This is a genomic window from Oceanococcus sp. HetDA_MAG_MS8, assembly GCA_019192445.1.
In the GTDB taxonomy this organism is placed as follows: Bacteria; Pseudomonadota; Gammaproteobacteria; order Nevskiales; family Oceanococcaceae; genus MS8.
The window spans coordinates 172500-287842 of the sequence record JAHCMK010000001.1; the positions used below are offsets into that span (position 1 = coordinate 172500).

The window sequence follows — 115343 nt, forward strand, 5'->3', positions numbered from 1 at the left end:
TCAATACACCGGCGATGGTTTCATGGCCTTGTTTGGTGCACCTGCAGCCCTGGAGGATCACGCTCTGCAGGCAGCGCTAGCGGCGCTGCAGTTGAGGGAGCGTATGCGTGGTTTAGCGAGCAAGGTGCGCGATGGGTATTCCCAGAACTGGGCTCTGCGTACCGGGCTCAATTCCGGACCAGTGGTGGTGGGCGCTATTGCTGATGATTGGCGTCGTGATTACACCGCCCAGGGGGACACCGTACATTTGGCGGCGCGGATGGAGCAATTGGCCGCCCCGAACGGCATATTGCTGGCCGAGCGAACGGCCGCATTACTGCGTGGGCGCTTGCCACTCCGTGCCGGAGACGCCCTGCGGCCCAAAGGCATGGACGGAGTCATCCGTAGCTTCGAACTGCACGAGGATGCGGTGGAGCCTGCGTCGGCCTCCAGCGTGGACGCAGCTGCGCAGCAGGCTGCTCCCCTTATTGGTCGTCACGATGTCCTGGAACAAGTACGCAGACAGCAGCAACGGTTACGGCAAAACTCCAAGCACGCGGCCATTCTTTGGCTAGATGGTGAAGCCGGCTTGGGCAAAAGCCGAATAGGCAAAGAGCTCTGGCGAGAATGGCAAGAATTGCCGCAGCGTCCATGGCTGCGATTACGCTGTGCTTCCGTCTCGCAAGCCGATGCTCGGCCCTTGGCACCAATCCGTCACATGTTGCTGAGTTGGCTGGGCGTTGATACTCGCTCGGCCACTGACTCCGCCCGGCAGGTCGTGGCCGCCACCATTGCTTTGGAGTATCCCCAACTCGCCGAGATGCTGCCGCTGCTGCTGGATTTTTTGGGTTTAAGCGACGACCCCGCCGCAGATGATGGTCGCGAACAAAAGCTGGCGCAGCTGCCGCACCATCTTTGTCAGGCCCTGACTGGGCGTAAGCTACTGCTCTGGGTGGACGACTGGCATGCTTTAGACGCGGACAGTCGCCACTTCTTGCAGCATTGGTTGATGGAGCTAAAGGACTGCGGCGGCGGTGTGGCTTTTGTGGGTAGTCGCCCTGGCCATCGTCCAGACTGGCTCGTTGGCGAGGGCTTCCACGTCCAAACCTTAGCTGCGCTCCCGGTTGCACATATGCGGAGCTTGTTGGCAGCGCTGGTTGCGCCCTGGGCGAACTACAGCGCCTATGGGCGAACTCTGCTGGCCAAAGCCGAGGGCAACCCCCTGTTCTTATGTGAAGCTGTCGCGCATGCCGTACAGCAAGGCCGGATGCGTGGGCCAATGGGCCGGCGCGTATGGTGCTCTGGGGTCCAGGATTGGGAGTTGCCTGACTCGGTACAAGCGCTGCTTGCCAGTCGTCTGGAGTCAGCAGGGCGCTGGGCAGCCGAGCTATTGAGCATGGCGGCATTGATCGGGCGAGACTTCAGCGAGGCCTGGCTGGCGATCGTCGCCGAGCACTCCGAGCAGGATCTACAGCAGCCATTGCGGGATCTCGCTGTAGCCGGCCTGCTGCAAGCCCGCCAGCCTGGATACTGGCGCTTCAGTCAGGCCTTGTTGCAAGAGGTTGCTGCGCAGCGGCTCTTACAAGGTCAGCGGAACCAGTATCTGCAGCGCTTGGCCGCCGCCTTACAGGAGCAACTCAAGCAAGGATCTCTGGATGAAGCCGTATGGGCCCAAGTTGCTGGGTTCTGGGCCGCAGCGCAGTGTTGGGAATCTGCGGTCGAGGCCAGTCTAGCTGCTGGCAATTACTGGATGCGCCAGCGGCTCAGCGAAGGCCTGCGCTGGTATCGGCAGGCCCTGCAGTGGACACATCAGCTCAGTGCGAGCAATCGCCAAGGTGAATTGGAACAAAGCGCCTTGTTTGCTTTACTCCAATCCACGTCCTTAGGAGGGGCTGAGACCACAAACATTCAACAGTGGATGCAGCGGGCTCAGCATCTGACCGAGGTGCAGAACATGCCATTGCGTGCGGCAGAGCTGCACATTATTCGCAGTACGCATCTGCTGAACGCGGGGGCGACACGCCAGGCTTATCGGCTCATTCGGCAGGCCGCAGAGGTGGCGCTGAGCCAGGCCGAGGGGGGGCAGGAGCTCATCGCCCGCTTTCGCGTGCCCATACTCTTCGCGCACTTTCTGCGTGGAGATATTCGTGGCGGGCTTAATTTGTTTGACCAGCAGGACGATGGCGCCTGGCGAGCCGGGGAGCCGCATGCAGACAATTACCTCTCCCGAGGCTTTTATGCCTTGTTGATGGCGGCGGCCGGCAAGCCCCGCGAGGCCATTTCCGAACTGGAGCGTGTGCATCAATTCGCGTCGGAACAGATGACCCCGGTGAGTTGGATCGCCGGCAACCTCGTGGAGTTATACATCCAGTCGGGCCAGCATGATCGCCACCCCGATCTCGCCACGGAGGCGATGAATATTGCGCAGGACTTTGGTAGTCCCTTGTTCCTGGCGGTGGCATTGCGTGCGCAATCACTTTCTTTGCTGGCGTTGAATCGGGCCCACGATGCCTGGGAATTGCTCGCCCAGCATGCCTCGTTATTGCGGCAGTCGGGGCCGGCGCAGGTCTATGCTGCAGCGATGTTTGATGCGCGTGCCCAGGTGGCTTTTGCGGTAGGGGCTGAAGATGAGGCGCAGGAGTCCCTGCAGCAGGCCTGGGCTTCGGCGCGGCGACGTGGCGAGCTGTATTGGCAGGCCAAGGTGATGATGACTCGGCTGCGCTTGGCCACTCAGCTAGACCCCAAGTTGCACCGGCGCGCTTTGCGATTAATCCGTAGAACAGGAGCAATACAGCTTGATCCTGAACAATCCAAGCCTGCAGCCATAGAGCAGTTGCCATTGAATTCTGAACCATCAGCTTCGCGCTCCCAGTCCCTGGCCTCGACTTGAGTACACTGAACGCTGTAATGACCGCTCGGGTGTAGGGGGAAACATGAGGCGAGGAGTCCGCTGGCTTTGGGTCGCAGTGGGTATGTTGGTTGTAGGGTTTGCCCCTGCGCGTAGCTTGCAAGAACTGCAAGACTGCATGCGTGCGAACCTGCCGTCACAGTCATTGGTTCAGGAGGTGCGCCTGGTGGCGCATGACCGCTCTGGTGCGCGTGAACTACAGGCTCATGTGTATGGCATGAAGTTGGATCAGGAAGTCGCAGTGATGCTGCGGATCCTCGCCCCTTCAGATATGTCTGGCTCGCGCTACTTGGTCATTTCGGGCCCGGAGCGTGACGCTATGTATCTGTATCTGCCAGCGCTTAATCGTACGCGGCGTATTGGCGGGAGCATGGCGGGGCAGTCTTTATGGGGCACCGACTTCAGCTACGAAGATGTCAAGCTGTTGCGGGGCTTGCTCACGCACGGCAGTGCCCAGCTGGAGGCTGAGGTGGAGTGGCAGCAGCGTCCGGCGCAGCGTGTGCGTATCCGCCCCAGCTCCGAGGAGAGTAGTCAGTACCAACAGGTGGATCTCACCGTGGACGATGCCACCTGCGTCATCGTACATGGCGATTTCGCCGACGCGGCCGGCCCAGTCAAAGAGTTGCGTGTGGCGCAGGCTGACGATCTACAGGAGGTCGGTGGCCAATGGTGGGCGCGCCGGGTGGAGCTGCATAGTTTGCGCGAGCAAACGCATTCCGAGCTCTATATTCAGGATTACCGTATGGACCCGGATTTGCGCTCCGGGTTGTTTGACCCGCGCAGCTTCCAACGCGGGCGTTAATCATGGCCCAACGCTCTTTGGGTCATGTTGTGGTGCGCTATCAGCGCTGGCTGCTGAGCAGCGTGGCGTTGCTGACTGTGCTCGCTCTGGCCAGCTTATTGACCTTTGAAGGGCAGCAGTTGGGCACGCGCCTGCGCATTGATCCAGCCGTGGATCGTTTGCTCGATCCCAACGACCCTGAGCGGGATTTTCAGCGGCAGATGGAGGCCTTATTCGCCGAGCGCGATCCGGTCATTCTGGCGGTGGGCGAGTTCCCGGTCTTGACCAGCCAAGGGCTGGCCACGGTGGAAGCCATTCATGAGCGTCTGCAGGGCTTAAGCCAGATTCGCGAAGTGCGTTCCTTAGCCAATGCACCTTTGGCCCGCGATGATGCGGACGGAAGCTTGCTGTTAGATCCAGTGACCCGTCATCCCGCTGGGTCTAAAGCGCAGCAAGAGGCCCTGCGGGCGGCGATTCAAGCGAACCCGCTGCTCGGCGAGCAGCTCTTATCCGACGATGCCCAAACCGCAGCATTTGTCTTGGAGTTTGCGCAACCTCCGGAGGACGCATTTGCTGCTGAGGACCTAATAGGACTGTTAAAGGCGACGGTGCGAGAGAGCGCGCCGGAGCTGGATGTTTGGATCACCGGCGCAGCGCCGATTAAGGTGGCAGTGACCCAAGCCGTAGCCGCGCAGTTTGTGTGGTTGATTCCCTTGGTGTTGGGACTCACTGGGCTGATCACCATGCTGGCCTTTCGCAGTGTGCGAGGCGCTTTGCTGACCTTGGCGATGGTGGGCACAGCGCTGGTGTGGGTGCTGGCCTTGATGGTCTGGATGGATACCCCTTTAACACTCGTCAGCGCCATCATGCCGCCGGTGGTGATCACCCTGGGCTTGGCCTATGCCATGCACGCGCAGTCCGATTTTTTGGTCCGCCGCATGCGCCATCCCGATGTGGATATGGACCAAGCCACGGCGGCGTCCATTGATCATCTCCGTCTACCCTTGCTGCTGACGGCGGTGACGACTATGGCCGGTCTACTGGCCCTGCTGCTCAACCCCTTGTTGGCAGTGCGGGAATTTGCCTTGTTCTCGGCTTTAGGCGTTGCCATCGATGCGGTCTTGGCCTTGTGCGTGCTGCCGTTGTTGCTGGCCAAGGTCAACTGTCGTCCGGTGCGTTTGGCGCACCAAGACCGGTTTGATCGGGTCGCGAATACCTTTGCGGCCTTTGCACTCAAGCATCGTCGACTCATTGTCTTTCTGGGCGTGGGGATATTGCTGGCCGGTTTGCTGAGTTTGTCTCGGCTGGAGGTGGGCACGAACTATGTGCGCAGCTTCTCTGCCGGCCATCCGGTGCGTACGGACTTCGAGACCATCAATAGCAAATTGGCCGGGGTCAACGTTTTTTCCATTGTCTTGGAAGGCTTTGTAGCCGACACCTTTGTAGAGCCAGACATTCTTCGTTCCGTTCAGGTTCTACAGGCGTGGTTGGAGCAGCAGCCTGAAGTGGGCACTAGCTTGTCCGTGGTTGATCATCTGCAGGTGATTCGACGCAGCCTGGGGGACAGCGTTGACGAAGCGGCGCAGATCCCAGATTCGGCAGCCGTGGTTAAACAGCTCTTACTCTTTGGGGGCGGAGCGGAGCTGCACCAGGTCGTCGATCGGCGCTTGGCGACGGCACGCATCGTGGTGCGTAGTTATGAAGATAACTCCGCAGCTATTGCCAGTTTATTGGAACGTTTGCAGCCGCAGCTGGACAAACTTCCGCGCCGCCTAGAGTGGCGTTTGGCCGGCGACTCAGTGCTTTTGACTAAGACCGTTGGGGAGATTGTCTCCGGTCAATGGTTGACTGTCGGCGTGGCAGCTCTTGTGATCTTCGCCGTGCTTGCCGCGTTATTTACCTCCTGGCGGGTAGCGGCGATGGCGATGCTGCCGAATTTAATGCCAGTGGCGGTGTACTACGGATTGTTGGCGGCGTTGAATATTCCACTCAACCCCACAACCAGCCTCATCGCCTGCATTGTGCTGGGCGTCGCCGTGGATGACACCATCCACTTTTTGGTGCGGTTTAACGCGGCCTCCAGGCAGTTGGCCGATGAAGCGCAGGCTGTAGCTGTGGCCCTGCGCGGAGTGCTGCGGCCGGTGACCTTTACAACCGTGGCGCTGTGCGCCGGCTTTGCTTGTTTGGCGTTGTCGCCTTTGCAAAATCAAGTGCAGTTTGGTTTGTTGGCCGCTGCAACCCTGGCTTTTGCCTGGGTGAGTGATGTGTTGTTTACCCCGGCCTTGGGTTCTGGGGTGCGCTTGGTGACCCTCTGGGATGTACTTCGATTGGATCTGGGCGCCGATCCGCAGCATTCCATTCCCTTGTTCGCCGGCTTGAGCGGCCGTCAGGCTAGAACTTTCGCCCTGATGTCGCGTCTGATTGAAGTGCCGGCGGGTGAGCGTGTGATTGCCGAAGGCGATGTGGCTGAAGATATCTATGTCATCATCGATGGGCAATTGCGGGCTTACCTGGAGCGCGACGAGGGTGAGCGTGAATTGTCCATCATGAGTCGTGGAACGGTTATGGGCGAAGTGGGCTATTTTGGCCAACGCCGCACTGCCAGCGTGCGTAGCCTGACTCCGGCTAGGCTGTTGTTGTTCAACGGCACAGATTTGGATATTTTGCGCGCCCGATATCCGCGCATAGCAGCCACGGTGTATCGGAATTTGAATCTGACGCAGGCTCAGCGTTTGGCCAACATGGCCAAGATGATCTGAGCGCTGCTGTCACCAGCACAGGCACCAAGAGGAGATGCCGAGTGAGAATAAGGGGATGGGCCTTAGGGCTTTGCTTAAGTGGAAGCCTGGCTTCGCTGGCCTGGGCGCAGTCGGTACAGGAGGTCGAGTCGGCCCTGCAGGCCCAGTCGCGGCAAGCGGCTTTGTCACAAGACGAGATCGACCAACTGGACGATGCCACCCGGCAAGCCTTGCTGAAGTATCGGGCGGCTTTACTGCGTGCCGAGCAGCTGCGGCTTTACCAAAAACAGTTGCAGGCGCAAGCGCAAACACAACAGCAACGGTTGGCGGAACTGGAGCAGGCGCTGGAAAGAGTGGAGGCCACCAAAGCCGACATGGTTCCGGTTTTGGTGCGGATGGCAGAGGCACTGGAGGAGTTTGTTGCCGCCGATCAGCCCTTTCAACGTGATCAGCGCGAGGCTCGAGTCGCCGGCGTGCGTGACTTATTAGCCGACCCTGATGCGGCCCTGGCCGAACAGTACCGCGGCGTTTACGCAGCGTGGCAGGCCGAAGCCGACTTGGGGCGCCAGCTAGGCGCCGAACGCGTCAATCTTCCCGGGGCAGCAGCGGGACAATTGGTGGATTTGGTTGCCGTGGGTCGCCTGGCCTTATATGCCCTGTCATTAGATGGGTCTATGGCTTGGCAATGGCAAGCCCAGCGCAAGCGCTTCACCCCGCTGCCGCAAGCGGCGGTACCCTCCCTGCAGAAGGCACTACGAGTGGCCCAGGAGCAAGCCGCCCCGAGTCTGCTAACGCTTCCCGAGGGGCTCACACTATGAGCCGCGTTCACCAGTTTGGCCGTGGGATGACGCTGTTCGTCATGCTCGGCGGCATTGCCCTTTCTAGCCTGACCCCAGCGGCGGCCTCTGAGCTTCAGAGCCTGCTGGACAGCGTCCGTGCAGATGCCCGTCAGCAGTCCGCCCAGCAAAGCGAGCGTGAGCGCGCCTTTGTCCGTCGCAAACAGGAGCAGCAGGCCTTATTGGCCCAAGCTCAGCGACAGGTACGCCAGGCCGAGTCGGAGGTCGAAGCCTTGCGCCAAAAAATTGCGGCGCAGGGACGCAAGATCGAGGCTCAGCAAAAGTCGTTGGAGGAACGCAGCGGTGACCTGCAAAGCGTTGCAGCAGTGTTACGCGATGGGGCCACCACAGCCTTGGAGCAGTTCAACAATTCCCTGGTGACCTTGGATGACCCGCAGCGGTTGGCGCGGATGACGGCGCTCACGCAGGTAGCCGATGTTCCCAGTAGTGAGGAGTTGCAAACTCTGTGGTTGGAACTGCAGGCCGAGGCTACGGCCCTAGCCAAGACTCAGGAGCTGAATCTGCAGGCCGGAGATGTTCAGGGTGATCTGCAGCCCATGCGCGTCACTCGCTATGGGGGATTTGCATTGCGCAGTCAGGATGGTCAGTACCTGCGTTGGCGTGGTGGCCGCAGTGCGCCGGAGTTGATTGCTCGGCAGCCTAAGCCTGGTTTGGCGGAGCGGGTCGCTGGGGCATCCGTTGAGGGCTTGATTATTGACCCTACGGGCGGCTTGCTGCTGGGTTTGCAGCAGTCCAAACCTAGCCTGCGCGAGAGAATTGCCCAAGGTGGTGTGATTGGCTTCGTGATCTTGGGGCTCGGTGCCCTCGGTCTGCTGCTGGGCTTGGTTCAGTGGCTGTACTTGCTCGTTGTCGGGGCTAAGGTTAACCGTCAGCTCAAGCAGCCCGGCCAAGCGCAGGCCAACAATCCTTTGGGCCGAGTCTTAGCCTTAAGGCAGAGCGGGGCGGGGCGGGACTTTTCCTCGCTAGAGCTGGCGGCCGATGAGGCTGTGATGCGCGAAGTTCCGCGGCTAGAACGGCTGCAGGATACGGTGCGTTTGTTGGCCGCTGTTGCGCCCTTGCTGGGCCTGCTGGGCACGGTGACGGGCATGATCGAAACCTTCCAGGCCATTACCCTGTTTGGAACCGGTGATCCAAAATTGATGGCCGGTGGAATCTCGCAGGCCTTGATGACAACCGTGTTGGGTCTAGTGGTGGCCGTACCCTTACTGTTCTTACATAGCTTGGTGGTGGCTCGCAGCCGCAGCATTGTTCAGGTGCTGGATCAGCAAAGTGCCGGCTTATTGGCCGAGCTTCGTGAAGACCAGGCCCAAGTATTGACACCGGAGGTGGCATGAACCCTTTGGTGTCTGTGGCGACCTTAGTGGACCGCGGCGGGCCCTTGCTGCCAGCCTTGTTCCTCACTGCAACAGTGCTCTTCGTGTTGGTCTTCGAGCGTTACTGGGAACTGTGGTTGGCATGGCCGAGGCTACGCCGACGCTGGGTGCAGGCCTGGCAGCAGCGTGGCGAGCGCGGTACGCAAGCGGCTCACCGGGTGCGCGAGGCGCTTATCTCAAAGGCCGCATTGCGTTTGGAGTCCAGCCTGCCTGTGCTCACTGCATTGGTCGCCATTTGCCCGCTCTTGGGTTTGTTGGGGACGGTCACCGGCATGATGTCCGTTTTTGATGTGATGGCGGTTGCCGGCACTGCCGAGCCGCGGGCTATGGCGGCAGGCATTTCTCGTGCAACTCTGCCCACCATGGCGGGCATGGTGATTGCCCTGCCGGGATTGTTTTTTCTGACCCGGCTGCGAAGCAGTGTCCGCCGTGCGGTGCATGCCTTCGCCGACTCTTTGGACTTCGACTGATGGCATCTCGACGTCATGATCGCCGTGAAGCCGAGCAGGGGGTGGACCTCACGCCTATGCTCGATATCGTCTTCATCTTGCTCATCTTCTTCATCGTGACGACCAGCTTTGTCCGCGAGGCCGGCGTGGAGGTGAATCGGCCCCAAGCGGCAAGTGCGCAAAAGCAGGCTGCGACGAGTATTTATGTTGCGGTGACGCCCGAGGGCGAGATTTGGGTAGACCGGCGTCAGGTGCGCTTGGCGGGGCTGCGTGCTGCGGTGGCGCGTATTCGGTTGGAGAACCCGGAAGCCACTGGCGTCATCCAGGCGGATGCCGATGCTCGGCACGGGCTGGTGGTGGCAGTGATGGATGAGCTGCGCTTAGCCGGTGTGCGTGAGATCGCTGTGGCGGCTGACGGGCCCTGATATGCGTTGGTTGACGCTGCCTGTACTCGCCGTCCTGGCTGTGTTTGGCCTGTTTTGGCTGATGCACTGGTTGGTGCTGCCGCCAGAGGGGGCTGCCACGCAGGACGCCGATCAAGCTTTGATCACCGTGGCACCGCCGCCGCCGGATACTCCGGAGCAGGATGCGGCCAGCAGTGAGCCTGTGGAAGCGCCCCCAGCGCCGCCGCAAATGCCAGCGATAGCGATGACCATGGATGTGGCCATGCCCGTCGATATGCCCACATCGGATGTGAGCGAGCTGAGATTGGCGGAACCCACGGTAGAGGTGGGTGGCAGTGCGGTGGGTTTGGAGGGGTTTGGCGGCTTTGCCCCTGGCCGAGCCGGGCGCGGCAGCGGGCGCGGGCAGCGCATCAATGGCGACACGCTCGTGCCCTTATCGACAGCGCGACCGCAAATTCCCAGGGAGGCCTTTGAGGCGGGGATTGAGGGTTGGGTGGAGGTGGTGTTCTACGTCACGGCGCAAGGGCGAGTCACCAATATTCGTATTGTGGACGCCGAGCCCAAGGGCGTATTTGAAGCCGCCATGGTTGCCTCGGTGAAACATTGGATTTACCCACAGTCGGCTGGTGCCCGTGAGGTTCAACAACGCTTTGAGTTCAAGCTTGAAGACTATCAATACAACTGGAATTGAGTGGGTGCAGCGCACCCCTGTCAGGCATGCCAAGGGATTTGGCTGTCATGACTAGCCATGGGTATACGCAGATTTTGGGGCCTGCCTTGCTGCTGTTGGTGGCGTTGTTTCCCCCGGTTGTGTGCGGGCAGCAGTATCGCAGTGAGGCCAAGGGCATCTCGCAAAGCGAAATCGACAAGGCCGAGCGGGGCTATGACGCCGAGGCGGCGTTGCAAACCACCACCGATCCCTATGCGCGCAGCATGCTACTGGCGCAAATTGCTGCGGAGGCGGCGGCGCAGGGAGACCCAGAGCAGGCTTATGCCCGCATACAGCAGGCCTTGGAGTTGGATGCTTTGTCCGGCTTTGCTCAGCAGCAGCTGCGTCAGCAAGCAGGCTTGCTGGCGGCGCGCTTGGGCAAAGACTTGGAGGTCATTCGTCTATTAAAAGGAGCCAACGATCCGGTGGCTATACGCCAACTGGTAGCGGCTTATGCGCGCAAAAAACGCTGGCGTGAGGCGGCGTCTGCGGTGAGTCAGTTACTCGACCAGGCCAAACCCAGCACTGATGATCGTTTGTTAGACGCACAGGTCGCTGCGGGTCTGGGGGATTGGTCTCGGGTTTTGCAGCGCACAGAAGAAGTGCTCAACGCGCAGCCGCAACTGGCGGCGGCCTGGATGCTGCGTATTCGGGCCCAGCTTCAGCGGGGCCAAATCCAAGCAGCCTTGGCCAGCCGCCGTGCGGCTTGGCGTCTGCGAGTATTAGTGGGGCCGGAGCAGCGCTTAGGACTGGTTGGCGATTTTGCCAAGGCCGGTGTGCCGCTGGCTGCGGCAAGCTTGTTGGAGGAGGGCTTGGCTCAAGAGGAGATTGAATCCAACCCCGAACGTCTGGATCAACTGGCAGCACTGTGGCTGCAAGCGCGTGAATATGCGGCGGCTAGGCCTGTTCTGGAGGAAAGATTGCGCCTGGCGCCTTCCGCTGAGGCATCTTTGCAGTTGGGTCAGATTGCACTCAATGCCGGTGATTGGTCCTTGGCAGCACGGCACCTGCGCGCCACGCAGCGACTGCCGGATCCGCAGCGCCGCGCGGCCGCAGCCATGTTGTTGGGGCAGGCGGAGTTTCAGTTAGGGCGCACCCAGGCGGCAGTTCGAGCATTTCAAAACGCCACAGCCCACGCCCGTTATCGTTCCAGCGCCCAGCAATGGCTGGATTATTTACGCAGTGGTGACGCATCCGCCAGCGCCGTTGCGGGGCAGTCTATTCGGCAAGCAGACGCCGTGCGTCAACGGGGTCAGCGGCTCAGCGGGCTGGGCGCTAATCGCCGTCAGCAGCCACAGGTTCAGGGCTTTACCCCAGTGGGCGCTCAGGCTCCCGGAAATGCCGAAGGTCAAATTCCAGCATGGACCGGCGGCCTACCGAGCACGCAGGAGGTCGGTGACAACCCTTTCGCCGACGAGCAGCCCTTAGCCGTGGTTCAGGCCGACAATATGGATGATTGGCTGCCGTGGTTATCGGATGGCCACCGGGTCTTGCTGCAGCGCTACCCTGAGTTTCGAATGCCGGTGTATCCCAGCCGGCGCAGCGTGGCTTATCCAGATCCCATCTATTCCGCGACACAAAAGAATCGTGGGCGGGCCCGCCTGCTAGGCTCTGATGCGATCAGCGGGGCGCGTTTAGGTTTTCCGTTTCCGGCGCCGGAGTCCGGGGTGGAGGCGATGTGGAATCACCGCCTGCGCTGGCGCGGTGAAGCCATGCGCCGAGAATCGAATCAAGCCGTGGTGGGCGGCAATGGCGAGATCCGCAACGTGCTTGTTCAGGGCGAAGAGATTTTGGCCCGTTACGCCAGCATTGCAGACCCGGCTGATCTCAGCCAGGAAAACATCTTGCTGTATTACCTCACCACGTTTGGCAGCAGTTTGCGGGTGCCAGATTTCACGGTCGTGGTCCATGAGTCGGCGAACTCTTTGGAACGGGATCGCGCCATTTGGGCCCTACCACGCAGCTATAAAAAGATGTTTCGCATTCCCCCTGTGGGTTATGACAATCCTTTCCCGGGGGCAGAAGGGCTGTTCTACATCGATATGGTCGATATGTATAACGGCGCCTTTGATCACTACGATTGGAAGCTCGCAGGCAAGCGCGAGATGCTCATTGGCTATAACGCCTTCAAGGCTCAGCAATATGGGCCGCGGGCCGGAGCCGATGGCCTATTGCATGCCACGGCTCTGAACTCGGAGGCGTTGCGCTATGAAATTCACCGGGTGTGGGTAGTGGAGGCGACCGAGCGCGGCGGAAAGAGCCACGCTTTTGGCGTGCGTCGTTTTTACCTGGATGAAGATTCCTGGAACGTGGTGTTGGTGGAAAACTTCGACCGGGCCGGGCAAATGTGGCGGGTTCAAGAGGGTCATCTGCTGCCCAATCCCGTGATCCAGTCCGCCGATTGTGCTCCGGTTGTCACCTACGACGTGCAAGACGACAAATACTTTGTCCAGCGTATGACAGCGGATTTCGGTCCAGCGCAAGTGCTGGATCCTCCGCCTAGCGTGCGCGAGTTCCGCCCCAGCAATGTCAAAAACCGCTATGCCCGTTGATGGTCCATCTGAGGGGAGCGCCTCTGTGGCGGTCAAATGCGGGCCATTGGATTGAGACCCTGCTGCGCTAGAGTGTCCAGCGCCAGCTAGGCTGTGCATGGCAAAATGAGGGCTGAGCTTGGGATCGCAGTGCATGCATGAGTGATAAACCCCGCGAGCTAGCGCGGCTAAGAACGCGCCCGCTGGAACGCAATTGGGCCATGACCCGCATGGGGTTGGGAACAGGGTTCCGAGCCGCTGGCCATGTGATGGCGAATTTGTTTCGCGATGAGGATGCCCGCGAGGCCTCAGACCGCGACTTCTACGCCGAAGAGGCGCGGCGCTTGGTCCAAGAGATGGGGCAACTCAAGGGCTCCATCATGAAGGCTGGACAAATGCTGTCCTTGTATGGCCAGTACTTCATGCCGCCTGAAGCCGTCGATATCTTGGCCAGCTTGCAGGATGACACCGATCATGTGGGCTGGGATGTGGTGGGTCCGGTGCTGGATCAATCCCTGGGGCCGGAACGTCTGGCGGAGCTGGACGTAGAACGCGTGCCCATCGCGGCGGCATCTTTGGGCCAAGCCCATCGCGCCACCGTGCATGACACTGGCGACACGCTTTGCATCAAAGTGCGGTATCCCGGAGTGGATGCTGCGATTGACTCTGATATTCGCACCATTGCTCGCTTGCTGGGTTTTTCGCGGTTGGTGCCCAAAGGCCTATCCCTAGAGCCGGTGTTGACAGAAGTGCGGGAGATGCTGCACCGGGAAGTCGATTATTTGCATGAGCGAGAGGTGCTGGAGAGTTATCGGGAACGCTTAGCGGACGATGTCCGCTTTGTAGTGCCTCGAACCTACAGCCGCTATAGCAGTAGTGAAGTGCTGAGCATGAGCTTCGAACACGGCATCTCGCTGAAGGCGAGCGCGGTGGCGGAACTCGGCGCTGCGCGCCGTGAGCGCCTAGCGCAGGCCTTGCTGTGGTTGTTCTTGCAAGAGTTTTTTGTATGGAGACAGGTGCAAACCGACCCGCATTACGGCAACTACCGCTTGCGCCTGGATGATCAAGGTGCCGACCAATGGGTGCTATTGGATTTTGGCGCAACGCGCAGCTTTTCTCCGGGCTTTGTGCGCGACTATGCTCGCATCGTACGGGGCGCTTTGGAGGATGATCGTGAGGAGGTTCTGCGCGGCGCTGTGGGCATTGGACTGATGCGGAGTTATTTCCCTGAGCCGGTGTTGCAGGCCTTCTTTGAGCTGACGCGGCTCATCGTTGAGCCTTTTTGTCAGGGAGAGTACGACTGGGGGCGCTCGGACCTACCCCAGCGCGTAAGTCAGGCGGTGGCGCGGAATGCCTTGACCCGCCATTTCAAGATTCCGCCCCGCGAAATCGTGTTCTTGCATCGGCGTCTGGCGGGAGTGTTCATTACCCTGAATCGCCTCCAGGTGCGCTTAGATGGTCGGCGCATGCTGGAGGATGCCCTGTCTGTCGCGGAAACCATCGAGTAATCTATGCCCGGTGCTTTGGGGACTGATCAGGTCTGGTTGCGCAGCGCGCGGCTGAGCCTGAGGCATAGCTCTCAAGCGTCGGTGCAGAAGGCCTCGGCCCAGCTAGGGGCAGAGCAGAGGAGACCAGGCATGTACGCCATGTCGACAACAACAAACAATAGAGGACTGTAGCTATGGCTCATCGTTTTGATGACGTACAAACATTCGAGCAAGACGCCGATACCATTTTTGGTATGTTTTGCGACCCGGAATACTTTGCAAAAAAGTACGCCCAAACCGCTGTTGAACACGAGATTCTCGAGGCTAGCTCGAATGACCAGAGCTTTAGCATTAAAGCGAAGATGAAAATGCGTTCGGACGCTCCGGTGCCTGGGTTTGCCAAGAAGTTTGTGAGTGACACCATGACCGTGGAGCAAACAGATACCTGGGATAAAACCACCCGCACAGGACATCTAGAAATTCATATTCATGGCGCCCCGATTACGGTCAAGGCAGCCATGGAGCTCGTCGATACCGACCGGGGCGCCGAAAACCGCATGCACTGGGAAGTGGTGTGCAAAGTCCCTTTGGTGGGCTCTAAGCTCGAGAAGATGCTGGAAGATGACATTCGCCACAAGGCACCGCGTGACTTGGAAGTTAGTCGTGCGCTCGCCAAGGACTACGCCTAATTTATGACCGAGCCTGCTGACCAGACGAAATCTCAAGACGCACCCAGCTGGGTGCAGGTGATGTGGTCGACCCTGGCTGCATTCTTCGGAGTGCAGTCCTCACAAAATCGTGAGCGCGACTTTAGCCGTGGTAAAGCCAGTCATTTCATTGTGATGGGATTACTCATGACGGCTGCGTTTATTGCTGTGGTTGTGGGCGCGGTGAAATTGGCGCTGCATTTCGCAGCCACTGGCGCATGAGCGCGCTCACCCCCACTGGTCAGTCGGCAACTCGGTACACTCTGGGCCTGATTTTTCGTTGGCTACGCCGTTGGCGTGATCGCCTGCTATCTACTTCTACCACGGACCATGCTTTGACCGCTGAGCCCGTCAAAATCCCGCGTGATCAACACCCCATATCACGCAAAAACATTTCCCGTGCGGCGCTGAAGGTGCTCTATGGCTTGCATGAGGCAGGTTTTCAGGCCCTGTTAGTCGGCGGTGGGGTGCGTGACCAACTGCTGGGTATGCAGCCCAAAGATTTCGACGTGGCAACGGATGCCAGTCCGGAGCAGGTCAAAGCGGTCTTTCGGCGCTGTCGACTCATTGGCCGTCGCTTCCGATTGGCCCATGTGCGCTTTGGTGACGAGATTATCGAGGTGGCCACCTTCAGGGCTGCTCCAAGAACACCGGATGAGGGGGAGGACGACAATAGCGCCGATGGTCTGCATGAGCAGGACGACAGCGGGCGCATCTTGCGCGACAACGTCTATGGCAATTTAGAGCAGGACGCGGTGCGCCGCGATTTCACCATCAACGCCTTGTACTACGACATTGCCGACTTCAGCATTGTCGACCACGTAGGCGGAATGGCCGACTTGGAGCAACGACGTCTGCGATTGATTGGTGATCCTGAAACCCGATATCGCGAAGACCCTGTGCGCATGCTGCGCGCCATGCGCTTCGCCGCCAAATTAGACTTCAATATTGACCCGGCGGCGGCTAAGCCCATTGCTAGTTTGCGTCCTTTATTGCTCGATGTGCCGCCGGCGCGGATTTTCGATGAGCTGCAAAAGATGCTCCTTTGCGATCATGCGCAGGCCTGCTTTGCAGCCTTGGTGCGCTACGACATGTTGGCCTTACTGCTGCCGCCAGTCGCGGCGCTGCTAGATCAGCCGAAGGTTCGCCCGTTCATCGATGCCGCCCTGGCCAGTACCGAGAGTCGAATTCGTCAGAACAAGCCGGTGAGCCCGGCCTTCTTGCTGGCTTGCATGCTCTGGTTCCCCATGCTCAAACGTCAGCAGCAGCATCTCGACCAGGGCTTGCCGCCAATGCAGGCTTTGTCTGCAGCCGCCGATGAGGTTTTTGCCCAGGTCTTACCACGGGTCGCTGTGCCGCGGCGGTTTTCGGCCATGGTCAATGAGATCTGGCACCTACAGCACCGATTTCATCAACGGCGCGGTAAGCGCCCCTATCGTTTGCTGGAGCATAAGCGCTACCGCGCTGCTTGGGACTTCCTCGAGCTGCGCGCCGAGGTTGGGGACGCCGAGGCCGAGCTACCGGGGTGGTGGGATCATTTCGCTAATGCGCAAGGCGAGGATCGATCACAACTTCAGGAGCAGGCGGGTGGTTCCGCAGAGGGGGCGCCGTCTAGGCGTCGACGGCGGCGCCGGCGTAAGCCGCGTGGCGGGGCGAACACCTCCGAGTCGTGACGCCCTTCGTCATCGGGCTAGGCGCCAATTTGGGTCAGCCTGAACGCCAGCTACAGGCGGCGCTAGACCGGCTTGAGGCCCATCAATCGGTGGTACTTGGCGCGGTCTCTGATTTTGTCCGCAGCCCGCCGATGGCCGGCATGGACCAACCGGATTACTGTAATGCCGTGGCATTGGGGTCCACCACATTGGACGCCATGGCTCTACTCACGCTCCTACAGGAGATTGAGCACGAGCAGGGTCGTCGACGCGACCGACCCCGCTGGTCAGCTCGGGTCCTGGATTTAGATTTGCTGATGTTCGCCGACGAAGAGCGCAGTAGCTCTTCGCTAACGCTGCCACACCCTGGGATCGCCGAGCGCAATTTTGTGGTCCTACCATGGCTGAGCGTGGACCCTAAGGCGCAGCTCCCCGACGGTCGTCGTCTGGCAGACCTCGCCCAGGGTATGTCTTCTCTGCCGCCCTGGGGTGGTCCTCAGGTGCGCACGGCCTAGGTCCGGCAGTGTTTCCAAGCTCCGCTGCCCGCTCGTCGTATCATGTAGGGCTGATTTCGCTTTAGCGGACACTTTCTATGTACCCCAATCCACGACCCACAGGGGAGCGCCCCCTGACCTTGCAAGATTTTCGCCGAATGCATGATTCTGGCGAGAAGATCGCCTGTCTCACCGCCTACGACGCGAGTTTTGCGCGTTTGGTGGACGGGGCCGGCGTGGAAATTGTGTTGGTGGGTGATTCCCTGGGTATGGTCGTGCATGGCCAGGGCACCACCGTCAGCGTGCGCACCCAAGATATCGTCTATCACAGTAGGGCGGTATCAGCCGGTCTGTCACGCGCGTTCCTGATGGCGGATATGCCGTTTTTGAGTTTCGCTACACGTGACCAGGCCATTAGCTCTGCCCAAGCATTGATGCAGGAAGGCGGGGCGAAGATGGTCAAGTTAGAAGGCGGCGCTATCCAGGCGGATATTGTCGAATTTCTGACTCAGCGTGGCGTGCCGGTGTGCGGCCATCTCGGTCTGCAACCACAGCTCATTCATAAGCTGGGTGGGTTCAAGGTACAAGGTCGTGACGATGCCCTGGCTGCTCAAATGCGTGAGGATGCTCGTGTGCTAGAGCAGGCTGGTGCGGACATGCTGCTGATCGAGTGCGTGCCATCTGGGCTAGCGGGCAGTATTACCGAGGCCGCTGGCGTGCCTGTGATCGGTATTGGCGCAGGCCCTGATGTGGATGCACAAATCCTGGTGATGCATGATGTTTTGGGAGTCAGCCGCGGCCGTGTGCCGCGCTTCGTGAAGAATTTTCTCAGTGGCCGAGATGACGTCGAAGAGGCTTTCCGCGCCTATGTTCAGGCGGTAAAGAGTGGCGAGTTCCCCGCGCCGGAGCACGGCTTTGGTGACTAGTCCGGACCTGCCGCTATGGCGGCAACCGCTGCCACTGCGTGAGCAGATCCAGCAGTGGCGCAAACAGGGTGAGCGGATAGCTTTAGTGCCCACCATGGGCTGCCTGCATGCGGGCCATTTGGCCCTGGTCGAACGTGCGGCGGAGCTCTGCGATCGGGTGGTGGTCTCGATTTTCGTCAACCCGCTGCAGTTTGCTGCAGGCGAAGATTTGGAACGCTATCCGCGAACTTTGGAGGCTGATTACCAAGCCTTACTGGATGCTGGTGACTGCGACGCCGTGTTCGCTCCAGCTGAGCACACCCTCTATCCTCATGGACGTGCGGGAATCACGCAGGTTCACGTGCCGGACATCTCTAGCCGTCACTGCGGCGCCTTTCGCGATGGTCACTTCGACGGGGTGACCACCGTGGTGGCTTTGTTATTCAACATGGTCGCTCCCGACGTGGCAGTGTTTGGCGAAAAGGATCGTCAGCAGCTGTACTTGATCTCGCGGATGGTGCGCGACCTGCATATCCCAGTGGATGTGGTTGGCGTTCCGACCGTCCGTGAGGCAGATGGCTTGGCGATGAGCTCGCGTAATCGCTATTTGAGCGCGGCGCAGCGGGAGCAGGTTGGCGTCTTTCCCCAGCAGTTGGATTGGCTGCAGCAGCAGAGCCATGATGGTGAGCTTGGCTGGGCTGAGGCGCGTCGCCGCGCCTGGGCTACGTGGGAAGAAGCGGGCCTAGAGCCAGATTACCTGGACTTGGTCAACGCAGACTTTGAGCCCGTTGATCAATGGGTTGCCGGTGGCGGCTACGTCTTGGCTGCGGTCAAAATTGGCAACGCCAGGCTGATCGATAATCGGGCGTTGCGCAACGCAACATCTTGAACCAAAGTGGCAGTCTGATTACACTCCGCGACCCGATGAAGATTCTGGGCGAAATTTCGTCCTGCCATTGACTGCGGAATTCAACCGAGGACGTTGTGCCATGCACCTGACCCTGTTAAAAGCCAAGCTTCACCGCGCCTGTGTGACGCATGCCGAGCTCGACTACGAGGGCTCCTGCGCGATCGACGACGACCTCCTGCAAGCGGCGGGCATCCGCGAGTACGAGCAGATTCAGATTTATAACCTCAGCAATGGCGAGCGCTTCGAAACCTACGCCATTCGGGCCGAGGCCGGCTCCAAGGTGATTTCCGTCAACGGTGCGGCCGCGCACAAGGCGGGCGTGGGCGATCGGGTGATTATTTGCGCTTACGCGGGTATGACCGAAGCCGAAGCGGGGCAGCATAAGCCTCGTTTGGTGTACTGCAATGAGCACAACGACATCACCCACACGCGCTATACCATCCCGGTACAAGCCGCTTAAGCGTAACTACGCTGCACCTGCCTGAGGAGGGCCGGGGGCCCACAACATGTAGAGGGGGTGAGGGCTGCGCTAGCGCCCTCGGGTGAGCGCTTACGCGTTCGATCTCGCGCGCAATCCCAACCCCAGGCCTTGCCGCTGCTGCACGTCTGTGCAGCCTTGCGCTAGGCTCCAGGTATGAACTGGGACACACTTCAACAGCATTACTCTTCGTACGATGTGGACTGGGCCAAGCTCTGCGAGCAACCAGGGCGCAGCCAGCAATGTTCGCGGGTCGCCGCCGGGCTGCGTTTGGACTGGAGTCGGGAACACGTGACCCAGCCCGCGTGGGAGGCTCTGCTGGCCTTGGCTGAACAGCGCGAGGTTGCCCAGCACAGGCAGCGCCAGTGGCAGGGCGATCTGGTCAATTGCACTGAGAATAGGGCGGTTTTGCATGGGGCTTTACGCAGCCCAGAGCGAGGCCCAGCCAGCGTGGCCACGGATATCCAGGCGCAGGAGCAGGCCCTGGAAGATTTGGTCGCGCGTCTCAACCGCGAACAGCCTGATCATGCGGTGTTGCACATCGGTATTGGTGGCTCCGATCTGGGTCCACGACTGGCCGCCGAGGTGGCTGGCATGGTCCAAGAGCCACAACGTTCGCTGTATTTCCTGAATAACTTGGACGATGCCAGTGTGCGGCGTACTTTGCGCCGGCTCGATCCTCGGCGCACCTTGGTGGTGGTGGTTTCTAAATCTTTTGGGACTGCCGAAACCCGCGCGCTGATGGAGCGCTGTACGCATTGGCTGGGTGAAGCGCAGGTGGACCCCGCCCATGCCTTGATCGCGGTCACGGCCAAAACCTCTGCGGCTGTGGATGCGGGGGTGAGCCCGCAGCGGGTTTTGCTGTTGCCTGAATGGGTCGGCGGGCGTTACTCGCTGTGGTCGGCCGTCAGCCTGAGTCTGGCGCTGGCCTATGGCTGTGCGGCGCGTCAGCAGCTACGTGCTGGCGCACAGGCTATGGACACCCATTTTCTGGATGCGCCAATGGGGGATAACTTGCCTGTACTAGGAGCCTTGGTCGGGCTATGGCAGCGGAATGTCCAGCAGTACAACACGCGGGTGGTGGTCCCCTATGCGGACGCTTTAAGGCTGCTGCCGGAGTATTTGCAGCAGTTAGAAATGGAATCCAATGGCAAGTCTGTAGATGCGCAGGGGCGTCCCTTAAGCCATGCTACGGCGCCAGCCACCTTCGGTGGTGTTGGTAGCTGCGTGCAACATGCCTTTTTTCAGTTGCTTCACCAGAGCCAGGATGTGCATCCGGTGGAGTTTGTCTTGCCAGCCGTCTTGCCGGATGTTCCTGCCCAGCTCCAGCAAACGCTGACGGCGCATTGTTTAGCCCAGGCCTGTGCGCTGACTCAGGGGCGCACAGCCTCCGGGGATGATCAAAGCCGGCGCTGTCCTGGAGGTCGGCCCAGCAGCTTGCTACAGCTCGCTCGCTTGGACCTATGGCACCTGGGGGCATTGCTGGCTTACTACGAGCATCGTACTGCCGTGCAAGGTTGGATCTGGGGAATTAATAGCTACGACCAGTTCGGCGTGGAAATTGGCAAAAAGATTGCCGCCGAGGTGGAGCCGGCTTTGGCGGGTGAGGCGGACTACCCGGATGCCGTCGCCGCCGCGGCGGGCGCATGGTACCGCCGATGCCAGGAACACAGCGCTTAGGGCCGCTGCGCAGTTGCGTGGTTTAGGCGGCGTGGGCCCCATGTTGCTTCAGTGCCCACTGGCGCAGCTCTTCCCACCAATCGCAGGCTTCGGGCTCAGCCTGCTGTAGAGCCGCAATCACCTGAGGACTACTAGGGGCATTGCCCAAGGCAATGCACAGGTTTCGCCGCCACCCCAGCCAGCCTGTGCGGCGTATGGGCATGCCGGCCGTGCGGGTTTCAAATTCAGCCGGAGTCCAGTCCCACAGCTCCAGCAACGAGGGGGACTCCAGTCCATGTCGGGCCGCGAAGTCTGAGTGAACGGCAGAGCCAGCCAGCCGGTTCCAGGGACAGACCAACTGGCAGTCATCACAGCCGAAGATGCGGTTGCCGATGGCTAACCGCCATTGTTCCGGGATGGGGCCACGATGCTCGATGGTCCAGTAGGCAATGCAGCGGCGGGCGTCGAGCTCACGAGGGCCGGTGATGGCCGCCGTAGGGCAGGCGGTGATACACGCGGAACACCCTCCACAGCCGTCGCGTAGCGGGGGCTGATCGCTGGCTGGCAAGGGGAGGTCGGTGAGGATTTCACCGAGTAAAAACTGACTTCCGTCCAAGGGGTCGAGTAGCAGGGTGTTCTTGCCGATCCAGCCCAGACTGGCATCGCGCGCCAAGGCCTTTTCTAACAAGGGCGCGCTATCCGTGGCGACGCGGTAGCGCAGCTCGGGGACGGCATCGGCGAGACGCTGCCCTAGCTTTTTGAGCTGCTGGCGCATGCTCTTGTGATAATCGCGCCCCAAAGCGTAGCGCGCGATATAGGCCTTGTTGGGGTCGCCGAGGGTGATCCGAGACTGCCCTTGATCGGCATGCCAATAGGGCCATTTCACGCTGATAATGCTGAGGGTGTTGGGGTGTACACACTGGGGATCTTTGCGGAGTGGCAGGCTGCGCGGAATCCAATCCATGCTGGCATGACGCCCTTGTTCTACCCAGCGTGCCAGTAGCTCGTGATCTTGGTCCAAGTGCATGCGCGAGATCGCCACGCCCGAAAACCCCAAAGCCCTCCCCCAAACCGGTAGCTGCGCGGCCAGCTCCTTGAAGCGTGTCATCTTGTAATCTTGTGCCATGTTCGATTGTGACCCCATGTATTCCGTCGCGCAGGTTCGCCGCATTGACGCGAGCGCCATTGCTCAGCAGGGTGACGACGGTTATGCCTTGATGGAGCAGGCCGGTTATTTTGCCTGGCGTACGCTGCAGCGTGCCTTTCCCCGCGCACGTCGTCTGTGCGTCTTGGCAGGGCCAGGGAATAACGGCGGAGATGCTCTGATCGTTGCAAGGCTGGCCCTGCAGCAGGGGTTGGATGTGCAAGTGTATGCGCTCAGCCCCGCAGCCCAATGGCGCGGGGCTGCCGGCCGCGCCTGGCAGGAGTACAGCAAGGCGGGCGGAGTTCTGTGCACCGATGCGCCCCGCAGCGCGGAGGTGATTGTTGATGGCTTATTCGGCACCGGACTCACACGCAGCTTAAGCGGGCAGGCCGCAGATTGGGTGCAATGGGCTTTGGATCAGAAGGCTGGGGGCAGTGGGGTTCTGGCCTTGGATATTCCGAGTGGCCTGGACGCTGACACGGGGCAGGCCCTAGGGCCAGTGCTTTTCGCTGACCATACCGTGAGCTTTGTGGCGCCTAAGCTAGGGCATGACCTTGGTGACGCTATCGATGCCTGCGGCAGGCTGCATTTCTCCAGCCTGGGCGTGAGCTGGCCGGAGGCATCGCTAGAGGCTCCCCAGGCCTGGCGCGTGCAGACATGTCAACGCCCCGCGCGTTTGCCGGCCACGCACAAAGGCCACTGTGGGCATGTGTTGCTGCTTGCGGGCCGCGGGCAGTTTGCCGGAGCGGGCCGCTTTGCCGCGGGCGGCGCCCTGCGCGCTGGGGCCGGCAAGGTGAGCCAGTTGGTCCAAGATCCGGCAGCGCATCCCCAAGACTGGCCTGAGGTGATGCACCCTTCTTGGTCCGAACTCCCGCAGTTGTTGCCGAGCGTTGATGTCTTGTGTGTGGGGCCAGGCTTGGGCCGCGGGGAGCAGGATCAACCCGGCCTGCCTCCGATGGCGGCAAAGGCGTTGCCCCAGGTATGGGATGCGGACGCGCTGTGGTGGCTGGCGCAGCAGCCCCAGCGTCTCGAGGGGGTGTCGGCTGTGCTGACGCCCCATCCGGGTGAAGCCGCCACCTTGCTGGGGTTGAGCACCGCCGAAGTGCAGGCGGACCGCCTTGGGACTCTGCAGGCTTTGGTGCAGCGGTATCAATGCGTTGTTGTTCTGAAAGGAGCGCGCACCTTGGTTGGCGCCCCTGGAACCACGCCGCGCTGTGTTCCGCAGGGTAATCCAGCGATGGCGACGGGTGGCATGGGGGACGTCTTGGCGGGCCTCATTAGTGGCTTATGGGCGCAGGGTTTGAGTGCATTTGATGCCGCCACCTTCGGCGCCTACTTGCTGGGCCGCGCCGCGGATCGGGCTGCAGACAACATAGGGGCGGCATTGTTGCCACATGATTTGTTAGAGCAGGGGGAGCTGTGGACGTAGGTCAGGTTCATCTGCATTGGGCAGACGCCGAGGCCACCACGCAATGGGGTCTGCGTTTTGGCGAGTACCTGGCCCAGGCCTGGTCGCCATCAGCGCAGCTTCGAGTGGGGTTGGAAGGCGGTCTGGGTGCCGGCAAAAGCCATCTCAGCCGCGCCATTTTGCGAGGGCTGGGGGTCACAGGTGCCATTCCTAGCCCGACCTATAGCCTCCTAGAAACCTACCCGCAGGCAGCGGTGCCCGCGGCCCACATGGACTGGTATCGGCTACATGACGCCCTGGAATTGGACATGTTGGATTGGGAGGGTCTGACTCAGCAATTTCCACTCATTCTTGTGGAATGGCCGAGCCGGCTGCCGGAGCGGCACAGCGACTTCGAGTTATGGGTCGAGCTCGCCGCATCGGGGTCGGGCCGGCAAGCAACTTTGCGTCCACGCTCACCATTTACCAAAGGTTTAGTGAAACAGTTTGATGCGGCTTAGCATAAAACCTTCGCAGGTACCTCTTTTTTAAATAAAAAAGCTTGTGTCACCTTTAAAACTGGCGTAACCTCGACGCGTCTGTTCCCTGGGGGAGCGCGAGATGCGCATGGTGACCTGGCTGCTGTTTCGGCGACCCGCTGCTGTTGTAGCGCGGCTAGCCGTGCTCTGTCTGTGGGTGTCCACAGCACAGGCAGCTAACCTGCACGCCATACAGACCAGCCAGCAAGAGGCGGGCACAACGGCAGTAGAGCTCACATTTGACGAGCCGGTGCAATGGCGCTGGTTCCGCCTGCAAGATCCGCACCGCGTGGTTCTGGACATTCATGCCGCGCAGATCGGCAATGTCGCCCCAAAAGTTGGGGGTATGGTGCGAAACATGCGGTTTGGTCGCCTGGATGACGGCCTGCGCGTGGTGCTCGACTTAGACCAGCAGCCTGGGGAGGTGCGCCTCGCCTCTACCCAGTCCACAGCCTTGACGGTGATGTTGGACTCCGCCGAGCCAGAGCCAGAGCCAGAGCCAGCGGTGCAGGCTGCGATTGAACAGGATGCGGAAACGGTCGCGCCGACGCCCGTGATCACCGCGGTTCAGCGTCCGGTTGTGGTGGTTGTGGACCCTGGCCACGGCGGAAAAGACCCCGGCGCCATAGGCCCCAGTGGCTTACGTGAAGCTCATGTGGCGCTCAGTATTGCGCGCATTTTGCGAGAGGAGCTCCAGCGCTATGGGGGCTATCAAGTCGTTTTGACGCGAGATTCCGATGTGTTTTTGCCCTTGCGCGAGCGCATTCGGGTGGCTCGCGAAGCGGGCGCGGATCTGTTTGTATCGATCCATGCTGACGCATTTGATGATCATCGTGCGCACGGCTCTTCGGTGTACGTGCTCAGCCATCGCGGGGCAAGCTCCGAACATGCTCGCCTGCTGGCGCGGCGTGAAAACGAAGCTGATCTCGTCGGCGGCGTTCAGCTGCAAAGTCGGGATGAGACCCTGGCCGCGGTATTGCTCGATATCTCGATGAATGCCGCTCTGGATGCCAGTACGGATATTGCCTCCAGAGTGCTGCAAGGTCTGGAGACTTTGGGGCCAGTGCATAAATCCAGTGTGCAACGGGCTGGATTTGTGGTTCTGAAAGCGCCAGATGTTCCCTCGATACTGGTGGAGACGGCGTTTATCTCCAATCCACGCGAAGAGCGTCAGTTGGGTAGTTATGCGCACCGTCAGCGTTTGGCCCAGACCCTGGCTGGAGGCATTCGAGATTACTTTCGCGAGTATCGACCGGCGCAGCTGGTCGCGGGTGACGCGCCGGCAGAGCATCTGGTCAGATCCGGAGAGACGCTGTCTGAAATTGCGCAGCAATATGGGCTGAGCGTCGGCGATCTTCGCCGTAGTAATAGTTTGGTCTCGGACCGCATCCGAGTGGGTCAGCGCCTGCGGCTGCCCCTGCAAACGGCGGCCAGACTCTGATTCTGGCTCCGCCGGAGCTCTCTCCAGACACACAGCCCCAAGGTGGGTGACAGGGGCTAGCCTAGCTGCCCAAAGCCGCAGGGCCTGTGCACCAGATTGCTTCAGACGCTGGAGCCTCGCAACGGGACGAGCTCGCTTAAACCCGAGCATCCTGGCTGTCGGGGATTGCTGCACCTTGGGCCGTTTTTGCGGACAACTCTCGGGCGACTTGCTCCCTGACCTCGACTGCGGCAAGGTTCGCGCCATGCCTATTCATGCCCTGCCATCAAACGTCATCAACCAAATCGCGGCTGGTGAGGTGATTGAACGCCCTGCCGCCGTGCTCCGCGAGCTACTCGACAATGCCTTGGACGCCGGCGCCGACCATATCGTCATAGAGGCCCGTGCTGGTGGTGTGGACTTTTTAAGTGTGCGCGATAACGGTGAGGGCATCCCGGCTCACGAGATTCCCTTAGCATTACAGCGTCACGCGACCAGCAAGATTTCCTGCTTGGACGATCTGCAGTCCATTGCCACCATGGGCTTTCGCGGGGAAGCTTTGCCCAGCATCGGGGCGGTCGCAGACCTGCGTATCGTCTCAAGAACACCTGCCGCCGAACACGCGTCGGTTGTGGAGCTGGTCCCTGGGCAGGAGCTTATTGGGCCGTCTCCGGCGCGTGGTCCGGTGGGCACCGAGGTGGCTGTGAGCGGCTTGTTCTCTCGGGTACCCGCTCGGCGCAAGTTTTTGCGCAGTCCGCGCACGGAGTGGAGTCATGTGGAAGCGATGGCCCGGCGGTTGGCATTGGCCAGACCTGGCGTGGCGATTCGCTTGGTGCATAACGATATGGAGGTCTGGAATCACCCTATTCAATCGCTGAGCGAGCGGGTGCGTAGCGTTGTGGGGGAGGGCTTTATGCAGGCGGCGGTGAGCCTGGAGGCCGAGCAAGACGGCTATAGGCTCAGGGGTTACGTGAGTCGCCCGGCATGGTCTAGAACGCAGCCCGACACCCAGTTCTTTTTCTTAAATGGGCGTTATTTGCGGGATCGGCTCGTCGTCGGTGCCCTGCGCGCCGCTTACGCCGAAGTGTTGCACGGAGCTCGCCAACCCGGATATGTGCTGTTCTTAGACATGCCCGGCGAGCGCGTTGACGTCAACGTGCATCCGGCCAAACAAGAGGTGCGTTTTCAGGACGGCCAGCTGGTATTCCGCTTCCTGCGCTCGACGGTGGACGGGGTAATCCGCGCGGATGCCCCTCAGCAGAGGGAGTCAGCACAGACCAGCGCAGCAGCACAGATCAGCGCAGCAGCACAGATGGCGGAGCAGCAGAAGCAGGCCGGGTACGCGGCAGCCACATTGCCCTTGGTGAGCACCCCTACGCCGCAGCAGCGACCATCCCCACTCCGTGTGGCGGAAACCGCAGCCGAGCGCTGGCCCTCGGCCGGGCCAGGGATGCCATCAATGCCGGCTGCGCAGGAACCTGCTGCTCCTCAGCATGGCATGCCAGCTATGGGTCTGGAGGAGCCACCGCTGGGCTTTGCCTTAGGCCAGCTCCATCGCGCATATATCGTCGCTCAGAGCAGCCGTGGGCTCATTTTGGTGGACATGCACGCCGCTCACGAACGTATCGTCTTAGAGCGATTGAAGGCGGCGCTCAGCGGCGATATGTGCCTGGCTCAGCCATTACTGGTCCCCCTCGACCTGGAAGCTTCGTCACAGGAGTTGGCGGCCTTGGATCTTTGTGCGGATTGGCTGCAGCGCTTGGGTTTGGATGTGATGGCCACCGGCCCGCAGTCGATGCGCTTACGCGGGCGGCCTTTGCTGCTGGAAAAGTTTGATCTCGAAGCCTTGCTCCGAGATATTTTGGCAGATGTCCATGCGGCCGAGTCTCCGGATGTGCACCGACTGGAGGCGGCCTTGGATAGCGCCCTGGGTAATCATGCCTGTAAGGCAGGCAGCATTAAGCATGGCCGGGTGTTGAGCCTGAGCGAAATGAACGCTCTGCTAAGGCAGATTGAGGCCACACCCCGAAGTGGCCAGTGCAATCATGGTCGTCCCACTTGGACCGAGCTTCCCTTGGAAGAGTTGGATCGCCTCTTTTTGCGTGGGCGCTAACGTGGGGGCAGAAGGCGCAAGGCCGCCGTTGATCTGTGTGCTGGGCCCGACTGCGAGTGGGAAGACAGCGTTGGCTATTGCCTTGGCGCAGCAGCTTAACGGCGAAATCGTGATTATGGACTCCGCGCAGATCTACGCGGGCGTGGATATCGGCGCCGCTAAACCTACTGCAGCCGAGCAAGCGCAGGTGCCCCATCATTTGTTGGGTGTTTACGCCTGGGAGCAAGTGTGCACGGCGGCTGATTGGGCTACAAGAGCCAGCGCGCATATCGCAGACATCTGCGCGCGGGGGCGGCAGCCCATCCTCTGCGGAGGCACATTTTTGTACCTGCGGGCGCTTATCGAGGGGTTCCATGATTTACCCGCCACTCCGCCTGAGTTACGGCAGCAGTTCCAGCGTGAGCACCAGCGCCAAGGTCAGGCGGCGCTCTATGCCCAGCTGCAGCAGCAGGATCCGCAAACTGCAGCCAGTATTCACCCCAACGACTCCCAGCGCACCCTGCGGGCTCTAGAGATTCTGTCCCTACAAGGTCAGGGCCGGGCCGCCAGCGTGGCCGCTGGGCAAAGGCGTCCTCTCTGGCAGGGCAGCGTGCACAAAATTGCGGTGTTGCCCGGAGATCGCGCGCAGTTGCGCGCGCGAATCGCCCAGCGCTTCGACCAAATGGTGGCCGCTGGGTTGTGGGATGAGGTCAAGGCTATCCGCAGTAGTTCCAACTACAACCCCGACCTACCCGTCTTGAAAGCATTGGGCTATCGCCAATTGTTTGCGGCGCTGGAGGGGCAGGTCTCGGAACAGGAGGCCATCGACAAGGCCATTACTGCCTCCCGTCAGTACGCCAAACGCCAATTGACTTGGTTAAGAAAGGACTCCGAGGTGGTCTGGTTCGACAGTAGTCAGACCAATTGCTATCGCCAGGTCCTCAATTATTTAGAGCAGGCGGGGAACCCTGCGGATTGAGCTTGGTCGCAGGGAGGGCGCATACGGCCCGCGATGGGATTGGTATAGTGCGTATTGCGTGCACCTCATCCGACACAAAAACTACAAGGGCCCCGCTGAGGGCCAACGGAGATCAGCATGTCCAAAGGACACACACTACAAGAGCCTTTTCTGAATGCCCTCCGGCGCGAGCGTGTTCCGGTGGCCATTTTTTTGGTCAATGGCATCAAGCTACAAGGCCAAATTGAATCCTTTGACCAGTTTGTCGTCGTATTACGCAATGCTGTAAGTCAGATGATTTACAAACATGCCATTTCCACCATTGTTCCCCAACGTCAGGTACGTCTAGATTTTGGTAACTCGGACCAAGAACCCCCCGCCGAAACCGACTGAGTCCACCACGCAGGGTGGACTGGCCGCAACCGGCCTCACGCCCGCAGGAGCACCAGCCAAAACTGGGCAGCAAACCGTTTTGCTCGTGGCTGTGGACTTGCCTGGTGGCCGTGGCGTGGCTGGACGTGAAGAGTTTGTGGAGCTGGTTGCGGCTACCGGTAGCCGTATTGCTGGGGTTGTAACCGGAACCCGTCAACGCATCGATCCCGCAAGCTTTATCGGCAGCGGCAAGTTGCAAGACATTGCCCTGCAGGTGGCGGAGCACGACGTTGATGTGGTGGTGTTCAACCACACGCTGAGCCCAGCTCAGGAGCGCAATATTGAAGCGGCTGTCTGCACCCGCGTGTTGGACCGTAACGGTCTGATCCTCGACATTTTTGCTAGGCGGGCGCGTAGCTTCGAAGGGAAGTTGCAGGTGGAGCTGGCGCAGCTTAAGCATCTATCCACCAGGCTGGTGCGCGGCTGGTCGCACTTGGAGCGCCAACGTGGTGGCGTCGGTTTGCGCGGGCCAGGTGAAACTCAGCTTGAAACCGACCGACGGCTGCTGGCCAAGCGCGTGAGCCAAATCGAGCGACAAATCGCCAACGTGCAGCGTGGTCGTGCCCTCAACCGTAGCCGTCGCCAGCGTAATGCCGTGCCTGTAGTGGCTTTGGTGGGTTACACCAATGCTGGCAAATCGACGCTGTTCAATGCTTTGTGTGATGGCGAGGTGTATGCAGCAGACCGGCTGTTCGCCACATTGGATACGACCATTCGCCGGGTCCCGCTGCCGGGGCTGCCAGAAGCGGTCATTGCCGACACGGTTGGGTTTGTCGCAGATTTGCCCCATGCCTTGGTCGCGGCCTTTAAGGCCACTTTGGAAGAAGCTGTTGAGGCCGACCTACTGCTGTTGGTGGTCGACGCCGCAGACCCGCAGCGCGACACCCAGCTTGAGGCCGTGCACGAGGTCCTTGCTGAAATTGGCGCGGACGAGCAGCCCATGCTGCGAGTCGATAACAAAATTGACTTGCTGCCTGCGGGAACGCCGTACACGTCTGAGGTGGAGGATGGGGTCATTCCCAAAGTGGCAGTATCCGCGCGCACAGGCGCTGGCCTGGACGAGCTGCGGCGCACCATTGTGCGCAAGCTTGCAGGGGATATGCAGGATTGGTTATTGGAGCTGCCGCCGCAGGCGGGAGCGGTGATGGCTAAGCTGCACGCGAGCGGCGCAGTGAAGCATAGCCGGGGAACAGATCGAGGCGGGTGGCAGTTGCAGCTGCGTATGCCGACTCAGAGCCTGGATCGTATCTGTGGTGAGCAGGGATGGCCGCAATGGCGGTCTTGGGTCCTTAGCCCGCATGAGCCTGCGTTAGGATCATGCGACAATTCATACTTCTAACTTAGGCAGCAATATCGTTATGGCCTGGAACGAACCCGGCTCGAATAACCCCTGGGATAAACAGGGGCCTCCAGACTTGGAGGATTTGTTTAAAAAGTTTCGCCAGAAATTTGGCGGCGGTGGCGGCGGTAGCCCCAGCGGCGGCCTTCCCATTGGGCTGATTAGCTTCGTTGCTGGCATCGCTTTGGTGGTGTGGCTGTTTTCCGGCTTCTACATCATCCAACCCGGTGAGCGCGGCGTGGTTCTGCAATTTGGCAAGTACCTCACCACCACGGGTGAAGGCCCCCATTGGCATGTGCCGCCCCCGATACAACGGGTAGAGAAGGTCAACGTCGATGGAATCCGCAACGTGACCGACCGCCAGGTCATGCTCACTCAGGATGAAAACATCGTGGACTTGGAGCTGGCTGTGCAGTACCGCGTCAGTGATGCCCAAAAATATTTATTTGAAACCCGTGATCCGGATCTCACCCTGACCCACGCTCTGAAGAGTGCATTGCGCGAGGTGGTCGGGAAGTCCTCCATGGATTTCATCCTGACGGCAGGCCGGGAAGAGGTCGCGGAGCGCACTAAGCTGCTACTGCAGGAAACTCTGGACACCTATTCCACGGGTTTGGTGGTCACCGAGGTCAACATTAAAGATGCTCAGCCACCGGATCCGGTTCAGGGGGCATTCGCCGATGCCATCAAAGCGCGTGAGGACGAGCAGCGACTGATCAACGAAGCCGAGGCCTATGCGAACGAGGTGGTCCCCGTTGCCCGCGGTGAGGCGACCCGTCGCGTCGCCGAGGCGAATGCTTATCAGTCGCGCGTAGTCGAGGCCGCATCCGGTGATGCCAGCCGCTTCACTCAGTTGCTGGAAGAGTACCAGCGTGCCCCAGAGGTCACGCGGGAACGCCTATACCTGGACGCGATGGGGGATGTGTTGAACGGCGCGAGCAAAGTTGTTTTGGATACCGACTCCTCGAATCCTTTGCTCTACTTGCCGCTGGATAAGGTCATGAATCGCCGCCCCAGTGATACGGAGGCGAACGACATGCGCGGGAACGCGAGTCTCAGTCAACAGCTTGGTAAAGCGGCCAGAGATTCTGCCATTCGTTCGCAGCGCTCCAGTAATGGGCGCGAGGCTTCACGTGAGCGGGGGCGTCGCTAATGTCTATGAAAAATATTGTGCTAATCGTTGCCGTCGTCGTGGGTTTGGGCCTGCTGGCGGACTCAGTCTTCATCGTGGACGAGCGTGAACATGCGGTGGTCCTACAGCTCGGTGAAATCAAAGGCACCGACTACCCTGCAGGCATTCATTTCAAGGTGCCGCTCATTCAGAATGTGCGCTACTTTGACCGGCGTATTCTGTCTCTGGACAAACAGCCTGAGCGGTTTTTGACCTTGGAGAAGAAGAATGTCCAAGTGGACTTCTTCGTCAAGTGGCGTATTGATGATGTGGGTCGGTTCTACCGGGCGACGGGTGGTTTCGAAGGCGTGGCCCTAGAACGCTTGTCCGACATCATTAACCGTGGTCTGCGCAATGAGTTTGGTACCCGGACTATTCAAGAAGCCGTTTCTGGCGAGCGCCGCGAGATTGTGCGTGCATTAGAGGAAACAGCCTCCGAGAAGGTGAATGAACTGGGAATCACCTTGGTGGATGTTCGGGTGAAGCGCATCGACCTGCCAGAGACCGTTAGTGATTCCGTGTATGAACGGATGCGCGCCGAGCGGAAGCGCGTCGCCTCCGATCTGCGCGCACGCGGTGCAGAGGTGGCGGAAGGTATTCGCGCCGAAGCGGACCGCGAGCGCGAGGTCATCTTGGCGAATGCCTATCGCGAGGCCGAGGAATTACGCGGTGCTGGTGATGCGCAGGCCGCAGCGATCTACGCTGAGGCGTATAACCGGGATCGCGAGTTTTACAGCTTTTATCGGTCTTTAGAGATCTACCGGAATGGCCTGGGGTCTAGCGGAGATATGTTGGTTTTAGAGCCCGACAGCGATCTCTTTAAGTACTTCGGTAATAAGGCTGGCTCAGCTCCGTGAGCCTGCCCATCTGCTTGGTGGTACTGCGAACGCCTCGGTCATGACCGAGGCGTTTTTGCAGGCCGTTGCCCTGGCGATGGTCATTGAAGGCATGGGGCCATTTCTGCTTCCTGGGCGCTGGCGGCGTATGATGCTGCGCCTGTTGCAGTTGCCTGAGAACAATCTGCGCGTTTTTGGCGCCCTGACCATGGGGATGGGTGTGCTGATATTGCAATTGACCGGATCCTGATCGCATGCGCTGGATGTTGCCCGATGGTGTCGAGGAATGGCTGCCGCCCGCTTCCTGGGCGCTAGAATCACTTCGCCGCCAAGTTATAGATTTATTCGCTCGGCATGGCTTCGACCTCATTGAGCCGCCATTGGTGGAATACACCGATAGCTTGTTGAGTGGCGTAGGCTCCGATCTGGAGCAAAAAACCTTTGCCGTGACCGATCAGATCAATGGTCGGCGCCTGGGATTTCGTGCTGATATCACCCCGCAAGCTGCGCGCATCGACGCTAACCGCTACGCCGATGATGCGGATGCCGTGCGGCGATTGTGCTACGTAGGGACGGTGTTGCGGACGCAGCCCCTGGTGCCGGGCGGAGCGCGGAGCTATCGCCAGGTGGGTGCAGAAATTTTCGGTCATGCTGGGGCCCAGGCCGACATGGAAGTGCTCGCGCTGATGCTGGCCTTACTCGGTGTAGGAGGGCAGAGCCAACTCACGCTGGACCTGGGCCATGTGGGGATCTTCAAAGCCCTCTTGCCGGAAGAGATAGACGCCGCAGACCGTGACAGCCTGATTCAAGCGCTGCAGCGCAAAGCGGTCACCGATCTCAGCGCCCTGGCGCAGAGTTTGGGGCTTAGTTCGCTGCAGGTATGTGGCTTAGAAGCCCTGTGTACCTGGCATGGCCCGGTGGATGAATTGGCGACTAAAACCCATCCATGGACGGGGCAGGCCGCGCAATCGGCACGCGATCTACTCGAGCTGGCGCAGATGTTTCGGCAGCGCTTTCCGGGTGTGAGTTTGCATTTGGATAGCGGGGAGCTTAGTGGCTTTCACTACGAAACCGGCGTGACCTGGGCGGCCTATGCGGCCGGCCGTGGACGGGCGCTAGCCCGCGGCGGCCGTTATGACGGAGTGGGGGAAGCCTTCGGTGCCGCTCGTCCAGCCACGGGCTTTTCCGCCGACCTGAATGCCTTGTTGGCCGATGACCAGCCTATGCAGAGTCCTACGATGGTGTGGGCGCCGGCGGCCGCGGATGCCAGCTTGGAAGCGGAAATTGGTCGGCAACGAGATTTGGGGGTGTGTGTACGTCGTGCGCTGCCTGGTGAAGACATCCCAGCCGCGGCGGCGCGGTTGGTTTTAGACAATTCGACTTGGGTCATCAAGTAAACAGCATGAATCGCAGCGTAGTGGTGATTGGCGCCCAGTGGGGCGACGAAGGAAAGGGCAAGATTGTCGATCTGCTCACTGAGCAGTGCCGTGCGGTAGTGCGTTTCCAGGGGGGGCATAACGCCGGCCATACCTTGGTGATTGGTGGCCAGAAGACCGTACTTCACCTCATTCCCTCGGGCATATTGCGGCCTGATGTGGAATGCCTTATCGGCAATGGAGTGGTGTTGTCGGTTCCCGATTTGCGTAAGGAAGTCGAAGCCCTTGAGGCCACCGGCGTCGCTGTCCGCGATCGCTTGCGGATTAGCATGGCTTGCCCTTTGATTTTGCGCAGCCATGTTGCTTTGGATCAGGCACGCGAGCGCGCTAAAGGCGCTGGGAAGATCGGCACCACGGGGCGCGGCATTGGTCCTGCCTATGAAGACAAGGTTGCGCGCCGAGCTATTCGAGCCGGGGATCTTCTAGACCCCGAATCCTTGGCAGCGCAAATCCGTGAGCTCGTTGGTTATCACAACTTCCTGCTAGAGCAGCTTTACGACGCTCCAGCCGTAGATGCTGAAGCCGTCTTGGCGGAAGCCAAAGAAGACGCGCGCTGGCTGGCGCCAATGTTGTGCGATGTGACTGAGCGACTCTACCAATTGCGGCGCGATGACCAACGCCTGTTGTTTGAAGGGGCGCAGGGTTCCCTATTGGACATTGACCATGGCACTTATCCCTTTGTGACCTCCAGCACAACCACCGCCGGTGGGGCTGCGGCCGGTACGGGCTTAGGGCCAGGTGATGTCGATGTGGTGTTGGGTATCATCAAGGCCTACACCACCCGAGTTGGCTCCGGGCCGTTTCCGACCGAACTGCATGACAGCATTGGAGAGCAGTTAGCTCAGCGGGGCGGGGAAGTCGGCGCAACCACGGGCCGCGCCCGCCGCTGCGGTTGGTTCGATGCTGTGGCTGCCCGGCGTGCTGTGATCAACAACGGCATTGGCTCTTTATGTGTGACCAAGTTGGACGTGTTGGATGGGATGTCGAGCATTCGCATCTGTACTGGCTACATGGTCGATGGGCAAAAGCTGGATCGCTGGCCCTACGGCGCAGCAGCCTTTGCCCGCTGTGAGCCTGTATACGAGGATTGGCCGGGCTGGGAACAAAGCACAGCGGGTGCGCGCAGCCTCGATGATTTGCCACAGGCGGCTCGGGATTACCTGCAGCGCATCGAAGAACTCGTAGAAGCGCCCGTGGATCTTATCTCTACAGGTCCAGATCGGGATGAAACCATCGTGCTGCGGCATCCCTTGGAGTCGGCCTAAAACTCTTACTCGACCGGTGGGCGGCGCTGCGGCTGCTACAGCGCCGCCCTACTGGCATGAGTGCGCGGCCTTTTGAGCACGGTGGAATCTGGCGCGCTGGTCGACGTTTTTGCCATGCCGATGGCGGAAACGGTCTAGTGTGGCTGAGCTGCTGGAGTGGGCAGGGCCCATCGGTCGGCGACCCGGGCAATCACGGCGCTGCGTAGGGGGTGGTCCTCTGTGAGGGCGTCCTCCGTTGACGCCATCACTTGGCTGTGGAGCCCGTCTGTGCGCCGATTGATGCCCCCATGCCGCCCTTCAGGCACAAAAAAACCCGCACGCGGCAGGCCTTTTCGTTATCGTGGTGCCGGGAAGAGGACTTGAACCTCCACAGGGTTTCCCCTACTAGAACCTGAATCTAGCGCGTCTACCAATTCCGCCACCCCGGCAGCGAAGCGCGCATTCTCGCCTTAGGAATTTTTTTTGTCAAGACACAGTTCACCCACCAAAACACCACCGGAAAAAGGGCATCCCAGCGGCCGAGTCTGCCGCCGTCAAAAGGGTCCAGATTTGGTCCTCCCCGACGATGGGTCCAGCCCTTGGGTGTTGGATCGCGACTTGCCACGACCCGCTCATGGGGCAGGGGTGCAAGTGACGCGCCTTGAAGACGGTAAGGTGCTGGGCTACGTGCTTATCGAGGCCGCGAAAGCGGCCACCATTGTCGGACGGGTGGACAAACGCCAGGCCCAAACCTTTGTGCAAGTGGAGTCGGCCATTCGCGAAGCGCGCTATCCGCTCAGCGGCGCGGAGGCTTTGAGTCATGGGCAGTACATCAGCGCCGCTTTGGAGCATGAACAGGCGACAGTGCTGGAGGTGCTGGGAGAACAGCCTTCTGCAGGACTGCGCATTGCGTCCGTCATGGATGAGTTTCAGCTCCCTGGTGAGTTTCCGCAGGCTGTAGAGCAGGCGGCGCAGGCCATCACTGCTCCCAATGACGTCCTGCCCCGCGAAGACTTGCGCGGGCAGGCCTTTGTGACTATTGATGGCGAGGACGCCAAGGATTTTGACGATGCCGTCTTGGTGAAGCGCCGCGGCTTGGCATTTACCTTGTTTGTGGCGATTGCTGATGTAAGCGCGCATGTCGGCGTTGGCGATGTCATCGACCGAGAAGCGCGTAGCCGCGGCACTTCGGTGTATTTTCCGGGCCGCGTTCTGCCGATGCTACCGCATCGCCTATCCGATGATTTGTGCTCCCTGCGACCTCAGGTGGACCGCGCCGTGCTGGTCTGTGAGCTCAAGGTGTCGCGGCGTGGACGCCTGACGGGGTATCGCTTTTTCCCGGCGACCATTCACTCCCATGCGCGCTTGACCTACAACCAGGTGGCGCAGGCCTTAGAAGACCAGCATCCCAAGCAGTGGTCAGCCAGCGTTAGCCGTAATGTGAACAACCTCGCCAAATTGCATAGTGCGCTGCAGGAGCAGAGAGAAATACGCGGCGCTTTAGACTTTGCCAGTCGCGAGCTCACTGTGGAGCTGGATGATGATGGTCAGGTTGCGGCCCTGGCGAGGCCGCAGCGCAATGTGGCTCACCGCATCATCGAAGAGTGCATGATTCTGGCCAATGTGGCGGCAGCGCAGGCTTTAAGGCGCGCTAAGCAGCCATTCTTGGCGCGCATCCACGAGCCGCCCCCTGCCGAAAAGCTGGCCGCGCTGCGCGAATTTCTCGCCATGCAGGGTATGCAGCTGAGTGGTGGGGTGTCGCCTAGTCCCAAAGATTATGCGCAGGTGCTGGCGCAGGCCGGCGATTCCCCGCAGGCGGCAACCATACAAATGGCCGTGCTGCAGAGCTTGCAACAAGCGGTCTATGCCCCGTCCGATGCTGGTCATTTTGGCTTGGCTTTGGACGACTACGCCCATTTCACCAGCCCAATCCGGCGTTACCCAGACCTCATCGTGCACCGAGCCTTATATGCCATGCTCGGCGGCCCCAGCATGCCGCAAGAACAATGGGAGCAACTCGGGCAGCAACTTTCCGCTTTGGAGCGTCGTGCGGATAAGGCCAGTTGGGCAGTGCTGGAGGCCCTGAAGTTCGATCTTTTGGAACACCGCCTTGGTGAAACCCTGCCCGGCGTGGTGGGCGGCGTGACTGATTTCGGGTTGTTCGTAGAGTTACCGGAGTACGCTGTTTCGGGATTGGTGCACATCAGTGAACTGGGCTCAGACTACTTTGTCTATGACCCGGAGGCGCGGTTGCTGCGTGGTCGACGGTCCGGGCAGACCTTTCGCCTCGGGCAAACGCTGGATGTTCGTATCGCGGCAGTCAATCCCGCTGCCCGCAAGTTAGACTTAGTGCCTGCCAACGCGCGTAGCAAAACGCGCCAGTCATCCAAAAGGAGAAGACGATGAAGACATTGCCAGCATTACGCCACGCTGTATTGGTTGCGGCAGTGGGAAGTACTGTGGTCGTAACCGGCTGTGCCACCGATGACCCGAACCGCCGGGCCAAAACCGGGGCTGCTGTGGGGGCGTTGATCGGCGCCGTGGCTGGTCACCAGGTGGATGGCGATAAAGGCCGTTATGTGGGCGCAGTGGTTGGTGCTATTGCCGGCGGTGCGGCTGGTAACTACATGGACAAACAGCAGGCAGAGCTGGAGCGTGAATTAGCGGCTGAGGCGGCGCGCAATGAGTTACGCATTACCCGTATGACCGGGGATGCGCTGCGGGTTGGGGTTGCCTCGGATGTGTCTTTTGATTTCGATAGCGCAGCCATTCGTAGCGATGCCCAGGCGACCTACGCCAAGATCGCTCAGGTGCTCAAGGATTACGATAAAACCGTCATCCATGTGGTGGGGCATACGGATTCCACCGGCTCCGAGGCATACAACATGCGCTTGTCCGAACAGCGCGCCAATTCCGTGGCCACAGTGCTACGCGGTAATGGTGTGGTGCCCGCGCGCATCCTGACTGAGGGACGCGGAGAAAGCGAACCTGTGGCCGACAACAGCACGGCGGCAGGGCAAGCTCGCAATCGACGTGTGGATATCGTGATCAAGGCCATTGTTGAAGGCAATGAAGCGGCTGCTTACACCCCGCCGCCCAACTTGGGGTCCTAAGTTACTTGGTCCAATACCCTGGGCGTAGTGCCGACGTAGCCGGCATCCATGCCTGCGCTGCTGCGCTGGAGGCGGGTCGGGTCGTCGCCCTGATGTTGACGGACCGCGATCTGAATAAGCGTCAGCAAGCGCTGGCCCAGCAGGCCCAACAAGCCGGAATTGCCGTGCTGCGCGCCGATGCCACCACCCTGGTGACGGCTGCGCCGCCCGGTTTGCGCCATCAAGGGGCGGTGGCTTGGTTGGCTACAGCTGCGTCCGCTGGTCAGGCCGCGGAGGCCCCGCGCGAGTCGGAGTTAGCGGCTTGGGTGGCCTCCGCACCTGCGCCGGCGCGGATTTTAGTCCTGGACGGTATCGAAGATCCGCGCAACCTGGGCGCGTGTTTAAGGGCCGCCGACGGAGCCGGAGTGCAGCTGGTACTCATACCGCAGGCGCGTTCCGCGCCCTTGACAGCGGTGGCGCGTAAGACCGCGGCGGGTGCGGCGGAGAGCCTGCCCTTATGTTCGGTGAGTAACTTGGCGCGAGCCCTGGAACAGCTGCGTAGCGCTGGTGTATGGGTGGTGGGTTTGGCCGATGAGGCCGATCAATCGTTATACGCGGCTGATTTGTCTGGGCCCGTGGCCATCGTGATGGGCAATGAAGGGCAGGGGCTGCGTCGACTAACGCGCGATCTTTGCGATCTGACTGTCAGTATTCCCATGTTGGGACATGTCAGCAGCCTCAATGTTGCGGTCGCAACCGGTGTGGTCCTCTACGAAGTGTGCCGCCAGAGCCCAGGCTAAACCCGCAGCTGGCATCCGGCCTAGCGTTGGCCCAAAGCCCTAAGCTTTGAGTTGCCTCAGCTCTGATCCTTTCTTTTCTGAGCGCTACCGTTCTATAATGGCCGGCTTCGCAGCCAGTGTTGGCTACGAAGCCTTGTCCCACCGCGTTACGCGGGGGACTGTACCGCTAACGGAACATCCATAAGGTTGACATGAGACATTACGAAATCGTGTTCCTGGTCCATCCGGATCAGAGTGAACAAGTGCCGGCCATGCTTGAGCGCTATAAAAGCGTGATCGAGGCTGCCGAGGGCCAAGTGCACCGCAGTGAAGATTGGGGCCGCCGCCAACTGGCTTTCCCTCTGCAGAAGCTGCATAAGGCGCATTACGCGCTGATGAATATTGAAGCCAATCAAGACACCCTGGACGAGCTGGTTCAAGGCTTCCGCTTCAACGACGCCATCCTGCGCCATTTGGTCGTCCGCCGCGATGGGCCAATCACCGAGCAGTCTCCTTTGGCTAAGGAAGAAGAAATCAAGCAGGCTAACAAGGCTAAAGCTCAAGCAGAGTTGAGCCGATCTGATAATGACAACGAGTCCAGCGAAGCGGCCGAAACGCCAGCGGACTCTGCTGATAACAGCTCCGAGGAATCCCGCTAATGTCGCGTTACTCCCGTCGCCGCAAGGTATGTAAGTTCACCGCCGAAGGCGTGGAAGAGATCGACTACAAAGATCTGAACACGCTCAAGCAGTACATTTTGGACAACGGCAAGATTGTCCCTAGCCGGGTCACTGGCACCAAAGCCCGCTATCAGCGTCAGCTGTCTAAGGCGATCCGCCGGGCGCGCTACTTGGCTCTATTGCCCTACACCGACCGTCACTTCTAAGGAGATCCGGGAATGCAAGTCATTTTGTTATCGCGGATTCGCAACCTGGGTGACCTGGGCGATACCGTTAAAGTTCGTGCCGGCTACGGCCGCAATTTCCTGATTCCCCAAGGTTTGGCATTGCCGGCCAACAAGGAAAACGTGGAAGTTTTCGCTGCACGTAAAGCAGAGCTGATTAAAAAGGCTGAGGACTCCATGAACGCAGCCAAAATGCGTCATGCCCAAATTGATGGCAAGCGCGTTTCGGTGACCGTGCGTGCATCCGAAGAAGGCAAGCTCTACGGGTCTGTCGCGGCCGCGCAAATCGCTGAAGCCGCTTCGGCTGCCGGCATTGAGGTGGAAGCTAAGGAAGTGGTTCTAGAGCAAGCTTTCCGCGAAGTGGGCGAGTTTGAGGCCATTGTTGCTTTGCACCCTGATGTGGAAGCCAAGCTCATCGTAGAAATCACCGCTCAAGCGGTGAACTAAAGGCGAGGCTGCAGTCTTCACCAAATTGGCTGCTTGATAGCCCGGTTTGGTGAACATTGGCTGAGCCGGGGCTTTGCTCCGCGCAACGATTCTGGAAGCCGATGGCTGCATTGCAGGCATCGGCTTTTTTGTTGCAAGGGCTGCCAGCGTAGATGCTGGCAGGCTGGCCGGCGCGGTGGAGACTCAAGGGCGTGCAGCTTGCCCTTCGCCTTTGTCTGCGCGCGCCGAAGCGGCGTCGTTGCCGCATGACATGAGGCGGTGGCGTGCAGGCGCTAAGCGCAAAACTTTGTGGGTCGGGCATAAGGTGCAGCGCTGATGCGCGGCCTCAGTGGCCAAGTTCCAGAAAGTGAGCCGGTGCGCAATGATGTGGTGAAGAACTTTTAACAGCGCTGCTGAAGCGGGATAGACTTTGCGCATGGATGAAACCCTGAACCGAGGCTCTAAAGCTCCACCGCACAATCTCATGGCGGAGCGCAGTGTACTGGGCGCCCTCTTGCTGGGTGGCCGGCATTACGACGCCGTGGCCGAAAGGTTAATTGCCGAGGACTTTTATCGGCGCGAGCATCGAGACATCTGGGCGGCCGCCAATGAGCTGGGCAAGCGCGGCCAGGCCATCGATCCGGTGACCATTGCCGAAATCTTGGAGGCTAAAGATCGCCTGGAAGCCTGCGGTGGCTTGCCTTATTTGGTGGAGTTGTCTCAGCAAACCCCCGCGGCTGTGAACGCAGTGGCTTATGCCGACATTGTTCGCGAGCATGCCGTACGCCGCAGCCTCATCAATGCGGCGACCGACATCATCGAAAAGGTGCATGCTCGAGAGCATGATGAAACCAAGGATCTGCTGGATTTTGCCGAGCAGCAGGTGTTTCATATTGCGGACCGCCGCTCGGCATCAGATAACAAGGGCGTTCGTCTTATCGATGTACTGCCTGCGGCCGTCGAAGAAATTCGCCTGGTTGCTGAAAGCAAAGGCGTAGCCGGCTTGCCGACGGGGATTAGCCGTTTTGACGAGATGACCACTGGCCTCCGCCCTGGTGACCTGGTCGTTGTGGCGGGACGACCCGCGATGGGTAAAACCTCCTTGGCGATGAACTGGGCTGAACATGCGGCGTTGCACTCTAAAATTACGGTTGCGGTGTTTTCGCTAGAAATGCCAGCGCAGCAGTTGGCGATGCGCCTGATCGCATCCCATGGCCGTATCAACCAGCAGGCCCTGCGGAGCGGTGAGTTAAGCAAGGAGGATTGGGCGCGTATCAATTCTGCTGCGCACACTTTGCGCGACGCGAAAATCGTGATCGATGACTCCGGTGCGCTGTCACCGCAGGATTTACGCAACAAGGCGCGTCGTATCAAGCGAGAACATGGGCTGGGTCTGATCCTGGTGGATTACCTGCAGCTGATGGAGGTGCCGGGTTCCAAAGAAAACCGGACCAACGACATTGCCCAGATCTCGCGCTCCATGAAGACCTTAGCCAAGGAGCTAGAGGTGCCGATCATCGCCTTGTCGCAGCTCAACCGCGGGGTGGAGCAGCGCGACAACAAGCGTCCACGTATGGCGGACCTGCGCGAGTCTGGCGGTATTGAGCAGGACGCGGATTTGATCACCTTCATCTACCGTGACGAGGTGTACAACGAGGATAGCCCGGACAAAGGCACGGCAGAGCTCATTATCGCTAAGCAGCGTAATGGCCCCATTGGAACGGTGCGGACCTCCTTCCTAGGGCACCTGACTCGCTTCGAGAATCTGGCAACCTACAGCTACGATGCCGAATTTGATAGCTAATGGCCTGAATGGAACCGGCAGGTCAGATCAGTACGGCGGAGCAGTAGCGGCCGTGGATTTATGCTCTTAGGCGGCCGGGTGCGTGCGCTAGTCGACCTGAGCGCACTACGACATAATCTGGCGCAGCTCCAGGCTCTGGCGCCGCAGGCCCAGCTTATGCCTGTGATCAAGGCCGATGCTTATGGTCATGGAGCCGTACGTGTGGCGATGGCACTGCAAGATCGCGTGCCCATGTTTGCTGTGGCCGCGGTGAGCGAAGCTGTCGCTCTGCGCGAGGCCGGCGTGCAATCGCGAATTTGCATCTTGGGCGGTATCCAGGATGCCAGTCAGTGGCAGTTATGCCAAAGCCAGCGCTTTTTGCCTGTGGTCCACGCTCAGTGGCAGTGGGAGCAACTCCAAGCACTGCCAAGCCCGCCGGGTTTTTGGCTGAAGTTTGATACAGGCATGGGGCGGCTAGGCTTCGCTGCGAATCAGGCAGCGACGCTCTCCGCGCAATTGCGTGCTGCGCCGGCTTTGGCCTCAGGGCTGCAGGGTGTAATGACACATTTGGCCTGCGCGGATAGCCAAGACGCAGAGCACACCCAGGCCCAACTGCGCTGTTGGGAAGATCTGTATCAGACCCACTTTTCGGATTACGACCCCTCGACGGCAAACTCTGCCGCCTTGCTGCAATGGCCGCAGACCCGGCGGGGCTGGGTGCGACCGGGTTTGTGTCTGTACGGAGTGTCTCCGCTGGCTGAGGGGGCCAGCCATCCATCCTTACGTCCGGCACTCAGGCTGGAAGCCCGTGTGCTGGATGTGAAAACACTCCCGGCTGGACACAGCGTTGGCTATGGTGCGATTTGGCAGGCACCGCGCGACTGTAGGGTGGCCGTGGTGGCGATTGGCTATGCCGATGGCCTGGTGCGTCTCCTGGGCGAGGATAGAGGCATGTGGTTGGCCGCGGCTGGCGGTCAGCGATTGCCGCTGCGTGGGCGGATTTCCATGGATATGTGCGTGGTAGAGCTACCATCGACGACCAAGGTACAGGCAGGGGACTGGCTGGGAGTCTGGGGCCCCCGAGCCATGCCGGTGAATGAAGTGGCGCGGCGGGCACAAACTCTATCCTATGAGCTACTCACGGGGCTTCGTGGGCGCGTTGCTCATCTTGAAGCTGAGACCGATCCTAGCGAGGCTGGTATCCGTGGCTAAAGACAAAACCCAATTTGAGTGCAGCGAATGTGGTGCGCTGAGCCCGCGCTGGGCTGGTCAATGCGCCCAATGTGGGGCCTGGAACACCCTGCAAGAGGCGCGTATTTCGGCAAAAGCCAGCGCCAGCCAGCAGTCTGGCCGTGGAGGACGCAGCTGGGCCGGGGAAAGCCGCTTGGAGTCCTTGGATGGCCCGCAAAGTGAAGCCCCCCAACGCTTGCCTACGGGTTTTGTCGAACTGGATCGTGTTCTCGGTGGTGGCTTGGTGCCTGGCGCGGTGATCCTGCTCGGTGGCGACCCCGGCATTGGTAAATCCACCTTGCTGTTGCAGATGCTGCTGCGCCTCAAAGATGTGGCGCGCGTGTATGTGACCGGGGAGGAGTCAGTGGGGCAGGTGCGGGCACGTGCCCAACGCTTACAAGAGCCTAGCGCCGATGTGGCGTTATTGGCCGAAACTGAGGTTGAGTCGGTCTTGGAAACCGTGAATGGCAACGATTGTCAGGTTTTGGCGGTGGACTCCATTCAAACGCTGTTTGCTCGCGAACTCAGTTCGGCCCCAGGCTCGGTGGCTCAGCTACGCGAATGTGCAGCGCAGTTGGTGCGCTATGCCAAGCAGCGCGGCGTAGTGGTGCTGCTAGTGGGGCATGTCACCAAAGAGGGCGTGATTGCCGGGCCGCGTGTGTTGGAGCACATGGTGGATACGGTGCTGTATTTCGAATCTGACCCTGGCGGACGTTTACGCATGATTCGGGCGGCCAAAAATCGTTTTGGTGCCGTCAACGAGCTTGGTTTCTTCGCCATGCGAGAGCAGGGCTTGGCCGAGGTGAAGAATCCTTCGGCAATCTTCCTCGCACGCCGTCCAGACCCGGTGCCGGGTAGTGTGGTGGTGGTTGCCCGTGAGGGTACGCGGCCCTTACTGATCGAGGTACAGGCGCTCACGGATGAAGGCAATGCGCGGCGGGTCACCGTCGGCGTGGATACCAACCGCCTCGCCATGTTGTTGGCGGTATTGCATCGTCACGCCCAGGTGGATGTGGCGGGCCAGGATGTGTTCATCAATGTGGTCGGCGGGGTGCAGGTTCGAGAAACGGCTTGGGACTTGGCGGCGGTGCTGGCCATCATGAGCTCTTTTCGCGACCGCGCTTTACCCTTGGATTTGGCGGTGTTCGGCGAGATTGGTCTAGCCGGCGAGCTGCGACCAGTGGCAGGTGGCGAGGAGCGCATTGAGGAGGCGCGCAAACAGGGCTTCAAGAGGCTGATCGTGCCCCAGGCCAACGCTCCTAGGCGCAGTCCGCCGGGTTTGGAGATTCATGCCGTTGCCTCATTGGCGCAAGCTCTGGACGCCGCCAGAGATATGCTCAGTTAAGCTGGATTCCCCACCGCATCGACCAACGCGAGCGCCTCGCTTAAAGCCTGCTGCACTTAGGCCGATTTACGAGGCGCCTCGATGCGTACCGATTCGATGACATGCGCGGCGACCGCAACAATTTCAATACGGTAATCGCCCAGCCTGAGGCTGTGTCCGGGTTCGGGAAAAGTTTCCAGCTGATTGAGGATGAGGCCGTTGAGCGTGCGTGCCGACGATGAGGGTAAGGCCCAGCCCATGGAGCGGTTGAGGTAACGCACACTGCTTTTGGCATCGACCAGGTAACGTCCGTCTGGCTCCATTTTGACCCGCCGATTGCGGGTGGCTGGGTCGGTGGTGAATTCACCGACGATTTCTTCCAAGATGTCCTCCAGAGTGACCAAACCCTGGATGTCCCCGTACTCGTCAACAACGAAGCCTATTCTGCGCCGCTGGTTTTGGAAGTTCAGTAACTGCTGATTCAGAGCCGTTCCTTCGGGAATGAAATAGGGCTCCCGGGCCTGGGCCAGCAGGCTTTCCCGGTCAAGTTGCCCTTCGGCCAGCATGGGCAGCAGACGCCGCACATGAATAATGCCGCGCAGATCGTCAATAGAGCCTTCGTAGAGCGGTAGCCGTGTATGTTGGCTGCGTTGGATCATCTCCAGGCAGCCGGTCCAGTCTTCACTGATATCCACACCCTGAATTTCATTGCGCGGAATCATGATGTCTTCGACCGTGGCTTTTTCGAGGTCGAGTAGGGAGAGCAGCATGGCCTGGTGGCGGCGCGGCATCATGGCGCGGGTTTCGGCCACCACCGTCCGCAGCTCTTCGGTAGACAGGTTGTGCTGCTCAGCATCTTCGGGCTTCACCCCCAAGAGGCGCAGCAGCATGCGCGCGAGGAAGGTGATCAAAACCACGACGGGGTAGAGCACCAACTGCAAGGGTCCGTAAATACGGCTGGCAGGGAAGGCGAGCCGTTCTGGATGCAATGCACCCAGAGTTTTGGGGGTGACCTCGGCAAAAATCAGAATTGCTGCCGTCAGTAAGCCTGTGGCGATAGCAATACCGGGTTCGCCAAACAGGCGCAGACCCAAAATGGTGCTAATGGCAGAGGCAAGAATGTTGACAAAGTTATTGCCGAGCAGGATGACGCCAATCAGACGATCCTGCCGCTCTAGGAGTTGCAGAGCGCGTTGTGCGCCACGATGGCCGCCGCGGGCCAAGTGCTGGGCCTTGTATCGATTCAGCGCCATCAGCGCGGTTTCGGAGCCAGAGAAAAAGGCCGACAGCCCCAGCAGAAAAACTAGCGCCAGTAGAAGGGCGCCAGTAGACACATCGTCCAAGCGAGCAAATCTTGATCAGGGATTAGATAGTGTTTCTAGGCAGAGCGAGCGCCCTTGTCAAGCGCTCTACGACTCCGGCCTCTCAACTCCAATGCGAGGCCAACACATATTCCAGGACGAACTTCACGCCCACATAGCCTACGAACAGCGCCAGCCAAGCCGCGGCGATCCAGCGCAGTGCGACTCCACCTCGCCATCCGCGCAGCGCTTGACCGGCCAACAAGGTGCCAAAGAGCACGGCGGCAATCAGGGTAAATGCTGTTTTGTGCGCAAGATGCTGAGCGAAAAAGTTCTCTACAAAGAGGAAGCCGGTAGCAATCCCACCAATGAGGAGTAGCCAGCCCAGGCCAATGAGCCTAAAGGTGCTGCGCTCTAATTCCAGCAGCGGCGCCGCCAGCAGGGGTTTCTTGTGTTTACGTAGATGGCGGGCCTGCAAGGTGCAGGCGATGGATTGCATGGCCGCCAAGCTCAGCACTGCCCAAGCCAGCATGCTGAGCAGAATATGCACGCGCAAGGCCGGTGTGAGTTGCGCAACATGCGTACTGGCGGGTGTGGGTAGCAGCAAGCCTATCGGTATGACCAGCGCCACAGTGCCCCAAATCACGCGATCGAGGCCGCGCAAATACAGGCGTTGCCGCAGAACCAAATGCGCAGCAGCGATCAGCCAGGCAAACAAAGCCACGCTGGATCCTAAGCCCAGGCGCCATCCCTGCGGCTCCACCACCTCGGCTTGCAGGCCCAAGGCAGTGAGCAGTGCGCCCAGCATGACAAGCATGAGGGCGGGCAGCGCTCGTTGATAAGGCTGACTAATCGCGGCGGCAGCAAAAGCGGCCCCGGCACTAATTGCGGCGAAGGTGATGTTCACTCGGTAATATTGTCACAGCGCGCGGCGCAACTCACGTATTTGTTTCCACCCGGCTCCGATGGCGGCGGTGGAACTTCATGATGGTTTATCGATGTTCGAATCCCTTTCAGAGAATCTCCAGTCCACCCTTAAGAATCTGCGCGGCCAAGGCAGGCTTACCGAAGACAATATCGCCGACGCCCTGCGCGCCGTGCGGCGGTCGTTATTGGAGGCGGACGTTGCCCTGGAAGTGGTGCGGGATTTCATTGCCAAAGTCCGCGAACAGGCGCTGGGAGAAGCCGTCCGCAGCAGCCTAACTCCAGGTCAGGAGTTCATCTCCATTCTGCAACGTGAACTGGTTCAGGCATTGGGTGGTGAGTCCCAAGGCTTGGATCTACGCGCCCAGCCGCCAGCAATTATTCTGCTGGCCGGTTTGCAGGGTGCGGGTAAAACCACCAGCGCCGGCAAGCTGGCGCGTTACCTCCATGCGCAAAAGAAGCGTGTGCTCATGGTCAGCGCCGACGTTTATCGCCCGGCAGCCATCGAACAGCTGGCCACTTTAGGGCAGCAGTTGCAGATCGATGTGCAGCCCTCGTCGGCGTTGCAGGCACCCAGTGCCATTGCTGATGAGGCTTTAGAGCGAGCGAAGCGCGAGTTCTATGATGTTTTGATTGTGGACACTGCCGGCCGGACCAGCATCGACGAAAAGATGATGGCGGAGATTGCCGGTCTGCATCAGCAGCTGGCGCCGGCAGAAACCTTGTTTGTGCTGGATGCCATGACTGGCCAGGATGCGGCGCGCACCGCGCAGGCCTTTGACCAAGCGGTACCCTTGACCGGGGTGATTCTGACCAAGGTGGATGGCGATGCACGGGGTGGTGCGGCGCTGTCGGTACGCCATATCACCGGTAAGCCCATCAAGTTCTTGGGCGTGGGTGAAAAACTCGAAGCCCTGGAGGCCTTCCATCCGGACCGCTTGGCCTCACGCATTCTGGGTATGGGCGATGTGCTCAGCCTGATTGAAGAAGCCGAGCAGAAAATTGACCGGCAGAAGGCAGAGAAGCTGGCCCGCAAGCTGCAAAAAGGGGGTGGCTTCGATTTAGACGACTACCGCGACCAGCTGCTGCAGATGCAGAAGATGGGCGGTATTGGCGCGATGATGGATAAGCTGCCAGGGATGGGGCAACTCCCTGCGCAGGTGAAGAACCAAGTGAACGACAAAGAGTTCATGCGCAATGTGGCCATCATCAACTCCATGACCAGGCAAGAGCGCCGTTTTCCAGCGGTGATCAAAGCCTCGAGGAAAAAGCGGATTGCTGCCGGCTCCGGAACGCAAGTCCAGGACGTGAACCGCTTGCTCAAGCAGTTCACGCAGATGCAGGGCATGATGAAAAAAATGCGCGGTGGCGGCATGAAGAAAATGATGCGGGCCATGGCTGGGCGCATGCCTCCCGGCATGATGGGGCCAGGTGGTCCTGGCCGCCCTGGTGGCTTCTAAGCAGGCCGCACACTTTGAGCGAGCCATGCTCGCTTTCTTGTATTGACGAACTAGAGAGTCACAATGGATTTATTGGCTTTGTATGCCCGTATGAGCAAAGTCCCAGGGGGCAAGGCGGCGTTTTCAAAAATGGTGGCCTTGAAGGCGCCCTATTTTCGGACCGTGAGCCCAGTGTTGGAAGAGCTGAGTGCGCAGCAAGTTCGCGCGCGCTTGCGCAAGCGCTGGTCGGTAACCAATCACATCGGCACAGTGCATGCCATTGCTATGTGCAACCTCGCCGAGTTCACTGGTGGTTTACTCACCGAGGTGGCGTGTCCGCCAAGCGCCCGTTGGATTCCCAAGGGTATGCAGGTGGAGTACTTGGCCAAGGCCAACACCGACCTGGTGGGCACAGCGCAGTTCCCGGCTGATGTGGACTGGAGTGTGGCGCAGACGGTTGCTGTTCCGGTCGAGGTGTGTGACCGGGAAGGAACCCCCGTTTTTCGGGCCAGTATCGATATGTACTGCAGCCCTAAGCCCGCGGCGTCCAAGGCCGCATAAGGCTCGCATTCCATCGGAGACAGCCTGATTGGCACGCGGTTTGCTACATCGAGTCTGTCTCCCTGGTACGTTGATCGTGCCAATTTTGAGAGGGAAGTGCTTAAGGATTGAGCACTTCCCTCTTTTTTTTGCGAGAACCGGCGAGGAGCTGCCCACCTTCCGTATGCGCGTGTTGGGCCGTCGGGCTCGCTACCCTTGGCGCCGCTGCGCGGTGTCCTTCGGCACCAAGGCCGAACGCGATCCCAACGGCCCAACACGCGCAGGGAGCCTCTCTGCGCCGTCCGTCCCGCGAAGCGGCGCGGGGGACACAGGCGCAGACTACGCCGCCAGGCGTTCGGGCCCTAGGCCATAAAGCCCGTTCCAGCTTCCTCTAGTCGGCATAGGATGTTGATAGGGGCGTTCTCAGTATCCGCGCTCGAGGATGGGCTTTAGGTAGTGGCCGGTGTGCGAGTTGGGATTGGCCGCTACCTCTTCCGGGGTGCCAGTGGCGACGATCTGCCCGCCGCCTGCACCGCCCTCGGGCCCCAGATCGACCAGCCAGTCTGCCGTCTTGATGACATCCAGATTGTGCTCGATAACCACCACCGTATTGCCGTGGTCGCGCAAGCGATGCAGCACCTGCAGCAATTGCTCCACGTCATGGAAGTGCAGGCCGGTGGTGGGCTCATCCAGGATGTATAAGGTTTTGCCTGTATCGCGCCGCGACAGCTCCTTGGCGAGCTTGACGCGTTGTGCCTCACCACCTGACAAGGTCGTCGCGCTCTGGCCCAAAGTGATGTAGCTCAAGCCTACATCCATCAAGGTCACCAATTTGCGCTTCAAGGCGGGCACGGGGCCGAAGAACTCCACCGCGTCCTCGACCGTCATCTCGAGGACCTCGGCAATGGTTTTACCCTTGTAGCGAATATCCAGAGTTTCGCGGTTATAGCGGTGGCCCTGGCACACTTCGCAGAGCACATACACATCGGGTAGGAAGTGCATTTCCACCTTGATCAGCCCATCGCCCTGGCAGGCCTCGCAACGCCCGCCTTTGACGTTGAAGGAAAAACGACCTGGTGTGTAGCCCCGCGCGCGGGCCTCGGGCACGCCTGCGAAGAGTTCGCGAATGCCCGTAAACAAACCAATGTAGGTGGCCGGGTTGGAGCGCGGAGTCCGCCCGATGGGGCTTTGGTCAATGCCAATGACCTTATCGAGTTGATCCAGACCGCGAACCTTGTCCACTGGTGCGTTGGGTAGGCTGGCTCTATTGAGCTCGCGCGCGGCGATGGGGTAGAGGGTGTCGTTGATGAGGGTGGATTTCCCGCTACCCGACACCCCCGTGATGCAGATCAGGCAACCCAGGGGTAGCTCTACATCGACCTGCTGCAGGTTGTTCCCGCTGGCGCCCTCAATGCGGAGAACGCGCTGCGCATCTGGAGCCTGCCGAGGCTCTGGGATGCTGATGCGACGCTCGCCACTGAGATATTGACCCGTGAGCGATGCCGGAGTCTGGATCACTTCTTCTGGCGTTCCCGCAGCAACGACTTCGCCGCCATGCACACCGGCCCTTGGGCCAATATCGAGCACATGGTCTGCACAGCGAATGGCATCTTCGTCATGCTCGACCACAAGCACTGTATTGCCCAGGTCACGCAGACGCACTAAGGTATCGATGAGGCGTTGGTTATCGCGCTGGTGTAAGCCAATCGAGGGTTCATCGAGTACATACAGCACCCCAACCAAACCCGCCCCAATCTGGCTAGCCAGCCGGATGCGCTGAGACTCGCCCCCGGACAGAGTTTCGGCCGCGCGGTCTAGGCTCAGATAGTCCAATCCCACATTGTTCAAAAAGGACAAGCGCAGGCCGATCTCTTTGAGCACGGGGCGGGCGATTTCGGCCTGTTGCCCTGGTAATTCCATCTTCTCGAAATGGGCCAGCGCATCGGCAATGGACATGCGCGATATTTGCGGCAAGGTGCTGCTCGCGACCTGCACAGCGGAGGCAGCCCTGTTGAGGCGACTGCCGTCACAAGCGGAGCAGGGCTGGTTCGAACGATAACGGGCCAGCTCTTCTCGCACGGCGTCCGATTCGGTTTCGCGATAACGCCGCTCCAAGTTCGGCACAATGCCTTCAAAGGTATGGTTGCGGACTTTGCGCCGACCGCGCAGGTCGGGGTATTCAAAGCGAATTTTGGTACGCCCACTGCCATACAAGACCACCTCCCGATGCTTGGGGGGCAGGTCCTGAAAAGGCATTTCCAGGTCGATGTCGTAATGCTCAGATAAACCTGTGAGCAGCGCGTAGTAATAGGGATTGCGCCGGTCCCAGCCGCGAATGGCGCCATCAGCCAAAGCCGCTTTGGGATTGGCCACGATGCGGTCGGCATCGAAGACCGAAGTGGTTCCCAGGCCATCGCAGGAGCTACAGGCCCCATGCGGGCTATTAAAGGAAAACAAACGCGGTTCCAGCTCCTGCAGGGTAAAGCCGCATTCAGGGCAGGCAAAACGCGCCGAAAAGGTATGTTCTTGGGCATCCCCTGACGCGCGCCATGGCGCGACAATGGCCAAACCATCGGCCAGACGCAGGGCTGTTTCAAAGCTCTCGGCCAGGCGCTGCGCCTGATCGCTACGCACTTTGAAGCGGTCGATCACCACATCGACATCATGCTGGGTTTTAGGGTTCAGGCTCGGAAGCTCATCGAGCTCATGGAGTTCGCCATCGACTCGAATACGAATAAAGCCTTCGGCTCTGAGCTGCTCCAACAATTGGCGGTGCTCGCCTTTACGGCCCCGAATAATGGGGGCCAGTAACATCCAGGCGCTGTCTTCGGGTAGCTGCAGCACGCTATCCACCATCTGACTCACCGTTTTGGCGGTGAGGGAAATGTGGTGATCCGGACAATAGGGCACACCCACCCGGGCAAAGAGCAGGCGCAGGTAATCCTGAATTTCGGTCACCGTACCCACGGTAGAGCGTGGGTTGTGGCTGGTAGATTTCTGCTCAATGGAAATAGCGGGGGATAAGCCTTCGATGCTGTCCACATCGGGCTTATCCATCATCGACAAAAACTGCCGTGCGTAGGCAGACAAAGACTCCACATAGCGCCGCTGCCCCTCGGCATAAATGGTGTCGAAGGCGAGAGAACTCTTGCCAGAGCCAGACAGCCCGGTAATGACAACTAGCTTGTCGCGCGGGATGTCCACGCTGAGGTCACGCAAGTTATGGGTGCGCGCACCGCGCACGCTAATGGTCTTCATAGTCCGCTGGGGCCAGGGTGGGGGAGCAAACTTGGTACTATAAAACGATTACTTCGGATGAGTTGTGTCTTCCGACTTGGGGTCAAGCGAGTGCGTAAAGAGCATTCGCGCCGGATTTTCCATTTGTTGCAATTGCAAAGACTTTGAACGCTGAGCCATCCCTGTCTATGAGTCGCGCCGAAAGGCGCATAACGGCCACGCTGGCACTGATGCTGCTGTGCCGCATGTTGGGCTTGTTCATGGTCCTGCCGGTGCTCTCGCCATGGGCCTTGGAGTTGGCGGGTGAGCCAGGGCTTGCCGTGGGGCTGGCTGTGGGCGTGTACGGGCTCACCCAAGCCTTGCTCCAAATTCCGTTGGGCTGGCTGTCCGACCATATTGGCCGTAAGCCGGTGATTGTGGGGGGCTTACTCTGCTTCGTCGCGGGAAGCGCTATCTGTGCCCAGGCGGATACTGTGCAGGGCTTGGTGCTGGGCCGATTGGCCCAGGGTGGTGGAGCCATTGCAGCCACATCGACGGCCCTGCTGGCCGATTTACTCCGGGCCCAGGTTCGCTCGACGGCCATGGCGGTGGTGGGCATTAGTGTGGCCGGGGCTTTTGCACTGTCTTTGTTGCTGGGGCCGGCTCTACTTGGCTGGACCGGCGTGCCGGGCCTGTTTTGGTTGGCCACGGTAATGGGCCTGATTGCCATTAGCCTGCTTGCAACGCTGCCTGCGGCACCCGCCATCGTCGCTGGTGCGGAAGATGCGCCGGATAAACCCCAGGGTGCCAATGCCCTCATTCTCGGTATCGGTAGCCTGCACGCAGCACTGGCCTTTTTATTCGTGGTCTTACCGCTGGAAATCGACGCAGCCGCCGGTGGTCAAGCCCAAATGCAATGGCGTATTTGGCTGCCCACCGTGGCCTTGTCATTGGTGGTGGTATTTCCCATGCTCCGCGTGGTGGAAAAACGGGGCTGGGAATGGCGATCTATGCCTTGGGCTTTTGCTCTCATGGCCTTAGCCACAGGCGCTTTGGGCGTTGTTCCCGACTGGGGTTTGGTCGCCGTGCTCTCGTTATACTTCGCCGCGTTTAATTTTTTGGAGGCCAGCCTGCCGGCGCTGCTCAGTCGCTTGGTGGGTCAGGGTCGGCGCGGACGCATCATGGGTCAGTTCAGCGCGGCGCAGTTTCTGGGCATTTTTGTGGGTGGTGCCATCGCTGGTGCGGTGCACGCGCAAGCCGGCGCCGCCTGGAGCATGCTGGTCTCGGCCTTATTGCTGGTCCCGGCGTGGGTCGCTGTGTGGCTACCAGCCCGGCGCGCTTGGCGTAATGAACCCATCGGCCAGGCAGGCTAAGGACTACATCCATTTTCAATGCAGCTGTCCGCATTATGGACTTGCCTGCGTTCTCCCGAACACGCATCGTTACAACGACACGCAATAGGACTACAGCTATGGCACGAGGAATTAACAAAGTTATTTTGGTGGGTAATCTGGGCGCCGACCCGGAAACCCGCTATACCCAATCCGGCTCGGCCGTCTGCAATGTGCGCATTGCGACTTCGGAGTCCTGGAAGGACAAACAAACCGGCGAAAACCAAGAACGTACCGAATGGCACCAGGTGGTGTTCTTCGGTCGTCTAGGCGAGATCGCCGCCGAATACCTGCGTAAGGGCAGCCAGATTTACGTCGAAGGGAGCCTGCGTACCCGCAAATGGCAGGGCAAAGACGGCCAAGACCGTTACACCACCGAGATCATCGGCAATGAAATGCAGATGCTGGGCAGCCGCGGCGGCGGCATGGGTGGCGGAGACGGTGGCGGTTATGGTGGCGGGCAGCGTAGCCAAGCCCCCCAATCAGCCCCGCAGCGCAGCGCAGCCCCAGTGGTCAACGACGACATTGATAGTGACGACTTGCCCTTCTGACCATGGGAATATCTAGAAAGTGTAGAAAACCTCACAATACTTCGTATAAAGCCCCATTCTATGGGGCTTTATACTTATGACGCGTTCGGTATGCCTCCGGACGTAAAATAGCTGCGGTACGATTAAACTGCAGCGTGCATCCTTTCTGAGCAAAAGGTAAATGAATGACCTTACTCAGCCCAGAAAAATGCCCCAATACCCCTACATCGCAACAGGCCGTCGAGGCGGCGCGTTAGGACAAGTTAGTTGAAAGACGTTGTCGTGAACTCATTGGTGAGGAGTGTTGGCGATCAAGTGGACTGCGAATCCTGCAGTAGCAAGTGTTGCCCAAAGGCACGAATCTGTGTAGTGCCAACGAAATAGACGTCTTTCGATATCGCCCATCCTCCTAGGGAATGACCGCGCAAGGTCATGGGCAGCAGCGTTGAGCCGAGCATACGAAATGGCGAAATGTGCAGATCAGAGCAATCTCTCTGCATTGAATTTGTGAAACAGTACGGCAGGTTGAAGCGTAATTTCGGACCAGTACTTTTCTCGAGTTCCTGCGCCAGAAACGCATACGTCCTAGTTGATTCCCGCCGAGAAAATATGCTTGAAGCGCCAAAGTACGAAGTTAAGCCATAACAACATCAAAGATCCCCAATAGGACGCTTCCAGCGCCTATTACATACGAAGGTTTAGCAACGCTTAGTGGCCTACTTCCGGTTGCCTGCCTTTTCGCTCGTAAACCTGGGCTTCGACTAGTGGTTCTCTCGAATCCTACGACATCATTCATTCGCCTTTGGAGGATGATTGCAGCAGACCGATGGTCAGTCCTGACTATCGGATGCTAGCCATAGTTGTGGACGAGTCATAAGTAATAGTTTTATCGTAATCGCTACAGCGGTGGGCATCGACCTGCGTAAGCAACCTGGTTGGTATCGGGTGCAGAGTTGGAGCTCCATAACTAGGTAGATACAGAAAGCGAAACACTAGAGATCGTTAAGGGTCAGAAGCATGGTGACTAAGACCCGGCTTACGCTGCGTCCTGGCCAAAAAGGAACTAAAAAGCTTGTTCAGGAGTATGGCGATAAGCTGGTTGCTGTTCGCTATCTATATGATTGCGATAAGGGCAGAAGAATCAAAACAATAGAACTGGTTGTTGAGGATATTCCTTGGCTGGAGGGGAAGTCTTCACCCCGGTAATGTAGGATTAAGGGTGTTTAATGAACGGCACCGGCCGGCTTTGGCGGAGAAAAAGCGCATTCAGCGGCGTCCAAACCCCGCTCCCTGCGGAATCTGCATATGCATGTAGATGCAACGAACAATTTATTGACGAACTGCTGGTAAGTCGTCGTCATATCCGGGAGACTCGGGCACCGTTTATCCGACAATGAAGTGCGCTGAAGGGAGGGCTGATGCGCCGGAGGGATTTCGATGCGTGGTCCGCGATGCCGGGGCAACCGTCGTTGATATTGACAACGGTTCGCGCCGGGTCAGTTCCCATGAGCATCAGGGAATAGACCGTTGGCTCTTCGCTCCCCATCAACTGTTCTTGCAGCCATGGCAATGGTCATGGCTACGTTTGATGTGGGAGCTGCGGTTGACGTTGATATCCGAGCGGCGTCGAATTTGGTTCCTGGCTCTGCCCGAGCGAGCTATGTCGCTGCCTTAAGCGACTGCAACGCCGTCGTCCGAATCGAGGTCGGAAGCGTCGGCCAGACAGCGTCCGTTTCCAGAAGCCAGCTTCAAGCCACTATTGGCGGGGGAGCTGATTGTGAGTACCCCTTCGTCGTTGCTGGTGCGAACAGACTCTCACCGAGCGTCAGAGTATTTGGAGAATCTGGCCAGCTCGCTGAATTGACAGAGAGCTTTGCCTTCGAGCGGGAGTCTCCGAGCGTAACCAGTCTTGAGGTTGCCTTGGACGGTGCTGCAGGCTCCGCTCAGTTTCTCAATCTGACCGTTTTCGCGAATGACGATATCGATTTACAGGCGATAAGGGTTACCGCCTTGGGCCTGCGCGCTTCACAACTGCGTGCGGTCGGTGGCGTTATTGAGCGGGCACGGGAAGGCGCATTCCTGAATGCTGTCGATATTCCTGTTTACCCGCATGTCGAAGGCCAGACCGAGTTCAATGTTGCGCTGCCGCTGGAGGTGGCCCTAGCGCCTGATGAAATCGCCGCGGATGGCGTCGTACTGCTGAACGTTTCCGCAGTCGATGCTTCCGGAAATCAGAGTGGTTTTTCGGCGATCCGATTCACTGGTTCTGACGTGGCCGAAGATGCGCTGTCGCTCAGAGTTGAGCCAGAGACAATTACCTTCAGCAATATCCTGGAGTCTGCTGCGCTGTCGCCACTCGTGAATTTTGAGTTTCGCGGTGAGGTGCCTTTAAGGGGGCGGGGTACCGGCGTGACTTATCGTTCGCTCGACACTGAGAGTGTCGCAGTGACCGACGCGGGTGTGGTGTTGCCCCTTGCCGAGACATCTCAGGGCCCAGTCAATATTGAAGTGTCGTACCCGGGTCTGGAGCCGATCCTTGTCCCGGTGAGCGTTGACTTCAGCAAAGTGGTCACGGGTCTGGAACTGGATGGCCTGGACGGCCAGGGCCGTTTTACTGTGCCGAGCCTGAATGAATGGGTCGAGGGCCCCATTGTCCGCGTGCGCTTCGATGACGGATCGTCGACTCGATTAACGGAGTTGGTGTCCCTGAGCACGCCGGTGCGAAGCGACCTCAGCCCTTTGCTCGAAGTCGATGATCGGCGTCGGTTTAGAGCTGCGGCATCTTTTGCTGCCGATCAGCAGAGCGCAGTGCAGTTCGTATGGCCAGCTGACCCCAGCATTTCCGTGGGTTTTGGTGTTCATGCCATAGATGCGCTTCCGAGTGTGGAGGTGCTGGGGCCGGATACCGCGGTCGCGGGCGAGCAGGTGCCCATTAGGGCGGTTGCCACCGATGATGTCTCCGTCAGCGCAGTCGAGTTTCGCGTTGATGGTGCCGTGGTTGGTCGACGGGAAGCGCCGCCCTATGAACTTTCTCTGGGAATGTCCGCATCCGACAGTGGCCGCGTGCTGGTGATTGACGCTATCGCCATTGACAGCGCCGGCCAGCAAGGGTTCTCGCTTCCCAAAAATGTGGTCGTCAGAGCCATCAGCGACCCCACACCGCCTGAGTTGGTATTCGAGAGCCCCCGGGTCGGTCAGCGGGTGGTCGAGTCCACCCCGCTCACCGTGCAAGTCGCCAGGGAAGTCGATATTTCTCGCCCTGAGGATTATCGCCCGGAGCATTCGTACATCGATTTCTATTTTGATGGGCGTAAGGTTGCCGAGAGCTTCTTCCCGGAACTCGAGTCGCGAAATATTCTCGGTACGCCGACGATATTTGAAGTGTGGCGGGCGCAACTGGAGGCGCCGGATATCAGCGTTAATGAAACCGGTTTAACCGTGTCTGCAACGGCTTATGGTGTTGCCGGTGGCGAACGAGTCCTGTCGGACGTCCTCGTACGGGTGGTTGAGAATACCCCAGCGCAAATCCGTATCGAAGCACTCACCGATGGCTCTGAGCTGAGTGCTGGTCGCGCTTATCCGATCACTTTGGAGTTTGACGACGACACCCTTTACCTGGGGGCCGATATTGAGTTACTGCTGGACGGGGTGCCGATTGCCAGCGCCGGATTTACTTTGCCGCCTGAGGACAGAACCGAGGATGCATTGGTACGCCAACAGGGTACAAGCACTTTTGTTTTTGCCCCGACGGCAGATCAAGTAGGGGATGCACCGAGGTTGCAGGCCCGCATTCAGGACTTTCATGGCGCTGTCAGCTTGTCACCCCATGTCGACGTGACCATCCGCGCCAATCAAGGACCAACGGCGACGATGGTCAGCCCGGTCGAGGGCGCCCGCTACGTCTCCGGTTCCAGCATTCCTTTGCGTGCTGCTGCGGCCGACGATGTAGGCGTGGAGCGGATTGATTTCTATGTAGATAACGTGCTCATAGGCACCGATACAAGTACCCCTTTTGCAGTGGAGTTCGCGTCGCCGGAGGACATTCCTCAGGAGCAGTTGTTCTCCGCACACTGCGTTGCTTACGACAGTGCGGGGCAGACAGTGCAATGCCCAGCGGTGTCCTTTGTGGTCGGCCTGGACGAAGAGCCGCCGGTGGTCAATGTCTCCTCTCCGCCCATCACGGCCACGGAGGCCGGGGTGAGTCTTGCGGAGGTGGTCGAGAGCGATACTTTTGTTCTCAAAGTCACTGGATTTGACAATGTGGGTGCGACGCAGGTCAGGCTCTCTGGCGTTGCCCGCCAAGGTGGTACCTACCATCTGACCGGTGACTCTGCAGACGTCCTTAGCGGCGACGACTTCCCTTTGGAGCAGATTCCCGGGGTTCTGAACGCTTACTCGGCAGCACAGGTTGTTCGTGCGCCCGCGCATTCGGGTATTCCCGACGACTTTCGTGACCGCTACCCCATCGAGGTGGAAGTCACTGATGCCACCGGCAATCGTTCTGTAGCCGAGGTCACAATTGCTGTTGTTACCGACGCACCGCCCCGAGTGGTCTCAGCGGTCACACCCAGAAGCGCATTTTATTCGCGTGATGAGGTTGTGGTTGATGTCCTGGCGGAGGACGACCGGAGCGTGGTCGCGTTGCGACTGGAACTCAGAGAGCCGCAGTCCGGCAATGTGCTGGCCAGCCTCAGCGCCGATTCTTCCAATGGCCTGCTGCCTGGCGCTGCGGTTCAGAACAGCTTCGTGTTGGACCTCGCGTCCTTGATGCTGGACAACTCGGCTGCCAGCCTCGAATTGCAGGCGGTGGCAACCGATGTAACGGGTCAGGATTCCCCCCCGTTCACGCTCCCCTTGCAGATTCTGGAGGATCGTTTTGCACCCCGCCTGGGTTTGAATGATCCCATCCCCGGAAGCCGTCTCTACCGTGGACAGGATGTGTTCTTTGCTTGGAAGGTGGTCGACGAGTCCGTTGTCACCGAACTGCGTTTTGAACTGTCCTCGGGAGGTCCCGCTCAGGTTTCCGCACCCAATTCCCTGGCAAGCGAGGGACAGTTTGCCTACCGCATTCCCGAGGACGTGGCCGCAGACTCCCTGGTGGTGACCTCGGTGGTGACAGATGTCTTCGGCAATAGCGAAACACAGGAGTGGAGCTATCCCCTGAGTGACGATGCCGCGCCGGAGGTCAGCATACGCAGCCCCGCGTCCGGAAGCCGCGTAGTAGAGGGCGAGCCCTTTACTGCCGTTGCGCTGGTGACGGATGACCGTGGTGTCGTGTCGGTCGAGTTTGCAATGGCCGTGGATGGCATTGAGGTGGAATCTCTGGTGCTGGACGGTACTGAGATTGCGTCGACTATCGAGGAAGGGGATTTTGTTAGTGCCGCATTACGTACACCGCATCGTCCCGAGGGCGCGACCGTCAGCCTGATCGTGCGTGCGGTAGATTCTGTTGGACAGGTCGGTGTCTCGCAGATTGCCATTGAAGTTGTGGACGATGCGGAGCCGCCGCGGGTACAGCTTGTTGAGCCGGAGTCGGGCTTGGCGCTGATACCCGGCGATGCATTTCCCATCGAAGCTGTAGCTGAGGACAATCTCTATGTCGACACGATTCAGCCAGTCCTGTTGGATGCCTCCGGCGAAGGTATCCCAATCGAGTGGGAGTCCCTGGTTCGAACCGACCGCATCGAACGTCAAACTGCACCGAACCCCAACAGCTTTGGCGAAGTCATCGTCGGCGAGCGCTTTTTCTCCAATCTCAATGGTCAGTTGCGCTTACCAGACAATCTGCTGGAGCGGGCCGGCGAGCGTCTACGGTTTCGCATTGACATTGCCGACCGCGGCATCAACAACGCCTCCTCGAGGGAAGTGGAAATTCTTCTGCTGGCTGATGAAGAGGCGCCGCAAATCAGCCTCGCTTCGCCGCTGGAAAGTCTGGTGGAGGGTGAGCCCGCAGAACTGAATGTGGATGTTATCGACAATGTCGGTCTGGTCCGGGTGGAGGCCAGCATTGTTGATCCTGTATCCGAGGAACTGCTCAGCGCCACCGATTTAAGCGGTGCCAAGACCTGGAGTGTGCAAGAGAACATTGACCTCGGCGCTTATGCCGCAGGTACCGAGATTTCACTGCAAATCGTCGCCGAAGACACCTCCGGGAATGTGGGCACTGCCAGCCGCGTCCTTCGTATCGAGCCGGATACCGCGCCTTCATTGCGTGTACTGGACCAGTTTCCCGCCAGTCCCATGCGTGGCGCTACTTTGGCGCAATGGGTGGAAGTTGAAGATGACCTGAGCAGCCCCAGTCAGCCTGTGGTGGCGTTGACGATGCATACCTCGCTACTCGATGCGAGCACCCGCTCGGTTGTTGGTCTGGCCGAAGCCCGTCCGGCTGCGATGCCGGACTCGAGCCCGCCCTACCGTCCTTGGGTCGGGATTGAGTATCCAGAAGCCGCTCTGGATCTGGCGCTGGAAATCGCCGATGTCGCCTACCTGGAAATTAGCCAAGGGCAATTGAGACAGGCACCCTGGCCGAAGGTGCTGGCTGGGGATTTGCACCTTTCGCTGCCGCCGGGTCACAGCGTAAATTACTTGGTCACCGTGGAGCGTGATGCTCTGTGTACCGCTCCTGGCGCAAGCCAAGTCCCCATGGAGGTTATTTCCTTTGATGACTGGATTGCTGACCGGTCAATCTCCAGCGTGGCAATTGAACCGATTATCACCGGCCCCGATGGCGATATTGTGTCGTCGCCGATTCAGGAAATCCGCTTGGATCTGGGCAAACTCGAAGGCGTTACCGAGTTCGTTGGCGACGTTTCTGAATATGAGCTAACGCCGACTTATCGCATCACACTGACGCTGGTGCAGAACCGATCGGGTGAGCCGGGTAGCGGCTTCATCAGTGCCGACGTTATGCGTCTGCTGGACCAATCTGATCTCAATACGGAGTTCTTTGGCACGCTTTCCCGGGTGCCGGCGATTGCCGGGTTACGGGGGGTGACGACACTGGGTCATGCGGTTGACCGGCGAAGTCTGGAGCGCGGAGAGCAGGAACTCAGCCCCCTGCGGGCGGGCGTGGTGGACTCAGACCTTGACCCCCCAACAATTGCGATTGAATACCCTCAGCAGGGTCGTTCAGTCGTGCCCGGTGAACGTCTCCCGATTCGCGCTGCGGTGGAGGACCAAAGCAGTGGCCCAGCCGTCGTGGACTGGTCCTTGACCGGCTTTGCCGAGTCTGCGCGCCGCAATTACGTCGACTTTGCTCAAAGCTCCGTATCCAATTCCGTGCAGATTCCGGATCATCTGCAGGCCGGCTTATTACAACTTGTGGCCACGGTACGCGACGAGGGCGGAATCCTGGGTTCTGCTGAGGTTGACTTGCGGGTCGTCGCTGATCTTCCGCCCGAGATCTCTTTATCTGAATTTGCCAGCGAATACCTCGACGGCCGCTATCAACGGGTGCTGGAAGATGCGGCGCGTGTGGAGTATGCCGAGTTCTTTGTGCGCACTGGTGAGCAATTCCGCCTGACCACGGCATTGAACGACGACGCCGGGTTGACCCGCTTCTCGATGTACCGGGTTGAAGCTGACGGGAGCCGGACCGAGATTCTTCGACAGACCTGGGCCCAGCAATGCCCCGAGCCCACCCTGCGGGCTGAGGTGGTCGAGGCGGAACTGGTATTTGACCAAGCGGAACCGACCCGCTATGTGCTTGAGGCCGAGGACACGCGCGCGCAGGTCCAGCAACGCCAGATCCTGATCAACCCGCTGGTCAATATGGCACCCAGCCTGCGCATCGTGACGCCGGCTGAGCAGCAGTTGTTCGCCGCCGGTACCTTCCGGGTGCTGGTGGGCGTTGCGGCTACGGATGACCGGGCACTGGGCATCAACGCACTGGAGGTGCAGGCCAACGGCGTGCCGCTGGCTCGGGCACCACAGAGCGTTACGAACATCAATGGCGACCTTGGTGGCGCGGGTGTCATCAACCAGGCATTCGCAGAGATTTACGACGAAATCGAAGCCAACTATTCCGTCGAGTTCGCGAATGAGCATGGCCGCCGGGAGAGCCGGCATGCACTGGAGCTGGCCCACATTTTTGAAGTGCCTGCAGGCCTCATTCGGGCCGATGAACCCGTACAGATCGTCGCTGTTGTTCGCGATTCCGAGGGGGCAATTGGCCGGCACGCCATTGAGGTGTTGGGCGCAGCGGACGATATTGTTCCTGAAGTGGCGGTGACCGCACCAGAGCCGGGTTTTGGGGCTATTGAGGCCACAACCTTCGGCATGGCGCTGCGGGCATACGACAACGTCAAAGTCGCCCGCATTGAAATCTACGCGGCCTATGGTGTGGCCCTGCCCGACGGCGAGTATCGCCAGACAGAGTTCGGCAATCCAATACGGGTCATTGAAGACGTGCCCGCGCGCGATGATCTGCCGATATCCACGGTCAATATCGACACACCCGTATACGAACAACTGGTGAGTACCGGACGTGTTCCGGAGATCGCCGAGCTTTTCCCGGGGCTGGTTCTTAGTGGTGAGGAGTCCTTTGATCGTTGGCTACGTCTTGTCGTGCGGGATGCGTCTGGTAATCAGCGCATACGTGAGTTCAGCGTGCCCATTCGCGTTGATGAGCGTCCGACGCTGGATCTGGTGGAGCCGTCGGCCGGGGAGGCATTGGTTGAGGATGCCATCGTCCCGGTTAACGTCCTGGCCTTCGACGATGTTGGCGTGGCTTATGTGGAGCTCACTGCGCGGCATGGTAGTGACGTGGTTTATTCCTTGCGGATTACCCAGCCGCCCTACAGCTTCCTGGTTCCGGTGCCGGCATACCAACCGGGGGGAGCAAGCGGTACCAATCAACTGACGCTGGAGTTGCAGGCCCTGGACACCTACGGGGTAGTTCATGGGGATCTGGACCGCCATTTAGCTCAGGAGTCGAGAGCATTTCCGATTGTCCAGGACCAGCCTCCGAGTGTTGCGATCGGCACACCGGTTGACGGTACTGTTGTGCTAGAGGGTGAGTTTGTTCTCGTCCAGGTAAACGCAGTGGACGATGTTGGTATAGAGCGGGTGTCCCTCCAGGTCGACGGACTGGTGAGCGGCGAGCGGACCTTTACCGACACCGAGTATCCCTTTGAGTTCTTGTTCCAGACGCCATACGGCCAAGCGGGCCAGGATATTGAACTAGGTGCCATCGCCATTGAACGTCGCTTCACGGGCGAAGCACGCACCGCGATTACGCCGCGTCCGGTGAGGTTGACAGTAGACACCGATGTCGATGCGCCCGCGGTCACGTTGATTCAGCCTGCGCTCACCGGTACTGCCGTTGCCGAGCGTCAGCCGATTCCCTTTCTGGCCAATGTGACAGATAACGTCGCGGTGACGCAGGTGCGGGTCGAACTGAGTGCCGATGTCAACGCGGATGGTGCCTTTACCGAAGCAGAGAGCGTTCTACTGCAGTTCATCGGTCAGGCACCCTACAGCGGACAACTACCTACCCGCACCTTGGCGGAGTACCTCGGTACGGAGACGCCAGCCACGGATGTCCTGGACCTGCGTTTTTCGATTACCGCGATTGACGGCGCGGGCAATGAAACGATCGTCCGGCGCAATGTGCTGCTGCAACGCAATCAACCTCCTATCGTCGAGGACATCAACGTGCTCGATTCACGGGGGTTCAGGATACCTGCGCCTGTAGCGGGGCTTGCCGAAGGGCGCGAGTTTTTGGCTCAGGTTCTGGTGCGCGACCCTGAAGCCGGTGTGGATAGCGTTGAGCTTTTTGCCGGTGTGACAGAAAACGGAGTGCTTCCGGAAACACTAGAGTCTCTTGGCACTGATGTGGCCGCGCCCTTCAGTTTCCACACCGAGATGCCCCTGGCGGCAGTTGGCGAGAAGGTGGTGTTGAGGGCGCGGGCACGGGATATCGCCGGCTTCGAGTCGCCACTTTCAGCATCTCTTGAATTGGAGGTTCTGCCTGATGAGCCGCCACTCGCAACAATCGTCAAGCCGGCGAATGACGACAGCGTGGTCATCGATGGCGAAGACGTCGAGGTTTTGGTCGAAGCACTGGATGATCTGGGGTCTAAGGGCATTGATCGGGTTGTCTTCTATGTGAATGAAACGCCGGTTGCGACGGTCCGCAACTCCCAGTCCGAGATTGCGGGGCTCGCCAACCAGGACAATATCTACGGCACGCGGATCGCACCTCCGCCGGGGACGCAGGGTTTCCTGGTGCATGCGGAGGTCTTTGACGTTCGCGGTCAACGCACGGTGACGGACCCGGTAAGAATCGGCCAGGTTGAAGATACGGTTCGTCCGCAGATCGCCATATTGTCCCCTGCAAATGGAGAGATCCTGAGCGCTGGCGAGCCGCTAAGAGCCGTGGTCAGCGTTCGCGACATCGGCGATTCAGCCAATCGCAGCGTAGATGCCTATTGGGTACGTGAAGCACAAGACGCACAAGGGCTATGGCAGCCCCTGGATGAGGCGAATCTGATCCTGCGCCGCGATGATACCCGCCCGGCAGGAGATCTGACGCCGGTGAGCGACCCAGATGAACACCGCTACATTTACTGGGCTGACTTCGCCGATGGCGCCATTTTGCGCCGCAGCCTGGAGCCCCGTGAACGCCTGCGTTTGGTGACCACGGTCACGACGCCTAATCACACGGTCGTTGCAGAGTCGGTACATGAAGTGGGCCTGCCCATTTCCGAACGGCGCTTCTTCGCGCCGGTTGCACCGACCACCGAGGCGGCGCGCAGTCTGGCGCAATCCGTTTTCTATACCGCTGTCGATCAATTCCGCGGTCCAGAGCGTACCGGTGCTTTGGTTGGTGTGTGGTCCACGCGCAATCCGCTATACCTGGAGGCCGATCTTGGCTACTTGGGTGAGGATCTTTACCGGCCTTACAGCGGGCTCTTTATTGCCGATATCAGCAACGAGGGTGAGCTTGACGATAACCGCCTCTTCGTCCATTCCGAATTGCTGGCGGGCAGTAGCGAGATATTCGCCGGCACCATCGGGGAGGTTCACGCCGATGCAGATTTCGTCATTGCAAGCAAATCCGGAGACCTGATACCGGCAGATGACGATGGTGCTTTTGTCGCTGCATTGCGCGAGCAGATTGCCCTGGAGCCCGATACCGGGGCCGAGTACAGCACGCCGAGTGGTGCGGAGCTATTGATTTTTACCGCCCGTAATGGCGATGGCCAGTTCGGTCTGCCTTATCTGTTGGCGGGTCGTATCGATTTACCGTTTGCCGACGTCTACGGCTTGGATCGCAAGGATGATCTGGTGCTGGTCGCCAACGGTCTTGGCGGCGTTCAGGTCATTGACATCAGCAGTGTCACTGCGCCCTATCGGGTCGCCTTCATCCGCCCGAATGGTCTCGCCCGTGATGTGGTCGTTGATGGTCGCTTTGCTTACGTGGCAGCCTCGCAGGAAGGTGTTGTGGTTGTCGACTTGGAGGACCCGGAGCTACCCATCGTTTCGCGCATCGATACTTTGGGCATTGCCAACCGATTAGCCCACAGTGGCGACCGGCTTTATGTCACAGACATGGCTGGTGCGGGTGGTGGTGCCCGGCTCAACGTTCTCAGTGTGGCTGATCCCTATCAGCCTCTGTTGTTACGCAGCATTGACCTGCTGCCTGCACGCGAGGACTTTGCGCCGGATGGCGCCTACGATGTGAGTGTTGTTGGCGAGCAGGCGTACGTAACGGTTCACTACGCCGACCAGGAAGATCGGCCCAGACAGTCGATTGTGGAAGTAATCGACCTCGCAGCGGTGGATGACCCACGTGTTGATGCCACTATCCCGGCGGTCGTCCACCGGGAAGTCCTGGGGGCGGACTTCGGCGCCCGCGGGCTTACTGTGGCCCGTGGCGGCGTACAAGTTGCCGGAGGGCAGCAAGGCGTGGTGCGTCTGGATCTGCCCTACCTGACCGTGCTTTCGAATGCCCCCGTTGACGCACAGCGCGCAGTGTCTACGGCGTTAACGCAGATCGACATCGAGTTGTCCGATGTATTGGCGCCAGGCGTCGCTCTGGCGGATTTCATTCGCGTCATGCAGGGTGACCCGGTTCTCGGCATTGATGTCAGCGAGAGCTTCGCCATGCGCTTTGCCAGTCGCGACGGGGAACCAGCGCGCCGCTTCATCGAGTTGGTCCGCCAGCCGCAACAGGAACTGCTGCCCAATACGGTGTATCACGTTGTCATCGATCAAGGCCTGACGGCCTTGTCAGGAGAGAGCCTGGCATCGACCTACGAATTTGGCTTCCAGACCTCGGCGGCGGGCACCGCCGCTGCGCCCTCGCTGGTCACGGTCTCACCGGCACATGGGGCGATCCGCGGGGGTACGGAGATTATCGTCAGGGGTCATGACTTTGGTGCTGCACCCCGTCTGTTCCTGGGGGGACAGGAGCTGGTTGTCCAGCGGGTGGAAGCCGCCACGGCTGAGGATCCTTATGAGCGGCTGCATGCCGTGACCGTTCCCAACGTGGCCGGCCCTGCCGCTCTGCGCGTGATCAACGATGCCGGTCTCGCCGACATGGCAATCGGCGCATTTTCCTACCTGGACCTGCTGGATCTGTCGTTCATCTCTCCGCCAGTGGTGCGTATAGACCAGTCCGGCGAAGGCGACGTGGTGGAGATCGTCGGATTTGGATTCGAGCCCGATCTGAGGCTGCGCGCTTGGCAGAGCGGACGCGAGGAGACTGCGGTCGAGTTCAGCGTGGACGGAGATACGCTGCAACTGCTCAGCACGCAGAGATTGCGCTGGGTGGTACCTGATTTCGGCGAACGTTTCCGTGGCTTTGTCGACATAGAGCTGAGCCGCCCGGGCGGTGACAAGCGCTTCGCCAGTCGCGCCCTCTTCTACGGACAAATGGAACTGCAGCGGCGGCTCGAGACCACGCAGCCGCTGACCTTTGACCAGCTGCAGCAGGTGGATGGGGGTTGGTCTAATTTTATTCCGGATCCACTCAAGCTCCCCCCCGGGAAGGTGGTGGATATCGCACATGACCCGGAACTGGATCTGGTTTACGTGCTCGGGCAGGGGCGGAGTGGCGAAAGACTGAGCGACGATGTGACGGCATCCGAGGAGCAGCTTCGCCAAGTGGTCCCACCGGGGTGGATTTCTTTGGTCAGTTATCAAGCCGGCGTCTCCGAAGCAGCCCCAATGCATGGATTGGGTTACTTCAACCTGCCGCAGGATTTGGTCCCCACCGCCATGTGGCTGGGTGATACACATCTGTATGTGTTGGCTGTAGGTCGTGAGTACCCGCTGCTGAATACCACCTATGAGGGGCAGAGCTGGCTGTTGGTTTATGACCGGGAGGACCGGGTGCCCGGAGCGGGGCCCGACCCCGATGGCCGCGATCGGGATATCTTGAATGCCGTGCGCCTGGAATTAGGGCAGCCAGCCAATCTGATCGCGGGCCGGGGTGACTTGTTGTTCGTCGCCGCCGGCCCCGCGCCAGGATTTCGATTCCTTGACCGGGATGAGGATCCAAGAGTCGCCGTGATCGGCGTACAGGATCCCCTCAGGCCCAGTGTTGTTCGCTACCTGGAAACCGGACGTATTGCCGGCCGGTCGGTACCGCTGGCACCCCGTAAGCTGCTAACCAGTAGTGACAAACTGCTAGTTTCCGGTTCGTCCACGGCCTTTGTGTTCGATTTATTGCAGAGCGCGCTGCCGCAAATTGCAACTGCCGCGCTGCCGGCAGTACCGGGAGTCATAGAGGATCGGGAGGTGGTGTTTGGTACCGGTGTTCGCAGTGGTTCCCTGACGGACCCGGTGATGCTCGATTTTGGTAATTCGGCAAACCTGGCTGAACTGGCACGCTACGAAAATCGGGGTTTCAGTCTTCCTGGGAGTGCGACGGCGTCGGATGCGTTTAGCACCTTGGGTGCGGTCGCTTCTCGGTTCAGTCCCCCACTTGGCGATCCGCTGGCAGGGGCGTATTTGGGGCTATTTGATGCCGGCGACTCCGACGAGATTGCCCTGGTTGACGCGCTGCGCTTGTCTACACGTAAAAACACGCCCGTAGATAAATTGATTGTGGGTCAGGACGGCGTTCTGCTCGGTGTGCAGCAGTTTCCTGACGGCGACGCGATTGGCGAAAGCCGCAGTGAATTGTGGTTGCTGGATCACCTGGTCCTGGATTTGGCTCTCAGCGAGCCCAGAGATGGTGCTGTGGGTGTCTCTCCGGACGTGCGGATTCTGCTTCAGTTCAACCGTGCTCCGCAGCCGCCAGCTGGCGAGTCAGTTGGTGTTTTCCTCACCCGCTACCTGTCTCTGCTACGGGATGATGGCAGTGATCATGGGCAGGACATCGCGTTCACCATCGAACCCGACCCCGAAGACCCAACACGGTTCCACTTGTTACCCGCGACCGAATTGGCGCCAGCAGCAGACTACAGCCTGCAGTTTCGGCCGGAGTTGGGTAGCCGTCGTACGGATGGCCTGTTCAGTCGCCAAGTTGCATTCCAGACAGCCGGTGCCAGCGGTCCGGCACCGGAGTTGCTCCGGGTCAACCCCTTCAGCGTGGACGTGCGTGGTGGCACGGTGCAATTGGAGGTGCGGCACGCCAATGCAGCCAGCATATTGGTTGGGGGTGAAACGGCGATCGTGCTTTCCGCAGAAGCGCTGGATGCCGAGGTCAGCCGACTGACTGTAGAGGTGCCGTCCGCACTACCGGGACCGGCCGCGGTTACCGTGGTTAATGGCAGCGGAGCGCAGGATACGCGAATCGGGGCCCTGGTATATGGGGACCCTCTGTTGGCGACCACCGTGCTGCCGGTTGCCGGGACGTTGAATGGCGGTACGGTCGTGCGCATCAGTGGTCGTGGGTTCCCTAGTGGGGGAGAGGGCCTCAGCGTCACATTCGGCGACACCCCGGCAACCGCAGTGACGGTGCTCAGCGGTGAACTGCTGGAGGCAGTTACCCCCGCAGGGCGAATCGGTCCTGTCGATGTCAGCCTAAAAACCGAGGCGGGCAGCGCGGTGACACTGGACGCCGGTTTTCGCTATCTGCAGCCCATCCAGGCCAATGTCCAGGGCGATTTTGCTGAAACGGGTGAAGATCCACCGGTTTACGACGCAACCCTGGATCCCACAGAGACCTTCCTGATCACCGCACAGGGCGGCGCCGGCGTCGTCATTTACAACATTGCGGCTTCGACCTTTACTGGAGATCCGGAGAATCCGCTGAATCCGGACGCACTACGCGACGAGATTGATCGCGATGGTAATGGAATTGATGACAGGATCGCCGCTCAAATCGAGTTACCTGCTCCGTACGAGGCCTACGGTGTCGATGCCTACTTTGAGCGCGCCTACGATCGCCTGTTTGTTGCCGCAGGTACACCCCAAGGCGATGCAGCGCGCTTGTTCATTATCGGATTTGATGCAGGTGCCCTGGACCGCTCGCAGATCATCGCTGAGTTACCGCTGCCGGGTCGCTTTGCGCGGGGAATCGAAGTAGAAAACAAACGCGGTGTGATTGCGCTGGCTGATGCTGGTCTGGGCTTCGTCGATGTACACCTGCAGGCGAAGGCCTTCCTGAATGGCCGTATAGATACAGACGGCGCGCCAACACTGGATGTGACGCGGTTGCCATACCGTCAGGGCTATGGCGACGTTTATCTGGCGGTTAGCGGAAACTACGACGTACCAAGCAATCGCCTGATTGATGGCGATGATCGTGACACCGGGGCCCTCTACGTTGTCGAGCAGTCGGCCGTTGAAGGCCTGCGTATTCTGGGCTCGGTCAGAGGGCCCGCGAGCCGGGTGCAGACTGATGGCCAATATGCCTATCTGGCCTCGGGTGATGGCGGCATGGCTGTTGTGGATCTCAATGATCTGACCGCACCACAGATTGTCTCAAGGGTTCCAGGAAACGTTCAGGATATTGCTCGCACTGGTCACCAAGTACATATTGTCCAGAGTGACGGCAATATACTGACTGTTGACGTCAGCGACCCGCTCGAGCCGCAAGTCCTGGATGGACTGGAGGCCTTCCCAGGCAATGGGATTGAAGCCTTGGCAGCATCGGCTTTTGCCGTGGTGGGTGCCGGACGCACGGATACTGCGCAAACGGCTGTGCAGGTCAACCCGGACGCAGCGCTGAAGATTCACGCGGTGGCGCCTGCCAGTGGCATTTTGGACCGCGATCCGGATGGTCGTGTCAGGGCCACGCTGCGTTTCAATAAGGCCATTGATCTGTGGCCGCCGAACACAGGGTTATTCCGTATAGAGGACGCCGCCGGTTCCCTGCCGCTGACTGTGGAGCTGGTCAACAACGACGCGCACCTAGACTTACAAAACCCCGGTTCAATCGCTCCCGGTACGCCGCTGGAAGTAGTTGCCCTGGCCGGAGTCGAAAGCGTCAAACCGCTTCCGGAAGGGCGTTCGCAAAGGTTGTATGAGTTGGCGCAGACCCAGCGCTTCCCAATAGTCTATCGGGGTGCGCCGCAGAGTCCGCCGGAGATTGTCGATGTTGTGCCGCGTCGTGTGCCGCTGGGTGCAGAAACGCAGATCACCGTCTCCGCGCTGAACGTCAGCCTGGACCCGCAGCAGACGCGCCTGCAGATTGGCGGCGCCGAGGTTGCAGTGATCTCCGCGCGTTCTGATGCGGAAAACGACCGGGTCGTTCTGCTGACAGCGCTGGTTCCGGTGGTGGAGTATCCCGGACTGTATGACGTGGTGTTGTCCACGGAACGGGATGGTATCCGCGAGGCCGACACCCTGTATGGCGGACTCGCGATCGACACCGCCATCCAGATAGATGGCGCTTCTCCGCGTTGGGGTGCTGTTGATGGGGGCACGACGGTGACAATCCGTGGCCGCGGATTCGAGCCGGGAAATACGGTGGTCGACTTTGCCGAGGTGCTGTTCGGCGACACGCCAGCGAGATCCGTACGGGTATTGGCAGACGACCTGATGGAAGTGCAGGCACCACGTGGAGCTCCGGGGCGCGTTGATATCGTCCTGCGTGACCGCTACGGCAACGAAGCCCGCCTGGAAGACGGCTTTGGCTTTGGCTTGCGCCAGCTTTCCACCCGCGAGGCACAAGCCATCAATCCACGGCATGTGATTGTTGATGAAGTGACCGGTGTGGCGCTGACCGATGCCGGCTACTTCGACATCGCCAAGGCCCAGGTCTGGCCGCCAGATCCGGTTATTGCGGCCAGTTTCGACATCAATGACCCCCAGCAGATGCTCCTTGTCGGTGGCAACAACGCCCTGCCAGCAGGTGAGGAAGCGCGGCGCGCCATCGAAAGTCATACGCGGTTTATCGGGCTACTGGGAAAGAGTAAAAGCGGTGCGCTCTCCGAAGAGGAGGCCGTCGAGTTCGAGCAATTGAAACTCCAGGCATTACCGACAGCGATGGATTCAGCGGCGCTGGACGCCCGGCTGGAAGATCCGCAGGCGCGCCGACTCTACGCCGCTTCCGGTGTCGGGGGTCTCTCCATTCTAAATCTGGATGATGGCAACGGCTTGCAACTCATAGGACGGGAGTACGAGGGGTATAGCGAATTCTTGAGCCTGGACGTGCAGGCCGCTGAGGAGTGGGTACTGGTGTCGAGGATGGCCGGCACGAAGGAGCCACCTGAGGGTATCGACTGCAAGAGTCTAGATCCCGAGGCGGAGCTGCCCGAGTTGTATGCGCTCAGCACCAGCGTTGAATCAGATCCCGTTGGGTTGGGGCCGTTGGGCGTAAACGGCTCCATAGGACTACTGTCCTCTGGATGGGCCTACGCTGGCGGATGGTCCCGCTCACGGGTCTGGACGCTGCCGTGTCGATGGGATGCAACCACTGCAGGTGGGCCCTTAAGGCCAAAAGAGCAGGTTGAGTATCGAGTGGAAATGCTGGATTTGTATGATCCGGTCGTCCGCGATACCTGGGTGGTGGCAGACAACGTTGTTGATCTGGCCGTGTATGGCGAATACCTGCTAGCGGCACTTCAAAATGGTGAAGTCTGGATCCGCCATCGGGAGCGCACGGCGGAGTTTGCCCGGATCGTGCTCGACACCGACCTCCAGTTTGGCTTGGGGCATCCGCAACACCTGCAGGTCCTGGGTAATCTGCTGTTTATTGGCGCCCGCGTGCCTGTGGTGGTGGACCTGAGTGAGCCTTTGCAACCGAAGGTTCTTTCGGCAGGAAATACCGAAAGCGCTGCAGGCATGGCTGTATTCAGTGGCCGGTTAATCGCCGCCGGTGAGACCTTGCTAAGGCAATTCGAGTTGCCGGGGGCGCTCGTGACCCGCAGTTCGGTACCCGAAGCGGGTTGGTTGGCAGCCAATGATGCGCTGCAACTGGACTTCAATGAGCCCATCACCCGCGAGTCACTGCTCAATACCGACAACCTAAGCCTCACTTCATCCACAGGAACACCTGTCGCGGTGACTGTGGAAGCATTGGGCGATACACCGGACAGCGCCTCGAGTATCCGCTTGGATTTCTCTCGGGAGCCAGGAGAAATCTACACGCTGCGCCTGCAAGACCTGCGCAACCTGCGCGGTGGCTCGCTATGGACGCCCTATGTGCTCCGCATTCAAACGGCATCGGCGCCCGCCGTTCAGCCCAAGATCACAGAGGTTCTGGGCGGCAAGCAGCACTTTGGCGATCAAACGCCGATAGACATCTATGGCAGCGGTTTTCGTGCTCAGGGCATCGTTGCACAGGTCGACAGCTTCGAGGTTCCGCTGGAGGTCCTAAGCGAGGAGCATCTACGGATTCCCGCGGGCAGTCTGGATTTACTCCCATTGCAGGCTGGTGTGCATCACTTGCGTTTGCGTGATGGCGAGCTGCAGGCCGATCGTTTGGGCGCGATCATGCTTGCCGAGGAGCCCAGCGGTACAGCATTTGAGTTATCGCAGAATTCCGTCTCCACCGCGGGTGGTGAAGTTGTACGCATACGGGCATCCCGACCGGCCTTCCTGCCGGGGGCCAATGTCATCCTGCGCTCCGCCTCCGGCAGCGAAATACGTACCACCGAGCTGACGCCCGGCGTGTTTGTGAATGACCTGAAAGACAATGTGCGCGACCCGAGTACTCTGGAATTTCGGGCGCCAGCGGTAGTCGAGGTCGGTACGTATCAGGTGTTTGTAGCTGCGGGCAGCCGGGAATGGCAGGTTGGTGAGCTGGCTTACAACCTGGGTAGCGGGCGCCGCTTCGAGCTGCCGAACTATCCACCCCTGGTAGCCGGTGCGATGCACTTCCGCGATCACTGGCTCTTTGTCGGGATCAAGGACGGCCTTGAGCCCAGCGCGGTCAATCGCTTCCTCCTGCCCTCCGGGCTCGAGGTCTATGATCTCAGCGTTCCCGAGCAGCCCTTGCGGGTGGCCCAAATGCCGATCGACGATCCGGTGCTGGGCATAGACAGTTTTGGCAACACGCTCTATTTGGCGGCATCTCAGACGGGCTTGGTGGTCGTCGACATTACCGACCCAACGCAGCCGTACACCGTCGCCTCGCAAGCCACCCCGGGCAGCGTCGCGACGGATGTGGCGGTCAACCCCGCCTTGGGCGTGCTGGCGCTTGCAGTTGCCAATGATCTGGGCTCTGGGGTGATTCGCTTTGTTGATCCAACCGATCCATTGTTGGATGCGCCGACAAATATCCCGCCAATCTCCTTGAGCGGCGATGAGCGGGCGCAGCCCGTGGATATTGAATGGCAGGGGGACCAACTCTACGCCCTGCTACGCAAGGACGACGTACTCATCCTGGCGGTTTTCGAACTGAACTCCGGGAGCTGGACACGGGTGGAGCACCACGTACCGCAGGTCCAGTCGGAGTGGCTGGACGACGTGTCGATGGTCGTGCTCCACGGTCAGGTTCTGGTCGGTAGCGAAGCCGGCTACGTGGTGTTGCAGAGCGCGGAGCCAGGGGGCTCCTATACCGCGACTTATTGGCAGGACCAGCCGCCGGTCGCCAACTATGGCGAAGTGTTTGCGGTTGGTGGAGCGCTGTATGTCGCTGCCGACACCGGACCTGTAGCTGTGCCGCCCTCGGCATTGGCGGTGGTTGGCGTGGCGCCGGAAGAGGGAGCGCAATTGGGTCATGGAGACGCCATCCACATCCAGTTCTCGGATCTGATCAACACTGATCCGGCGGTGGTCAATGCGGGCATCCAGATACTTGACGGGAGTGGTCAGCCCTGGCCGGGCGGAAGCTACGAAGTCATTGCCGAAAATACAGTGGATGGCGGCGTTATCACTGTACGGTTGGCGGATACGGAGCTGCCGGCGGGAACGGCTCGCGTGCAGATTGGGACAGCCATCCGCGATCTGCCTGGGAACCCCTTACTCCAGCCCGTGGTGCAAAGCTACGCGATCTTCAATGGGCAGCGGCCGCGGGTGGTTGGTGTCTCCCGCGAGGAAAACGGGGTGGAAGGAATGCACTACTTCCACGCGGATGGCACAGAGACCGGCCTCATTCAAGGATCGGGTTTTGGCAGCGATAGCACGGCCTTGCAAATCTGGGTTGGGCAACAGGCGTTGTCGCCGGCGGACATTCTGACCGTTAGCGATGAACAGATTCGGTTCGCGATGCCCAATCTGGGACTGGGCTTCTCTTCCGCAGCTTTGCCGGTCAGCGTCGCACGTGGTGCCGCGCAGGACCGACTGAACGGTGCGGTGGTCATTGCACCGCGTATTGTTTTGGATGACGTTCTGCCCGATGTTGGCCCGCCGCAAGGCGGCAACCTGGTTGAGTTGTTTGGATTTGGATTCGCGCCTGGAATGCAGGTGCGATTCAATGGGGTTACGGCAGCAGATACTCGGGTCCTGAGCACCAACCGCCTGGTGGTACGGGCTCCTGCCGGTAGTTTTGGCTTCGCGGATGTGGCCATTGCATCGGCGATATTCCCCACTGAAGAGGCCATCCTGGCTGCGGCCTACTTTTATGCGGCGAGTGAGACCGGTCGCGCAGACCTGCCTGAGGATGCATCCGCACCCATTTCGGCCATGGCATACCGCAATCAGTTGGTATATGCAGTCACCGGCGGCAGTTATCAGGCCATTGATGCGCAGGGCCGGATCCTTCAGAACTTAAATTCGAATTCAGGCCGGCTGATCGTGGCAGATGTGAGTGACCCGGTACGGCCGCAAATTCTGGGGCGGGAGTTTGCAGGTGACCTGCTGCCCTATTTCTTCGACGAGCGTTTGAGTCCTGATGGGCTGCGCGACTTGGTGCTCAGCGGTCAAGAGCTCTTCGCCATAGGCGCTGACCGTCTGTTCCAATTTGATGTCAGCTTGCCTACAGATCCGCAGCTGCTTGCTGAGCACGCCACACCGGGGCAGCGGATTCTGTCCATCTCGGCGGATCGCGGCCTAGTGTATCTGGGCGGCGAATTCGGATTGCAACTGCTGCGTATTGAGGCTGATCGGCGTCTGCGGTTATTGAACGAGATTCCGGTTGCCCAGTTGGGCGGTGTCCCGGTGGACATCGTTCAAGACGGCGATAGCCTGTGGTTGTTACTGGCCGAACAAGGACGTGCTGTACAGATTGAGCTCATGTCCGGCGAGTTCCGCATCGTCAATCATGTGAATCTCGTGGATCCTTCGGGCGTCGCCATCGATGGCCAGCGCATACTCCGCGTATCCGACCTGTTGCTGGTCAGTACCGGGGTGCAGGGCACCGTCGTCGCCTATTTCCTCAAGCCGGACGGAAGTTCAGAAGCGGTGGCCGACCTCAGCCTGGCGTACTTGCTGCAGGGCGGGGATTTCTTCGCGGGCAACATGACCCTGGTTGGTCAGACCCTGTACGTCTCTGGTGGACAAGGAGATCTACAGCAGTTTGATATCTCAGACTGGCTGGATAACCGATTCAGAACGCGTCTGGAACTGGCGAACTATATCCGCTTGCTGGGCGACGTGCGGGCCGCCGTTGTGGGCCCGGATGCCATATTTGCCGGTACAGCCTTCGTCTATTCGGATCAGGAGCCCCTTGAGAACCCGCTACCCCCGGGTACGCTCTTCAATGCCCTTGGTGGCTCAGTGAATACCGTGCTTGAGTCCGGCTTGAATGTCCTCGAACAACGACCTGCAGTGCGTGGTGCTCTGGCAACCGATGCAGCCATTGAGGTGCAATTCAATCAGGTCCTGGATATTGATCAGTTGCGCAACGTCGGTGCCGATCTGGCGCGATTGACACTGTCTGGAGCACCTGTGGAGGGCCTGGTGTCAGCCACGGTCAACAATGCCGGATCGCGGCTGATTTTCCGCCCCATCCAAGAGCTGCAAGTTGGCCGGGAGTATCGATTCACCTTGGATGCAGCTTGGCGCGACCTTGCCGGTAGCGCCTTGGGCAGTGATTACAGTTTCCGCTTTGTCGCAGTAGATGCCCGTGAGCCGGCGGTGGAATCTATTTCCGGCGCGGCCGTCAGCTGGCGGGGCGGAGACCAAATCACACTATATGGCCAGGATCTGGATGGCGTACAGCAGGTTCAAATTGGCGATGTTGTGATTGGTGCTGTCGATTTCCTCGAGCAGCATCCTGATCGCCTTGTCCTGCTTTTACCGGCATTGCCAGAGCCGCCGGAACGGAACCGGCTGTTGGGCATCCGCGTGGATTCCGCCGCTGGATCTGCCACCTTGCCGGCCGCAGTCAATTTCGTCACCGACCCAAGCATTGACGAAATCGGCGCCTACGATATGACCGCTGAGCGGTTTGATCCCGGGCAGCGTCAGTTCCTGTTCAACGCCAGCGAATACGCGGCGATCATGGGCCGGGGTCTGGGTCCCTTCACCGAGGTGCGGATCAACGATCGGGCTGCGCAGTCGGTTTCGCTGGTGGAGCCAGGGCTGCTGGTATTTGCCATTCCCGGTGACACGGTCGGGCCACTGCTGGTGTCCGTGAGCAACCTCAGCAGCCGCAATGATTCGGTCACTGACCAAAGTCTGGAAGTGGTCATGCGCGGTGCCATAGACACCAGCGCTGGAGATTTTGTATCCCGGGATGGAAACCTGCTGTTGACCTGTGCTCAGGTGCGTTGCCAGCTGCTGGCCACACCAGACGATGGGCTATCGGTGTTCCTGAGTGACTTTGAATGGCCTGAGGTTCCGACGGCGATGGCCATGGCAAACGGTTTTGCCGCTGCGGTGGGCGAGGTCTCAGGGGAGATCATGGTTGCCGACCTGAGCAATATCTATCAGCCGGTAATCAGCAACCGTATCCCGAATCCCCGACAAGTGGTTCATGCACGGATTCGGGTCAGTGGTGGCAACTTTGTCACCTACGCTGCTGACCGTATTTCCGTCGGTAATCTTTCAGGCTCTGGCTGGCTGGACATCAGCCTGGCTGAAACCATCGTTGATGCGGTCGTGGACGGCGGGCTGCTTTACCTGCTGACCGACTCGGGGTTGCAGATACGAGAGCTGCGCCAACCGGAGTCGCCCGTTTTGGAGTACAGCCTTGGCTGGTTTGGTGCTGAAAATTTACGCTTGGCGAGTCAACGTCTGGCCGTTTTCGGTGCAGATCAAGTCGAAATATTCGACCGCAAAGTCGAGGCGACGCCCGCTCTGCTCTCCCTGGGCCGGACTGCAATCCCGGGGCTTGCAGATCTGATATTGAATGGGGAGTTGCTGGCTGCGGCCTTTGCCGGCGGCGAGATGCGGCAGATTTACGATATCGACCTCACGGATACGGGGCTGGTTTTGCAGCCATTGCTCCGGTTGGATGAACAGGGCAACCAATGGACGGCATTCAATGCTGAACGTCTGGAGTGGGTCAGGGCGGGGCAACTGCGCTTTGTCAATGTTCCGCTGAATAATATCCATGATCTTCTGCCCGCTTCCGGGCTTCTATCAGAGCCATTCGAGTCGGTCGCTCTACAGGTGGCTGGTTCAGCCGAAGCCTGGACCAATGTGGGCCTTAGCGTTGTGCGAACCTTCGATGGTTCCGCACTGGCGGGTGTGTCGCAGGTGCTTGGCGATGAGCTGAGTTTCCAGGTTGTAGGCGATGAATACCTGGCCGGCGAGAGCTATACGCTGCAGTTGTTCAATCCGCCGGCTCGCCGCATAGACGGCGGTGAGGTCACCTTCGAGCTGCCATGGCACTTGCAAGCTGCTGATCTCTTCGGCCTTGCGGAAGTCCGGGTGGACGCCATCCGGCCCCAGCAGGTAGTGACCGGAACCGCTACACGATTCTCGGTAATTGGGGCTGGTCTCAACAGCATTGACAGCCTCAGCATCAACGGTGTCGACGTGCCTGCAGCGAATTGGCAGGTGAGTGAGGCTGGTCGACAACTGGACTTCGACCTGGTACTGCCGCAGGACGGTATCGGTAACCTGGTCATAACCCATGCTGGTGGTGAGACCGTGCTTCCCGCGGCCGTGCGCGCCAGCCCGGCATTGACGCTCACCCGTATTCGTACTGAGCACCCGCAGGCCGACAACTTGGTCAGCGACACTGGCGGCACGACGGTAGTCCTGGAAGGGCAGGGCTTTGACGGTGAGCTCAGGCTCTACTGGGTGGAGGATGGCCAGGAAGTCCTTCTTGATGAGCTGAACCGTATCGCTGCGATCAGCGTCAGCGAAAGCGATGTGCGCTTCGTCAGCCCGCCAGGCGTCCCGGGGCGCCAATATCGCGTTGCCATGGCGCGCCCCGCGACCAGAGACGAAGTAATCTCGCCCGATCTGGTTACCGTCGTCGACGATACGGCTCCAAGACTGCTGTCAGTGGAGGCTCCGAGCGCGGGCGAGCCTCTACGGCTGGTCTTCGATGAGCCCGTCACAGTAGACGGCACCGCTCAGGTTGAAGTGGATGTGCTGGATTACAGTGGCACGCCAGCATTGGATTTAAGCAACGAATTCGTTCTTAGCAGCAACGGGAATTCCCTATCTCTGGGGCAGGAGCAAGGACTGCCCCTGGAAGACAATCGCCGTTATCGCTTTAGGCTTGGCACGGTCCGTGACGCAGCGGGCAACCTGGCCGCCGACGACGGCAATATGCTCCTGGCAGGAAACTTCACGCTGGCGGTTTTGACGGCCGACACCCTGGCGCCACGGGGTTTGGGGTTGGTGCGGGCTGCGGATGATCAGGTGGTTGACGCGGCCATGGTTTTGACCCGTGGCCGGGAATACACCTTCCGTCCCGGGGCAGAAGACAACGTCTCGCCAGCAGAAAGTATTAGCTTCGAATACCGCTTGTCGGAAGACGGCGGGGTGGTTTTTGGGGCTTGGAAGCAGGTTAAGGACGGTCAGTTCAAGGTGCCTATCCGGGCCGGTACCCAGGCCCTATCCTTGCTGTTGCAGGCACGCGATGGTGCTACGCGAATTGCGCGTCAGCGGTTCGATGTGGCGGTGACCGATCCCCAGTTCTTCATTCAGCCCGTGTACACGGTGCCCGGCAGTGTAGAAGAGATCACACGGGCGGATATCCGCTTCGACTTCAGCGGTGACGTCGATCTGGTCCAATCCGCGGAAATGCGCGTATTTGATCGCTGGTTCCCAGTCAATGTGCAGCCATTGGCAGCGGATCAGGCAACGACGTCCTTGTCCTACCTCAATCCCAAACTGCGCGATGTGGATGGCGACCTCGTCCCGGTTCGTCTGCGCCTTGATTTTGGAATCGGCGAAGTATTTGCTGATGATGCCTATCCGCTGGTCCTTGACGCGACGCCACCGACACTGAACATCGTATCGCCAGCCGATGGCGATCAGGTTCCGATCGGTGACCCCGTGGACATTCTGCTGCAGTCCTTCGACCGCTATGGTGTGGAGCGAGTGGAAGTCGACCTCAACGGTGCGGGCTTCAACGCGATTCAGCCGGCGAATCGCTTCCGCTTCACCCCTCAATCCGCCGACCCGATCACCGTTTCCGCCCGCGCGGTGGACTCCAATGAGCTGGTCAGCCCGGTGCGCAGTGTCACGCTGCAGCCCTATGACGCAAGCCTGGGCGAGCCTCGCCTGGAGTTTGTCGCACCGAGCAATGGATCCACTTTCCGGGAAGGGGAGAGCGTGGCTTTGGAGCTGTTGATCAACAATGTGGATCAAGCGGAGCTCTATCTCGACATCGGTGGCGTCGTTGACGACCCCGCCAATCCACAACCGATCGCTATCAGTCACGGGCCAGAGGATCCTGAGCGCATTGTTGTCGAAGCGGTGATGCCGGCTCTGGAAGACAACGCCGTTGTCATCGCGCGCGTACAGTCCGGTGCCCTCAGGGACCGTCTCTTCCTCAATGTCCTGCAGGACGCCGGGGTGGAGCAGGATCCGGAGTTTTTGCTCCGGCCCGATCTCAGCGTCCTGGGAGGAACGGAACTTTGGGTTGAGGTTCGCGCACCGGAAGAAATGGAGGATTTCGATGCGTCCTCCACCGTCGCATTCTACGATCCGGCAAATACCACGCCGTCCCTCACACTCCCGATCAACCAGGGGCCACGCGGCGTACCTCTAAGCAATGATGGGGATGACATCCTTCTGCGCGCATTTTTGCGTGATCGCTCACAGAATGAGCGCATCACCGAGCGTAATTTGAGCAAGCAACCCTATTTGCGCCGCGGTATCGAGGTTCTGGTCGGCATTACGGATCCTGCACAGCGGCTGGCGGATATGACGATTCTTCCAGGTGCCGTTTCCGGGCAGGATTCGCTCTACTACGCGACGAATCGTGATGGCGGTGGTTATGGGGTCCACGGTCCATCCGGGTTGGTGACAGAGGGCGACGGAGAACTGATGTCTCTGAGCTTTACTGGCTCCATGCTTGTAGCGGCAGTGCGCAATGCGGGTCAAGACCTGCTGCAGACATGGCGGCTGGATGCACAGGGCTTGACAGAGCCGGTGGCGCTGCCCCTGGCCGGGGAATACCTGGGGGCCGTCGGTGACTGGGTGTGGCTACGCCACGGCCGATTGGTCAGCCCCTACTTGTTTGCCGACGCCCGCCTGTTGGATGCCGCAGGAATCTCTATCGATGAGCCCTGGGTCAGTACCGCCGTGACGGGTAATCGGCTGGTTCTGCTCACGGAGACCGGGCTGTACGTTCTGGAGGCCGTCGGGGAGGGCCTCCCGCGCGCTGAAGTTCTGGCTTATTTCCCCGTTGCCAATGGCCGCGCTGTGATGGCATCTGGCCAGCGCATTGTGGTTCAGGCCGATGCGGAGTTGATTGGGTTCGATTTTGAATTGCTTGCTGGGTTGCTGGAGCGGTATCGGGTGCCGTTGGCGCCTGAGCTTATCGATCATCGCTTCGATGGTGAGTTGCTGTGGTTGAATCTGGATGATCCGCAATTGGGCCCAAGCTGGCAGGCCTATCTCCAGGGCGAACTGGTCGGGATATTGCGCGAGGACATGACCAAAATCCGTATGGGTGGTGATGGCCTCTACGGATTTGATGGTGCAGATCGTCAATTGTGGCGGCGTTCCTTCCAGGCCCAGGGCGCTCCGGCGTTCAGTGGTCTAAGCGCCGTTGATCTGCCCACCGGCGTCGCGGTACATGGCATCGAGGACACGGAAGTAAGCGGTGGGGTCGGCCTATTTGTCGGCGACCAAAACGCTCGCCGGCTGGCGTATCAGCCCACCTGGCTCGATGGCGAGCCGATCCTTTTCGTTCCCTACAAGGAGTTGGACGGCAACGAGTTGCGGATTGTCCGCATCGACCGCGCCGGTAATAGCAGCACCTTTATCCATGTCCCGGACGCGGCTTCCCGCGTGCTCGGAGACACCACGGTGCCGGCTGACGGTGCCAGTGTGGCTGCTGGAGCCCACATCCTGCATCGTTTGCCGCTGTCACCGGACAGCCGCGTTCGTGAACAGGCCATCGTCGCTACGGACGCCATTTATGTCGCTGGCCAGGTATCACCCTATGAGGGCGCAGTCTGGCGTACGGTGCCGGCGGCGGATACCGATAGCTTTGACCGTGTTGCGGACGGTCAGGTCATCTCCGGTCATATTCTGAGCGTGCAGCCCAATGCCGTGGGCGATGAAGTGCTGCGCATCGTCACTCCGGCCAATAATGCGACGGTAACGGAGGCGGAGCCCTTCACGGTTCGCTACCGGGCCAGCAATGACGCAGGGGATTTGCGCTATGTAGAGGTCCGACTTCTGGACTTCAACGAGCAACTCCTGGAGCGGCTTGTGCTGCGCGACGCGGAAGGGGTGCTGAGCATTCGTGCGCCTGCGGCCGAGGCGACTGAAAGCCTGCGCCTCGCTATCCGCGCCTACTACGGTGCAGCCTTCAACTACAGCGAAGATCTTCGTCTGCTGCGGTTGGTGCCTCGCTTTAACGCCACCCGAATGAACGTGCAGGGCCTTACGGCGCAATCGCTGGCCGGTAGTCTGCTGGAGCTCAGTCATGCTGACCTGGAAAGCGCTGAGGTCACAGCGTCCCTTGCCGTTTACGATGCTGATGGTGTGCTCCTGTCCAGTGGTTCAGACTCGCTGCAAATGGTGGTGCCGAACCGTCCGGGCCAAAGGCTGAATGTCGTCGCAGAACTAACGGACATCTACGGGAATACCCAACGCGAGGAGTACGGTGTTGACATCATCGACACCCTGCGAATTCAGGCCGCGTCGGCACCATCCTTTGATACAGCGCTGCCCTTGGTCGGTGGGGCCTACCTGGCTCGCGATCGCCATCTGATGGATCTGTCGGGGGCTGTGATGTATACCGCTGATGGACCGATAACCGCCATGGCCCATCTGGGTGAGCGCTTGGTCCTGGCGCTGGATGGAATAGGGCTGGTAGTGGTGAACCCTGCCGATCCCAATAATCCCTTCCGGCGTGAGGCGACTTATGCACTCAATGCGCGCGTCAGCCACGTGGCAATCCGGGGTAATGAAGCGCTCATTGCCCTGAATGGCACTCTGCAGGCCTTAAGGGTGCGTGGCAACACCTTTGAGCCGACGCAGATCACCGGAGGATCAACCGGTATTACGGGTGGGGTTGTGGACATGGCGCCCATCGAAGGGGGCTGGTTCGTACTGGGCAGCAGCGGATGGCTCCAATTGGAATCCCGCGGTACAGGTCTGCACGTCAGCCGTTCTCGTCAAGGTCGGTTTACCGCCACGGTTCGGTTGCGTGAACACAACCTGCTAACGGACCCCCAGGGCCGTGTGTGGGTGGTCGGCGATGACGGTAGCGAGCAGCGCTTTGATCTGGATGTCCGGGCTGACCGGTTGATTGCGCTGCAGGGCTGGGTGTTGGCCTTGTCCGCCGCCGAGGACCGGGTACAGGTTCTGGATCTGCGCGACCCGCAACAGCCGCAACGTGTGGGTGGCTTCAGCGTTGCACTTCCCGCTGATGTCAGTGCGGCGCGACTGCTTGCGGGCTCGGTCTACACCGGCGCCAGTCAGTTGCAGGTGGTTTACCCGGCGGGTGCAGCTACGGTGAGATACCAAACCTCGCGTCCTCGGGGAATTTTGCGGGATGTGGCAGCCAGCGCTGGCAGATACTTCGCCGCTGCCGACTTCTATGGCGCTCTGGAGTACCGGTTTACTGCAGAGAATGGGTGGGAAGAGCGGGTAATTCCGGCTGCGGCCTACGAAGAGTCAGCCACGGCTGTGGAAGCGGCAATGGGCATTGGGTACCTGTTACAACCCAATGCCGAACGTGTGGTACTAACCAGTGCCCCGCGCCAGCCGGTGATTTCGGGCCTTGCCTATGAGCGGCTTGCGCTGAGCGACACCGGCGTGGTGGTGAGTGCCGGCAACACGCTGCAGATTGCCAGTCGTGCAGATCCAAGCCTGCAAAGCAGTCTGAGCGTGGGCGACGGCAACCCCATTACCGCTCTCGCCACAGCGGGCGGGATTATTTTTGCGGCGACTGCAGATGGCGGGCTTTACAGGGTCGATGCCCCGCCGCCGCCGTTTATACCTGCAGAGGCTGAGATCGTCCGCCTGATTAACGCCACAGAGCCGATCAGGCATCTGCAAGCCGATTCGGATTACCTGTACTACGCCATCGCCGACGAGCTGCATAGGTTGTCTTTATTCGAGCTCGCCGGCGACATCATGGTGTTTGCTCAGGACATCACTGCACTGGCGCTGAACTCGGGTAAGATCCAGGTTGCCATAGGATCTGAATTGCGTCTGGTTGATACCTTGGGCTGGCAGGAAGTGGGTCAACCCTTCGTCGTCCAAAGTGAGGTGGATGCAGCGGCATTGGCGGACAATCGCGCCATTGTCAGCACCGTTGGACGTGGCGCAACGATCCTTGAGTGGAGCCCGGCCACGCTGGGTGGAGACCCCTCTCTAAGCAGCCCCCGGTCTGGCCAGGTATTTGGTCAGAACGAGCAGATTCATCTGCGGCTGACCGACCCCGCCGGTCTGGCGGCAGTGCGTTATCGGATTGGCGGACGTGTGGTCGCACAGTCCTATCAAACGCCATTCTCGACCGCGGTAAATGTGCCCGCCTTCCTACGGAATGGCCAGCCCTTCGACATCGAGGTCGAAGCACAAACGATCAATGGCGACATCATTCAGTCCCAGCCACGTCGAGTGGTACTGCAAGGGGAGGGGCTGCCCAGCAATGCATTCAGGGTGCGCCTGGCTGTCGATGAACTGATCCGCAACCGCTATGTACCGCGGCCAATGGAGATTCGGGCCCTGGTCATCGACAGTTCCCAGCCTGTGGAGCAGGTGGAATTTTATGAGTCGACGTCCCTAGACGGGCCCTATCAATTGATGTCGCGCCATTTCGGTCCGGACTACGTCATCTACAAGAGCTATCCGTTTGGCTACACAGGTTTTCTGAAAGCCCGCGCCGTGGATGTGCATGGCAATGTGGTCGAGTCCACACCACAGGATGTGGTGCGGTTGACTGATCCCTTCGCGCCGGACGGAGAAATCAGTTTGCAGCCACCCGAGGTGCTAAAAGACGGAGCGCCTGTAGGCGGCCAGCCCTTCCAGGTAAGGACCGTGCTTGAGGATACCGGCAGCGGGGTTGAGATCGCCTTCCTGCGTCGCAATGGTCTGATTGTGGCGGTCGCCCTCGACGGTGATGACCTGCTCTACACCGAGGCCAACCCCGTGACCGGTGAGCAGTACAGCTACGAGGCTCAGATCATTGACTACAGTGGCAATGAGCGCAGAGTGAGCGCCAGTTTCACGGCAGGACGTGATCTGCCACCAGAGATAACCGAGCTCGGTGCCAGCCCGGCTACCGTGCGCGAGCAATCACGGTTCAATCTGAGCGCCAGAGCCGAAGACGACTTTGGTATCGCCCGCTGGACAATTATCTGGAACGGCGAGCAGCAGGTAATCCCAGCGCTTGTTTCTGATCAGGCTGTGGCCTCGTTGAGCCGTAACATCCAGGACCCAAGAGTCGAACGTATCGGTTCAGCCCTGGTGGTGCCGTTGATCGTCCGCGCCGAAGACAGCCAGGGTCAGAGCGTTGAACAGCGGCTGGATGTGAACGTTGTCCCTGACCTGCCACCGGATGCCTCTGAACTGAACATTGTGGCGCCCAGCAGCGGATTCTTCGATGCACGACTCAACCTGCAAATCTCGGGTTTGTTCGCGGCCGATGACAGCAATGGCGAACTGGCCGTGGATTTGGTGGAGCACAACGGGCAGAAGCGCATAATCAAGCTTCTCCAGGGTCTGGCAGGGTTCAGAAATACCTTCAACTCGACCATTCAGCGCCAATTGCGCAACGCCGATGATCCTGAGCTGTTGTTCAGCATTCGTTTGACCGACGGCCTGGGTCAAACGGATGAGAGTGAGGTGTACAGCATCTCGCTGTCGCAATTACCCCACCACATTGCCTACGCCAATCCGGATGGTGACCCTTCGCTGGATGCCGATGTTGTGGCCATTGGTGACACCCTGCGCTCGCAGGTATTGCTCACCGATCGCAGTGGCCGCCCGGTGGAGCGGGTGCCCGTTGCCTGGTGCCTGGTGTCGGTTGCTGCTGTTCCCGAATCCGCCAGTGCGTCCTGTAGGGGTGTGGCACGGATCGGTTCGGCGTTGACGGGCAGTAGTGGTCTCGCCCTCTACGACTATGCTGTCGCTCAAATTCCGGCCGGCTCCTACTGGTTGGTTGCTGAAACCTACTCGGACGGTGGCTTTGTTCTGGAAAACTCGTTGCGCGCCGTGCGGCCATTGCGGGTGGACCCGGGCCGTAGCGAGCGTATTCAGCTCAGCTTGTCGGCTGACGACGGCCCCGGCTCATGTGCAGCGGGTACTGGCGATAGCTTCCGCGTCGTCGCCCAGGGCCAATTCACCGTGGAGGCGCTGGCAGTGGATGCGGCCGGGAACCCGGCCACGCTGGATGCACCGCTCAGCATCGGGCTGAGGATTGCGCATCCGGAGTTTCATTTCCCGGTGGCGGATGGTGTCAGCGTGCGTCAACTCTACGTCGACAACCAGCTGGTGGGCGAGGAAGCGGTTGTTGAGATCACGCGTGGCCAAACAAGCCTGCCCATCGTGGCCAGTACCCGTGCAGACGACTATGCCATCGAATTGTTTGACCCCGCGGGCGCCGGATTAAGCTTCTGTCAGGAAGGTTGCGACCTGGCTGAGCTGCGGCTTGAAGTGGTGGCCGGGGCTCCAGCTGCGTTGCGGTTGGTTCAGTCCGGGCTGCGCGAGATGGCGCCTGGCCGCGCCAATGTGCTCGAATCCGCTGATGCGGTGATATTCGACCTGAACATGGTGGACCGCTTTGGCAATACCACCGTTTGCGCCGCGCCACTTGAGGCAACGTTGGCCGTGAACGGGCAGGCGCTGCTGGCCAGTGCCGACGTCGAATTGCCCGATCTGCAGCTCCAAAGCCTCTGTGCCGATCCCGGGAAGGAGCTGGAACCAGTAGAAGCCCTCGATCCCGTGATCCTGGTCGAGCATGGCCAAGCGCAGTTTGCGGTGTATACCACCGCCGTGGAGGAGGTCACCCTCGGTGTGACCCCGGACGCGTCGCTCAGTGGCGCGCCGGTGATTGAAGAGACCATGCAGTTCCTGCGTCGCCCGCCAGCGATAGCTGAGCTGCGCTTTGCGAGAGTCGCAGATACCGAAACCGCACCCTTGCAACTGCGATTCACGGAGGCGGTTGAGGATGCCGGGGGTACCTTCCCACTGCAGGTGTTTGACGCAACTGAAGATCAACTGCTCGAGGGTGCATTTGTGGTCGATCAGGACCTAGTCAGCTTCCTCCCGGTTACACCCGTACCCCTTGGGCACGAAGTGCTGGTCCGTACGGATGAATCCAGTCTGATCAGCCAGGAATCCCGGCACTCAGTACTGGCGCAGGAGTTGAACACGCGCGCCCCGGATTTGCGTCTGGATGCGGTTGAATCGCCTTACTTCATCGCCGAGCATGGTTTGGCTCCGCCGCTGACCTTTGCGCCTGATGTCCACCCTGGCCAACTGTCAACAGGTTATCTGTGGTGGGGCGAATCCTGCGCTGATCTGGACGCCGAGATTGAACATTTTGTTAGATGCGATCAATCCGATGTACCACCAGCCACGACCGTTGTCTTTGATTGGAGCAATGGCGTTTCGGCCGATTTGACTACAGCGGGTGAAATTACGGATGGCATGCCCTTGGTCCTTACCCTCAGCGGCACTCCGGAGAGCCCAATCTTTGCGGCAAATTGCGTCCAGCGCACCGCACTCCTTGCTGCGGGAGACCTTGACGACGACGGCCTGGATAACGCCTTCGAATTGGCACAGGGTCTAGACCCAGGCCGTATCGACTCCGATGGCAACGGGATTGCGGATATTGATGAGGATAGTGATGGCGATGGCCTTTCCAACGGCGAGGAGCTCGCGCTGGGAACCGACCCTGAGGGAGCCGACAGCGACAGCGATGGATTGCCGGATGGTGTCGAAGTCAGTACCCATGGTAGTGATCCCTTACTTGCGGATACCGACGCGGATGGCCTGGATGATGGTGTTGAAGTAGGCATCGGCAGTTCGCCCGTACAGTTTGGCGCGGCTGTGGCCGATTACGTGACTCAGCTGTTTGTGAGCCCTGCAGCGGTGGTCGTCACCTTCGGGCCTGATCCCGTACCCGTCGCACTGCAGGTAACGGCACAGTTGTTAATCGACAGCGTCGACTACACCCTGAACGTCAGTTCTGGGGCATTTGGGACGAACTACTCCGTTGATGACCCCGCCGTCGCCAGCGTCTCTCCCGATGGTGTCTTGCAGGTGGCCGCAGTCGGCGAGGCCATTGTTCAAGTCAACCTCGGGTCGGCTTCGCAATCGGTGAACCTGGTCGTGTCGCCGCCCGATGACGGAGCCCAGGGCGAGTTTGCGCTGATGCCGATGGTCCCGACCCAAGCCCTGTACGCGGGTGTAGACCGGACAGTGCTCTGGTTCGAACTCAATACCGATGTGCCGGTAGAGCAGATACTCGAACTGCGTCTGGACGGTGTGGCGCTGCCCTTCGCGATCGAAGAAAATGAATCTGGGTTTGTGCAGACTCTTCGAGTTGAGATTGTCGGCCCGGCGCTCGCTTCGACCATGGGCGAGTTTGCCGTCGATGTGCAGACCTGGGGCTCGACCGAGATAACCACCTTCGAGCATCGCGTCGTACCTGTAACGGATCCGCCGCCAGCCTTCACTAACCCACCAGGCAGTGTGGCCCTGAGCGTTGGCGATGCGCTACGGCTGCCCGAAGAGCTAACGGACCCCGGCGGCAATACGCTCTCCGTGGCCTACTTGGTCAACGGCGTGCCACCGGGCCTGCAGACCCCGGCTGCATGCGACAACCCTGTTGCTGCCTACCAAGGTGGTTTCGCCGATGGCTATGAATATGGGGCCAATCAAGACATCTATTTCTTCGGCGAAACCGCGGGGCAGAGCTACTCTGCCTTTGCCACCGCCTTGCAAACAGATGCTTATTTCGAGGGCTACATTGCCGGTTATCTGGCGGGTGACGATGAATACGATGCGGATGCCGATAAGTTCGGAAGTGCGGCCCATCGGTCGGCCAATGGAGAGGCGGAGTGGCCCCTGACGGACTCGCCGGATTGTGAGGTGTTCTCCTTGTACGTTGATGACTTTGGTGGCGACCCCGCTGCTCCAGAGGATTTCCGAAACTTCTTGCTGGAAGAAGGCCGTGGCTTTGGCTTTGACGACGGCGACTCAGATGGCGATGAATTCGACTTCGAAGGAGCGGACTTTGAGGCGCTGGCCAATTATTTCGGGGCAGCCTTTGATCCGTCGTTTGTCATCGAGTCCGGACAACTGCAAGCCGGCGTGCTGCGTTATTCCTGCAGTTACCGAACCCATGAATGGCTGGAGGAAGGGTATCTGCGTGGTTACGTCCGCGATGGCTTCGCCTGGTGGGCGCGTGAGGCTGTGCTGGCGACCAGTGGAGGCCCGTCCGGCCCGGCGGAATGCGAGGCCTATGAGTACCTGCCGGAGCTCGCCCAGGATGCTGAACGCCGCTGGCCGATCATGGAGCGCGACCGGCAGATGCGTTCTGTGCGTGCTCAAACCGGCTATGGACTGCGCGAAGGGGATGTTGGTGCCGGCCAGACGCTGTCGGTTGTCGTAACGGAACAGACTTCGAATCCATTTGCCCCACGGATCACGCAATACGACTTGAACCTGGATGTGGCGCCGCGTACCGAACCGTGGGAGTTGCCCAATTCAGTCATCTTCGTGCCTCCGCTTGCCGAGCCCGTTGTCTACAACACCAACTTCAGCTTCCCACTCGGCGGAACGGACATACGCTTCCGCACGGATACCGTGGTGGAAAGCTGGTATGACGAAGACTTCTTCGAAGCATACTGGTATCTGGGCGACGGTAATGGCACCTTGGAGACGGCGGATGGCCAGACCTTCCGAGTGCCTTCGGAAGATACGGATTTCTTCCTGGAGGCCTTGCTCTGGGACGTGCTTGGCAACACCGGTATGGAAACCGGAACTAGTACTCTGGATTTAGAGCTGCTCACGCCGAGTGACGACGCCTTCTACTCCGTGCCTATTGAGGTTGTCGCTGACCCTGCACCGATATTGCGAGTTGAGGATGATGACAACGCACTGATCCTGGCTCAGGGTTCCCAACGGCACATTGAGGTGGCGGTGTCCGATCCGGGGCGCAACGTGGTCGATCTTGCCTTGGTTCTGTTCGACGATTCGGGTGAGCGGGTCGCGACCATTGGCCAGCAGCGATTTGCCGACTTTGAGAAAAGCGGTGGGCTCTGGTTGGAAGAATGGGATGGCCGCCTGACGGTTGACAGCTGGCGATTCCGGCTGCCGGCCTACGTAGGTGCGAATCTGCCCACCGGCGACTACACAATGCGGGTTTTGGCGACGGACTCCGCCAACGACGTATTCAACGGTGCTGAGTATGTATTCGGTGGCGAGGAAGCTGGTGATTACTTTTCCAGCGGCTCTGAACCGATCAGCGTACGTATTGATCCCCCATTGGTACCGCCCCGACTCGCCTTGGCGCTGCCCGACTACGGTATTCCGGTGGGCGAGCAAATCCCTGTCCAGATAGGGGTCGACTACCTTGGTCAGTTGCAGACACTGGACATCGATCTCCTCAGAGGCGGGGACATCCTGGAATCCTTGGCGATTGATCTCAGTGACAGCGCCGGCAGCTTCGATCACCAGGTGTTGCTAAGCATTCCTGCCACGGCCAACGTGGGCGAGGTATTAACGGTTCAGGCGCGTTTGGGTAGCTCGGGCGAAGTTCTGGCGGAAGATTCGGGAGTAATCCGTGTTGGCGAATGGGGTGAGCGGGCGATCACCGTCAGCGATATGCAGACCGCTGACGACGGCTACCGCTTCGCGAACGTTGAGGTCGCTGCGGGTGGCGTGCTGTACCTCATCGATCCATCTTTGCCCTTGAACCACTTGCGCATCGCGAGCGGTGGTCTGGTCATCACCGGGCAGCCGCCCGCCGTCGATGAGTACGGTTATGTCGAGTTTGGCGATACCGGCACGCCACTCGGTGAGCTGGTGCTCAAGGATGAGCTAATCATTGAAGCCGGGGCTGAGTTGCGGGTCGCGCAACATGCTCTGGATATACGCTCCACCCGCGACCACGGTGGTGGCAACGACGCCTACGGCAACTTCCGACGTCCGCTGTTTCCGGGCGCAAACGAAGGCGGCCTTGGTGGTGGCGCATTGAGAATTGTTGCGGCGCGCGCCCAGATCGACGGCGTTATCCGCGCCGACGGCGAACCTGTGGTGAGCGATGGGTTTGGCTGCAACGGCGGCGCTGGTGGTTCACTCCTACTAGAGGTGGGCGATATCAATGGCAGCGGCGAGTTGTCTGCTGATGGTGCACTGAGCGGCGAATGTGGGCCCTCGGCGGGCGGACGGATTGCCGTGATGTACTCACGTTACACCGGCACTGCCGGATCACTATCTGTCTCAATGCAGTTCAGCGCTGAAGCCGGTGTCAGTTTGTTCGACCCGGAATCAGGGCCAGACGGCTCACCCGGTACCGTCTATCTTTATGGTCCGCAAAACACCTACGGTGATTTGATTATTGGGCGTGGGGGTAGCTCGTCTGGTTTCGGGCCGGCGCCCACACCGCTTGGCCAGGTGGGTTTTGCACGCATCGATAGCGCTCAGCCTTTGGGGGATGATCGTTGGGTGCTCCATGCAAGCGAGATTCGAAACTTTGGTGAGGGCCTTGTTTCCTACACTTTCCCTGGCTGGCCGGTTGCAAACCGTGCCGCCTGGGAGAGCGGCCTGATAGGACAGTTCGTCAGCCTGAACGCCTATGATCCCAATGCGCCGATACTCGAGATTCTGGACAACACGGCTGACTCGCTGGTTGTGGAGTCCATCCAGGATCTGGGTGCCTACGTGGGCGGAAACATGCTTGGCGTGGTGCGGTTGGATAGCTTGACCATGGCTGAAGGCGGCTCAATCGGTGGCATGGATCAGATATACGCGGGTTCCTTCGACATTGTCGGTTTCGATAACGTCCGCGAACTGACCTGGCTTGAAGACGAGTACGACCTGGGCGGTGAGCTCGCGCCGATACGGATGCTTCGCTCTGATCAGAGTGCCGATATCGGTGAATACCTTCAGCAAGGCGACGGCATGCAGGTCTACATCGGCGACCTCACGGCCAGCTCTGTAAGCGTCGATTGCGCTGGTTGCGGTGTGTCGCCTCAATTGACGATCTACGGCAACCTCAACGTCAGTGGTGGCATAAGCACCCTATCGGGCAGCGTGAACGTCTATGGGGATGCCACGGTACAGGATGCAGTGATTTCCGGCTCCGGTGCATTGCGGGTGGATCGTTCTTTGACCACCGAGTTTGACCTCAGTGTCAACGGCGCGACTCTGGAAGCAGCAGACCTCTACCTTAACGGCCAGCTGTTTGCCAGCGATGGGGCAAGGTTGCGGGTTGACGATGAAGCAATCATCACCGGCGGCGTCCAACTATCGAGCCAGGCTGAGATGACCGCCGGTGTGCTGATCTCCGGTACGGATCTGAATCTAGATGATGGAGTGTCGGTATCGGCAACCGACATCATCGTTGAAGGTGGCGGCCAGTTGCTTGCGGAGCGCGATTCCGAGCTCCGTGCCGAGGGTGAGTTGATCGTCTCCGGCAACCTGCTGGGTAGCAGCGGAGCACGTTTTGACGCGCAGAAAATCACAGCGCCCTTCATTCAGCTCGATGGACAAACCGGTCAGGTACACCTGGCGAGTACGCAGATAGATAGTTCCAACGTGGTTCTGCTGGCAACGGACGTCTCTGCCTACAATGGCTCGCCACTGCTCGGCCGCGCTCTTGCCACCCCAAGCTTCCAGTTGTCAGCCCCGGGTGGAACCGTGTTCGTCGATGCGGCATCCGTGATCGATCTATCCCGCGTTGCCAGTGTGCAACATGACCCGTTCCCGCCCTGCGTGGGTACGGGGCAGTTGCGCTCACATGCCGGCTTCATCGCCGGAGATAACTGTGCGCACGGCCGCTATGACATGGCTACCACCTATGGGCAGGGTGATGAGCGTACCTATAGCTGGAGCGGAAACTGGAGGTACTACGGCTATCTGGGCGGGGGCTCTGTTTCGATCATGGCAGATAGCGTGCAACTGCAAGGCGCTGTGCGGGCTAGTTCCGATCGCGGCGCTGGGGGCAGTATCCGTATTGAAGCCCGGCTACTGGGCGGCGCTCCCATCATCGAGGCAACTTCGCAAAGCGCATATGGAGGCGGTGGCCGCATCGTCATCCGAGCTGATGACCGCAGTGGCTTCAACGAAACTCTGAGGGCAAACGGCAGTGCAGCCGGAACTGTCTTTGTGGGCGCGCTTGACCCCGCGCTTGCGGGCCGATTGGTGGTCGACAACCAGGGCACATTCGCCGCGACGGGATCGACGCCAGTCCGTGCAATGGGGCGCCGTCCGATTACTGCGGTTAGCGACCTGGGCAACTCACTCTGGCGCATAGAGGTGGCCAATGCCGGCTGGGATGTTCCCGGCGTGCTGGACAACGGTCTGGTGGGTCGCCAGGTCAGTCTGCAGGCGGCCGATCCCGATGCTCCCTTGTTCGAGGTTGTAAACAACGATGCCAGCAGCCTGACTATACGCAGTACCGCCGGTGGCTTGAGCGGTGTGGTGGGTCAAGACCTCATTGGCGTCCACGTGTTCGAGCAACTGGTGGTCGACGGGGGGGCATTCCTCGACTTTGCCGACGATCGCGTGGTGGTTTTGGACCCCGCCAACTCCTTTATCCAGCCGGGACGCCTTCAGGCTGCTCCCGATAGCCAACTTGATTAAGACCGAGAGAATGTTATGCGCAAGTTATCTTTTCTAATTCCCTTGGCCTTCGCGTTGACATGCAGTAGCTGCAGCCGTTTGGAGTCCTGGCTTCCCGGTGGGGGTGTCCCGGAGGGGCATGTGGCGGTGGTCAATGGGGACGCTGTGCCGGAAGAACTCTTCGCGGGACATCTGCAGTACAAGAACCTCAAGCCGCGCACCGAGCGGCAACGGCAGCGAATGCTCGATGACTACCTTCAGCGGGAGGCCCTGACCCGCATTATCAGCAGTCAGAAGGACTTTGATGCGGCAGCGGTTCAGGCTGAGTTGGATGATCTGCGACGCGAAGTGATCATCAGTCGCTACTTCGAACGGCATCTGAACTCCGTCGTTGATGACCAGGCGATACGCAGCTATTTCGACAACCACCCCGAAGAGTTTGCGCAACGCAAGGTGCGCGTTGCGCATGTTCTGGTTCGGCTCAATCGCACGATGAACGAGCAGGAACGGCAGGCTCGGCTGACAACCGCGCGTGAAGCACACGCACTTCTGCGCCGTGGAGACGAATTTGCCGAAGTCGCAGCCGCTTATTCCGAGGATGCGGTCTCAGTTAAAAATGGTGGCGATCTCGGTTGGCTGCGCGAAGGGGCCATCAGTCCAACGTTTTCGCAGATGGCATTCAGTCTGCAGCCCGGTGAAATCAGCGAGCCCTTTGAAACCACCTTTGGCTACCACGTCATCAAGGTTCTGGAGGCGCCGTCGGTCATCCGTCAGCCCTTCGCCGCTGTCAAGGGGAACATCCGTCATCAGCTGCGGGCTCAAGCAAAGGAGCAGGAAATCGCGCGCTTATTGGGCCAGATCGAGATTGTCAAAGCCGATGTTGATGCTGAGGCCGCGCAATGACAGGCCTGGGAATGATTGCAGCGGCCATGCTGCTCGCAGCCTGCAGCGATCCGGAACCGGCTGCACAGACTGCGGCAGCTAAACCTCCTGAGGATGCTCTCGCGATGGTTAACGGAAAAGCGGTGACTGAGGCGGACGTCGAATATGAAGTGAATCGGATGCTGGGCCAGACCGCTCCGTTGGTCGCAGATGACAGCGTACAACGCCGGGTGCTCGAGTCGCTGGTTGCCGGTAGAGCCATTGCCGACCGCCGGTTACAAGAGCTTGACAAGCGATCATTGCGACGCATTGACCAACAAGTGGAAGCCTACCGCGTACAACTGCTGGTTGAGGATTACCTGCGGGAACATGCGGTTATCGCCCCGGTGACGGCGAATGAGGTAAGAGCGTATTACCAGGCCCATCCGAAGAGTTTCGGCCAGGAACAGGTCAAGGTATACGAGTACCTGCGCTTGCATTCGGGCCTAAGTGACGCGGATCGTGCGTCTGCGCTGCAGCGGCTGGCTGTAGCCGGCGCGCAGGCCGACTGGTCGGACTATGCGCAAGGCCATACACAGTGGCTGGAGCATGGTCGCGGCCGTAGTGATGGGCCGCAGTTGGAGCCGGCTTTGGCGAGCGCACTGCGTAAGCTGGGGGCAGATGCTGTCAGCGGCGTTGTGATGGTGGATGGGCGCGCACATCGTTTGCGCGTGACGGCCGTACAAGAACTGCCGGCGACTCCGCTGGAGGAGGTCCGTGACGAGATTCGCCGCATTCTTGCCGCGCAAAGGATGCGGGAGTCCGTCAAAGTCTTGTCCTCAGAGGTGCTTATGCAGGCCCGGGTGATTTACCGGGAGGCTGTACAGCCGTGAAGAACCAGGGGCTCTCTACCGTCGCAGGCATGCTAAGCCAGTGGGGCAGGCTCGTCCTCTGCCTGGCCGTGTGTATAGGTAGTGGGGTCCCATCGGCGCAAGCTCAACCTGCGGCGAGCTTCGAGGATGCAAGCGACTGGAGCAGCTCCCAGGCGTCTTTAAGTAATGTCAGTTCGCCGGTTACTGAAGGGGCTGCTGCGCTGGCCGTCCCAATGGGCGGCTACGTGTCCGTGCGTTCCCGTGCATTTAGTGTGGGCAGCGATCTCGTTGTAGGTCAGTCCCCAGAGCAACTGCAGGTCGACCTGTATATCCCTGCTAGCCATTCCGCGTGGATTGGCTACATCGAGTTGGTAATACGGATTCCGGAGGCCGGACTATGGTGGGAGGCTCACGATCGTATCCAGCTTGCTAGTTCAGCCAAAGGGCAATACGTTACGCACACCTTCGAGTTGCGTGACTCGGTAAAAAACGCCCTGCCATCGGCATCCCAAGTTGAGATCATTCTCAACCTGAACGCCAATTCAGCACCAGACCCCTGGCTGCTGGATCATATCCGCGTTCCTGGTGCCAGTCCCCCGCCAACGCCCACACCGAGCCCCGAGCCCAGTCCTGATCCAGCGCCGGCGCCGGTCGAGTTGGGGGAGTGGAACCCCCGGTTTGTCGATGTCGGTGTTCCCAGCAGCCTCTACGCCCCCGCAGGGTGGCCGGTCGCTACAGAACTCGTCGGTTATGACCAGGCATTGCTTGCGCTCACGAGCAATGGTGATGGCACGTGGACGGTATTGGGAGCTGTTGGCGGCAGCAGTATTGTTACAGCGCGCGCTCGGGTCGGCGGTGTTGATGTGGAGCGCAGCTTTGTTATCGGTATTCACGACCCGGCCTATGCGGAACTATTGGGCTTCGAAAACCCTGATTTGTGGTCGGCAGACGGGGATGCGCTGTATGCCGTGTCCGTCCCAGATGCGCTGCAAGGTGAAAAGGCGCTGGCTGTTCCCATCAGTGGCTATACCCGTCTGACAAGCACTGCCTTTGCCCCTGCCCAGTTTGGAATAAGCGCAGCTAATGGTGACCTACTGCGACTGCGGGCGCGCCTGCCGGCTGATCAAAACGGCTGGCCGGGAACCATCGACGTCGTGTTGCGCAGGCCATCGCAATCTCTGTGGTGGGAGGCACTCGGTCAGCATAGCTTTAGCCAGCAAGGGGAGTTCGTAACTTTTGAGTTCGCGCTGACAGCAGCTGCGGTGGCGGCCTTGGGGCCTGGCGCGGCAGACATGGAGGTGATCATCAACGTAAATGGGGCGGATGGCGCGTCGCCCTATGTTCTAGATTATCTGGAGATTGGTAGCCGGCAAATTGCGGATGAACCAGAGCCACCGCCGGCCGGGGTTGTCGCAAACTTCAGCCTGGGGGCCGCCGCAGATTACAACGCCTTGGTGTTTGAGGGTTTTTCGGCCACATCGTCCAAAACCGAAGGGCGTTTGTTTGCCGGTGCGAATCTTTCGATCAACAACTACAGTGTGGCCGACCGCATTACCGATGACCCACCAGGGGCGACGCTAGTCGCCGGTGGCGACATCAGCTTCTCCAGTGGCAGGGTTTATGTAGGCGATATCGTCGCGGGTGGTGCTGCGGACATTGGTGACCCTGTGCGCAACGGTATGGCGCCTGGAGCACAGATTCTGGAGTACGCGCCATTGCCTCTGGACATCGAGGACACCCAGTCCGAGCTCCTCGCACTCGCAGACTGGTTGGCGACCTTGCCGGCCAATGGCAGCGCCGAATTCTCTTTTGGTGGTCTGTCCCTCAGCGGGGACGGCGCGTCCGATTTGCAGATTTTCGAGTTGTCAGGCGCCGAGGTGCTAACGGCTCACACCTTTGCGCTTAGCGGCATTCCTGAGAACGCTCACATTGTGTTCAATATCGACGGCGAACAAACGGGCCTTACCAACATGGGTCTGGGTAGCCTGACCGCACATCGCGAACGTACGGTATTCAACTTTTATCAGGCGACCACTCTGGAGCTGCGCGGGGTAGACGTTCAGGGCTCTGTGCTGGCGCCTAGAGCGGATATCAGTCAGCCACAGGGAGCACTGAACGGCACCATCGTCAGTCAAAGCTGGAACGGGACCATGTCCTTGGCGCATGTACCCTTTGAACCCTATACCGGCGTTGGCCGCGAAGCGCCGGAATTTGTCACCGATCCGCCGACCACCGCCTTCGTCGATCAGCAGTATCGATATCTGGCTGATGCGATTACCCAGCCTGCCAATCAGAGCGTCAGCTATGAGTTACTCGATGCTCCGCAGGGAATGAGCATCAGCCTGATGACTGGGGAGGTTTTGTGGACGCCGGTAGCGGGGCAGGTGGGTGTGGTCTCGGTATCGATCAGCGCCACAGATGAGGCCGGTCTCAGCGCGATACAAAACTTCGAGATTCAGGTCATCCAGCCCAACCGGCGCCCACAGGCGCAGGCGCAGTCATTGCAAACCAACCAGGACCAGTCGCTGCCATTGATCCTGGCAGGTAATGATGCTGATGCTGATGCCTTGAGTTATCGCTTGCTCAGTGCTCCGCAGAACGGCGAACTCTCCGGCACACCTCCAGAGCTGATCTATACCCCTAATCCCGGTTTCTATGGGGAGGATGAATTCGACTTTGCCGTTAGCGACGCCGAATTCGAATCTGACCCGGCCACGGTGAGCATCACGGTCGTTGCTGATGACCTCGATGGCGACGGGATCCCCGACGACCAGGACGAGGATCGCGACGGGGATGGTGTCAACAACGAAGTGGATGCCTTCCCCGACAACCCTGGCGAGTGGTTGGATAGTGATGGGGATGGAATTGGCAACAATTCGGACCCCGACCGTGACGGTGACGGAGTACCCAATGCCGCCGACGCCTTCCCCGATGACCCCAGCGAAAGCCGCGACAGCGATGGGGACGGAATTGGTGACAATAGTGACCCTGATCGCGATGGCGACGGCGTCCCGAATGCTGCAGACGCCTTCCCGGATGATCCCACGGAAAGCCAGGACAGCGACGGCGACGGCATTGGCGACAACAGTGACCCGGATCGCGACGGCGATGGCGTCGACAACGATGCCGATGTATTCCCGGATGATCCCACCGAGTCCGCAGACCTGGATGGCGACGGCATCGGCGACAACAGTGATCCCGACCGCGATGGCGATGGCGTCGGCAATGACGCGGACGTTTTCCCCGATGACCCGAATGAGTCCACCGACCTCGACGGCGATGGTATTGGTGACAACAGTGACCCGGATCGCGACGGCGATGGCGTCGACAACGATGCCGATGTATTCCCGGATGACCCCACCGAGTCCGCAGACCTGGATGGTGACGGCATCGGCGACAACAGTGACCCAGACCGCGACGGGGACGGGGTGGATAACGCCGACGACACCTACCCGGACGACGCTACCCGTGATCGGCTGGAAACCCCGCAAGCACCCTCAGTGGCGGTTCAGGACCAGGCTCTGGAAATCTCCTGGTCGGAACACCCCGACCCGGCAGTGGTGGCGGGTTTCCATGTTTACCGGCAACCCGCCGGAGGGGCTGATGAGCAGCGTCTAACGCCCGGCCCCGTTACGGAAAACGTATACGTGGACACCACCGTTGTGAATGGTGGCGCCTACCTGTATCGGATCACGGCTGTGGATGCAGCCGGTCGCGAAAGCCTGCCCAGCGAAGCAGCGCAGGGCTTTATCGCCTACAACCGCCAAGCCGTAGAGGAGCTGACCTTGGTTCGCGATGGCCCTGATGCCGTAGCGAACTGGGCCGTCAATCCGGAGGTGGACGCTTATCGCATCTACCGCGAGCAGGACGCAGTGCCGTCAGAGCTGCTGGCGACGGTTGCCGACAACACCTACACCGATACCACGCCGGACTGGCGCCAGCGCTACCTGTACTCCGTGGCGACCATTCGCCGTTTCGACAACCCCTTCAGCGGTGAAACCGAAACCGTTCAAGGTCCGCTTTCCGACCCCCTCGAGTTCCTGCCATTGCCGCCCTTGGTGCTGAGCCTGGAGAGTGCCGAGGAAGTGAGCCCGGGCCAGTGGCGGCAAATTGTTGCAGCCGGCCATGCTGACGTGACGGGGACCTATGCTGATGCTGTGGATACGCTGGAGCTGCTGTTCCAAAGCGCCAACCATCAGTCCACCGTTAGGCCCGCGGAGGGGCGCTTTGCCGTGCGTCTGCCACTGGCCAGCACCACCGAAGTCTGGCAGGTGCGTCTGCGCGAAACCCGATTTGCAGATCGCGAGGCGGCGCTGGAACTGACCACGCAGCCAGATACGCTGGGCCCGACCGTGAGCATCGATGGCGAAGCCGAGCGGGAGACCAGCCAGAACACGGTGTTCCTGTCCGGTCAGGCGGTGGATGCCGAAGGCGAGGTGAGCACCATCGTTGCCCTGAGTGATCGTGTAGAGGGTGTGGAGGTCGAGGCCAACCTCGATGCCGAGGGGCGGTTTACCGTGGAGTTCCCCTTGCTCTCCGGATTCAACCTCATCACCGTTCGCGCCGCAGATAGCGGCGGGAACATCGGTCAGGCACAGGTCAGCGTCCGGCGGGTTCCAGGGGCGGTGCCCGAAGTGTTTATCGACGCGCCCACCCCGGGTACCCGCACGCAAGAGCAGCAGATCTCGCTGAACGGGCGGGTGTATTCATCGCAAAGCAGCGACAACATCCGCCTCACGCTGGGCGCGCAGGTGGTATTTCCCAGCACCGATGCGACGGACGATACGCTGCATCTGTTCCAGTTTGAGCAGCTCAGGCTGGAACCTGGTGTCAACGTTTTACGCGTGGTGGCTACCAGCCCCGGGGGCAGTGACGAGGCCAGCGTGGCCATATTCCAGGGTGAAGAGGATGGCGCCGGTGGCGAAGACGGTGCCCCGCTGCTGGAGGTGACCGAGCCGCGCACCCAAAGGGTCTTCAATACCACGCCAGTACCGATCAACGGCCGGGTGATAGCCGAGGTAGGCCCGCTAACGCTGACCATCAATGGCGCGCAGGTGGCTCTGGCTACACAGGATCAACTCGACAGCTCCTTCCAGACCATGGCTGACCTGAACCCCGATGGCAGCCCCACCAGCTTTAGCTTGGCGCTGACCGATGGCGCAGGCCGCACCGCTGAGCAGGTGCTGGAACTCAGCCTGGACAACACGCTGCCAGTGATCCGCCTGGACAATACCCTACAAGCACCCCCGACGGTGAATACCGTACTGGAGCAGCCGTTGGTGCTCACCGGCCAGGTGAGTGATACGGATCTGACCGGCTTCGAAATCAACGGCGTCAGCGTGGCTTTGGAACCTGGTACCGATGATGACGAATTTATCTTCCGGCATGAGGTGACCCTGGCTGCCGATACAGTCGAAACGCTGACCTTGGTGGCCTGGGATCAGGCCGGCAATCGCAGCGAAGAATCCTATGATGTCCAGGCGGGGCAAGATATCGCCTTGGAATTTGTGCGCCCGCGCACCGACAGCAGCCTGACCCTGCCAGCATCCACCTCGCAGCTGACGGTCACCGTGCGGCTGAGCGGCTCCTTGACCCCGGCCCGCATTCTGTTGCAAATGGACGACGCGCCCGCGGTGACAGCCACGGGCAGCAGCGAGCTGTGGAGCGCCGAATTGCCGCTGGCGGATTTTGCCGGCAACCGCACACTGCGAGCAGTGGCCGAGGATGACCAGGGCGAGGTGTTGGTGGCCGCCACCACCCAGATCACATTGATTAACGAAGACAGCATCCCGCTGGACATCAGCCGCAGCGAACCAGCGATCTCCGCGGCTGATGTACCTCCCACGGCTGATGTGCAATTGTTCTTCAACCGGCCTGTGGACATGACCCAGCTGGACATCCAGATACGCGAAACCGTCCATGGCTTCGATTTCCTGCCGCCGCGGGATGCCGGTGGTGATTTCCCCTTGCTCGACAACATCGAGCCAATTGAAGTCCACCGCGACCTGCAGCCCGTGGCCGGCAGGCTGGCACAGGCCATCGACCGTCGCAATGTCGGCTTTTTACCCGAACGTGATTTCGCCTACGGCGCCACGATCTTTGTTGATGTGAGCTATGCAGGACAACTCATTCGCCGATACCAGTTCCAGATTCGCCCCACGCCAACCCTGGTGCAGGGTGTGGTGCTGAACACCGGCATGGCGCCCCTGGCCGGCATGCGCGTGGATCTGCCGGCCCTGGGACTGTCTACCCGTACCGACGGGAATGGTGCCTACTTCTTCGGTTTTGGTGCGACCACGCCACACCTGCCTGGTGGCCGCTATGAGTTGCGGGTCAATAACGATCTGGAGCGACCACAATACGGTGAATTCATCAACTCGGTCAGCCTGCAGGATGGCCGCTTCAACGATGTGGGACTGGTCCGGCTGGCCCGCATCAACCCCGATGTCCCCTACCGCCCGCTCGCCAGCGGGCAGGCTGAAGTGGTACTGGATAGCGGCGATCTGCGTCTGGATTTAACCGCCGTCGAGCTCTCATTTGCCGACCGGCGGCGCCAGGGCCTGGCGCATGTGCAATTCCTGCGCGCCGATGATGTACTGGTACGCCGGCATGTCGCCGCCACGCCGAACTGGCTCTATGCCGTGCAGCCACAGGGCATCGAAGTCGAAGGCGAGCTGGGCCTGAATATCAATCTGCCTGGCTACTTTGGCGACAAATCCTATCTGCCGCCCAATGGCACCTATGTGTTGCTGGTGGGTCGTGATCCTGGCTCCCTCATGCTGGTGCCGACTGGTGTTGGCGTTATCAACGCCGGCCGACTGCAGTCATTACGTAGCGAATATCAATTGCTGGATTACATCGGCTACAGCCTCTCCGGCACCGATGACCAGGCGCAGGCACGGCTGAAGGCCTACGCCGATGGAGAAACCTCGTTGTATGACTTACTACGCCTGGTGGGGGGCTGAGTAGCGATGCAAGTTTGCCTGTCCCGAGTGAGTCAGCTGGCGCTACTGATGCTGCTGTGCCTGCCATCAGCGTTGTGGGCGCAGGCGCCCACGTCACCGCTGCCGATTTACTGGCGCTACTCGGCCTCGGGCTATGTACTGGCCACCGGCTTGGTGCGCGATGAGGCCGGCAACCCGGTTTGGGTGGAAATCGACGAAAGTCAAAGCGACCCCACCCAGCAGCAACAGCCCTTGCCCAACCAGCCACCCCCTGATGCCCAGGTTTTGAGCGGCCCCCTGGTGCAGGCTGCACTGGCGGAATATGCCGACTTTGTCAGCGGTGACAGCCCCTACCGGGATGCTTATCAGATACTGGATCGGGCGGCGTACAACCAGCGGGCCGAGGCTGGTTTTGGCACAGCCCGGGTGCAGCGCAATGGGCAGTGGGTGGACGAGCCGATCACCAGCCCGCCGCTGAGCGCCAACTGGGTCATGAGTGTGGTGATTCGTGACCCCGCCACAGTGACTGACCCGCAGGCACTGCCGCCGGAAGGCTTGGTATTGCTCCAATCGCCTATCGATCTGGGCAGCGCCCCCACCAGCATCCCTGGTGACACGGTATCGGTGATTGTGGATGCGCAGGGCCGGCTGCTGCATAGCTCGCCGTTGCCGGTTGGTTTTCAAACCGACTTTTTCGACCCGCCGTTGCAAACCCCGCTGGACCGTCAGCGCATGAATGCCGAGATGGACGAACGCGTGCTCAATGGGCTGTCCGGGGTGCGGGTGCGCAACTCGCTGGACTGGAACGCGCAGGCGCTGAGCGCGCCAGAAACCGGCGGCTACCGCCTGAGTTACCTGGGCGTGCCATGCCCCTGCACCGCTTTCAGCCATGACACGGTGATTACCGGCACCGTGCCCTACCGCAGCTTCAACCCCAAGAGCCCCTCGGGGCAGGGGATTTACACCATAGCCACACCCCAGAGTAATACCTGTATCGGCTATGCCCATTGTGATTTGCCGGCCCCCGTGGGGTCGGTGGGCGGCACGCTGGGCAGCCGGGTGGCCGGTATTGTGGCCACCCTGGCCGAGCCACCGCGGCTGCGCCGAGATCTGCGTTTGGACTCGGTGCTGCTCAGCGGTATCGGCCGCCTTACCGCCGGTGTGGAGCTGGGGCCGGTGGACTACAGCGACCAGCGCCAAAGCTACGACCCCGGCGCCAGCTTTGCCAATTGCGCCGCTGGGGAGGTATTCGCTACCGACCTTGATGGCGATGGTGACGACGACCGCGCCTGCCTGGGCCAAACCCCCGAGCAGGCCGGCCGGGTGTTTGTGTACCTGGGCGGGGCGCCCGTGCAGGCCGTTGATTCCGCCGAGCGGCCCTGCGACCCCTTTGCCGACGGTGCCCAATGCACTTTCATCAATTTCGACCTCAGCCGAGCGCCGGATACCCTGCCTGACCTGCAAAGCCGTGGGCTGTTGCAACGCCTGAGTGAGGACGACCTGCGCAATACCGATATCTACGTTTATCGGGCATCCACCGGCGAGTTGTTGGCCGAGCGCCTGGGGCTGGGCGATGACCCCGAGCGCTGGATCTTTGACCAGGCCGATGTGGTGCAGGGCGAAACGGCGTTTCGCTACCAGACCCTGCTGCGGGGCACCGACGTGCGGTTTCGGCAGGCGTTTTTGGGCTTGGGCGCCGACAAGGTCCCCGACGAGCAGGAGCCCACCCGCAGCAGCCTCACCCGGGGTGAGCAGCTCCAGGTGGTCGCCATCAACCGCCCCACCGGGTATATCGGCACCACCACGGTGTCCTACGACCAGCAGGGCCTGCAGGTGATTGTGCCCGACCTGGAGCTGCAGCCGCCCCGTCTGCGTATCCGTGCCACCCGCAAACGGGTGGACCAGCTGGGCCTGACCCAGGGCAGTGAAGCCCTGCATCTGATTACCGGCGAAGGGGTAGGCCTCACCGATGATGTCTACATCGAGATTGAAACCGAATGGACCGATGCCGATGGCCGCCCCCTGCCGCAGGGCCTGGCCGAGGACGGCTACAGCGGGCTGCTGTACAAGAGTGTGGAAGGCGACAGCCTGACCCCGGACGCCGCCTGTGGTGCCGACGCCGCCCAGCTCACCATCCGCCCCGGGGTGCACAAACAACTGCTGCGCCTGAATGACGACTGCGGCCTGCAGGCCGAGCATTACTACCTGTACGTGTGCGGCTACCCCATTCACCGCCCCGGCCGCAGCCGCTGCTACGACTTTGCCGGCCCGGGCCGGCCGAAGTACTACACCCCGGTGCAGGTGCCCCTGCTGGACGAGGCCAGCACCCGCGCCCAGGACCGCGCCTGGCGCGCCCTGCGCCGCGAGGGCAACCAGATCGACCGCCCCGAGCCGGTGTACCAATGGGTGTACCGGCCCGAGTTTCAGTTTTCGGTGTTTGATTTGGAGGTGGCTGCCATCAACCGCGAGCTTCCGGACGGGGACCTGACCAACGTCCGGGATTTGCCGCTGGCCGTGCTGGGTGGCACCGAAAGCGCCGTCGAGCTGCTCTACGACTTGCAGGCCCCTGGTAATGATGAAGCAGCGCCCCCCTTGGCAGTCTTCGGGCCCCATGCCGAGGCCGACCGCGGCCTGCTGTTTGTGCTGGGTGAAGAGGAGGTGCCGGTCACGCTGGGTACCGATGGCGCCATCCGCTTTGAGAATATCGACCACATACTCTCTTTGGAGCCGGCGGATCTGGTCACCCTGCGTTTGGTGCAGAACCAGGACCCGACCAACATCCTGTGGCAGTTTGCGTTCAAGACCGAAGGCTGTGACATCGGCTCATACTCCTACCAAAGCACGGATATGGAGGTCGCGGCCAATCCGCCATTGGCGCTGCAGCGGCAGTACTGCACCACCAACCTGCCCAACCGGGACGATGAAGAAGAAACCGAGCCCGTTCAGCGCAAATCCAGCGGGGTTTTTGCCAGCTCTCAAGAATTCGGGCGGGGTAGTGGTCATTCCTATGCGCTTTTCCTGCGCCACGGTGCCTTGGATGGCAGTGGTAAGACTTTGGAGCTGGTGTTTCCAAGGGGGGAGTCCATCCGTTATGAGCGCGTGGCCGGCGACACCGTGCGCGATTCCGAGTACACACACACGCAATCTCCCGGTGCATTCTTTGCCAGCCGCCTTGCTTACAGCGAAGATTTGGGCGAGTTTGTACTGACACTGCGAGATGGGATGCAATATCGCTTTGCGGCCAGCGACGGCAGCAAGCTCACCACCATGATTGACCGTAACGGCAACACCGTCACCATTGAGCGTGATCGCGGCCGCATGCTAGCGGTGCGCGCGGCCCATGGGCGTGAAATCACCTTTACCCATACGGCTGCCGGGCTGATCAGTACCGCGACCGACCAAAGCGGTCGGGAGGTGCGCTACAGCTACGATGCCGATGGTCGGCTGGAAGCGGTCGATTTTCCAGACGGCACCGGCGAGAGCTACCGCTACGACGACCTCGATCGCATGGTCCAGGTCATCGACCGGCGCGGTAATCCCGCGGTGCAAAACACCTTCGATGTGGACGGGCGCTTGAGCCGCCAGGTGCGGGCCGATAATGCCATTACGCGCATGGACTACGAAGAGGCCGGCTCGGGTGCGGTCGCCAGCCGCCAGACCCTCAATGCGCGCGGCATCACCACCCGCCATCGCTACAACACCGCGGGCTATCCGGTCGCCCGTACCGAGGCATTGGGAACCCCGGTAGAGCGAACCATCCTCTACGAACGCGCAGCCCGCAGCGAGCGAGTCACGGCCATGACTGACGCCCTGGGAAGACGCACCACCTACGCCTATGACACCGCCGGCAATCTCATCCAGCTCACGCTGCTGGCCGACACCCCCGAGGCCGCGACCTACCGCTTCAGCTACGAGCCCAGCTTTAACCAGCTGACCCAGGTGACCAACCCGCTGGGCCAGACCACCCGCATGGCCTACGATGAGCAGGGCAACCTCATAGAGGTGATCGATGCCAGCGGCCGCCGGACCCGGATGTCCCACGATGCGGAAGGGCGGATAGTCGAAGTGCTGGATGGTTTGAATCACGCTCTGCAAATGAGCTACAGCGGCGCCGACCTGCAGGCGGTGACGGATGCCCTGGGTCGCACCACGCAGATGGGGCACGATGCCCTGGGCCGGATGACACACTTTGAGGACCCCCGCGGCATCCAGACCTTTTTCACCTACGACCCCGAAGACCGTTTGACGCAAATCACCGATGCCCTGGGCGGCATCACCACCATGGATTACGACAATGCCGGCAACCTGATCGGGTTCACCGACCCCCGCCAGGCGGGCACCCACGGCTTTGGCTATGACGCCGTGGACCGGCAGATCACCATGGTCGACCCCCTCAATGCCGCCACCCAGGAAACCTGGGCTTATGACAACAATGGCAACGTCATCACCCGGGTGGACCGCAAGGGCCAGCACACCAGCTACAGCTATGACGCACTGGATCGCCTGACCCGGGTGGTCTACGCCGACGGCGGGCAGGTGGATCTGGTGTGGGATGCCGGTGATCGTTTGATCGAGCTGTCCGACTCCGTAGGCGGCGTGATCACCCGCAGTTATGATCTACGCGACCGCCTGGTGCGGGAAGTCACGCCTCAAGGCGAGGTGCGCTATGAATACGATGCCGCCAATCGGCGTACCGCCATGGAGCTGGGCAACGGCGCCCGCTGGGAGTACGGCTACGATCCGGCCGGCCGACTGCTGTCCGTGAGCCACCCGCAGGGCGCCGTGAGCTATGCCTATGATGCCGCAGGCCGCATGACCACCGTGAATCTGCCCAACCAAGTCATTGCAAGCTATAGCTACGATGCCGCCAACCAGATCACCCGCATTGCCTATAGCCGCGCTGGAGTGGAGATCGGCGACCTGAGCTACAGCTACGATGCGGCCGGTCGGCGCATCAGCCAGGGCGGCAGCCTGGCGAGACTGGGAACCTCAGGCGAGGACTTCGATGCCACCTATGATGCCGCTAACCGCTTAATCACCTTTAACGGCCAACCTCTGAGCTACGACCCCAATGGCAATCTGCTATCCGGTTTGGGCCAAAGTTACATCTGGGATGCCCGTGACCAGCTGAGTCAGACCGCAGACCTCAGCTTTTCCTACGACGCTTTGGGCCGCCGAACCCAGCGCACCGACGCCACCGCCACCACGGGTTATCTGCACGATGGTGCCAACCCCATTCAAGTGGATCAGACCCTGATGCTCTCTGGTCTGGGACTGGATGCCTTTGCCGCAGAGATCACCCCGAGCGGCACCCAAACCTACATTCGTGACGCCCTGGGGAGTGTACTGGCCATGGTGGATGACACTGGAGCCACCACCGGGGAGAACCGCTACAGCGCCTACGGTCAAACCACCAGCACCGGAGAGGCCTCCCAATTCGCCTATACCGGTCGTGAGGAAGATGCCGAAGACCTTTATTTCTACCGGGCCCGTTACTACTCGCCGGTGCTAAGCCGGTTTCTGAGTGAGGACCCGATTGGTCTTCTGGGGGGAAGCAACCTATATGGGTATGTGGGTGGTGATCCTTTGCGGTTCGCTGACCCACTTGGCTTACAGCAAACACTGTTTGGCTTCACGCAAAGCCAGGCGCAGTATTACGCTGTGATGACGCAAATCAATCAATACAATCGGGAGCAGGCTCCTCAGAAAAGACAGTTTGCGCTAAACTACTGCGCGGCTGTGACTGGCTTCGGCGCTCTATATTTTCCGCCATTAGGTCTTGCGTCATTCGCATTTTCCGGAATGGCAATAGCCGACAAGTGGTTAACTACAGGCGAGCCGGATTATTTTGGCGCTGCTCTTTCTCTAGGCTCGGTCGGGTTCGTTCGTTCCGTGGTTGGGTTGACTAAAGCCCCGGCCGCTGTTGTTGACTTCTCTGATGAGTTTGCAATCTTCCTAGATGCAGGAAACGCTACGCGCTCTGCAGTACTCGTACTTGAACCGTCTTCACCACTCACAACGGAGTCTTGTATTGATTGTGAATGATTGGCCCTATTCATAACGGCCTTCATGAATTCAGCATGATGACAATGGAGGCCATGGCGAAATATAAATGAGGGGTCAAGTGTAAGGTGTAAATCTGACGTTCGGCATTCCTATAACGGTGAATTCAGGTGGTTCATCGTCTTTTCGATGTGTGGGTGGAAATCTGCCTTTATTGTTTTTGTGATGGGTTGGTATTTTTGGGGGTATGGGGGTTAGAAATATATATGGATACAGGCCGTGCCAAAGGATAGGTGTCCTGAGAAACCCTTGATTGCGGGTAGTCGATGGGTATGTTTAATTGTCCTGCACTTTTCGGTGTTTATTGGGGTTTTTTATTTATGGATTTTGCGCGGTGAGGTTCGTTTGCCTGACGTATTTCTACTGGGCGCGTCACTATGGATGAATGAAAGGAACCTTCGCACGGGCGCCGTTGGAATTGGTTCGCACGTTATGAGTTACACAAGTTCTCCCTTTCAATATTGGTTGTTTGTAGTGGGTTGGTATGGTATTGCCGCGTTTTTTATATGGTTTTCGATGCTTGAATGAAAGGGGTAAATTATAAATGGTTTTGGACTGCAAATTAAGTCTTTCGGTTGGTGAGGGTTTTCGGGTGCATGGCTGAGGGTATAATCGTCGGAGCCGGGCTTTGGCGGGAAGGGTTCTAGTTTTGGAGCACGTCTGTTTTTTTGTCAGACGCGTATATGTATTTATGAGTCTGTTTTTGGGCGGGTGAGACATGATCGAACTGAGAAAGACGTTCATCGCTATATGGTGGATCACCCTGTCGACGGTTGCTACAGGGCAGCTCGCCGACTACGTTTACGATGATTTAAACCGCCTTGTAGGTGTTGTCGTGCCCGCAGAAGATCTTGCGGTGGTGTATCGGTACGATGCTGCCGGCAATATTTCCTCCCGTCGTTTCTACAATGATTCGGAGTTGGTTATGCACGGTTTCTCCCCAGCTTTCGGCACGGTGGGCCAGGAGCTCACCGTTTACGGAACCGGTTTTGGCGAAAACCCTGCAGACATCAGTGTGACGGTTGCCGGGGTGGAAACAACACCGACCCAGGTAATCCCAAACCGTGTGGTGGTCGCAATTCCCGCGGGCGCGGATGGTGGAGTTGTATCGCTGACAACGCCTCAAGGAACAGTGTCGAGCGATCAGGTTTTTCGGCTGAGGCCCTAACATCATCGCGGTTTTATCACCCGCGGTTATGATCTACGCGACCGCCTGGTGCGGGAAGTCACGCCACAAGGCGAGGTGCGCTATGAATACGATGCCGCCAATCGGCGTACCGCCATGGAGCTGGGCAACGGCGCCCGCTGGGAGTACGGCTATGACCCTGCGGGCCGGCTGCTGTCGGTGAGCCACCCGCAGGGAGCCGTGAGCTACGCCTACGATGCCGCAGGCCGCATGACCACCGTGAATCGGCCCAACCAGGTCATTGCAAGCTATAGCTACGATGCCGCCAACCAGATCACCCGCATTACCTATAGCCGCGCCGGAATGGAGATCGGCGACCTGAGCTATAGCTACGATGCGGCCGGTCGGCGCATCAGCCAGGGCGGCAGCCTGGCGAGACTGGGAGCCTCGGGTGAGGACTTCGATGCCACCTATGACGCCGCCAACCGCTTGATCACCTTTAACGGCCAACCACTGAGCTACGACCCCAATGGCAACCTGCTATCGGGCCTGGGCCAAAGCTATGTCTGGGATGCCCGTGACCAGCTGAGTCAGACCGCAGACCTGAGCTTTGCCTATGACGCCCTGGGTAGGAGGACCCAGCGCAGCGACGCCACCGCCACCACGGGTTATCTGCACGATGGTGCCAACCCCATTCAAGTGGATCAGACCCTGATGCTCTCTGGTCTGGGACTGGATGCCTTTGCCGCAGAGATCACCCCGAGCGGCACCCAAACCTACATTCGTGACGCCCTGGGGAGTGTACTGGCCATGGTGGATGACACTGGAGCCACCACCGGGGAGAACCGCTACAGCGCCTACGGTCAAACCACCACCACCGGAGAGGCCTCCCAATTCGCCTATACCGGTCGTGAGAAAGATGCCGCAGACCTGTACTACTACCGGGCTAGATACTACTCACCGGTATTGAGCCGGTTCCTCAGTGAAGACCCTATAGGCTTACGGGGTGGCAGCAATGTGTATGGGTATGTGAGTGGTGATCCAATCTCGTTTAATGACCCTCTAGGTCTGGTTGAATGGGCTGGCACGTATGTAAGTTACTCCTTGGGGGCGCAGGGTAGTGGTGGATCATATTTTCTCTTTAATTTGACTTCCGAGTGCGTAGGTGATTACAAGGTCAATCTAAGACTGAGGGCCGCAGCGGTAGGTTTGTCATTGTTTAGTCTTCCGGTTGGTGTGGTGGGCGGAAATATAAGTTTTGATGATCCGTGGGATTTTATTGATACCGGCGCATTAGCGGGCCCATTTACGTTCGCTGGCTCTTCAGTAAATATTGGAATCGGTGTGTCAGCAGGCGTAATAAATCTTGGTGATGCTACGACTGGGATCGATATGTCGCTAAGTGCGGGTGTTGGTTGGACCCTGATGGACATCATGGTGGGGAGATCTGAAATTGTCCCTGAGTCCGTTAACCGGATTGAATGTATTTGTTCGGACTGAAGCGCTCCATGTTGATTTTTATGGCTTTCCTTGTCTGGGGTTTGTACGCTATCCTTTCTTGCTATCTAATGTTGCAAATACGGTTGAACTATGGAGATATATATAAGAAATATGGGAGCCCTCCTGTATTTCTTAGTTCGCCTGCACAGATTCCGTTTATTTATGATTTCGTGTTGATGGGAGATTACAAACAAGAGCCCGTTGATCGTGAGATAAGGGGTTTGTGCGCTGCGCTTCGCTTTTTGTTCTTTGCTGGTGTTGTCGTTTTGGTTATCATATTTTTTTCGTAGAATTAGTGATGCATGGTTTTCGTTAGTGGTAGGTAGGTGGATGATTTAAAAATAGTATGGGTCGTAATAAATGGTGTCGGACTGCTTTTAGAACCAACAAGCCTAAGTGTGAGTCCTTCTTCAATCCTGGCTTGTGCTGGTGATTTTTCTGGTCGCCCCATGGCAGAGGTGGTATATGCTTAAAGAAACGCCTGATAGGTTTGTCGAGTTCTATATAAGTCTGTTTCGGATGGGTGAGACATGATCGAACTGAGAAAGACGTTCATCGCTATATGGTGGATCACCCTGTCGACGGTTGCTATTGGGCAACCCGCCGACTACATTTACGATGATTTAAACCGCCTGGTAGGTGTTGTCGTTCCCGCAGAAGATCGTGCGGTGGTGTATCGATACGATGCAGCCGGCAATATGTCGTCCCGACGTTCCTACAATGATTCGGAGCTGGTATTGCACGGCTTCTCCCCAGCTTTCGGCACTGTGGGCCAAGAGCTCACCGTCTACGGAACCGGTTTTGGCGAAAACCCGGCAGGCGTCAGTGTGGCAGTTGCCGGGGTGGAGGCGACGCCAAGCCAGGTAACCCCAACCCGTGTGGTCGTCTCCATTCCAGCGGGAGCGGATGGTGGAGTTGTATCGCTGACAACACCTCAAGGAACAGTGACGAGCGACCAGATTTTTCGACTGAGGCCCTAACGTCATCGCGGTTTTATTACCCGCAGTTATGATCTACGGGACCGCCTGGTGCGGGAAGTCACGCCACAAGGCGAGGTGCGCTATGAATACGACGCCGCCAATCGGCGTACCGCCATGGAGCTGGGCAACGGCGCCCGCTGGGAGTACGGCTACGACCCTGCTGGCCGACTGCTGTCGGTGAGCCACCCGCAGGGAGCCGTGAGCTATGCCTACGATGCCGCGGGCCGCATGACCACCGTGAATCTGCCCCACCAGGTCATTGCAAGCTATAGCTACGATGCCGCCAACCAGATCACCGGCATTACCTATAGCCGCGCTGGAGTGGAGATCGGCGACCTGAGCTATAGCTACGATGATGCCGGTCGGCGCATCAGCCAGGGCGGCAGCCTGGCCCGTTTGGGGGAATCCGGCCCCGACTTCGATGCCACCTATGACGCCGCCAACCGCTTGATCACCTTTAACGGCCAACCACTGAGCTACGACCCTAACGGCAACCTGCTATCAGGTCTGGGCCAAAGCTATGTCTGGAATGCGCGTGACCAGCTGAGTCAGACCGCAGACCTCAGCTTTTCCTACGACGCTTTGGGCCGCCGAACCCAGCGCACCGACGCCACCGCCACCACGGGTTATCTGCACGATGGTGCCAACCCCATTCAAGTGGATCAGACCCTGATGCTCTCTGGTCTGGGACTGGATGCCTTTGCCGCAGAGATCACCCCGAGCGGCACCCAAACCTACATTCGTGACGCCCTGGGGAGTGTACTGGCCATGGTGGATGACACTGGAGCCACCACCGGGGAGAACCGCTACAGCGCCTACGGTCAAACCACCACCACCGGAGAGGCCTCCCAATTCGCCTATACCGGTCGTGAGGAAGATGCCGATGACCTGTACTTCTACCGGGCGCGCTACTACTCGCCGGTGCTGAGCAGGTTCCTCAGTGAAGACCCTATAGGCTTACAGGGTGGCAGCAATGTGTATGGGTATGTGAGTGGCGATCCTCTGCGATTTACTGATCCGCTGGGGCTTGAGCCTGGTTTATTCGGCTTGACGGCAAATGATGTAAGAGCCATGTCTCCATTGGCTTCGCTACCTCCGGACGTTGCGGCGGAAGCAAGGAACGCATATTTCAATTCGCAGCCGGTGGAGTTCGAGAAGGCGAAAGTGCAGTTCGTCGACTACAGTAAGTGTGTTTTAAAGTGTGAAGGGAGGGTCATCATTGAGGAGGGTGGGACTCGACTTCTCGAGAAAACCTTATCTGATGCTGCGCAATGCGTGGCGACACATGGAGATACACCCGGCGCGAGAAAAGTGGCTAAATTTTTTGGAAAGAAAGCGATACCTTTGGTTGGGCAGCTATCGACAGTTTACTCAGGAGTGCAGGCCTTGGGGTGCTTTTATGTCTGTCAATAGAGGGAGATCTGACAAAGAAAGGGTCACGCTGAAAGCTGTAGTTCAGATGGCTTTCCTTATAGTTGGTTTTCTTTTATTTGTTGCGGCCGTTATCACGATTAAGTGCCGTACCACTGTGTGGATGTTTGATTTAAAGTAGTGATTCATGTACTTGAAAGGCGTATTGATTTCTGATGTGGGCTTATTTATGATGGGCATGTAAATGAAGGATAGATATCCGGCCAATGTCTATCGGTCAGGCGCGCCATATCGTAAGCTTCCGCCTCTAGCTTGCGTATCATTTTTCGCGTCGAGTGCGGCAACCGCGGACAAATTCAGGACTACAGGCGAACTGGATGGTTATAGTGTGGTTCTTTCTGTGGGTTCCCTGGGCTTTGTTCGTGAGGGCGTGAGATTGACCAAAGCTCCAACTGCTGTTATTGATTTTTCCGGAGAATTCGCAACCTTTTTGGATGCAGGAAATGCTACACGGTCTGCGCTACACGCAGCTGAATCGTGTGTCGACTGTGAGTGATGAGAGGGCATAGGGCTGGTTAGTGCCAAAAGACAAGTATCCTGAAGAGCCTATGATCGAAGGGCGCCTTTGGGTGAGTGTAATTGTCGTGCACATTTCGATATCCCTTGGGGTGGTAGCATGGTTGATGGTCCGGGGTGAGGTGCGCCTAATTGGAGTATTTACCCTTACTGTTGCGCTTTGGATGAACGAAAGAAATCTGCGCCAAGGCGCCGTTGGGGTTAATGCGCATGTAATGAGCTACAAAAGCTCGCCTTTTCAGTATTGGTTGTTTATATTTGGTTGGTATAGTGCTGCTGGCTTTGGCGTTTATTTGGCTTTTTTGGAATGAATAAATGGGGTCGGAATGCTTTTAGAACCAATAAGCCTAGGTGTGAGTCCTTATTCGGCCCGGACCTGTGCTGGTAACTATTCCGGCTGCCCCATGCCGGAGGTGGTATATGATTAAAGAATCGCCTGATAGGTTTGCCGAATCCTATATAAGTTTGTTTCGGATGGGTGAGACATGATCGAACTGAGAAAGACGTTCATCGCTATATGGTGGATCACCCTGTCGACGGTTGCTATTGGGCAACCCGCCGACTACATTTACGATGATTTAAACCGCCTGGTAGGTGTTGTCGTTCCCGCAGAAGATCGTGCGGTGGTGTATCGATACGATGCTGCCGGCAATATATCTTCCCGGCGTTCCTACAACGCTTCCGAGTTGGTTTTGCACGGTTTCTCTCCAGCTTTCGGCACGGTGGGCCAAGAGCTCACCGTCTACGGAACCGGTTTTGGCGAAAACCCGGCAGACGTCAGTGTGACAGTTGCCGGGGTGGAAACGACGCCGAGCCAAGTAACCCCAACCCGTGTGGTGGTCGCAATTCCCGCGGGCGCGGGTGGTGGAGTTGTATCGCTGATAACGCCTCAAGGAACAGTGACGAGCGATCAGGTTTTTCGGCTGCGACCGTGACGCCATATGCGTACTCAGATCGGCATAGCCTCAGTATGCGCTTGCTGTCGGTTCGTCGGGCTTAGGGTATGCAGGGCAAAGGCGAAGCTCATTGTGATGCATGCCAACGACCTCATGTGGGCCGTCGCAGGCGGTTTAACGGGGCTTGCCCACAGCGTAGGTTTGCTCCAAGTAGGTGATGATGGCGTCGGACTCGAAGAGTTCCATGCCAGTGTTGGGGTCGATGAGGTAGGGCACCTGGACCTTGCCGGTACGTTCTAGTAAGGCCACGCGGTTACGCCCTTCCACCGGGAGGTCGGGGAAAAACTGGGCACGGATTTCCGGCGGGCCCATGTCTTCCCAGCGGGCCTTGGCCATATTTCGCAGCACATAAGCCAGCTCCAGTTCGCAGAGGCGTTCACGGACCAGGCGGGAGAAGGGGCTGGATTCAAAGCTGTAAAGCTCGAGCGCCAATTCTGGAGATCGCGCATGGCGTGCCCGCAGGCCACGATGGAGGCGGGGTAGGGAGGCCGCTTGGCTACGCAGCGCGTCTACGCGGCGGAGTAGGCCTTGAGGTGCTTTGCGCTGGCCGTACTCTTGATAAAGGTAGTCGATGATCTGCCGCG

Annotated in this window: 59 protein-coding genes and 1 tRNA gene (2 of these 60 cut by a window edge); 54 read left to right on the forward strand and 6 right to left on the reverse strand. The window is 59.6% G+C overall.

Translation table 11 applies throughout. From position 1 onward, the window contains the following. The 18 genes from KI787_00785 to KI787_00870 form a co-directional block, all read left to right on the forward strand. Window positions 1–2869 carry the 3' portion of an AAA family ATPase gene (locus tag KI787_00785; GenBank protein ID MBV6628464.1) on the forward strand. It extends 311 nt beyond the left edge of the window, so only the last 2869 of its 3180 coding nucleotides appear in the window; its start codon lies beyond the left edge, outside the window; it ends in the stop codon at window positions 2867–2869. Window positions 2870–2912: 43 nt separating this feature from the next. Then, a complete protein-coding gene (locus KI787_00790; GenBank protein MBV6628465.1) occupies window positions 2913–3689 on the forward strand; it encodes an outer membrane lipoprotein-sorting protein in 777 nt (258 codons plus the stop codon). 2 nt (window positions 3690–3691) lie between these two features. Beyond that, window positions 3692–6427: an MMPL family transporter gene (locus KI787_00795; protein ID MBV6628466.1), complete on the forward strand. Its 2736-nt coding sequence runs from the start codon at window positions 3692–3694 to the stop codon at window positions 6425–6427. Between the two features lie 41 nt (window positions 6428–6468). Further along, a complete protein-coding gene (locus KI787_00800) occupies window positions 6469–7224 on the forward strand; it encodes a DUF3450 domain-containing protein (GenBank protein ID MBV6628467.1) in 756 nt (251 codons plus the stop codon). Between the two features lie 575 nt (window positions 7225–7799). After that, window positions 7800–8597 (forward strand): MotA/TolQ/ExbB proton channel family protein, encoded by a 798-nt coding sequence (locus tag KI787_00805; GenBank protein MBV6628468.1) that lies wholly within the window; start codon window positions 7800–7802, stop codon window positions 8595–8597. Further along, entirely contained in the window at window positions 8594–9106 is a 513-nt protein-coding gene (locus KI787_00810) for a MotA/TolQ/ExbB proton channel family protein (GenBank protein ID MBV6628469.1), read from the forward strand. The genes KI787_00805 and KI787_00810 overlap by 4 nt, the downstream gene beginning before the upstream one ends. Further along, window positions 9106–9510: a biopolymer transporter ExbD gene (locus KI787_00815; GenBank protein MBV6628470.1), complete on the forward strand. Its 405-nt coding sequence runs from the start codon at window positions 9106–9108 to the stop codon at window positions 9508–9510. Before KI787_00810 ends, KI787_00815 begins: the two co-directional genes overlap by 1 nt. A gap of 1 nt (window position 9511) precedes the next feature. Then, a complete protein-coding gene (locus tag KI787_00820) occupies window positions 9512–10180 on the forward strand; it encodes an energy transducer TonB (GenBank protein MBV6628471.1) in 669 nt (222 codons plus the stop codon). 47 nt (window positions 10181–10227) lie between these two features. Then, window positions 10228–12750 carry a DUF1329 domain-containing protein gene (locus KI787_00825; protein ID MBV6628472.1) on the forward strand — a complete coding sequence of 841 codons (2523 nt, stop codon included), beginning with the start codon at window positions 10228–10230 and terminating at the stop codon, window positions 12748–12750. Between the two features lie 137 nt (window positions 12751–12887). Next, a complete protein-coding gene (locus KI787_00830) occupies window positions 12888–14237 on the forward strand; it encodes an AarF/ABC1/UbiB kinase family protein (GenBank protein ID MBV6628473.1) in 1350 nt (449 codons plus the stop codon). A 173-nt stretch (window positions 14238–14410) separates the two neighbouring features. Continuing rightward, complete coding sequence (locus KI787_00835; protein MBV6628474.1) at window positions 14411–14905, forward strand: DUF2505 domain-containing protein; 495 nt, start codon at window positions 14411–14413, stop codon at window positions 14903–14905. A 3-nt stretch (window positions 14906–14908) separates the two neighbouring features. Beyond that, window positions 14909–15145, forward strand: coding sequence for a DUF2970 domain-containing protein (locus tag KI787_00840; protein MBV6628475.1), 237 nt, complete (start codon window positions 14909–14911; stop codon window positions 15143–15145). Beyond that, window positions 15142–16596 (forward strand): polynucleotide adenylyltransferase PcnB, encoded by a 1455-nt coding sequence (gene pcnB / locus KI787_00845; GenBank protein ID MBV6628476.1) that lies wholly within the window; start codon window positions 15142–15144, stop codon window positions 16594–16596. The genes KI787_00840 and pcnB overlap by 4 nt, the downstream gene beginning before the upstream one ends. After that, window positions 16593–17090 carry a 2-amino-4-hydroxy-6-hydroxymethyldihydropteridine diphosphokinase gene (folK, locus tag KI787_00850; GenBank protein ID MBV6628477.1) on the forward strand — a complete coding sequence of 166 codons (498 nt, stop codon included), beginning with the start codon at window positions 16593–16595 and terminating at the stop codon, window positions 17088–17090. The genes pcnB and folK overlap by 4 nt, the downstream gene beginning before the upstream one ends. A gap of 77 nt (window positions 17091–17167) precedes the next feature. Next, window positions 17168–17995: a 3-methyl-2-oxobutanoate hydroxymethyltransferase gene (gene panB, locus KI787_00855; protein ID MBV6628478.1), complete on the forward strand. Its 828-nt coding sequence runs from the start codon at window positions 17168–17170 to the stop codon at window positions 17993–17995. A gap of 7 nt (window positions 17996–18002) precedes the next feature. Then, window positions 18003–18863, forward strand: a complete 861-nt coding sequence (gene panC / locus KI787_00860) for a pantoate--beta-alanine ligase (protein MBV6628479.1) — start codon at window positions 18003–18005, stop codon at window positions 18861–18863. A gap of 100 nt (window positions 18864–18963) precedes the next feature. Further along, on the forward strand, window positions 18964–19344 hold the full coding sequence (locus KI787_00865; protein MBV6628480.1) for an aspartate 1-decarboxylase: 381 nt from the start codon (window positions 18964–18966) through the stop codon (window positions 19342–19344). A 174-nt stretch (window positions 19345–19518) separates the two neighbouring features. Beyond that, window positions 19519–21042: a glucose-6-phosphate isomerase gene (locus tag KI787_00870; protein MBV6628481.1), complete on the forward strand. Its 1524-nt coding sequence runs from the start codon at window positions 19519–19521 to the stop codon at window positions 21040–21042. Between the two features lie 22 nt (window positions 21043–21064). On the opposite strand, the gene queG is transcribed toward KI787_00870, so the two are convergent. Next, entirely contained in the window at window positions 21065–22129 is a 1065-nt protein-coding gene (gene queG / locus KI787_00875; GenBank protein MBV6628482.1) for a tRNA epoxyqueuosine(34) reductase QueG, read from the reverse strand. A 34-nt stretch (window positions 22130–22163) separates the two neighbouring features. Here queG and KI787_00880 point away from each other — a divergent pair, with 34 nt between their 5' ends. The 12 genes from KI787_00880 to KI787_00935 all read left to right on the forward strand — a co-directional run bounded on the left by KI787_00880 (window position 22164) and on the right by KI787_00935 (window position 35040). Then, window positions 22164–23594, forward strand: coding sequence for an NAD(P)H-hydrate dehydratase (locus KI787_00880; protein ID MBV6628483.1), 1431 nt, complete (start codon window positions 22164–22166; stop codon window positions 23592–23594). After that, the gene (gene tsaE / locus KI787_00885; GenBank protein ID MBV6628484.1) at window positions 23585–24073 is read left to right on the forward strand and encodes a tRNA (adenosine(37)-N6)-threonylcarbamoyltransferase complex ATPase subunit type 1 TsaE; all 489 of its coding nucleotides are present in this window, start codon (window positions 23585–23587) and stop codon (window positions 24071–24073) included. The genes KI787_00880 and tsaE overlap by 10 nt, the downstream gene beginning before the upstream one ends. A 100-nt stretch (window positions 24074–24173) precedes the next feature. Continuing rightward, window positions 24174–25532 (forward strand): N-acetylmuramoyl-L-alanine amidase, encoded by a 1359-nt coding sequence (locus KI787_00890; GenBank protein MBV6628485.1) that lies wholly within the window; start codon window positions 24174–24176, stop codon window positions 25530–25532. Between the two features lie 244 nt (window positions 25533–25776). After that, a complete protein-coding gene (mutL, locus tag KI787_00895; GenBank protein ID MBV6628486.1) occupies window positions 25777–27624 on the forward strand; it encodes a DNA mismatch repair endonuclease MutL in 1848 nt (615 codons plus the stop codon). A gap of 70 nt (window positions 27625–27694) precedes the next feature. Further along, a complete protein-coding gene (miaA, locus tag KI787_00900; GenBank protein ID MBV6628487.1) occupies window positions 27695–28582 on the forward strand; it encodes a tRNA (adenosine(37)-N6)-dimethylallyltransferase MiaA in 888 nt (295 codons plus the stop codon). Window positions 28583–28699: 117 nt separating this feature from the next. Further along, window positions 28700–28954 carry an RNA chaperone Hfq gene (gene hfq, locus KI787_00905; GenBank protein ID MBV6628488.1) on the forward strand — a complete coding sequence of 85 codons (255 nt, stop codon included), beginning with the start codon at window positions 28700–28702 and terminating at the stop codon, window positions 28952–28954. 79 nt (window positions 28955–29033) lie between these two features. Further along, a complete protein-coding gene (gene hflX / locus KI787_00910) occupies window positions 29034–30332 on the forward strand; it encodes a GTPase HflX (protein MBV6628489.1) in 1299 nt (432 codons plus the stop codon). A 19-nt stretch (window positions 30333–30351) separates the two neighbouring features. Next, the gene (gene hflK, locus KI787_00915) at window positions 30352–31485 is read left to right on the forward strand and encodes an FtsH protease activity modulator HflK (GenBank protein ID MBV6628490.1); all 1134 of its coding nucleotides are present in this window, start codon (window positions 30352–30354) and stop codon (window positions 31483–31485) included. Between the two features lie 5 nt (window positions 31486–31490). After that, a complete protein-coding gene (gene hflC, locus KI787_00920) occupies window positions 31491–32360 on the forward strand; it encodes a protease modulator HflC (GenBank protein MBV6628491.1) in 870 nt (289 codons plus the stop codon). Between the two features lie 40 nt (window positions 32361–32400). Further along, a complete protein-coding gene (locus tag KI787_00925; protein MBV6628492.1) occupies window positions 32401–32589 on the forward strand; it encodes a DUF2065 domain-containing protein in 189 nt (62 codons plus the stop codon). A gap of 4 nt (window positions 32590–32593) precedes the next feature. Continuing rightward, window positions 32594–33736, forward strand: a complete 1143-nt coding sequence (locus tag KI787_00930) for an ATP phosphoribosyltransferase regulatory subunit (GenBank protein ID MBV6628493.1) — start codon at window positions 32594–32596, stop codon at window positions 33734–33736. Between the two features lie 5 nt (window positions 33737–33741). Beyond that, window positions 33742–35040: an adenylosuccinate synthase gene (locus KI787_00935; protein MBV6628494.1), complete on the forward strand. Its 1299-nt coding sequence runs from the start codon at window positions 33742–33744 to the stop codon at window positions 35038–35040. Between the two features lie 341 nt (window positions 35041–35381). Here KI787_00935 and KI787_00940 read toward each other — a convergent pair. Next, window positions 35382–35468 (reverse strand) — tRNA-Leu (locus KI787_00940). A gap of 34 nt (window positions 35469–35502) precedes the next feature. Here KI787_00940 and rnr point away from each other — a divergent pair. The 9 genes from rnr to radA all read left to right on the forward strand — a co-directional run bounded on the left by rnr (window position 35503) and on the right by radA (window position 44578). Then, entirely contained in the window at window positions 35503–37425 is a 1923-nt protein-coding gene (rnr, locus tag KI787_00945) for a ribonuclease R (GenBank protein MBV6628495.1), read from the forward strand. Continuing rightward, complete coding sequence (locus tag KI787_00950; protein MBV6628496.1) at window positions 37422–38132, forward strand: OmpA family protein; 711 nt, start codon at window positions 37422–37424, stop codon at window positions 38130–38132. Before rnr ends, KI787_00950 begins: the two co-directional genes overlap by 4 nt. Window positions 38133–38176: 44 nt before the next feature. Next, on the forward strand, window positions 38177–38911 hold the full coding sequence (gene rlmB / locus KI787_00955) for a 23S rRNA (guanosine(2251)-2'-O)-methyltransferase RlmB (protein ID MBV6628497.1): 735 nt from the start codon (window positions 38177–38179) through the stop codon (window positions 38909–38911). Between the two features lie 191 nt (window positions 38912–39102). Continuing rightward, complete coding sequence (rpsF, locus tag KI787_00960) at window positions 39103–39549, forward strand: 30S ribosomal protein S6 (protein ID MBV6628498.1); 447 nt, start codon at window positions 39103–39105, stop codon at window positions 39547–39549. Then, a complete protein-coding gene (gene rpsR / locus KI787_00965) occupies window positions 39549–39776 on the forward strand; it encodes a 30S ribosomal protein S18 (protein ID MBV6628499.1) in 228 nt (75 codons plus the stop codon). Before rpsF ends, rpsR begins: the two co-directional genes overlap by 1 nt. A gap of 12 nt (window positions 39777–39788) precedes the next feature. Further along, the gene (gene rplI, locus KI787_00970) at window positions 39789–40241 is read left to right on the forward strand and encodes a 50S ribosomal protein L9 (GenBank protein ID MBV6628500.1); all 453 of its coding nucleotides are present in this window, start codon (window positions 39789–39791) and stop codon (window positions 40239–40241) included. A gap of 415 nt (window positions 40242–40656) precedes the next feature. Continuing rightward, window positions 40657–42024 (forward strand): replicative DNA helicase, encoded by a 1368-nt coding sequence (dnaB, locus tag KI787_00975; protein MBV6628501.1) that lies wholly within the window; start codon window positions 40657–40659, stop codon window positions 42022–42024. A 60-nt stretch (window positions 42025–42084) separates the two neighbouring features. Beyond that, window positions 42085–43215, forward strand: a complete 1131-nt coding sequence (gene alr, locus KI787_00980) for an alanine racemase (GenBank protein MBV6628502.1) — start codon at window positions 42085–42087, stop codon at window positions 43213–43215. Next, entirely contained in the window at window positions 43208–44578 is a 1371-nt protein-coding gene (gene radA / locus KI787_00985) for a DNA repair protein RadA (GenBank protein ID MBV6628503.1), read from the forward strand. The genes alr and radA overlap by 8 nt, the downstream gene beginning before the upstream one ends. 56 nt (window positions 44579–44634) lie before the next feature. Here radA and KI787_00990 read toward each other — a convergent pair whose 3' ends face one another. After that, window positions 44635–45900 (reverse strand): HlyC/CorC family transporter, encoded by a 1266-nt coding sequence (locus KI787_00990; GenBank protein MBV6628504.1) that lies wholly within the window; start codon window positions 45898–45900, stop codon window positions 44635–44637. An 82-nt stretch (window positions 45901–45982) separates the two neighbouring features. Next, window positions 45983–46765: a cytochrome c biogenesis protein CcsA gene (gene ccsA / locus KI787_00995; GenBank protein MBV6628505.1), complete on the reverse strand. Its 783-nt coding sequence runs from the start codon at window positions 46763–46765 to the stop codon at window positions 45983–45985. Between the two features lie 91 nt (window positions 46766–46856). On the opposite strand from ccsA, the gene ffh reads away from it, so the two are divergent. Both ffh and KI787_01005 read left to right on the forward strand, forming a co-directional pair. Next, window positions 46857–48242 carry a signal recognition particle protein gene (gene ffh / locus KI787_01000; GenBank protein MBV6628506.1) on the forward strand — a complete coding sequence of 462 codons (1386 nt, stop codon included), beginning with the start codon at window positions 46857–46859 and terminating at the stop codon, window positions 48240–48242. A gap of 63 nt (window positions 48243–48305) precedes the next feature. Then, on the forward strand, window positions 48306–48782 hold the full coding sequence (locus tag KI787_01005; GenBank protein MBV6628507.1) for a DUF4442 domain-containing protein: 477 nt from the start codon (window positions 48306–48308) through the stop codon (window positions 48780–48782). Window positions 48783–49184: 402 nt separating this feature from the next. Here KI787_01005 and uvrA read toward each other — a convergent pair whose 3' ends face one another. After that, the gene (uvrA, locus tag KI787_01010; protein ID MBV6628508.1) at window positions 49185–52019 is read right to left on the reverse strand and encodes an excinuclease ABC subunit UvrA; all 2835 of its coding nucleotides are present in this window, start codon (window positions 52017–52019) and stop codon (window positions 49185–49187) included. Window positions 52020–52186: 167 nt separating this feature from the next. Here uvrA and KI787_01015 point away from each other — a divergent pair, with 167 nt between their 5' ends. The 13 genes from KI787_01015 (at window position 52187) to KI787_01075 (ending at window position 114738) form a co-directional block, all read left to right on the forward strand. Continuing rightward, complete coding sequence (locus tag KI787_01015; protein MBV6628509.1) at window positions 52187–53350, forward strand: MFS transporter; 1164 nt, start codon at window positions 52187–52189, stop codon at window positions 53348–53350. A 98-nt stretch (window positions 53351–53448) separates the two neighbouring features. After that, complete coding sequence (gene ssb / locus KI787_01020) at window positions 53449–53919, forward strand: single-stranded DNA-binding protein (GenBank protein ID MBV6628510.1); 471 nt, start codon at window positions 53449–53451, stop codon at window positions 53917–53919. A 1554-nt stretch (window positions 53920–55473) separates the two neighbouring features. After that, a complete protein-coding gene (locus KI787_01025; GenBank protein MBV6628511.1) occupies window positions 55474–93531 on the forward strand; it encodes an IPT/TIG domain-containing protein in 38058 nt (12685 codons plus the stop codon). Between the two features lie 15 nt (window positions 93532–93546). Continuing rightward, the gene (locus tag KI787_01030; GenBank protein ID MBV6628512.1) at window positions 93547–94413 is read left to right on the forward strand and encodes a peptidylprolyl isomerase; all 867 of its coding nucleotides are present in this window, start codon (window positions 93547–93549) and stop codon (window positions 94411–94413) included. Then, the gene (locus KI787_01035; protein MBV6628513.1) at window positions 94410–95264 is read left to right on the forward strand and encodes a peptidyl-prolyl cis-trans isomerase; all 855 of its coding nucleotides are present in this window, start codon (window positions 94410–94412) and stop codon (window positions 95262–95264) included. The genes KI787_01030 and KI787_01035 overlap by 4 nt, the downstream gene beginning before the upstream one ends. Window positions 95265–95488: 224 nt before the next feature. Next, window positions 95489–102208, forward strand: coding sequence for a choice-of-anchor A family protein (locus KI787_01040; GenBank protein MBV6628514.1), 6720 nt, complete (start codon window positions 95489–95491; stop codon window positions 102206–102208). Between the two features lie 6 nt (window positions 102209–102214). After that, window positions 102215–108232, forward strand: coding sequence for an RHS repeat protein (locus KI787_01045; protein ID MBV6628515.1), 6018 nt, complete (start codon window positions 102215–102217; stop codon window positions 108230–108232). Between the two features lie 736 nt (window positions 108233–108968). Next, window positions 108969–109418, forward strand: coding sequence for an IPT/TIG domain-containing protein (locus KI787_01050; protein MBV6628516.1), 450 nt, complete (start codon window positions 108969–108971; stop codon window positions 109416–109418). A 48-nt stretch (window positions 109419–109466) separates the two neighbouring features. Then, entirely contained in the window at window positions 109467–110876 is a 1410-nt protein-coding gene (locus KI787_01055; GenBank protein ID MBV6628517.1) for an RHS repeat-associated core domain-containing protein, read from the forward strand. 530 nt (window positions 110877–111406) lie between these two features. Further along, entirely contained in the window at window positions 111407–111856 is a 450-nt protein-coding gene (locus KI787_01060) for an IPT/TIG domain-containing protein (GenBank protein ID MBV6628518.1), read from the forward strand. Between the two features lie 48 nt (window positions 111857–111904). After that, window positions 111905–113269 carry a hypothetical protein gene (locus KI787_01065; protein ID MBV6628519.1) on the forward strand — a complete coding sequence of 455 codons (1365 nt, stop codon included), beginning with the start codon at window positions 111905–111907 and terminating at the stop codon, window positions 113267–113269. 536 nt (window positions 113270–113805) lie between these two features. Next, window positions 113806–114114 carry a hypothetical protein gene (locus KI787_01070; protein MBV6628520.1) on the forward strand — a complete coding sequence of 103 codons (309 nt, stop codon included), beginning with the start codon at window positions 113806–113808 and terminating at the stop codon, window positions 114112–114114. Window positions 114115–114288: 174 nt separating this feature from the next. After that, entirely contained in the window at window positions 114289–114738 is a 450-nt protein-coding gene (locus KI787_01075) for an IPT/TIG domain-containing protein (GenBank protein MBV6628521.1), read from the forward strand. Window positions 114739–114873: 135 nt separating this feature from the next. Here the strand turns inward: KI787_01075 and KI787_01080 are convergent, their stop codons facing one another. Next, window positions 114874–115343 carry the 3' portion of a glutathione S-transferase N-terminal domain-containing protein gene (locus tag KI787_01080; protein ID MBV6628522.1) on the reverse strand. It continues 304 nt past the right edge of the window, so only the last 470 of its 774 coding nucleotides appear in the window; its start codon lies beyond the right edge, outside the window; it ends in the stop codon at window positions 114874–114876.

Bases quoted from the DNA above. Each gene is read 5' to 3' on its own strand.
- KI787_00790 (MBV6628465.1), top strand. From the start codon at position 2,913: ATGAGGCGAGGAGTCCGCTGGCTTTGGGTCGCAGTGGGTATGTTGGTT.
- KI787_01075 (MBV6628521.1), top strand. From the start codon at position 114,289: ATGATCGAACTGAGAAAGACGTTCATCGCTATATGGTGGATCACCCTG.
- hflC (MBV6628491.1), top strand. From the start codon at position 31,491: ATGAAAAATATTGTGCTAATCGTTGCCGTCGTCGTGGGTTTGGGCCTG.
- KI787_01060 (MBV6628518.1), top strand. From the start codon at position 111,407: ATGATCGAACTGAGAAAGACGTTCATCGCTATATGGTGGATCACCCTG.
- KI787_01015 (MBV6628509.1), top strand. From the start codon at position 52,187: ATGAGTCGCGCCGAAAGGCGCATAACGGCCACGCTGGCACTGATGCTG.
- rpsR (MBV6628499.1), top strand. From the start codon at position 39,549: ATGTCGCGTTACTCCCGTCGCCGCAAGGTATGTAAGTTCACCGCCGAA.
- dnaB (MBV6628501.1), top strand. From the start codon at position 40,657: ATGGATGAAACCCTGAACCGAGGCTCTAAAGCTCCACCGCACAATCTC.
- KI787_01035 (MBV6628513.1), top strand. From the start codon at position 94,410: ATGACAGGCCTGGGAATGATTGCAGCGGCCATGCTGCTCGCAGCCTGC.
- KI787_00890 (MBV6628485.1), top strand. From the start codon at position 24,174: ATGCGCATGGTGACCTGGCTGCTGTTTCGGCGACCCGCTGCTGTTGTA.
- KI787_00840 (MBV6628475.1), top strand. From the start codon at position 14,909: ATGACCGAGCCTGCTGACCAGACGAAATCTCAAGACGCACCCAGCTGG.
- ssb (MBV6628510.1), top strand. From the start codon at position 53,449: ATGGCACGAGGAATTAACAAAGTTATTTTGGTGGGTAATCTGGGCGCC.
- mutL (MBV6628486.1), top strand. From the start codon at position 25,777: ATGCCTATTCATGCCCTGCCATCAAACGTCATCAACCAAATCGCGGCT.
- ffh (MBV6628506.1), top strand. From the start codon at position 46,857: ATGTTCGAATCCCTTTCAGAGAATCTCCAGTCCACCCTTAAGAATCTG.
- KI787_00865 (MBV6628480.1), top strand. From the start codon at position 18,964: ATGCACCTGACCCTGTTAAAAGCCAAGCTTCACCGCGCCTGTGTGACG.
- hflK (MBV6628490.1), top strand. From the start codon at position 30,352: ATGGCCTGGAACGAACCCGGCTCGAATAACCCCTGGGATAAACAGGGG.
- KI787_00935 (MBV6628494.1), top strand. From the start codon at position 33,742: ATGAATCGCAGCGTAGTGGTGATTGGCGCCCAGTGGGGCGACGAAGGA.
- KI787_01050 (MBV6628516.1), top strand. From the start codon at position 108,969: ATGATCGAACTGAGAAAGACGTTCATCGCTATATGGTGGATCACCCTG.
- KI787_01005 (MBV6628507.1), top strand. From the start codon at position 48,306: ATGGATTTATTGGCTTTGTATGCCCGTATGAGCAAAGTCCCAGGGGGC.
- KI787_00930 (MBV6628493.1), top strand. From the start codon at position 32,594: ATGCGCTGGATGTTGCCCGATGGTGTCGAGGAATGGCTGCCGCCCGCT.
- KI787_00815 (MBV6628470.1), top strand. From the start codon at position 9,106: ATGGCATCTCGACGTCATGATCGCCGTGAAGCCGAGCAGGGGGTGGAC.
- panB (MBV6628478.1), top strand. From the start codon at position 17,168: ATGTACCCCAATCCACGACCCACAGGGGAGCGCCCCCTGACCTTGCAA.
- KI787_00870 (MBV6628481.1), top strand. From the start codon at position 19,519: ATGAACTGGGACACACTTCAACAGCATTACTCTTCGTACGATGTGGAC.
- KI787_00810 (MBV6628469.1), top strand. From the start codon at position 8,594: ATGAACCCTTTGGTGTCTGTGGCGACCTTAGTGGACCGCGGCGGGCCC.
- KI787_01045 (MBV6628515.1), top strand. From the start codon at position 102,215: ATGCAAGTTTGCCTGTCCCGAGTGAGTCAGCTGGCGCTACTGATGCTG.
- KI787_00825 (MBV6628472.1), top strand. From the start codon at position 10,228: ATGACTAGCCATGGGTATACGCAGATTTTGGGGCCTGCCTTGCTGCTG.
- rplI (MBV6628500.1), top strand. From the start codon at position 39,789: ATGCAAGTCATTTTGTTATCGCGGATTCGCAACCTGGGTGACCTGGGC.
- queG (MBV6628482.1), bottom strand. From the start codon at position 22,129: ATGACACGCTTCAAGGAGCTGGCCGCGCAGCTACCGGTTTGGGGGAGG.
- KI787_00880 (MBV6628483.1), top strand. From the start codon at position 22,164: ATGTATTCCGTCGCGCAGGTTCGCCGCATTGACGCGAGCGCCATTGCT.
- KI787_00795 (MBV6628466.1), top strand. From the start codon at position 3,692: ATGGCCCAACGCTCTTTGGGTCATGTTGTGGTGCGCTATCAGCGCTGG.
- KI787_00925 (MBV6628492.1), top strand. From the start codon at position 32,401: ATGACCGAGGCGTTTTTGCAGGCCGTTGCCCTGGCGATGGTCATTGAA.
- hfq (MBV6628488.1), top strand. From the start codon at position 28,700: ATGTCCAAAGGACACACACTACAAGAGCCTTTTCTGAATGCCCTCCGG.
- KI787_00835 (MBV6628474.1), top strand. From the start codon at position 14,411: ATGGCTCATCGTTTTGATGACGTACAAACATTCGAGCAAGACGCCGAT.
- uvrA (MBV6628508.1), bottom strand. From the start codon at position 52,019: ATGAAGACCATTAGCGTGCGCGGTGCGCGCACCCATAACTTGCGTGAC.
- alr (MBV6628502.1), top strand. From the start codon at position 42,085: ATGCTCTTAGGCGGCCGGGTGCGTGCGCTAGTCGACCTGAGCGCACTA.
- KI787_01025 (MBV6628511.1), top strand. From the start codon at position 55,474: ATGGCTACGTTTGATGTGGGAGCTGCGGTTGACGTTGATATCCGAGCG.
- pcnB (MBV6628476.1), top strand. From the start codon at position 15,142: ATGAGCGCGCTCACCCCCACTGGTCAGTCGGCAACTCGGTACACTCTG.
- KI787_00820 (MBV6628471.1), top strand. From the start codon at position 9,512: ATGCGTTGGTTGACGCTGCCTGTACTCGCCGTCCTGGCTGTGTTTGGC.
- KI787_00805 (MBV6628468.1), top strand. From the start codon at position 7,800: ATGCGCGTCACTCGCTATGGGGGATTTGCATTGCGCAGTCAGGATGGT.
- KI787_01030 (MBV6628512.1), top strand. From the start codon at position 93,547: ATGCGCAAGTTATCTTTTCTAATTCCCTTGGCCTTCGCGTTGACATGC.
- KI787_00830 (MBV6628473.1), top strand. From the start codon at position 12,888: ATGAGTGATAAACCCCGCGAGCTAGCGCGGCTAAGAACGCGCCCGCTG.
- KI787_00950 (MBV6628496.1), top strand. From the start codon at position 37,422: ATGAAGACATTGCCAGCATTACGCCACGCTGTATTGGTTGCGGCAGTG.
- rpsF (MBV6628498.1), top strand. From the start codon at position 39,103: ATGAGACATTACGAAATCGTGTTCCTGGTCCATCCGGATCAGAGTGAA.